This is a genomic window from Kribbella sp. ALI-6-A, from assembly GCF_001984195.1.
Taxonomy (GTDB): domain Bacteria; phylum Actinomycetota; class Actinomycetes; order Propionibacteriales; family Kribbellaceae; genus Kribbella.
The window spans coordinates 393779-504073 of sequence record NZ_MTQN01000008.1; the positions used below are offsets into that span (position 1 = coordinate 393779).

The 110295-nt window shown below is 70.0% G+C and carries 113 protein-coding genes and 1 tRNA gene (2 of these 114 only partly in view); 68 read left to right on the forward strand and 46 right to left on the reverse strand.

Annotated features, from left to right (window positions below; all coding sequences use genetic code 11):
* On the reverse strand, positions 1–491 hold the 5' end (the start) of the coding sequence (locus tag BWI15_RS07825; protein ID WP_077013624.1) for an FAD-dependent oxidoreductase. Its footprint begins 1162 nt before the window's first position; 491 of the gene's 1653 nt are visible here — the first part of the coding sequence; it begins with the start codon at positions 489–491; its stop codon lies off the left edge, out of view.
* Between the two features lie 215 nt (positions 492–706).
* On the opposite strand from BWI15_RS07825, the gene BWI15_RS07830 reads away from it, so the two are divergent.
* Positions 707–1687: a serine hydrolase domain-containing protein gene (locus BWI15_RS07830; RefSeq protein ID WP_077013625.1), complete on the forward strand. Its 981-nt coding sequence runs from the start codon at positions 707–709 to the stop codon at positions 1685–1687.
* Between the two features lie 26 nt (positions 1688–1713).
* Here the strand turns inward: BWI15_RS07830 and BWI15_RS07835 are convergent, their stop codons facing one another.
* Positions 1714–3309, reverse strand: a complete 1596-nt coding sequence (locus tag BWI15_RS07835) for a DHA2 family efflux MFS transporter permease subunit (protein WP_077013626.1) — start codon at positions 3307–3309, stop codon at positions 1714–1716.
* A gap of 109 nt (positions 3310–3418) precedes the next feature.
* Between BWI15_RS07835 and BWI15_RS07840 the strand changes: the two genes are divergently transcribed.
* Entirely contained in the window at positions 3419–3892 is a 474-nt protein-coding gene (locus BWI15_RS07840; RefSeq protein ID WP_077013627.1) for a hypothetical protein, read from the forward strand.
* A gap of 10 nt (positions 3893–3902) precedes the next feature.
* Positions 3903–4379 (forward strand): ribonuclease H family protein, encoded by a 477-nt coding sequence (locus BWI15_RS07845; RefSeq protein ID WP_168197274.1) that lies wholly within the window; start codon positions 3903–3905, stop codon positions 4377–4379.
* Between the two features lie 47 nt (positions 4380–4426).
* On the opposite strand, the gene BWI15_RS07850 is transcribed toward BWI15_RS07845, so the two are convergent.
* Positions 4427–5659: a hypothetical protein gene (locus BWI15_RS07850; RefSeq protein WP_143465441.1), complete on the reverse strand. Its 1233-nt coding sequence runs from the start codon at positions 5657–5659 to the stop codon at positions 4427–4429.
* 534 nt (positions 5660–6193) lie between these two features.
* Between BWI15_RS07850 and BWI15_RS07855 the strand changes: the two genes are divergently transcribed.
* Positions 6194–6763: a hypothetical protein gene (locus BWI15_RS07855; RefSeq protein WP_077013630.1), complete on the forward strand. Its 570-nt coding sequence runs from the start codon at positions 6194–6196 to the stop codon at positions 6761–6763.
* 169 nt (positions 6764–6932) lie between these two features.
* Here the strand turns inward: BWI15_RS07855 and BWI15_RS07860 are convergent.
* The 3 genes from BWI15_RS07860 to bcp all read right to left on the reverse strand — a co-directional run bounded on the left by BWI15_RS07860 (position 6933) and on the right by bcp (position 9484).
* Positions 6933–7013: transfer RNA gene (locus BWI15_RS07860), tRNA-Leu, on the reverse strand.
* Between the two features lie 42 nt (positions 7014–7055).
* Positions 7056–8657, reverse strand: a complete 1602-nt coding sequence (locus tag BWI15_RS07865) for a VWA domain-containing protein (protein ID WP_237771188.1) — start codon at positions 8655–8657, stop codon at positions 7056–7058.
* A gap of 359 nt (positions 8658–9016) precedes the next feature.
* Positions 9017–9484 (reverse strand): thioredoxin-dependent thiol peroxidase, encoded by a 468-nt coding sequence (bcp, locus tag BWI15_RS07870; RefSeq protein WP_077013632.1) that lies wholly within the window; start codon positions 9482–9484, stop codon positions 9017–9019.
* Positions 9485–9663: 179 nt separating this feature from the next.
* Here bcp and BWI15_RS07875 point away from each other — a divergent pair, with 179 nt between their 5' ends.
* From BWI15_RS07875 to BWI15_RS07885, 3 genes are read left to right on the forward strand one after another with little or no spacing between them, the layout of a single operon-like run.
* The gene (locus BWI15_RS07875) at positions 9664–10701 is read left to right on the forward strand and encodes a glucose 1-dehydrogenase (protein ID WP_077013633.1); all 1038 of its coding nucleotides are present in this window, start codon (positions 9664–9666) and stop codon (positions 10699–10701) included.
* A gap of 52 nt (positions 10702–10753) precedes the next feature.
* Positions 10754–11017 carry a DUF3618 domain-containing protein gene (locus tag BWI15_RS07880; protein WP_077013634.1) on the forward strand — a complete coding sequence of 88 codons (264 nt, stop codon included), beginning with the start codon at positions 10754–10756 and terminating at the stop codon, positions 11015–11017.
* Positions 11014–11352 carry a GroES family chaperonin gene (locus BWI15_RS07885; protein WP_077013635.1) on the forward strand — a complete coding sequence of 113 codons (339 nt, stop codon included), beginning with the start codon at positions 11014–11016 and terminating at the stop codon, positions 11350–11352. Before BWI15_RS07880 ends, BWI15_RS07885 begins: the two co-directional genes overlap by 4 nt.
* An 81-nt stretch (positions 11353–11433) precedes the next feature.
* On the opposite strand, the gene BWI15_RS07890 is transcribed toward BWI15_RS07885, so the two are convergent.
* Positions 11434–11811 carry a DoxX family protein gene (locus tag BWI15_RS07890; RefSeq protein WP_077013636.1) on the reverse strand — a complete coding sequence of 126 codons (378 nt, stop codon included), beginning with the start codon at positions 11809–11811 and terminating at the stop codon, positions 11434–11436.
* A gap of 86 nt (positions 11812–11897) precedes the next feature.
* On the opposite strand from BWI15_RS07890, the gene BWI15_RS07895 reads away from it, so the two are divergent.
* From BWI15_RS07895 to BWI15_RS07945, 11 genes are all read left to right on the forward strand, one after another.
* Positions 11898–12368 (forward strand): MarR family winged helix-turn-helix transcriptional regulator, encoded by a 471-nt coding sequence (locus BWI15_RS07895; RefSeq protein ID WP_077013637.1) that lies wholly within the window; start codon positions 11898–11900, stop codon positions 12366–12368.
* A gap of 40 nt (positions 12369–12408) precedes the next feature.
* Positions 12409–13005: a TetR/AcrR family transcriptional regulator gene (locus tag BWI15_RS07900; RefSeq protein ID WP_077013857.1), complete on the forward strand. Its 597-nt coding sequence runs from the start codon at positions 12409–12411 to the stop codon at positions 13003–13005.
* A gap of 27 nt (positions 13006–13032) precedes the next feature.
* A complete protein-coding gene (locus tag BWI15_RS07905; protein WP_077013638.1) occupies positions 13033–13923 on the forward strand; it encodes an alpha/beta fold hydrolase in 891 nt (296 codons plus the stop codon).
* A 104-nt stretch (positions 13924–14027) separates the two neighbouring features.
* Positions 14028–14360 carry a hypothetical protein gene (locus tag BWI15_RS07910; RefSeq protein WP_077013639.1) on the forward strand — a complete coding sequence of 111 codons (333 nt, stop codon included), beginning with the start codon at positions 14028–14030 and terminating at the stop codon, positions 14358–14360.
* Positions 14353–14610, forward strand: coding sequence for a hypothetical protein (locus BWI15_RS07915; RefSeq protein WP_143465442.1), 258 nt, complete (start codon positions 14353–14355; stop codon positions 14608–14610). Before BWI15_RS07910 ends, BWI15_RS07915 begins: the two co-directional genes overlap by 8 nt.
* 101 nt (positions 14611–14711) lie before the next feature.
* Positions 14712–15851 (forward strand): succinyldiaminopimelate transaminase, encoded by a 1140-nt coding sequence (dapC, locus tag BWI15_RS07920; RefSeq protein ID WP_077013641.1) that lies wholly within the window; start codon positions 14712–14714, stop codon positions 15849–15851.
* A 60-nt stretch (positions 15852–15911) separates the two neighbouring features.
* Positions 15912–17330: a M15 family metallopeptidase gene (locus BWI15_RS07925; RefSeq protein ID WP_237771189.1), complete on the forward strand. Its 1419-nt coding sequence runs from the start codon at positions 15912–15914 to the stop codon at positions 17328–17330.
* A gap of 83 nt (positions 17331–17413) precedes the next feature.
* Positions 17414–18112, forward strand: coding sequence for a hypothetical protein (locus BWI15_RS07930; RefSeq protein ID WP_143465443.1), 699 nt, complete (start codon positions 17414–17416; stop codon positions 18110–18112).
* A 44-nt stretch (positions 18113–18156) separates the two neighbouring features.
* A complete protein-coding gene (locus tag BWI15_RS07935; protein ID WP_077013643.1) occupies positions 18157–19311 on the forward strand; it encodes an amino acid deaminase/aldolase in 1155 nt (384 codons plus the stop codon).
* Between the two features lie 13 nt (positions 19312–19324).
* Entirely contained in the window at positions 19325–20626 is a 1302-nt protein-coding gene (locus tag BWI15_RS07940; protein WP_077013644.1) for a D-arabinono-1,4-lactone oxidase, read from the forward strand.
* A gap of 9 nt (positions 20627–20635) precedes the next feature.
* A complete protein-coding gene (locus BWI15_RS07945; RefSeq protein ID WP_077013645.1) occupies positions 20636–21349 on the forward strand; it encodes a PIG-L deacetylase family protein in 714 nt (237 codons plus the stop codon).
* An 81-nt stretch (positions 21350–21430) separates the two neighbouring features.
* Here BWI15_RS07945 and BWI15_RS07950 read toward each other — a convergent pair whose 3' ends face one another.
* The 5 genes from BWI15_RS07950 to BWI15_RS07970 all read right to left on the reverse strand — a co-directional run bounded on the left by BWI15_RS07950 (position 21431) and on the right by BWI15_RS07970 (position 25628).
* On the reverse strand, positions 21431–21961 hold the full coding sequence (locus tag BWI15_RS07950; RefSeq protein WP_077013646.1) for a glyoxalase superfamily protein: 531 nt from the start codon (positions 21959–21961) through the stop codon (positions 21431–21433).
* A 222-nt stretch (positions 21962–22183) separates the two neighbouring features.
* A complete protein-coding gene (locus BWI15_RS07955) occupies positions 22184–22585 on the reverse strand; it encodes a hypothetical protein (protein WP_077013647.1) in 402 nt (133 codons plus the stop codon).
* Positions 22586–22794: 209 nt separating this feature from the next.
* Positions 22795–23451 (reverse strand): hypothetical protein, encoded by a 657-nt coding sequence (locus BWI15_RS07960; RefSeq protein WP_077013648.1) that lies wholly within the window; start codon positions 23449–23451, stop codon positions 22795–22797.
* Positions 23452–24212: 761 nt separating this feature from the next.
* Positions 24213–24749 carry a DUF6817 domain-containing protein gene (locus tag BWI15_RS07965; protein ID WP_077013649.1) on the reverse strand — a complete coding sequence of 179 codons (537 nt, stop codon included), beginning with the start codon at positions 24747–24749 and terminating at the stop codon, positions 24213–24215.
* Between the two features lie 114 nt (positions 24750–24863).
* Entirely contained in the window at positions 24864–25628 is a 765-nt protein-coding gene (locus tag BWI15_RS07970) for a TetR/AcrR family transcriptional regulator (RefSeq protein WP_077013650.1), read from the reverse strand.
* A gap of 112 nt (positions 25629–25740) precedes the next feature.
* On the opposite strand from BWI15_RS07970, the gene BWI15_RS07975 reads away from it, so the two are divergent.
* Genes BWI15_RS07975 through BWI15_RS07990 form a run of 4 tightly spaced genes read left to right on the forward strand, consistent with a single transcriptional unit; the run spans position 25741 to position 28552 of the window.
* Positions 25741–26571, forward strand: coding sequence for a DUF2306 domain-containing protein (locus tag BWI15_RS07975; RefSeq protein ID WP_202817589.1), 831 nt, complete (start codon positions 25741–25743; stop codon positions 26569–26571).
* Complete coding sequence (locus BWI15_RS07980) at positions 26568–26762, forward strand: ferredoxin (RefSeq protein WP_077013651.1); 195 nt, start codon at positions 26568–26570, stop codon at positions 26760–26762. The genes BWI15_RS07975 and BWI15_RS07980 overlap by 4 nt, the downstream gene beginning before the upstream one ends.
* Before the next feature lie 6 nt (positions 26763–26768).
* On the forward strand, positions 26769–28052 hold the full coding sequence (locus BWI15_RS07985) for an NAD(P)/FAD-dependent oxidoreductase (RefSeq protein WP_077013652.1): 1284 nt from the start codon (positions 26769–26771) through the stop codon (positions 28050–28052).
* A gap of 23 nt (positions 28053–28075) precedes the next feature.
* On the forward strand, positions 28076–28552 hold the full coding sequence (locus BWI15_RS07990) for a VOC family protein (RefSeq protein WP_077013653.1): 477 nt from the start codon (positions 28076–28078) through the stop codon (positions 28550–28552).
* A 184-nt stretch (positions 28553–28736) separates the two neighbouring features.
* Here BWI15_RS07990 and BWI15_RS07995 read toward each other — a convergent pair whose 3' ends face one another.
* On the reverse strand, positions 28737–29261 hold the full coding sequence (locus BWI15_RS07995) for a DUF6319 family protein (protein ID WP_077013654.1): 525 nt from the start codon (positions 29259–29261) through the stop codon (positions 28737–28739).
* A gap of 150 nt (positions 29262–29411) precedes the next feature.
* The gene (gene gndA / locus BWI15_RS08000) at positions 29412–30851 is read right to left on the reverse strand and encodes an NADP-dependent phosphogluconate dehydrogenase (RefSeq protein ID WP_077013655.1); all 1440 of its coding nucleotides are present in this window, start codon (positions 30849–30851) and stop codon (positions 29412–29414) included.
* A gap of 227 nt (positions 30852–31078) precedes the next feature.
* Between gndA and BWI15_RS08005 the strand changes: the two genes are divergently transcribed.
* From BWI15_RS08005 to BWI15_RS08015, 3 genes are all read left to right on the forward strand, one after another.
* On the forward strand, positions 31079–34285 hold the full coding sequence (locus BWI15_RS08005) for a DUF2961 domain-containing protein (protein ID WP_077013656.1): 3207 nt from the start codon (positions 31079–31081) through the stop codon (positions 34283–34285).
* Positions 34285–35943, forward strand: coding sequence for a family 43 glycosylhydrolase (locus tag BWI15_RS08010; protein WP_077013657.1), 1659 nt, complete (start codon positions 34285–34287; stop codon positions 35941–35943). The genes BWI15_RS08005 and BWI15_RS08010 overlap by 1 nt, the downstream gene beginning before the upstream one ends.
* 127 nt (positions 35944–36070) lie before the next feature.
* Positions 36071–36610, forward strand: a complete 540-nt coding sequence (locus BWI15_RS08015) for an isochorismatase family protein (protein ID WP_077013658.1) — start codon at positions 36071–36073, stop codon at positions 36608–36610.
* Between the two features lie 82 nt (positions 36611–36692).
* On the opposite strand, the gene BWI15_RS08020 is transcribed toward BWI15_RS08015, so the two are convergent.
* From BWI15_RS08020 to tyrS, 3 genes are read right to left on the reverse strand one after another with little or no spacing between them, the layout of a single operon-like run.
* Entirely contained in the window at positions 36693–37520 is an 828-nt protein-coding gene (locus BWI15_RS08020) for an NAD(P)H-binding protein (protein WP_077013659.1), read from the reverse strand.
* A 22-nt stretch (positions 37521–37542) separates the two neighbouring features.
* Positions 37543–38751, reverse strand: coding sequence for an aminoglycoside phosphotransferase family protein (locus BWI15_RS08025; RefSeq protein ID WP_168197275.1), 1209 nt, complete (start codon positions 38749–38751; stop codon positions 37543–37545).
* Between the two features lie 37 nt (positions 38752–38788).
* Positions 38789–39991, reverse strand: coding sequence for a tyrosine--tRNA ligase (tyrS, locus tag BWI15_RS08030; RefSeq protein WP_077013660.1), 1203 nt, complete (start codon positions 39989–39991; stop codon positions 38789–38791).
* 211 nt (positions 39992–40202) lie between these two features.
* Here tyrS and idi point away from each other — a divergent pair, with 211 nt between their 5' ends.
* Positions 40203–40775 (forward strand): isopentenyl-diphosphate Delta-isomerase, encoded by a 573-nt coding sequence (gene idi, locus BWI15_RS08035; RefSeq protein ID WP_077013661.1) that lies wholly within the window; start codon positions 40203–40205, stop codon positions 40773–40775.
* A gap of 38 nt (positions 40776–40813) precedes the next feature.
* Here the strand turns inward: idi and BWI15_RS08040 are convergent, their stop codons facing one another.
* Both BWI15_RS08040 and BWI15_RS08045 read right to left on the reverse strand, forming a co-directional pair.
* Positions 40814–41812, reverse strand: coding sequence for a 2-dehydropantoate 2-reductase (locus BWI15_RS08040; protein WP_077013662.1), 999 nt, complete (start codon positions 41810–41812; stop codon positions 40814–40816).
* An 88-nt stretch (positions 41813–41900) separates the two neighbouring features.
* Positions 41901–42917 (reverse strand): aldo/keto reductase, encoded by a 1017-nt coding sequence (locus BWI15_RS08045; RefSeq protein ID WP_077013663.1) that lies wholly within the window; start codon positions 42915–42917, stop codon positions 41901–41903.
* 106 nt (positions 42918–43023) lie between these two features.
* On the opposite strand from BWI15_RS08045, the gene BWI15_RS08050 reads away from it, so the two are divergent.
* Positions 43024–43938 (forward strand): AraC family transcriptional regulator, encoded by a 915-nt coding sequence (locus BWI15_RS08050; RefSeq protein WP_077013664.1) that lies wholly within the window; start codon positions 43024–43026, stop codon positions 43936–43938.
* Positions 43939–44105: 167 nt separating this feature from the next.
* On the opposite strand, the gene BWI15_RS08055 is transcribed toward BWI15_RS08050, so the two are convergent.
* Positions 44106–44357: an amphi-Trp domain-containing protein gene (locus BWI15_RS08055; protein WP_193432143.1), complete on the reverse strand. Its 252-nt coding sequence runs from the start codon at positions 44355–44357 to the stop codon at positions 44106–44108.
* A gap of 164 nt (positions 44358–44521) precedes the next feature.
* Here BWI15_RS08055 and BWI15_RS08060 point away from each other — a divergent pair, with 164 nt between their 5' ends.
* Positions 44522–46120: an ABC-F family ATP-binding cassette domain-containing protein gene (locus tag BWI15_RS08060; protein ID WP_077013666.1), complete on the forward strand. Its 1599-nt coding sequence runs from the start codon at positions 44522–44524 to the stop codon at positions 46118–46120.
* Between the two features lie 146 nt (positions 46121–46266).
* On the opposite strand, the gene BWI15_RS08065 is transcribed toward BWI15_RS08060, so the two are convergent.
* On the reverse strand, positions 46267–46539 hold the full coding sequence (locus BWI15_RS08065) for a DUF1905 domain-containing protein (protein ID WP_077013667.1): 273 nt from the start codon (positions 46537–46539) through the stop codon (positions 46267–46269).
* An 88-nt stretch (positions 46540–46627) separates the two neighbouring features.
* Between BWI15_RS08065 and BWI15_RS08070 the strand changes: the two genes are divergently transcribed.
* Positions 46628–47137, forward strand: a complete 510-nt coding sequence (locus BWI15_RS08070) for a GNAT family N-acetyltransferase (RefSeq protein ID WP_237771190.1) — start codon at positions 46628–46630, stop codon at positions 47135–47137.
* Here the strand turns inward: BWI15_RS08070 and BWI15_RS08075 are convergent.
* Complete coding sequence (locus BWI15_RS08075) at positions 47091–48080, reverse strand: cation diffusion facilitator family transporter (RefSeq protein ID WP_077013668.1); 990 nt, start codon at positions 48078–48080, stop codon at positions 47091–47093. The genes BWI15_RS08070 and BWI15_RS08075 overlap by 47 nt on opposite strands.
* On the reverse strand, positions 48080–48490 hold the full coding sequence (locus BWI15_RS08080) for an ArsR/SmtB family transcription factor (protein WP_077013669.1): 411 nt from the start codon (positions 48488–48490) through the stop codon (positions 48080–48082). Before BWI15_RS08080 ends, BWI15_RS08075 begins: the two co-directional genes overlap by 1 nt.
* A gap of 326 nt (positions 48491–48816) precedes the next feature.
* Between BWI15_RS08080 and BWI15_RS08085 the strand changes: the two genes are divergently transcribed.
* Together BWI15_RS08085 and BWI15_RS08090 are read left to right on the forward strand one after the other, a co-directional pair.
* Entirely contained in the window at positions 48817–49071 is a 255-nt protein-coding gene (locus BWI15_RS08085; RefSeq protein ID WP_237771191.1) for a hypothetical protein, read from the forward strand.
* A gap of 49 nt (positions 49072–49120) precedes the next feature.
* Positions 49121–50272 carry an epoxide hydrolase family protein gene (locus BWI15_RS08090; protein ID WP_077013670.1) on the forward strand — a complete coding sequence of 384 codons (1152 nt, stop codon included), beginning with the start codon at positions 49121–49123 and terminating at the stop codon, positions 50270–50272.
* Here the strand turns inward: BWI15_RS08090 and BWI15_RS08095 are convergent.
* Positions 50261–51385: a MalY/PatB family protein gene (locus BWI15_RS08095; RefSeq protein ID WP_077013671.1), complete on the reverse strand. Its 1125-nt coding sequence runs from the start codon at positions 51383–51385 to the stop codon at positions 50261–50263. The genes BWI15_RS08090 and BWI15_RS08095 overlap by 12 nt on opposite strands.
* Positions 51386–51438: 53 nt before the next feature.
* Between BWI15_RS08095 and BWI15_RS08100 the strand changes: the two genes are divergently transcribed.
* On the forward strand, positions 51439–52065 hold the full coding sequence (locus tag BWI15_RS08100; protein ID WP_077013672.1) for a DUF2461 domain-containing protein: 627 nt from the start codon (positions 51439–51441) through the stop codon (positions 52063–52065).
* Positions 52066–52078: 13 nt separating this feature from the next.
* On the opposite strand, the gene BWI15_RS08105 is transcribed toward BWI15_RS08100, so the two are convergent.
* Positions 52079–52945, reverse strand: a complete 867-nt coding sequence (locus BWI15_RS08105; RefSeq protein ID WP_077013673.1) for a helix-turn-helix domain-containing protein — start codon at positions 52943–52945, stop codon at positions 52079–52081.
* Between the two features lie 457 nt (positions 52946–53402).
* On the opposite strand from BWI15_RS08105, the gene BWI15_RS08110 reads away from it, so the two are divergent.
* On the forward strand, positions 53403–53597 hold the full coding sequence (locus BWI15_RS08110; protein WP_077013674.1) for a hypothetical protein: 195 nt from the start codon (positions 53403–53405) through the stop codon (positions 53595–53597).
* Positions 53598–53620: 23 nt separating this feature from the next.
* Complete coding sequence (locus BWI15_RS08115; protein WP_012919557.1) at positions 53621–53812, forward strand: hypothetical protein; 192 nt, start codon at positions 53621–53623, stop codon at positions 53810–53812.
* Positions 53813–54074: 262 nt separating this feature from the next.
* Here the strand turns inward: BWI15_RS08115 and BWI15_RS08120 are convergent, their stop codons facing one another.
* Positions 54075–54308 (reverse strand): DUF397 domain-containing protein, encoded by a 234-nt coding sequence (locus BWI15_RS08120; protein ID WP_077013862.1) that lies wholly within the window; start codon positions 54306–54308, stop codon positions 54075–54077.
* A 462-nt stretch (positions 54309–54770) separates the two neighbouring features.
* On the opposite strand from BWI15_RS08120, the gene BWI15_RS08125 reads away from it, so the two are divergent.
* The 3 genes from BWI15_RS08125 (at position 54771) to BWI15_RS08135 (ending at position 57864) form a co-directional block, all read left to right on the forward strand.
* The gene (locus tag BWI15_RS08125) at positions 54771–55598 is read left to right on the forward strand and encodes an SAM-dependent methyltransferase (RefSeq protein ID WP_077013863.1); all 828 of its coding nucleotides are present in this window, start codon (positions 54771–54773) and stop codon (positions 55596–55598) included.
* A gap of 82 nt (positions 55599–55680) precedes the next feature.
* Positions 55681–56910 (forward strand): APC family permease, encoded by a 1230-nt coding sequence (locus BWI15_RS08130; RefSeq protein WP_077013675.1) that lies wholly within the window; start codon positions 55681–55683, stop codon positions 56908–56910.
* Positions 56911–57042: 132 nt separating this feature from the next.
* Complete coding sequence (locus BWI15_RS08135; RefSeq protein ID WP_077013864.1) at positions 57043–57864, forward strand: sigma-70 family RNA polymerase sigma factor; 822 nt, start codon at positions 57043–57045, stop codon at positions 57862–57864.
* On the opposite strand, the gene BWI15_RS08140 is transcribed toward BWI15_RS08135, so the two are convergent.
* Entirely contained in the window at positions 57861–59381 is a 1521-nt protein-coding gene (locus BWI15_RS08140; protein ID WP_077013676.1) for an FAD-dependent oxidoreductase, read from the reverse strand. The two genes, BWI15_RS08135 and BWI15_RS08140, sit on opposite strands and share 4 nt — an antisense overlap.
* Positions 59382–59479: 98 nt before the next feature.
* Here BWI15_RS08140 and BWI15_RS08145 point away from each other — a divergent pair, with 98 nt between their 5' ends.
* The 3 genes from BWI15_RS08145 to BWI15_RS39260 all read left to right on the forward strand — a co-directional run bounded on the left by BWI15_RS08145 (position 59480) and on the right by BWI15_RS39260 (position 61975).
* Positions 59480–60265 (forward strand): hypothetical protein, encoded by a 786-nt coding sequence (locus tag BWI15_RS08145; protein ID WP_077013677.1) that lies wholly within the window; start codon positions 59480–59482, stop codon positions 60263–60265.
* Between the two features lie 394 nt (positions 60266–60659).
* Complete coding sequence (locus BWI15_RS08150) at positions 60660–61766, forward strand: NAD(P)/FAD-dependent oxidoreductase (protein WP_077013678.1); 1107 nt, start codon at positions 60660–60662, stop codon at positions 61764–61766.
* Positions 61767–61834: 68 nt separating this feature from the next.
* A complete protein-coding gene (locus BWI15_RS39260; protein ID WP_168197276.1) occupies positions 61835–61975 on the forward strand; it encodes a hypothetical protein in 141 nt (46 codons plus the stop codon).
* On the opposite strand, the gene BWI15_RS08155 is transcribed toward BWI15_RS39260, so the two are convergent.
* Positions 61950–62885: a GbsR/MarR family transcriptional regulator gene (locus tag BWI15_RS08155; RefSeq protein ID WP_077013679.1), complete on the reverse strand. Its 936-nt coding sequence runs from the start codon at positions 62883–62885 to the stop codon at positions 61950–61952. The two genes, BWI15_RS39260 and BWI15_RS08155, sit on opposite strands and share 26 nt — an antisense overlap.
* Positions 62886–63046: 161 nt before the next feature.
* Here BWI15_RS08155 and BWI15_RS08160 point away from each other — a divergent pair, with 161 nt between their 5' ends.
* Positions 63047–63913 (forward strand): ABC transporter ATP-binding protein, encoded by an 867-nt coding sequence (locus BWI15_RS08160; RefSeq protein WP_202817590.1) that lies wholly within the window; start codon positions 63047–63049, stop codon positions 63911–63913.
* On the forward strand, positions 63910–64743 hold the full coding sequence (locus tag BWI15_RS08165) for an ABC transporter permease (protein ID WP_077013681.1): 834 nt from the start codon (positions 63910–63912) through the stop codon (positions 64741–64743). Before BWI15_RS08160 ends, BWI15_RS08165 begins: the two co-directional genes overlap by 4 nt.
* Positions 64744–64745: 2 nt before the next feature.
* Here BWI15_RS08165 and BWI15_RS08170 read toward each other — a convergent pair whose 3' ends face one another.
* The gene (locus BWI15_RS08170) at positions 64746–65273 is read right to left on the reverse strand and encodes a MerR family transcriptional regulator (protein ID WP_077013682.1); all 528 of its coding nucleotides are present in this window, start codon (positions 65271–65273) and stop codon (positions 64746–64748) included.
* A gap of 53 nt (positions 65274–65326) precedes the next feature.
* Between BWI15_RS08170 and BWI15_RS08175 the strand changes: the two genes are divergently transcribed.
* Entirely contained in the window at positions 65327–65650 is a 324-nt protein-coding gene (locus BWI15_RS08175; RefSeq protein ID WP_077013683.1) for a hypothetical protein, read from the forward strand.
* Here BWI15_RS08175 and BWI15_RS08180 read toward each other — a convergent pair.
* Entirely contained in the window at positions 65647–66150 is a 504-nt protein-coding gene (locus BWI15_RS08180) for a winged helix-turn-helix transcriptional regulator (RefSeq protein WP_077013684.1), read from the reverse strand. The genes BWI15_RS08175 and BWI15_RS08180 overlap by 4 nt on opposite strands.
* Positions 66151–66205: 55 nt before the next feature.
* On the opposite strand from BWI15_RS08180, the gene BWI15_RS08185 reads away from it, so the two are divergent.
* Complete coding sequence (locus tag BWI15_RS08185) at positions 66206–66757, forward strand: GNAT family N-acetyltransferase (protein ID WP_237771192.1); 552 nt, start codon at positions 66206–66208, stop codon at positions 66755–66757.
* Between the two features lie 95 nt (positions 66758–66852).
* Here the strand turns inward: BWI15_RS08185 and BWI15_RS08190 are convergent, their stop codons facing one another.
* Positions 66853–67326 carry a carboxymuconolactone decarboxylase family protein gene (locus tag BWI15_RS08190; RefSeq protein ID WP_077013686.1) on the reverse strand — a complete coding sequence of 158 codons (474 nt, stop codon included), beginning with the start codon at positions 67324–67326 and terminating at the stop codon, positions 66853–66855.
* 96 nt (positions 67327–67422) lie between these two features.
* Positions 67423–67845 carry a VOC family protein gene (locus tag BWI15_RS08195; RefSeq protein WP_077013687.1) on the reverse strand — a complete coding sequence of 141 codons (423 nt, stop codon included), beginning with the start codon at positions 67843–67845 and terminating at the stop codon, positions 67423–67425.
* 89 nt (positions 67846–67934) lie between these two features.
* Here BWI15_RS08195 and BWI15_RS08200 point away from each other — a divergent pair, with 89 nt between their 5' ends.
* On the forward strand, positions 67935–68885 hold the full coding sequence (locus BWI15_RS08200) for a helix-turn-helix transcriptional regulator (protein WP_077013688.1): 951 nt from the start codon (positions 67935–67937) through the stop codon (positions 68883–68885).
* Positions 68886–68954: 69 nt separating this feature from the next.
* Here the strand turns inward: BWI15_RS08200 and BWI15_RS08205 are convergent, their stop codons facing one another.
* Positions 68955–69149 (reverse strand): hypothetical protein, encoded by a 195-nt coding sequence (locus BWI15_RS08205; protein WP_077013689.1) that lies wholly within the window; start codon positions 69147–69149, stop codon positions 68955–68957.
* A 181-nt stretch (positions 69150–69330) separates the two neighbouring features.
* Here BWI15_RS08205 and BWI15_RS08210 point away from each other — a divergent pair, with 181 nt between their 5' ends.
* The 3 genes from BWI15_RS08210 to BWI15_RS08220 are packed head-to-tail and all read left to right on the forward strand — an operon-like array spanning position 69331 to position 70855.
* On the forward strand, positions 69331–69774 hold the full coding sequence (locus BWI15_RS08210; protein WP_077013865.1) for an Hsp20/alpha crystallin family protein: 444 nt from the start codon (positions 69331–69333) through the stop codon (positions 69772–69774).
* Between the two features lie 37 nt (positions 69775–69811).
* Positions 69812–70426, forward strand: coding sequence for a hypothetical protein (locus BWI15_RS08215; RefSeq protein ID WP_077013690.1), 615 nt, complete (start codon positions 69812–69814; stop codon positions 70424–70426).
* 42 nt (positions 70427–70468) lie between these two features.
* Complete coding sequence (locus tag BWI15_RS08220; RefSeq protein ID WP_077013691.1) at positions 70469–70855, forward strand: hypothetical protein; 387 nt, start codon at positions 70469–70471, stop codon at positions 70853–70855.
* Between the two features lie 28 nt (positions 70856–70883).
* On the opposite strand, the gene BWI15_RS08225 is transcribed toward BWI15_RS08220, so the two are convergent.
* Positions 70884–72194 carry a cytochrome P450 gene (locus BWI15_RS08225; RefSeq protein ID WP_077013692.1) on the reverse strand — a complete coding sequence of 437 codons (1311 nt, stop codon included), beginning with the start codon at positions 72192–72194 and terminating at the stop codon, positions 70884–70886.
* 74 nt (positions 72195–72268) lie between these two features.
* On the opposite strand from BWI15_RS08225, the gene BWI15_RS08230 reads away from it, so the two are divergent.
* Complete coding sequence (locus BWI15_RS08230; protein WP_077013693.1) at positions 72269–73642, forward strand: FAD-dependent oxidoreductase; 1374 nt, start codon at positions 72269–72271, stop codon at positions 73640–73642.
* 127 nt (positions 73643–73769) lie between these two features.
* Entirely contained in the window at positions 73770–75200 is a 1431-nt protein-coding gene (rox, locus tag BWI15_RS08235; protein ID WP_077013694.1) for a rifampin monooxygenase, read from the forward strand.
* Here the strand turns inward: rox and BWI15_RS08240 are convergent.
* The 4 genes from BWI15_RS08240 to BWI15_RS08255 form a co-directional block, all read right to left on the reverse strand.
* Entirely contained in the window at positions 75157–75396 is a 240-nt protein-coding gene (locus BWI15_RS08240) for a hypothetical protein (protein WP_143465446.1), read from the reverse strand. The two genes, rox and BWI15_RS08240, sit on opposite strands and share 44 nt — an antisense overlap.
* 89 nt (positions 75397–75485) lie before the next feature.
* Complete coding sequence (locus tag BWI15_RS08245; protein ID WP_077013696.1) at positions 75486–76463, reverse strand: PD40 domain-containing protein; 978 nt, start codon at positions 76461–76463, stop codon at positions 75486–75488.
* Entirely contained in the window at positions 76460–77740 is a 1281-nt protein-coding gene (locus tag BWI15_RS08250; RefSeq protein ID WP_077013697.1) for an MFS transporter, read from the reverse strand. The genes BWI15_RS08245 and BWI15_RS08250 overlap by 4 nt, the downstream gene beginning before the upstream one ends.
* 12 nt (positions 77741–77752) lie before the next feature.
* Positions 77753–79342 (reverse strand): discoidin domain-containing protein, encoded by a 1590-nt coding sequence (locus BWI15_RS08255; protein ID WP_077013698.1) that lies wholly within the window; start codon positions 79340–79342, stop codon positions 77753–77755.
* 159 nt (positions 79343–79501) lie between these two features.
* Here BWI15_RS08255 and BWI15_RS08260 point away from each other — a divergent pair, with 159 nt between their 5' ends.
* From BWI15_RS08260 to BWI15_RS08270, 3 genes are all read left to right on the forward strand, one after another.
* Positions 79502–80470 (forward strand): endonuclease/exonuclease/phosphatase family protein, encoded by a 969-nt coding sequence (locus BWI15_RS08260; RefSeq protein ID WP_202817591.1) that lies wholly within the window; start codon positions 79502–79504, stop codon positions 80468–80470.
* A complete protein-coding gene (locus BWI15_RS08265) occupies positions 80470–83007 on the forward strand; it encodes a tetratricopeptide repeat protein (protein WP_077013700.1) in 2538 nt (845 codons plus the stop codon). The genes BWI15_RS08260 and BWI15_RS08265 overlap by 1 nt, the downstream gene beginning before the upstream one ends.
* Positions 83008–83091: 84 nt before the next feature.
* A complete protein-coding gene (locus BWI15_RS08270; RefSeq protein ID WP_077013701.1) occupies positions 83092–83502 on the forward strand; it encodes a DUF805 domain-containing protein in 411 nt (136 codons plus the stop codon).
* 65 nt (positions 83503–83567) lie between these two features.
* Here BWI15_RS08270 and BWI15_RS08275 read toward each other — a convergent pair whose 3' ends face one another.
* The gene (locus tag BWI15_RS08275) at positions 83568–84365 is read right to left on the reverse strand and encodes an SDR family NAD(P)-dependent oxidoreductase (protein ID WP_077013702.1); all 798 of its coding nucleotides are present in this window, start codon (positions 84363–84365) and stop codon (positions 83568–83570) included.
* Between the two features lie 136 nt (positions 84366–84501).
* Between BWI15_RS08275 and BWI15_RS08280 the strand changes: the two genes are divergently transcribed.
* The gene (locus BWI15_RS08280; protein WP_077013703.1) at positions 84502–85446 is read left to right on the forward strand and encodes a YihY/virulence factor BrkB family protein; all 945 of its coding nucleotides are present in this window, start codon (positions 84502–84504) and stop codon (positions 85444–85446) included.
* Between the two features lie 68 nt (positions 85447–85514).
* Positions 85515–86051 carry a hypothetical protein gene (locus BWI15_RS08285; RefSeq protein ID WP_077013704.1) on the forward strand — a complete coding sequence of 179 codons (537 nt, stop codon included), beginning with the start codon at positions 85515–85517 and terminating at the stop codon, positions 86049–86051.
* A 77-nt stretch (positions 86052–86128) separates the two neighbouring features.
* Here BWI15_RS08285 and BWI15_RS08290 read toward each other — a convergent pair whose 3' ends face one another.
* Positions 86129–89395, reverse strand: coding sequence for a BTAD domain-containing putative transcriptional regulator (locus BWI15_RS08290; RefSeq protein ID WP_077013705.1), 3267 nt, complete (start codon positions 89393–89395; stop codon positions 86129–86131).
* 149 nt (positions 89396–89544) lie between these two features.
* On the opposite strand from BWI15_RS08290, the gene BWI15_RS08295 reads away from it, so the two are divergent.
* Positions 89545–90066 (forward strand): RDD family protein, encoded by a 522-nt coding sequence (locus tag BWI15_RS08295; RefSeq protein ID WP_077013706.1) that lies wholly within the window; start codon positions 89545–89547, stop codon positions 90064–90066.
* Between the two features lie 345 nt (positions 90067–90411).
* Complete coding sequence (locus tag BWI15_RS08300; RefSeq protein WP_077013707.1) at positions 90412–91599, forward strand: neutral zinc metallopeptidase; 1188 nt, start codon at positions 90412–90414, stop codon at positions 91597–91599.
* A gap of 66 nt (positions 91600–91665) precedes the next feature.
* Here the strand turns inward: BWI15_RS08300 and BWI15_RS08305 are convergent, their stop codons facing one another.
* Positions 91666–92700 (reverse strand): LacI family DNA-binding transcriptional regulator, encoded by a 1035-nt coding sequence (locus BWI15_RS08305; protein ID WP_077013708.1) that lies wholly within the window; start codon positions 92698–92700, stop codon positions 91666–91668.
* Between the two features lie 130 nt (positions 92701–92830).
* Here BWI15_RS08305 and BWI15_RS08310 point away from each other — a divergent pair, with 130 nt between their 5' ends.
* The 5 genes from BWI15_RS08310 to BWI15_RS08330 are packed head-to-tail and all read left to right on the forward strand — an operon-like array spanning position 92831 to position 99208.
* Positions 92831–93736 (forward strand): carbohydrate ABC transporter permease, encoded by a 906-nt coding sequence (locus BWI15_RS08310; protein ID WP_077013867.1) that lies wholly within the window; start codon positions 92831–92833, stop codon positions 93734–93736.
* Positions 93733–94599, forward strand: a complete 867-nt coding sequence (locus BWI15_RS08315) for a carbohydrate ABC transporter permease (RefSeq protein WP_202817592.1) — start codon at positions 93733–93735, stop codon at positions 94597–94599. Before BWI15_RS08310 ends, BWI15_RS08315 begins: the two co-directional genes overlap by 4 nt.
* A gap of 11 nt (positions 94600–94610) precedes the next feature.
* The gene (locus tag BWI15_RS08320; protein WP_077013709.1) at positions 94611–96035 is read left to right on the forward strand and encodes a ricin-type beta-trefoil lectin domain protein; all 1425 of its coding nucleotides are present in this window, start codon (positions 94611–94613) and stop codon (positions 96033–96035) included.
* Entirely contained in the window at positions 96020–97432 is a 1413-nt protein-coding gene (locus tag BWI15_RS08325) for an ABC transporter substrate-binding protein (protein WP_237771193.1), read from the forward strand. Before BWI15_RS08320 ends, BWI15_RS08325 begins: the two co-directional genes overlap by 16 nt.
* Before the next feature lie 27 nt (positions 97433–97459).
* Positions 97460–99208: a glycoside hydrolase family 35 protein gene (locus tag BWI15_RS08330; protein WP_077013710.1), complete on the forward strand. Its 1749-nt coding sequence runs from the start codon at positions 97460–97462 to the stop codon at positions 99206–99208.
* A 49-nt stretch (positions 99209–99257) separates the two neighbouring features.
* Here BWI15_RS08330 and BWI15_RS08335 read toward each other — a convergent pair whose 3' ends face one another.
* Positions 99258–101975, reverse strand: coding sequence for a helix-turn-helix transcriptional regulator (locus BWI15_RS08335; protein WP_083750611.1), 2718 nt, complete (start codon positions 101973–101975; stop codon positions 99258–99260).
* A 197-nt stretch (positions 101976–102172) separates the two neighbouring features.
* On the opposite strand from BWI15_RS08335, the gene BWI15_RS08340 reads away from it, so the two are divergent.
* The 4 genes from BWI15_RS08340 to BWI15_RS08355 all read left to right on the forward strand — a co-directional run bounded on the left by BWI15_RS08340 (position 102173) and on the right by BWI15_RS08355 (position 104858).
* The gene (locus BWI15_RS08340) at positions 102173–103138 is read left to right on the forward strand and encodes an alpha/beta hydrolase (protein WP_077013711.1); all 966 of its coding nucleotides are present in this window, start codon (positions 102173–102175) and stop codon (positions 103136–103138) included.
* Between the two features lie 101 nt (positions 103139–103239).
* Positions 103240–103755, forward strand: a complete 516-nt coding sequence (locus tag BWI15_RS08345; RefSeq protein ID WP_077013712.1) for a MarR family winged helix-turn-helix transcriptional regulator — start codon at positions 103240–103242, stop codon at positions 103753–103755.
* Positions 103756–103848: 93 nt separating this feature from the next.
* Positions 103849–104208: a nuclear transport factor 2 family protein gene (locus tag BWI15_RS08350; protein WP_077013713.1), complete on the forward strand. Its 360-nt coding sequence runs from the start codon at positions 103849–103851 to the stop codon at positions 104206–104208.
* Positions 104209–104222: 14 nt separating this feature from the next.
* Positions 104223–104858 carry an NADPH-dependent F420 reductase gene (locus tag BWI15_RS08355; protein ID WP_077013714.1) on the forward strand — a complete coding sequence of 212 codons (636 nt, stop codon included), beginning with the start codon at positions 104223–104225 and terminating at the stop codon, positions 104856–104858.
* Between the two features lie 46 nt (positions 104859–104904).
* Here the strand turns inward: BWI15_RS08355 and BWI15_RS08360 are convergent, their stop codons facing one another.
* Positions 104905–105834 (reverse strand): hypothetical protein, encoded by a 930-nt coding sequence (locus BWI15_RS08360; RefSeq protein WP_077013715.1) that lies wholly within the window; start codon positions 105832–105834, stop codon positions 104905–104907.
* A 141-nt stretch (positions 105835–105975) separates the two neighbouring features.
* On the opposite strand from BWI15_RS08360, the gene BWI15_RS08365 reads away from it, so the two are divergent.
* Entirely contained in the window at positions 105976–106884 is a 909-nt protein-coding gene (locus BWI15_RS08365) for a PD40 domain-containing protein (RefSeq protein WP_077013716.1), read from the forward strand.
* A 30-nt stretch (positions 106885–106914) separates the two neighbouring features.
* On the opposite strand, the gene BWI15_RS08370 is transcribed toward BWI15_RS08365, so the two are convergent.
* Positions 106915–107754: a helix-turn-helix transcriptional regulator gene (locus BWI15_RS08370; protein WP_077013717.1), complete on the reverse strand. Its 840-nt coding sequence runs from the start codon at positions 107752–107754 to the stop codon at positions 106915–106917.
* Positions 107755–107934: 180 nt separating this feature from the next.
* On the opposite strand from BWI15_RS08370, the gene BWI15_RS08375 reads away from it, so the two are divergent.
* Positions 107935–108690 (forward strand): SDR family oxidoreductase, encoded by a 756-nt coding sequence (locus BWI15_RS08375; protein WP_077013718.1) that lies wholly within the window; start codon positions 107935–107937, stop codon positions 108688–108690.
* 22 nt (positions 108691–108712) lie between these two features.
* Here BWI15_RS08375 and BWI15_RS08380 read toward each other — a convergent pair whose 3' ends face one another.
* Positions 108713–109888: a GDSL-type esterase/lipase family protein gene (locus BWI15_RS08380; protein ID WP_077013719.1), complete on the reverse strand. Its 1176-nt coding sequence runs from the start codon at positions 109886–109888 to the stop codon at positions 108713–108715.
* Positions 109885–110295, reverse strand: the 3' portion of a protein-coding gene (locus tag BWI15_RS08385; RefSeq protein ID WP_077013720.1) for a TetR/AcrR family transcriptional regulator. Its footprint extends 186 nt past the window's final position; the window shows 411 of its 597 coding nt (coding positions 187–597); the start codon falls outside the window, past its right edge — the gene reads right to left on this strand; the stop codon is at positions 109885–109887. The genes BWI15_RS08380 and BWI15_RS08385 overlap by 4 nt, the downstream gene beginning before the upstream one ends.

The window sequence follows — 110295 nt, forward strand, 5'->3', positions numbered from 1 at the left end:
CGGGCCAGGAACGTCTTGATCTCGTGGCTGCGGTCCGACCACCGATTGCCGACCACGCGGACGTCGGACGTGTGATCCGGATTCGCCTGCCGCCAGTCGTCGAGCAGCCCCTCGATCACCGGGTACAACCGCTCCTCGGGTGGATCCCACGGCTTGAGCAGGTAGTAGTCCAGCCCGATGTCGTTGATCGCCGTGATCGCGACGTCGGTGTCGGCGTACGCGGTGAGCAACAGGTACTTCGCTCCCGGCGCGTGCACCCGCGCCTGCTCCAGCATCTCGATCCCGGTCATCTCCGGCATCCGCTGATCCGCCGCGATCAGCGCGACCGGCTGATTGCGCAACGCAAGCTTCGCCAGCACCGCAAGGGCCTGCGCCCCCGAGGTCGCCCGCACCACGAGGTAGTCGTCCCCGTACCGATTCCGCAGATCCCGGGAGATCGCGGCCGACACCATGGGATCGTCGTCGACGGTCAGAATGGTGGGTTTGCTCATCTGGTCTCCCCCCGAGAGTCAGGGTAAGCACCCCGGCGGCGTTCGGAAAGGTCCCAGCCGTCGACGCGGAGCGGGGTGTTCCCGGAGTTGTTGTCCGGGGCCCCTACTGGAGCCCTGACGGTGACCGTCCGATCCTTGTCGGTGACACGCGGTGGCTGACGTCCTCGCGTGAAAAGCAGTTCGGCAGCCTCGCGGGGCTGGGCTAATCTGCGGCCATGGGGCAGGGGGACATCGACGAGATCGCCGACCGGACCGGGTTCTCCGGTGTGGTCTGGATCGACCGGGCCGGCCAGATCGAGTTCGCCAAGGCCTACGGGCAGGCGAACCGGACCTATGGCGTCCCCAACACCCTGGACACCAGATTCGGTATCGCCAGTGGCAGCAAGGGTTTCACCGCACTGGCGGTGCTCTCACTGGTGCAGGAGGGTGTGCTGGAGCTGAGCACCACCGCCCGATCCCTGCTCGGCAACGATCTCCCGCTGATCGCGGACGACGTGACCGTCGAGCATCTGCTCACCCACACCTCAGGCATCGGCGACTACCTGGACGAAGAGGCCGATACCGAGATCACCGACTACGTCGTCGGCGCGGCGCACGAACTGACCACGACCGAGGCTTTCCTGCCGTTGCTGGACGGGCATCCCACCAAGTTCCGGGCCGGTGAGCGGTTCAGTTACTGCAACGGTGGCTTCGTGGTTCTCGCCCTGCTGGCGGAGCGGGCCGGCGGCGTCGGCTACCACGACCTGGTCCGGGAACGAGTCCTCCGCCCCGCCCGGATGACCAGAACCGACTTCCTTCGCTCCGACGAGTTACCGGCTGATGCTGCCGTGGGTTATCTGCCGCTGGACGGTTCGGACCGCTCCAACGTCTTCCATCTCCCGGTGCTGGCCAACGGCGACGGCGGCATCCACACCACCGCGGCCGACCTCTCCACCTTCTGGCGCGCGTTGTTCGCCGGCGACATCGTGGATGGCGTCGACGAGGTCGTCCGGCCTCGCTGCGACGTACCGGAGCAATCACGACGCTACGGTCTCGGCTTCTGGCTGCACGCGAGCACCGACACCGCAATGCTGGTCGGGTACGACGCCGGCGCGTCGTTCCAGTCCACGCACGACCCCCAGACCGGCACCACCCGTACGGTCCTGTCGAACACGTCCCCCGGAGCTTGGCCCATCGCCCGCGCTCTCATGTCCTGAGAACCGGTCCCTCGGACCGGGTCGGGTCAGTCGACCACTGCGGGTGGCGCCCCCTCGTCGGCGTGGCGGGTCTGCGGGCGCCTGCGGGGGAGCATCAGAGCCGGTATCAGGGTGAGAGTCACCAGCACCCAGGCGACCCAGTAGGTGTGCGAGAACGCGTCGGCGGCGTCGACCAGCCCGCGCGCGATCGCCGCCGGATCGATGTTCAGCGGGGCAATGCTCTCCGGCTGGGTGTTGGACAGGATGGCCGCCTGCGTCTCCCGGAGCCCGTCGCCCAGGTCGGGAACCTGGGTGCCTGGGATGATCGGCGAGTTGTTGAGCTGGTTGGTGAGCACGACCGACATCGTCGCGACGCCGCACGACGAGGCGATCTGCTGGCTGATGTTGAGCAGCGTCGAGCCGCGCGCGACCTGGGCGCCGGACAGGGTCCGCAGGGCCGTGGTGAACAGCGGCATCATCGTCGCGCCCATCCCGAACCCCATCACGACCAGCATCGCGATCAGCAGCGGGTACGGCGTGGTCGCGGTGATCTGGGTCAGACCGAACATGCCCACGACGATCAGTGCGAGTCCGACGGGCACGATCCGGCCCACCGGGATCTTGTCGACCAGCCTGCCGGCGATCGGCATGGTGACCATGGCGCCGAGCCCCTGCGGCGCCACCAGCAAGCCCGCGTGCAAGGTGGACTCGCCGCGGATCTGCTGGAAGTAGGTCGGTACCAGCAGCAGCCCGCCGAAGAACGCCGCGGCGAACAGGAACATCGTGATGATCGAGATGGTGAGGTTGCGGTCGCGGAACAGCCGCAGATCGAGCAGCGGGTGCTCCGGCCGGAACGAGTGCCAGACGAAGGCCGCCATCAGCAGTACGCCGGCCAGCATCGAGACCCACACCCGTGGCGCACCGAAGTCACCGCTCTCGGCCGGCAGCGAGGACACGCCGAACAGGAACAGCGCGAGTCCGGGCGACATCAGCGCCACCCCGAGGAAGTCGAACGACTCCGACCGCTCCGCGTGGTCCGGGGTGAGCGCGAACCAGGCGTAGACCAGCGCGATCGCGCCCAGCGGCACGTTGATCAGGAAGATCCAGTGCCAGCTCGCCACCTCGATCAGCCAGCCGCCGAGAATCGGTCCGAGGATCGGGCCGAGCAGCATCGGTACGCCGAGGATCGCCATCAACCGGCCCATCCGGTGAGGACCGGCGGCCCGGGTCATGATCGTCATACCGAGCGGCATCAGCATGCCGCCGCCCAGCCCCTGCAGGACGCGGAAGGCGATCAGCATGTCGATGCTCGACGCGGTCGCGCACAGCGCCGACCCGGCGGTGAACAGGAAGATCGCGGCCATGTAGAGCCGCTTGGTACCGAACCGGTCGGCCGCCCACCCGGTCAGCGGGATCACGGTCGCGAGCGCGAGCGTGTACGCCGTGACCGTCCAGGCGACGGTCGAGTAGGCGACCGGACTGTCGGGCGACCCGAACTTGTCCTGGAACGTCGGCAGCGCGACGTTGACCACGGTGATGTCGAGGATCGACATGATCGCCCCCAGCACCACGACACCGGCGATCTTCAGCACGGCGGCGTCGATGTGGTCGGGATAGGCGGACTGCTCGGCTGGCTGGCTCACGATCGGTCCTTTCGGCACGCAGCACGTCCGTCCAGACGTTACGCGCGTCGCACGGCTTCGACGAGCACTTTTGCGGAGGCGCCCGCGTCGGCGTCTATCGTTTGCCGGCATGAGCCAGCAGTCGCCGTACCAGCCGTACCCGCTGCCGTACCAGCCGTACCAGCCGCAGCCGTACCAGCCGCAGGCTCCGATGGGCACGCTGCACCTGACCATCCAGGGCAGTGTCTTCACCGGCACCATCGTCCCGCCCACGGTCCGCCTGAACGGCTACAAGGTTCCGGTGAAGTACGGCCGCAACGACATCCCGGTCGTCGCCGGTCCGCTGCACATCGACGTCCACGCTCAGTGGATGCGCACCTTCGGCCGAGCGTCCCTCGACTGCACCGTGCACCCCAACCAGGCGGTCCCGGTCTTCTACGCTCTCCCGTACCACCAGTTCGCCTCGGCCGGCAGCATCGGCCACGCGAAGGTCGACCGCAACGGCCTCGGCGTCCTCCTGGCCTTGATCGCCGCCTTCACCACCGCGACCGTCCTGATGATCCTGGTCTTCCTCATCCCAGCCCTGAGCGCACTTCCGAGGTAGATCCACTCCCATGCCGACTTCGCGCCCCCGCCGCCCCCGCCCACCTGACATGCCGATCCCGCCCGGCGCACGAACGGTCTTCACCGACGGCGCCTGCTCCCGCAACCCCGGCCCCGGCGGCTGGGCCTGGGCTGTGTCCACCACCGACTACGCCTCCGGTCACGAGGCCACCTCGACCAACCAACGCATGGAGATCCGCGCCGCCCTGGAAGCCGTCCGAGCGAACGAGGGCCCACTCCTGATCGTCTCGGACTCGACATACGTGGTGAACTGCTTCCGCGACAGCTGGCACACCGGCTGGCTCGAACGAGGCTGGCTCACCTCAGCCAAAAAACCGGTCGCCAACCGAGATCTCTGGGAACCCCTGGTCGCGCTGGTCACCACCCGAGGCAACATCGCCTTCCAATGGGTCAAAGGCCACTCCGGCCACGAAATGAACGACTTCGTAGACAGCCTGGCCGTCGCGGCTTGCTTTCCGCAGGAGTGACCGTGACCCGACACAGTGAGTCCAGCCGGTCGGTGCACGGGACAGACTCAGCCAGCCGGTTCGTCTGAACGCTCGTCGCAGACGCGGGCTCCCTCATCGATCCACCAAGCTGCGGTGCCGGCCAGCACGGGGTCCTCGGCGTCTCGCCATTGGTGCAGGACGGGGCTGGCGGACATCCCGGCGGCGTACAGGACCCGGCGCAGTTCGGTGGGATTGAAGACCAGGGCGTTTTGCAGGTCGGTGGGGTCTGGAGCTTGTCCTGCCTGGGCCAGAAGTAGCAAGTGGGCAAGGAGCGGGACCACCGGTTGATGGCCACTCGCTCGCGCCGGGGGCGCACAGCCGCTGTTCATGCCGACCAGACGCTTCCAGGCGCGTTCACGTAGTGCCGCTTCCGCCGTACGGGCTGCGGTGTCCGCAAGGGATGCCGCCACCTGCTCCGCGTACGGCGCGCTGGTGAGGAGAATTCCGCTGGTGACAGCCGTGGTCTCCGCCGATCCGAACAGGGCGTCGAACATCAAGCGGGCCAGCAGATCCTCGTCCGGCAGACCGAAGTTTGCGGAGAGTGCCTGGGCATGCGCCTGACACCTGGACCAGTGGGTGTTCACGCGCGTCTCGCTCAGATGCGGCAGCTCAGTCGGGGGAGCGGGAGGTCTGCCCAGGTACCGCCTCAACCCGTCTGCATGCTGCCGGGGAATCAAGTGGAACAGGTGGCAGAGAAGGCTCCACGGCTCGCCCGCTGCCGCGTTGTAGGCCCCGACGAACGGTTCGCTGAGTCCGAACCACAGGTCGGCATCGAAGTCCCGCAGACTGGCCATGTTCTCGATCGCGATGACTCCCGCATGGACGACGTTGGCACGGTGGTCGCTCAGTTGCGCCACGGCCCAGTCCCATCCCTGGGGATCGACCTTCTCCGACACCGCGCTCGCCAGGTCGGCGATGGCCTGGACATGGGGATGCTCGAACGCGCGCCTGGCCACTTCGATGACAACGTTCCCCTGAGGACCGCATCGGATCCGGGACAAAGCTTCGTAGCGCAAGGGATACCCCGTGCCCACGCTTCGTCCGAGCTCACTCGCCAGTCGCTGCGTCTGCCGGAGGAGTTCACGGGTGGGAACGGGAACCTCCTCAACGAGGTGGGCCCACTGCCACCAATCGCTGCCGCTGAGCGGTTCGGAGTCGAGCGCGTCCAGGACAGCAACTCGTCCTGCGATGCTGCGCGGGCCTGGCACAGGGGCGAGATCAGGCGGGCTGGAGGCGAACGTGCGATACAGGATGTCCACGGGCGCCACCAGAGTCCCGGCCGGTAGTTCCAGGGCCAGTTCGTACCAACTGGTGACCCGGGCCGAGCGACGCCGGCCGTTCTCGACCTCGGCCAGGGACCTCGTGCTCGCAGTGACGCCGTGCCGGCGAAGGCGAGCGACCAACTGGGCACGGCTCAGCCTCGCGGCCGTCCGGTGCGCACGGAGCAACCAGGCCGCCCGCACCTGAGTGTCGACAGAACGTGCGTTGAGAGGAGTAGAGTCCCGAAGGACCGTTGGTTTACTTCCTGTTCGCCGAGGAATTGGTGAATTGTTTTTGGCCATCGGATGGCTCCTCGGGCGTCTTCAGGCGCAGCCGTCGTCAGAAGAACTGTCCTGGCAATGATCCCGCGGCCTCCGGACGCTTGCCACCGATGGCATGGCGTAGCACAGAAAAGGCATTCATGGGGCTGATGTGCGTGGAGGAACCCAGTCGGCGCACGAATGACGCATCGCCGAAACGCGGCACATCCTGGAATCCTTGACCTCAGCAGATGCTCCTCGTGGAGGTGTCTCATGCAGGATGTGAATTGGGTCGAGGTGATTGCGGGCTTCCTTTTGGGTCTGACCCCGCTCATCTGCCGCCAACTGTGGTTGCTCGTGAATTTCAAGCGTTTGCCCGGCCAACGGAAGTACTTGGGAACGTGGTACGCCTATCACCGCAGCACCACCGGATCCGGCAAGGTCCAGGCGCGCAAGCTGAAGGTGACCTACTCTTTTCTGCTCGGCCGGATGAATGTGAGGACGTTGAAAGTCCCCGGGAATGAGACGATGAGCCGCCTGCAGTTCTCGGGTCATATCTCCGCTCGGGAAGGCATGGTCCGCTATGTGACCTTGAAGGACCCGAACTCGCACGAGCGGCTGACCTGGTACTTGTTCGACCAGTTCCTGGATCCTCTGGATCACACCTTCGGGCTCTACCTCGCCCTCGACCTTCGCGGTCTCCCGGCGGCCGGCGCGATGATGATCAGCCGATCACCAGCAAGCCCTGAAGAGTACGAACGCCTGAGCCGGCACGTCGTCCGTATCGCGGCCATGCTGGACGGCTCGGATGACGGGGCCCTGCCGTCGAACGCCATGGTCTGATCGCCGGCGGCGGCTCTCGAGCTGGCAGGCGGCCCCAGCCACAGACTGCCAACTATCCTTTTGTTCTTTGTGTTTTTCTCTGTGTGCTTCTGTTCTTGTATCTTTGATGCTTTTGTTTTGTTCCCTTGGCTGTTCCTGCTCGTTGCAGGGTCCGCCTGTCGTTCCTGGGTGCCAGAGGCGGGATTTGAACCCGCACGCCCGAAGGCACCGGCACCTAAAGCCGGCGTGTCTGCCGTTCCACCACTCTGGCCGGGGTTGCTCCCCAGGAGGTCATCCTAGGGAGCAACCGGTGTCAGCGGTTCTGCAGGGCGTCGATGAAGACGTCCTGGAGGTCGGTGGGGTTGCGGGCCACGTAGCTCTGGCCGCCCGTGGCCTGAGCCAGGCGCTTGAGTTCGGTCTCGTCGGCGTCCGGGCCGATACCCAGGGCGATGATGCGGACCGGGCGAGCTGGGTCCTTGAGGCCTTCGAGGGTCTGCAGGGCCCGGTCGAGAGTCATGCTGCCCGGGTCGTCGTTCTTGCCGTCGGTGAAGAGCAGGACGGTGTTGACGGCGCCGGAGTTGTACTGGCTGCGGACCTCCCGCACGGCCGCGATCGCCGTGTCGTACAGGCCTGTTCCGCCGCCGACGCGGGCCGACTGGGCCTTCAGTTGGCCGAGCATCTGCTGCCGGTGGCCCTGGGTGAGCTTGCCGATCGGAACCAGCTTCTTGAAGTCCGCCGATTCGGGGCCGATCTTCGTCGAGAACACCCACAGTCCCAGTTCGGCCGAGTCGGGGAACAGCCCGAGGCCGTGGGCGGCGGCTTCGATGGTCAGCTGCATCCGGGTCTTGGCGCTGCCGGGGACCTTCTCGGCCATCGAGCCGGAGACGTCGATGACGGCCAGCGAGTGGGCCGACAGCGACAGCGTCGTCCAGCTCTGCAGGACCTTGCCGATGGCGGCGGCGGTCGGCTTGGTCAGCTGGGTGATGTCGCCGACGCCGCGGCCCTCGCCCAGCGGGCTCATCAGCGGGTCGCGGAAGCCGGCGTCGTCGCGGGACTGGCCGACCGCGTCGGACAGCATCTCCGCGGCCAGGGCCTGGCCGGCGTCGCTGATCGCCTGAGTGTTGTTCTTGGCGGTCACCACGACCGGGTAGTCCAGTAGCAGCGTCCCGGTCCGCGGCACGATTGCCTTCAGCGGAGCGGTCGGGTGCTCGTCCTGGTACTTGACGAACGCCTGCTCAGACATCGGTACGACGACCGGGCTGTTGTCCGCCGACGCCTTGCTCAGCGGGCCGCTCACCTCGGTGTACTGCTTGGCCATCGAGCCGAGCCGCTGCGCGAGCGGGACCAGCACCTTGGCGACCTGGCTGTTCGAGGCCGAGGTCTTGGCCCGCTCGGACTGGATCGCGAGCAGCGCGAGCGCGCCGGACGACGACTTCAGCGGGTCGAGCAGGGCCGGCTGGGTGTCGGCGAAGGTTCCGAGCCACGACGAGGTGTTCGCGAAGTTCTCGGTCCGGCCGACCAGGACCAGCGGGGAGCTGGCCAGCGACGGGACCGCGACGGTGGGGATGGACTCGCCGTCGTCGGCGCGGCTCACCCACAGCGAGGAGTCCGGCACCCACAGGTCGGGCCGGCTGTCGCTGCCGGTGGACAGTTCCTGGGCGACCGACGCGGACTGCGCGGCGGTGACGGTGAACTGCAGACAGGGGCTGCCGTCCTCACCACCCTTGGCCATCAACGCCTTGGTCGCCTGGTCCAGCTGAGGCTGGAACTCCGGCGTGGTGCTGAGCTTGACCTGAGTCGGCTCGTCACACTTGCTGCTCAGCAAACCGTCGGCGCTGGACTCGGATCCGAAGGAGCGGACCACGAACACGGCACCCAGCGAGAGCACCAAGAGACCGACAGCGGTCAGGTACACCGGTCGTCGGTTGCTGTTACTTCGCGTCACCGCAGAGGAATGTTTTCCCATCGCGGCAGGTCCCTCCCTCCCAGAGGCAGACTGCGCGCGAAGATTACCCGGTTTGCACTGGTCAGGGCCAAGGTCGCCGGGCACCGTGACCGCACCGGAACCAGGCCGTCATGGAACGCGGGACGCCCCGGCAGTACGGCTACTCCCGCGTCAGGCCTGAAAACTCACAGTGCGTAGCGACGGGATCGCGATCAGCTTCAACGGCGATGTGATCCAGATCACACGAATGATTTGCTCAAACGACCGTTCCACGGACCGGCGCCATGAAATCTTCGAAGGTTTTCCTTCGCCGAGCCGGTCGCGCGATCTCAGAGACCGAGATCGCGGCGCAGCTTGGCGACGTGCCCGGTGGCCTTCACGTTGTACTGCGCGACCGCGATCTTGCCCTCGCCGTCGATCACGAAGGTCGAGCGGATCACCCCGGTCACCTTCTTGCCGTACATCGTCTTCTCCCCGAACGCCCCGTACGCCGTCAGCACTTCCTTGTCCGGGTCGCTGAGCAGCGGGAACGTCACGCCGTCGCGGTCCCGGAACTTCTGCAGCTTGGCCGGCTTGTCCGGCGAGACCCCGAGCACCGTGTACCCGGCGGCGGCCAGCGAGTCGAGCGAGTCACGGAAGTCGCAGGCCTGCTTGGTGCACCCCGGGGTCATCGCTGCCGGGTAGAAGTACACGATCACGTTCTTGCCGCGCAGGTCGCGCAGCGACACCTCGTTGCCGTCGGCGTCGGGCAGGGTGAACTCCGGTGCGGCGTCGCCGACCGAGAGGCGCTCGGACATGACTGTGTCCTTCCCACAACGCTGACCAACAGGTGCCCGGACGGGCGCGGCCGAGCCTGACCGGGTGATTGTCCGACATTCTGCCGTACGACGTCCGCCGGGTCGCAAGGGGCTCCTGTGACCGGTGTGACGCGGCGAGGGGACTTGCGCGCCGTGCCGGGCAGGAGTGGAGTGGTCGCATGCGGGCGATGACGGTGATTCCGGGCAAGGCTGACTCTGCGTCCGTCGGGGAGGTCGCCGAGCCGCCCGAGACCGACGGCACGATGCTGGTCGAGGGGGTGCTGGCCGGAATCTGCGGCACCGACCTCGAACTCGTCTCCGGGGAGTTCGGCGGGGACGGCGCCAATCGGCTGGTGCTCGGCCACGAGTCGCTCGGCCAGGTCCTGGACGCACCGCCCGGCTCCGGCTTCTCCAACGGCGACCTGGTCGCCGGCATCGTCCGGCGGCCCGACCCGGAGCCCTGTCCGGCGTGTGCGCGAGGTGAGTGGGACTTCTGCCGCAACGGCCGCTACACCGAGCGTGGCATCAAAGGCCACGACGGGTACGGCGCAGAGCGCTGGCGGGTCGACCCCTACTTCGCCGTACGGGTGCCTGCCGAGCTGGGCCGCCTCGGCGTACTGATCGAGCCCGCCAGCATCCTCACCAAGGCGTGGGAGCAGGTGGACCGGATCGGTGGACGCTCCTGGTACGAGCCGAAGCAGGTGCTCGTCACCGGCGCTGGACCGATCGGCCTGCTCGCCGCACTGATCGCAGCACAGCGCGGGTACGCCGTACACGTGCTGGACCGCTCGGACCAGGGCCCCAAGCCGCAGCTGGTCCGGGACCTCGGCGGCAGCTTCCTCACGAACCTCGAAGACCTGCAGGTCCAGCCGGACGTCGTGATCGAGGCCACCGGCGCCGGTCCGGTCGTGGTGGAGTCCGCCAAGCTGCTCGCGCCCGCCGGTGTGATGTGCCTGACCGGCATCGCGCCCGGTCCGTCGAGCATCGACGTCCAGATGGACGCCCTGGTGCGGCAGCTGGTCGTGCGCAACGCCGCTCTGGTCGGCTCGGTCAACGCGGCCAAGCGGCACTACGCGGACGCCGTCGACGTACTGCTCGCCGCCGACCGTGACTGGCTGGACCGGCTGATCACCCGGACCGTTCCGCTGTCGGACTGGCCGAGCGCGCTGACCAAGGAGCCCGACGACATCAAGGTGGTCGTCGACTTGCGAGCGTGACCTGCGAGGATGGAAGCAGTTGCCGGCCAGTAACCCAGACCGAGGAGGACAGGTGTCGGACACGCGAGCTCGCAGTCCCGAGCAGATCGAGGCGGACATCGCCGCCACCCGTGCGCGACTGGCCTCGACCGTGGACGAGCTGGTCGACCGCGCGCACCCGAAGAACGTCGCCAAGCGGCAGGTCGAGCAGGCGAAGGCGCAGGTCTTCGACGAGCGCGGCGAGCTGCGCACCCAGAAGCTGGTCGCGGTCGGCGCGGCCGTTGTCGGCGTGGTCGGCGTCCTGGTGATGATCCGCAAGCTGGTGGGTCGCCGGTGACCCCTCGCAAGCGGCTCTCCGACGACAAGCTGCCGATCCGGATGCTGCACGACCGGGTGCTGGTCGCGCTGGAGGCGGAGGGCGAGCGCAAGTCGTCGGCCGGCATCCTGATCCCGGCGACCGCCCAGATGGGCCGCCGGCTGGCCTGGGCCAAGGTGGTCGCGATCGGCGCCAACGTGCGCACGGTCGAGGTCGGCGACCGGGTCCTGTTCGACCCCGAGGACCGGGCCGAGGTCGAGGTCCGCGGCGACGACTACGTTCTGCTGCGCGAGCGCGACCTGCACGCGGTCGCCGCCAACCGCCTCGAGGACGGCCAGACCGGCCTCTACCTCTAGCAGCCCGTACGACGACCGCGGCCGCCGCGGCAGCATCCCAGCTGCCGCGGCGGCCGCGTCACGTCGTACTGGTCGAGTGGCTCAGAAGCTGTTCGGCCCGAACCGGAAGATCGCGACCAGCGCCGACAGCACCAGCACCACCGTGTTGATCGCGAGCGGCTGGTACTCCTTGCGCCGGACGTGGGTGATGATCGCGCCGATCATGATCACCGCCAGGCCGGTCGCGGCCAGCGGGACCAGCACGGGCGCGATGTCGAGCAGCGCCGGCAGGATCAGGCCGATCGCGCCCAGCACCTCGGCGGCGCCGATCAGCTTGAGCGTGCCGGCCGAGAAGTCGTCGGTCCACTTCATCGCCGGGTTCTCGGCCAGCTTGGCCTTGGACTGCAGCAGTTTGTTCGCACCGGCGGCCAGGAAGAACGCGGCCAGGACGCCCGCGACGATCCACAGAAAGACGTTCATGGTCTACTTTCAGTAGTTTAGTTGATGCTTCAACTCAAGGTAGCCGGATTGAGTTGAAGCGTCAACCAAGCCGGTAGACTGGGGTGATGGCAGACGACGTCCGGTGGCTGGATTCCGACGAACTGCAGGGGTGGATCGCGCTGGCCGGTCTGCTGTTCAAGCTGCCCGGGGCGCTCGACTTCCAGTTGCAGCGCGATTCCGGCCTGAATCACTTCGAGTACACCGTGCTCGCCGCGCTCTCGGAGTCGCCGGACCGGTCGCGACGGATGAGTGACCTGGCCGGCGAGGCGAACGGATCGCTCTCGCGGTTGTCGCACGTGGTGAAGCGGCTCGAGCGGCGCGGATTCGTGCGGCGGCGGCCGTTCGAGGAGGACGGCCGGATCACGGTCGCCACGCTCACCGACGAGGGTTACGCCTATCTGGTCGAGGCCGCGCCGGGTCATGTCGAGGCTGTTCGGCGGTACGTGATCGACGCGCTCACGCCGGAGCAGCTCGGCCAGCTCAAGGCGATCAGCGACCAGATCCTGGCGAAGGTCGACGCGGACCGGTCCTGCTGAGCTCTTGGCAAGAACCGCACGGTCGTGCTCTTATGTGACCGTGGGCAAAGGTGAGCAGACCAAGGCGGCGGTGCTCGATGTCGCCGCGGCCGAGGTCAGCGTGATCGGGCTGGGCGGGCTCAGCATCGGCCTGCTCGCCGAGCGGACGAGCCTGTCGAAGAGCGGCCTGTTCTCCCACTTCAAGTCCAAGGAACAGCTCCAGCTCGACGTGATCGACCGGACCGCGGAGCTGTTCGCCGAGCGGGTCGTCCGGCCCGCCCTGAAGGCTCCGCGGGGCGAGGCGCGGCTGCGGGAGTTCTTCGACCGCAAGCTGCGCTGGGGCAACGGCGACCTCGCGCTGCCCGGCGGCTGCTTCTTCTACAGCGTGTCGGCCGAGCTCGACGACGCGCCGCCCGGCCCGGTCCGCGATCGCTTCCTGCAGGCCTATCGCGACTATCTCGACGCGATCGCGACCGTGTTCCGGACCGGCATCACCGAAGGCCAGTTCCGTCCGGACGCCGATCCGGAGCAGTACGCCTTCGACATCCAGGGCGTGCTGATGGCCTTCCATCACGCCAGCCGGCTGCTCGGCGACGACCGGGCCGAGGCCCGGGCCCGGGCGGCCTTCGAAGCGCTGCTGGACGCGGCGCGGATCTGATGCACACCACCTGAGGGGGGAACGGCGATGTCGTCGGCCAAAAAAAGCACGATCGTTCGGTTCTATGCGGTGACCTTCCCGTTGCTGGAGCGGTTCGCGCCACCGCTCGGCGCGAAACTGCTGGACCAGGTGTGGTTCCGGCTGCCACCGGTGCCGGCGCAGGTCCGGCGCCCGCGGATCGCCCTGCCGGACGCCACGCCGTTCGAGGTGCCGTTCGAGCGGGGAGCGATCCGGGGCCAGGTGTACGGCGGCGCCGGGCCGCTGGTCTATCTCGTGCACGGCTGGGGTGGTTGGGGACTGCAGCTCGCGGCCTTCGTCCCGCCGCTGGTCGAGGCAGGCTTCCGCGTCGTCGCGTACGACGCGCCGAGCCACGGAGAGTCTGAGCCCGGCCGGGAGGGCAAGGGCCGGAGCACGCTGCTCGAGATCGGGGACGCGTTCCAGGCGGTGGTCGCGGACCGCGGACCGGCGTACGGGGTGGTTGCGCACTCGCTGGGGGCGGCGGCGATCTCGCACGCCCTGGCCCAGGGCGCCGAGCCGGGGCGCGCGGTGTTCGTCTCGGCGGCGACGGACTTCGCGGAGACACTCGACGCGTTCCAGGCGGGCTTCGGGTTCGGGGCGCGGGTGCGGGCCGGCTTCCTGCGGCGGTTCGCGCGCAGGTTCGGGCCGATGGAGAGCTTCGAGGGCGTGACGGTGGTGTCCGCGCTGGCGGAGCGGCGTGAACTGCCGCCGTTGCTGGCGATCCACGACCGCGACGACCGCGAGACGGCGGCGGACGGGAGCCTGCGGCTGGCGAAGGTCTGGCCGGGCGCGACCGTCGAGCTGACCGAGGGACTCGGGCACCGGCGCATCCTGCGCGATCCCGCGGTCATCGCGATGGCCTGCGAATTCCTCGGCAAACCGCAGACCGCGCCCGAGTAAATGTCGCCGAGGCGGCGACAAACGCCCCCGAATCAGAGGACGATACGAGAAGTGGGCGCCTGCTGAGTCATTTGAGGTTCAGCACATTCGGGGTGGAGGGGCCGATGAACGCCACGTCGTTGTTGTTCTCTGTGGGGCTGGCGGTGATCGCGGCCGTGATTCCGCTGGTCTCAGGGCGGGCCCGGGCGGTCTGGCGTGCGATCTTCCGGGATCCGAGTGAGCGGACGCTGTTGTTCGACCAGGGCGACAGCACCGGCGAGCTGCGAATCAAAGGCAACACCGTTCAGGTCCGGTTCGACGGCGAAGTGCTCGAACTGGAGAATGCCAGTCCGGCCCAGATCGACGAGCTCGTACGGACCTTCATCGAGCGGTCCGCCGCCGGCCCGAGCCGCGACAACGCAGGCGGTACGTCGGAGCGGCAGGCCGACGATGACTGAGCCTCACATTGGCGCCGACAAGCCACCGCTGATGAACGTCACCCATGCGACGACTCTGACCCCAGCGTTCAAACTGGTCTTTCTGGCCGTTTTCGGACTCACCGTGGCGGCGTTGGTCCTCAACGTCGTCCTGGTGATCTCGATCGACCAGCCGAACGATCAGGCGAAGAGCCTGATCGAAACCTGCTCGACCATCGTGAAGGCCGGCTTCGGAGCCATCGTCGGCCTGATCGGCGGTAAGTCGGTTTGAGGAGGGAGGTTGTCGGGCTGCGCACGGCGGGCACACGGCGGACTGTCCGCCGATCGGGCGGCCGGGGGAGGCGGGGATTCGGTGCGAGAGACAATGCCTGAGTGACCGATCTCTTCTCCAGCTCCACCTCCAGCCGGCTGCCGGACTTCCCGTGGGACAAGCTCGCCCCGTTCAAGCAGAAGGCGGCCGACCATCCGGACGGCATCGTCGACCTGTCGATCGGTAGCCCGGTGGACCCGGTCCCGGACCTGGTGAAGAAGGCGCTCGCGGACGCGGCCGACGCCCCGGCGTACCCGACGACGATCGGTACGTCGATCGCGCGGCAGGCGGCCGTCGACTGGCTGGAGCGTCGCCACGGCGTGACGGGCGTGGACCCGCAGGCCGGCGTGCTGCCGGTGATCGGCACCAAGGAGCTGATCATGCTGCTGCCGACGCTGCTCGGCGTCGGCGCCGGCGACACCGTGCTGATCCCGGACCTCGCGTACCCGACGTACGAGGCAGGTGCGGCGCTGGTTCGGGCCGAGAGCGTGCCGGTCGCCGACGTCACCCAGTACGACGGCCCGGCGCGCGTGGCCTACCTGAACTCGCCGCGCAACCCGTCCGGTCAGATCACCTCCGCCGAGGAGCTCCGGGCCGCGGTGGAGTGGGCCCGGGCCAACGGTGTGCTGCTGGTGAACGACGAGTGCTACATCGAGTTCGGCTGGGACGAGCAGCCGGTGTCGGTGCTGCACCCGGATGTCTGCGGCGGCTCGTTCGACAACCTGCTGGCGGTGCATTCGCTCTCGAAGCGGTCGAACCTGGCCGGCTACCGCGCCGGTTTCGTGGCCGGTGACGAGCGGGTGGTGAACGAACTGCTGGCGGTCCGCAAGCACGCCGGGCTGATGGTGCCGTCGCCGATCCAGGCCGCGATGGCGGCCGCGTTCGACGACGACCAGCACGTCGAGGAGCAGCGGGCGCGCTACATCCGGCGGCGCTCGGTGCTGCGCGAGGCGCTGACCGGTGCGGGCTGGGAGATCACGCTGTCGCAGGGCGGGCTCTACCTGTGGGCCGAGCACCCGTCGTACGACGCGTACGGTTCGGTGGCTGCGCTGTCCGAGCTCGGCATCCTGGTGGCGCCCGGCGCCTTCTACGGGACGGCCGGCGAGCGGAACATCCGGGTCGCGCTGACCGGGACCGACGAGCGGATCGACGCCGCGGTGAAAAGACTTCAGGACTGGACCGAACCTCTTGCGGGTTCGTAACGTCCTTCCTGGTGAGGGGTGGCGGGACCGAAGTGGTCCCGCCCATTGGGGAGGACCGCCATGGCTCGGAGAGCTCTGCCCACTGCGGCAGTAGTAGCTCTGCTCGCAGTAGCACTACCGATCACCGCGCAAGCCGACGTCACGCCCGGCGTGCCGACCGGTACGCCGGTGTCGACGCCGGTCACACCACCGGCCGAAACACCTCCCAGTACGCCGATCGAACCGCCGACCAGTACGCCGGCCGAACCGCCGACCAGTACGCCGGCCGAACCGCCGACCACGCCACCCACCACGACGGTGACGCCACCACCGACGACGCCTTCGCAGCCGCCGTCGGTGACCGCCGAGGCGCTGGCCATCTCGCTGGATCAGCCGGCCACCAGCTGGGAAGACCGGCCGCTGACGTTCACCGGCAAGCTGAACAACGGCGCCGTCGGCTGGTACCTCTCGCTGTGGCAGGCGTTGCCCAGCGGCTGGACCCTGCGCGGTGCGACCAAGTCCACCACCGGCGGCGCGTACAAGATCACCTACACCCCGACCGGCCCGATCCGCACCACCTTCCGGGTCGTCGTCGGCCCGAAGTTCTACGGCACCCCGGCGATGTCGCCGGCCCGGATCGGCACCGCGCAGGACCGCCGGATCGTGGTCACCAAGCCCGCCGCCTCGTACGTCGCGCTCACCGGCGTCGCCGTCACCGGGACGACGGTGCCCGCGCAGGCGGGGCTCGAGGTCGTGCTCCAGGACCTGCTCGGCAGCGGCGCCTGGCGCTGGCTGACCAGTGTCAAAACCGATGCCAAAGGCAACTTCCGTCTGCGTGTCCCGGACAATTTCCCGTCCAGCCGGTCGGTCCGGGTGGTCAGCCGCGGCGTGCCGACGACCGCCGTGGAGGTGTCCGGGACGGCGTACGTGGTGATCAAGGCCGGGCTCAACCCGAAGGTGTACGCGGTCGCCGCCAGCATGGTGCCGAAGACCTATCGGGCCGGCTGCCCGGTCGGGCCCTCGTCGCTGCGGCTGTTGACGATGAACCACTGGGGCTTCGACGGCCTGCTGCACAAGGGCGAGCTGATCGTGCGCGACGCCGCGGTGCAGAAGATGATCACGGTCTGGACGGCGAACCTCAACGCGAAGTTCCCGATCCGGCGGATGACCCGGGTCGACGTGTTCGGCGGCAGTGACATCCGTGCGATGGAGGCCGACAACACCTCGGTCTTCAACTGCCGGCAGGTCACCGGCGACCCGTACTCGCTGTCGCCGCACTCCTACGGCCACGCGATCGACATCAACACCGTCGAGAACCCGTACCTCGCGGCGAACGGCGTCTGGTACCCGAGCAACGGCCTGTCCTACCGCAACCGTTCCGTCGTCCGCCCGGGCATGCTGTTCGCCGGCAGCACGCTGACCAAGGCCCTCGAAGCCCAGGGCTACTTCTGGGGTGCACGCTGGTCCAAGCCCGACTACCAGCACTACCAGCCCAAGTGAACATCCGGTACGCCGTGGTCCCGGCGGCCCTCCTGGTCGCCGGGCTGGTCGCCTCGTGCACCTCCGACCCCCAGCCTCAGGCGGTGCCAACGACCCCGGAAGTGGCGATCCCCAGCACGGTCGGAGGCACGGTCCCCGTCCCCACCATCACGCCGAGCACGGCCAAGCCCACCGACGCGGCCAAGCCGCCGGTCCTGCCTGAGCAGGCGACCGCACCACCGCCCCCGGCCGCCGGTCCCGTCTCCAGCAAGAACCTGCCTCCGGCCGACAAGCTCGGCACCGGCTGGAAGACGTTCGTCGAGGAGGGCGGCGCCGAGGCGGGCTGGCTGGGCAACAAGACGTGGACCAGGCAGCGCAGTGCGCATCAGGCGGCGTACGAGGCGCTGCCGGTCGGCTGTGCGGGCCGCCTGCCGACCGGCTCGTTGCCCGTCCCGCTGCACGCACTGCAGGCGACGTACCGGACCGGTGCCGACCTGCCCGCCACCGCGCTCCTGCTCCGCTTCGTCAACGCGGCGCAGGCTCAGCAGTACTTCACCGGATACCAGGCCCGCATGGCCGCCTGCGGCGCGTCCGCTGACGCCCAGCTCGCCGTAGAGCCGCTGTGGTCGGAGCAGGACGCCGCGGCTCAACTACGCCGGTACGCCGGTGCCGAGGCCTACGCCGAGACGTCGGTCCGGCAGGGCGCGACCGTCGCACTGGTCGCCGCCCAGGACCCGAACGCCGGCGCCGAGTGGGCGCAGAAGGTGGTCCCCGAGCTCCGGACTGTGATCGATTCGGCATGAAAGATGTACTACCTTTCAGTTTTTGATCCGCCTAAACTCCCGGCATGGGTGACTTCGAGCGGTACGGGCGGCTGACCGCCGAGCTGGATCCGCCGTTCGCGGTGGTGGACCTGGCCGCCTTCCGCCGGAACGCGGACGACCTGGTCCGCCGCGCCGCGGGCGTGCCGATCCGGGTCGCGTCCAAGTCGGTGCGCAGTCGCGCGCTGATCGCCGAGGCGCTGCGGCGGCCGGGCTTCCACGGCGTGATGAGCTACGCGCTGCCCGAGGCGCTCTGGCTGGCGCGCAACGGAGTCGACGACATCCTGATGGGCTATCCGACCGTGCACCGCGCGGCGCTGCGGGAGTTGGCCGGCGACGCCGAGGCGGCCGCCCGGATCACGCTGATGGTCGACGACGTCGAGCACCTGGCCTACATCAGGCAGGTCACCGGCGGCGGCGAACGGCTCCGGGTCTGCCTGGACGTGGACGCCTCCCTGCGGATCTTCGGTCAGCATCTCGGCGTACGGCGGTCTCCGCTGCGAACGCCGGAGCAGGTGCTCGCGCTGGCCCGGCAGGTCGCGGCGGACGACGCGTTCGAGCTCGTCGGGGTGATGTTCTACGAGGCGCAGATCGCCGGGCTGCCGGACACGTCGCCCGCGGTTCGCTGGGTGAAGCGGCGGTCGGCGGCCGAGCTGTCCGACCGGCGCGGCGCGGTCGTCGACGCGGTCAAGCAGGTCGCGTCGCTCCAGCTCGTCAACAGCGGCGGCACCGGAAGCATCGAGATCAGCAGCGCGGATCCCTCGGTCACCGAGGTCACCGCCGGTTCCGGTCTTTACGGTCCGACACTGTTCGACAAGTACGACGTGTTCCAGCCGGAGCCCGCGGTCGCCTACGCGCTGGGCGTCGTCCGGCGGCCCACGCCGCGGATCGCGACGTTGTTCGGCGGCGGGTACGTCGCGTCCGGCCCGGCGAAGAAGTCCCGCCTGCCCGCGCCGGCGTGGCCGATCGGGCTGCGCCTGCTCGGCACCGAAGGCGCCGGCGAGGTCCAGACTCCGGTCGAAGGCGAGCACGCGCGCGGCCTGAAGATCGGCGACCGGGTGTGGATGCGCTACGCGAAGGCGGGCGAGATGCTGGAGCGGTTCGACCGGCTGTACGCGATCGACGGCAACGAGCTGACCGAGCTGGTCAGCTACCGCGGCGAAGGGAAGAACTTCGGATGAGCTGGACGGTCTGATGAGCACCTGGCGGAACTGGGCGGGCACGGAGTCGGCGACCGGCGTACAGGTGCTGCGGCCGGCCTCGACCGACGAGGTCGCGGCGGCGGTCAAGGCCGCGGCCGAGCAGGGCAAGAAGCTCAAGGCGGTCGGCTCCGGCCACTCCTTCACCGGCTGCTCGGTCCCGGAGCAAGTGATGGTCCGGCTCGACGGGCTGTCCGCGATCCAGGCCGCCGACCGGACGTCGGGCCGGGTCACGGTCGGCGCCGGCACCGGTCTGGCCAAGCTGAACGCCGGGCTGGCGTCGTTCGACCTCGCGATGGCCAACCTCGGCGACATCGACAAGCAGACGATCTCCGGCGCGATCTCCACCGGCACCCACGGGACCGGCGCGAAGCTCGGCGGACTGGCCACCCAGGTGGTCGGCCTCGAGCTGGTGACCGCCGACGGCTCGGTGCTGCAGTGTTCCGCGGACGAGAACCCGGATGTGTTCGCGGCCGCGCGGGTCTCCGTCGGCGCGCTCGGCGTGATCACCTCGCTGACCCTGCAGTGCGTGCCGGCGTTCCTGCTCCGCGCGCAGGAGATGCCGCTGCCGCTCGGCGAGGTGCTGGCCGGGTTCGATGAGCTTGCCGATGGCAACGACCACTTCGAGTTCTACTGGTTCCCGCACACCGACGTCGCGCTGACCAAGCGCAACAACCGGGTCGCGGCCGGCGTCGGCCCTTCGCCGGTCGGCCGGGTCCGCGGCTGGGTGGACGACGAACTGCTGTCCAACAAGGTTTTCGAGCTGACCAACAGGCTCGCGGTCCGCAGGCCGGCGCTGGTACCGCGGATCAACCGGATCGCGACCCGGGCGCTGTCGGCGCGCGAGTACGTCGACGCGTCGTACAAGGTGTTCTGCTCGGAGCGCAACGTGGTGTTCCGCGAGTCCGAGTACGCCGTACCGCGGGAGCACCTGGTTGAGGTGCTCGGGCAGTTGCGGGCCTGGATCGACCGGTCGGGGGAGCGGTTCCCGTTCCCGATCGAGGTGCGGGTCGCGGCGGCCGACGACATCTGGCTGTCCACCGCGCAGGGGCGGGCGACGGCGTACCTCGCGATCCACCAGTACCACCGGCTCGACCACGGGCGGTACTTCACGGCCTTCGAGCAGATCGTCGCGGCGTACGGCGGCCGGCCGCACTGGGGCAAGCTGCACACGCTCGACGCGACCCGGCTCGCGGAGCTCTATCCGCACTTCGGCGACTTCCTCGCGGTGCGCGACCGGCTGGACCCGGGACGGGCATTCGCAAACCCCTACACGCGACAGGTCTTCGGAGACTAGCCTGCGGGCATGACTGCACTGGAACCCGTGGCCGAGGACTGGCAGAAGGCGCTCGCCGTGGTGGCGCACCCCGACGACCTGGAGTTCGGGACGGCGGCGGCGATCGCGCGCTGGACCGCGCAGGGCAAGGAGATCGTGTACGTCCTGCTCACCTCCGGCGAGGCGGGCATCGACGGGATCGCGCCGGCCGAGTGTGGTCCGCTGCGCGAGGCCGAGCAGATCGAGTCGGCGCGCATCGTCGGCGTCAGCGCGGTCGAGTTCCTCGGGCAACCCGACGGGACGATCGAGTACGGCGTCGCGCTGCGCCGGCTGATCGCCGAGACGGTCCGCCGGCACCAGCCGGAGATCGTCATCACGAACAACTTCCGCGAGACGTGGGACGGCGACGTCCTGCTCAACCAGCAGGACCACATGGCGACCGGACGGGCCACGCTGGACGCCGTACGGGATGCCGCGAACCGGTGGATCTTCCCCGAGGTCGGCGAGCGGTGGGCCGGCGTCCGGCAGGTGTGGGCGGCCGGGTCGCCGCTGAGCAAGCACGGGGTGGACACCACCGAGACATTCGAGATCGGCGTCGACTCGCTGCGCGCGCACAAGGCGTACATCGACGGGCTGAACTGGCCGCACTTCGACCCGGCGGAGTTCCTCGAAGGCGTGTCGCGGGCCGCGGGCACCCGGCTGGGTACGCCGTTCGCGACAGCCTTTGAGGTGTTCACGCCGTAGGGTGTGGCGGCCAGTTTCCGCCTGCTGCGCGGGACTGGCCTAGCCGACGTGCTGGTTCAGAGGGCCCGAGTCGTCGGCGGGTCAGCTCGGACTGGGCTGGGCGAACCGCAGGACGTTGCCGTACGGGTCGATGACCTCCAGCGTCGGTCCGCCGGGCGCGTCGACGTCGACGCCCGGTCGCAGTGGCGCGTTCGGCCGGGCGTGCAACTGCTGGTGCAACTGGTTGACGTCGGCAACGGGAATCCACACCACACCGTGCGGGCTTCCGTCGCCGTGGTGCTCAGACAGGTGCAGCTTGGCCGCTGACCACGACACCTGGACGTACTTCGGCAGCCCCGGCTCGAACTGGTGCTCCCAGTCCAGGCGGAAGCCCAGATAGTCGACGTAGAAGGGCAGCGCGACGTCCACGGACATCACGCGCAGAACAGGCACCGCGGGGCCGGCCTCCGACGGATGTCCGGCGGCCGCCAGGATGTTCCAGTCCTTGGCGCCCTGCTGGTGCGCGACGAGCTCCAGCGCGAGGCTGTGCGAGATGTCGACCCCGGCCGCGGCCAGGTCTCCGCGCAGCTTCCGCGCCAGCTTCTTGGCGTGCTCAACACTGTCGACAGCCATACTCGGCCTTCCACACGGCCCAACCAGTCCGGTGCTCGCATTGACGGATTTCAGACCGCGTCAGAAACCGAGACGGCAGCTCTCCCGACAGTGCGCTTCACCAAACCCCGAAGGGCGCGAGCGGCAGGCGGCACCAAGCCACTCACAAAGTAGCACCGCCGTGCCGCCGGCGTCAGCCGTGTGGACAAGTAGTCCTCGGTCAGCTGCGCGGAAGGCCGTGGCTCAGCTGTGTGGAAGCTCCTTGCTCGCGCGAAGGTGCGGCGGGGACGGCTGTGGCGTACGCGGCTCGCGGTCACCAGACGGATCGCCCGGGCGCTGCGTCCACGAACGGACGAGGGCGCGGCCGTGCTTGGTCAGTCTGACGAGGTCGAGCTGCTGGACCTGGGTCGCGGGGATGCCGAGCTGCGCGAGCGTACGCTGCGCCGTCGCCGCGGCCTGGTCGTGCTTGCGCGGGCTGGACTTGTGCCGCAGTACGACGGCCACCTGCCCGTCGGGCAGATCCTCCACCCGGGCAAAGCGCATCGCCTTGTCGAGCTTCGGGGAGTCGAGGGCCAGGTCAAGGTAGGCGGACGTGGTCAGGCGCCGGTCGAGCCGGGTGCGGGCGATCACTTCGTACTGGGCCATGCCTTGATCATGCGTCGCCCGACCGCCGTTTTCCAGGAAACGTTGCCCGACCTGCCACACTCGTTCTCCGGGGGCTGCGCACGCAGGAGACGCAAGACCATGTCGGACCCCGACGCCGCACCGCACTCGTAGCCCTCACCCTCCTAGCGCCAATCGGCATGCCGAGCCCGGTGTCGTTCGCGCCGCCCTCTCCCGCTGTTGGGCAGGGCTCAGTCGGGCGCAGTCGCAGGATTCGCGAGTAGACGCTGTAGCGATTCGGGAACCGTCATGGCGGGGACTTCCGACTGCTTGTCCGAAAGCGCGCGGTGCAGGAGCGGCAGGTTGAGTCGAGTCGTGTCGACGGCGGCGATGGTCGCGTCGATGCGGGAGTCCTGCTGCCTGGCGACCATGGTGGCGAGTTGCACTTCGATCGGGACGGTGGGGACGGGTTGCCCGTGGTACTCGAGAATCTCCGCTTCCTGCCACACCAGCGGCGAGCGGGCCTCGAGCATCAAGGCGGCGACGGCGGGCGCGTCGATGTGGGCCAGTTCGACCTTGACGCCGCCGATCATCCACAGGCCGAACGTCCACCGCTCGCCGGGCCGGTCGAATCGCAGCACCGGCTCGGCCGTGGTGCTGAACCAGTCCGGTCCTTGGCCTGACACATCTGGCCCTGACTCATCAGCACCTCGCGCATCCGGCGTCGGCAGGACCGCCGCCGCACGGGTGACGTCCTCGGCCGTGCGGATCGCGATGTCGATGTCGCCGGGAACGATCGCCGCGCCGCGGAGTGCTGTCGCCGCGCTGCCGAGAAGCATCCACTCGATGCGATGGCCGTTCAGCTGCTCGGCGACGGTGGCCAACGTCGTGGTCCAGGGAGCGCTCATCCGCTGAAGCTAGCCGCCGCCACCGACATCGCGTGAGCCCGCAAGCAGACGAGACCGCTGAGCCCGGCCACGGACGCCGTACGGCCGAAGCGCGGGGATGCGACGGCATTTCGACGCGGATCGCGGGCGTCTGACAATCGGCTACGAACCACCGAGCCCGCGGCGAACCACCGAACCCGCGGCAACCACCAAGCCCGCCGCGGCATCGTCACGCCGCCCGAGCGATCGCACCGAAGCCAACCGCTGGGCTCGCCACCTCCACCGCCCTTACCCGGGTCACCCGGTACGCCGCGGGGTCCGCGCCGCGCTGCCCTCCGAGCTCCGCCGGGAGTTGCGGACTCCTGCGCGTTGATCGGCACCGACGCCGGCGTACCTGACGTCGCTGTCGGTCGATCGGGAACCGGCGCGGACCGTGCACCCTCGACAATGCCGGCCTGCCCGGAACGCCGGGAAAGGCCGCATCGTCGCCGCGAGATGCGGACGGGTGACGGTCCATCTGTTCCGCCGGCGCGGCGGGCCAGGCGACGCGGTTCACCTGGCCGCGGGCGTTCACCGTCGACTTTCCGACGTTCACCGTCGACCTGGTGGGTTCCATGGCGGTATGCGGCCGTAGAACCCACCACCGCAGGGGGTGGCCATCCAAATGCTGAGGCGGGGAGGAGGTGGAGTGCAGGCGGAGTGGACGTGGGGCCCGCACGCCGCTACGAAGGCGGTGAGCTGCTCGCGGGCATCGTCGTCGGTGTCCCGGTGCGGGTTATGGGTCAGAGTTCCAGGGCTCGGGTGGCGTCGGCGAGGACCGCGGGGGACGCCAAGGACTGCCAGCGGGGGATCAGTTCCTGCAGGTACGGGCGGAGTTTGCCGGCCAGATCCGGGGCGTGGTCCAGGACGTCGAGTTCGTTGACGATGGTGAGGTCGACGAAGTCGCGTAGTTCGGCGGTGGTGAGCTCCTCGGACGTACCGGTGAAGCGGTCGGTGACGGTGCGGTGCTCGGCGAGGTCGCGCCAGGTGGTTTCGCGTTCGCAGGAGCCGTAGCGGTAGACGAGGAGCTCGGCTTCGGGACCGATGACTGCTTCCAGGACCGGGCGTTCTTCGCGGTGGTCGAAGAGGTGGGTCGGGAAACCGTCGGTGCCGTAGGCCGCGTGGGCCAGGCCGGCCAGGACGAGGGTGTCGGAGGCGCCGAGGGTGCTGAGGCGTTTGGCGACGCGGTGCAGGTGGACGTAGAGCGTGCCCCCGGCGTGGTCCAGCTCGTCGGCGCCGCGAACCAGCAGGAGCGATCCCAGGTCTTGGAAGGTGCTCATCTGACCTCTTCTGTTCGGAGCGGTCAGGGCCCGGAAGGTGAACCCAGAGCAAACACGGTACGGCGCGCGGGATCCCCCTGCCCAGGACACGGCGCGCCGACTACGTCACACGCTTCAGCTCTGGCGCTTCTGGTCCGCCACCCAGCTCTCGATGCCGTCCAGGAACCGGTCCACTCCGAAGCTGAGCTCGAACGGCAGCCCGTCGGCCGGTTCACGTTGCCGTTGGCCGCTCGCACCCTCGGCCGCCTGGACAGCGGTCAGCGCAGGGAAGCTTTCCGCGTCGATGTACTCACCGACGAGCTGCTCCACGTCGGCCTCGGTGCGCAGGAGTCCGTCGTCGGTGCTCGCCGTGTTCAGGCTGATCTGCGCCGCGCCCCGGACGACCGCGGTCAGGTGCAGCGCGGCCGCTCTCGCCTCGGCGCCGGCCAGGCCGGCTGCCAGCAGCGCGCGCAGGAGGCGCTCGAGCCAGGCGAGCTGGTGAGGTCCCATCGGTGCGTGGTCGAGCGGCACCCGCAGGATCCAGGGTCGTCGCCGAAAACCGCTCCACAGCGCGTCGACCCACCCGCGGACCGCGAGCCGGTGGTCGTCGGGGTCGAGGTCGGGCGGCGGGCCGGCCCCGAGGTCGGCGGCGACCTCCAGCAGGAGGTCCTTGTTCGGAACGTGGTTGTAGAGCGCCATCGTCGAGTAGCCGAGCTCGGCGGCGATCCGCTGCATGGACAGCGCCTCGATCCCGTCGGCGTCGGCGATCCGGACCGCCGCCTGCGCGATGCCTTCCACGGTGAGCCGGCGCCGCGGACCGCGCTGCCCCTCGGGCCGTCCCGACCACAGCAGCGTGACGCTGCGCCGGAGGTCCGGGTCCTTGCCGTCGCGTGCGGTCATCCACCATCCCGTTGTCGGTCGTTCTCCCGCGCCATTCTAAATCTATGTACGTTGTACGTTTTATGTATGCTATACATAGTTTCGGCAAGCCTCCACCACCGAACGGACCGACATGACCTCGACCCTGAACGCACCCTCCGCGACACCGACACCGCCACCGCGGCGACGCAAGCCGGTCTGGTGGCGCCGCACCTGGATCGCGCCGCTGATGTTCGCGGTGGCGGCGTTCTTGGCGTTCTCCGTGCCGCCCTACCTGACCTTCGACCCCGCCAACTCGCGCCTGGAGCCGCCGGCGGGCAACGACCTCTACTACCCGTTCCTCGTCACGCACGTCCTGCTCGGCACGGTCTGCATGACGATCGCGTGCTTCCAGGTCTGGCCCGCGTTCCGCAACAAGCACCGGCGCGGGCACCGCATCGCCGGCCGGGTCTACGTCTTCACCGTGATCCCCGCCGCGCTGCTCGGCCTGTACATCGGCTGGTACACCTCGGCCGGCCCGTCCGTCCGGGTCGCCAACCTGGTCGGATCGACGCTCTGGCTCGTCGTCACGGTCGCCGCGTTCCGGCTGGCCCGCCAGCGCCGGTACGACGAGCACCGACGGTGGATGTCGCGCAGTTTCGCGCTCGTGATGATGATCCCGCTGAGCCGAGTCATCAACATCCCGGCCATGATCATCCTGACGCCGAAGGTGGACAGCACCTTCGGTGGCAACGAGCAGCTGATGCAGAACACCGCGACGAGCATCGGTGTCTGGCTCAGTCCACTGCTCACGCTGCTGCTCGCGGACTGGCTGCTCGACCGCCGCAAGCCCAACGCCCGCCGCGCCGCCGGCGGTGCCCCTGCCGGTACGGCGAAGCCGGCCGCCGCCGGTGCCGCTGCAGGCCCGTCGAACCAAGCCGCCGCCGGTGCCGCCGGCCCGACGAGCCAGGGAGCAGGCCGATGAAGGTGTTCGCGGATCAGGACCGGTGTGTCGCGTCCGGGCAGTGCGTCTTCGCCGCGGAGGGTGTGTTCGACCAGCGCGACGAGGACGGCATCGTGGTGGTGCTCGACGACAGCCCGCCCGACGATCGGCTGTTCGACGTCCAGGACGCGGCGGCGGGCTGCCCCGCGCTCGCGATCACGGTCGAGGGCTGACGGCCGATGCTTCGCCATGTCGTGGTGGTCGGCGCGTCGGCCGCGGGACTCGCCGCCGTGGAAGCCCTCCGCAGCAAGGGGTACGACGGGAAGCTCACCCTGATCGGGGGGGAGCGGCGGCCGCCGTACGACCGGCCGCCGCTGTCGAAGCAGGTCCTGTCCGGGGTGTGGGAGCCGGAGCGGGTAGTGCTCCGCGACGAGCCGGCGATCGACCGGCTGGACGCCGACCTCAGGCTGGGCCAGACCGCCGTCGGCCTGGACGCTTCCCGGCGCACGCTCCGGCTCGCGGAGACTGCGGCCGGGCTGAGCACGCCCAAGCTGGGTGAGGCCGTGGCCGGGCTGGGCACGGTCCAGCCGGGAGAGACTGCCGTCAGCCTGGACGTGCCCCCGGTGGACCAGCTCGGCTTCGATGCCTTGGTGATCGCGACCGGGGTTCGTCCTCGACGCCTGCCCGGCAGCGACCTCGCCGGGGTGCACACCGTGCGGACCCTGGACGACGCCTTGGCGCTCCGCACGCTGTTGCGAAGTGGCCCGAAGGTGGTTGTCGTCGGCGCCGGCTTTCTCGGCTCCGAGATCGCGGCGGTAGCGCGCGGCATGTCGCTCGACGTCACACTGGTCGATCCGCATCCGGCGCCGTTGCAGCGTCAGTTCGGCGCACGCATCGCGGACCTGGTCGGCCAGACCCATCGCGACCACGGCGTACGGCTGCGGATGAACACGGGCGTGTCCCGGTTCGTGTCCTCCGAGGGCAGGGTGACGGGCGTCGAGCTGAACGACCGGACCGTGCTCGACGCCGACGTGGTCGTCGTGGCGATCGGCTCGGTCCCGGCGACGGAGTGGCTCGCGGACTCGGGCCTCGCGGTCGGCAACGGCGTCGAGTGTGACGCGATGTGTCAGGCGGCGCCCGGGATCTATGCCGCGGGTGACGTGGCGTCCTGGCACAACCCGCGCTTCGACCGGCGGATGCGGATCGAGCACCGGCTCAACGCGACCGAGCAGGGCACAGCGGTCGCCGCGAACCTGCTCGGCGCGGACCGGCCGTTCGCTCCCGTCCCGTACTTCTGGAGCGACCAGTACGACGTACGCCTGCAGGCCTACGGGATCTTCCCCCCGGACGCCGAGATGACGGTGGTGCGCGGAGACCTCGCGGACCGCAGGTTCGCCGCCGCCTTCGTCGAGCAGGACACAGTGGTCGGCGTACTCGGCTGGAACTGCCCGCCGCGCGAACTGCGCGAACTCCGCCAACTGGTCGCCGACGGCGCGCCCCGACCCACTCTCGTCGGACCGTGAAAACCCTTCGGAGGAACAGGTTCATGCAGGTCAGCACGTTCTTGTGGTTCGACGACCAGGCGGAGGAGGCCGCAGAGCTGTACACGTCGGTGCTCCCCGCGTCGAAGATCCTCGACCGGCAGCGCGCGGCGGACGGCCGGGTCACCACGGTCGTCTTCGAGCTCGCCGGGCAGCGCCTGGTCGCCTACAACGGAAGAAGCCGGCTGCCGTTCACCCCCGCGCTGTCGCTGTACGTCACCTGTGACACCCAGGAAGACATCGACACGGTGTGGGCGGAACTCAGCGACGGCGGCGAGCCAGGCCCGGGCGGTTCGCTGACCGACCGTTTCGGCGTGACCTGGCAGATCATCCCCAGGACCCTTGGCGAGCTTCTGACCGACGCCGAACCCGACGCGTCCGAACGCATCCTGACCGCCCTGCACGCGATGACCAAGATCAGCATCCAAGGCCTGGTCGACGCCTGCGCCCGCGCCTCAGTGATCCGGACGCTCACCAGCTGACCGGCTTGGGCACGCGTCATGCCGGGCCGTTTCCTGGGAAACGGCCCGGCATGCTCCTCAGTGCGTCCGGGTGGGGGTGGACGCCTCTACCCCCACCCAGAGGGCCACGGCCGGTGCGGGGGAAGTCCGCGGGTCGGCTGCGGGGATCGGGAGGCCGCAGGGTTGCGGCGGGGTGGTGCTGGGGTCAGTCGTCGAGTTCGGCGAGGGCTCGGCGGGCGGCTTCGAGTTCGGCTTCCAGGGCGGCGACCTTGGCGGCCTGCTGCTCGCGGGCGGCGTCGATGACCTCGTCGATCGGGCCGGACAGGTCCTCGTGCAGCTCCTTGGCGGCGCGGGAGACGGCTGCGGCGGCGACGAGCAGGTTCTTCGCGATGTAGCTGTTGCCCTGCTTGAGCTCGGCCTTCCACTCGCCGTCGGCGGTGCCGGTGACGGTCAGGGTGAGCTCGAGGGTCTTGGTCTTCTTCGCCGGCGCCTTCTTGGCGGGCGCCTTCTTCGGCTTCTCGGCGACCGGGGCGGAGGTGGCCTCGCCGGGGGCCGGGGAGGAGGCGTCGGCGGCCGGGGTCGCGTCGGCGTCCGAGACGGCGTCGGACGACGGGGCCTCAGGGGAGGTGACGGTGTCCGTCACGGTGCTGCCGGCCGGAGAGTCGAGCGCCTCGGCGGGAGTGTCGACGGCGTCGGTCTGGGCTTCAGCTGCAAAAGTGTTTACGGTCATCGTTGCGGCGATCTCCCTGGGTGAACATGTCCCCGCCGGAGCGGGCTGGCGCTGAGAGAACAGTAGAACACATGTTCGATCTCAAGGCCAATTCCCCTGCCGCGTCAAACAACGAGGGCGCCTGCCACCGGCAGGCGCCCCCAAGGCAATTCAGGCGTCGTGTTCCTTGCGGTCGCCGGACCAGTCGAGGTGGAACGCGCCCTCGCGGTCCACGCGGTGGTAGGTGTGCGCGCCGAACAGGTCGCGCAGACCCTGGATCAGCGACGCGGGCAGCCGCTCGGCGCGCAGGCCGTCGTAGTACGACAGGGAGGCCGAGAAGCCCGGAGCGGGAACGCCGGCCGCGGCCGCGACGCCGACGACGCGGCGCCAGGCCTCCTGGCCGTTCGCGACGGCTTCCTTGAAGTAGTCGTCGACCAGCAGCGACGGCAGGTTCGCGTCGCGGTCGTAGGCCTCCTTGATCCGGTCCAGGAAGCGGGCCCGGATGATGCAGCCGCCGCGCCAGATCTTCGCCATCGCGCCCAGGTCGATGTCCCAGCCATACTGGTCGCTGGCCGCGCGGATCGCGTCGAAGCCCTGCGCGTACGCGACCAGCTTCGACGAGTACAGCGCGTGCCGCACGTCCTCGATGAACGCGTCGCGGTCCACCTCGACCTTCGGGTTCGCCGGGCCGGGCAGCACGCCCGCCGCGGCCTCACGCCGTACGACGTCACCCGACAGCGAGCGGGCGAAGACGGCCTCCGCCATACCGCTGACCGGGATGCCCAGGTCGAGCGCGACCTGCACCGTCCATCGGCCGGTGCCCTTCTGCTCCGCCTGGTCCAGGACGACGTCGACGAACGGCCCGCCGGTCGAATCGTCGACCTGCGACAGCACCTCGGCGGTGATCTCGATCAGGAACGACTCCAGGTCGCCGCTGTTCCACTCGCGGAACACGTCGGCCAGCTCGCTCGCGGACAGCCCGAGCACGTTGCGCAGCAGGTCGTAGGACTCCGCGATCAGCTGCATGTCGGCGTACTCGATGCCGTTGTGCAGCATCTTGACGAAGTGGCCGGCGCCGTCCGGGCCGACGTGCACGCAGCACGCCTCGCCGTTGACGTGCGCCGAGATCTTGGTCAGCATCGGCTCCAGGGCCGCGTAGGCGAAGGTCGAGCCGCCGGGCATGATGCTCGGCCCGTTCAGTGCGCCCTCCTCGCCGCCGGAGACGCCGGCGCCGACGAAGTGCAGGCCCTTGGCCTTCAGCGCGTCCTCGCGGCGGCGGGTGTCGGCGAAGTGCGCGTTGCCGGCGTCCACCACGATGTCGCCCTCGTCCAGCAGCGGCACCAGCTCGTCGATCACCGCGTCGGTCGGCTCGCCGGCCTTGACCATGATGATGATCTTGCGCGGCGTCTCGAGCGACTCCACCAGCGCCGGCAGGTCGGCGGCCGGGACGAACTCACCCTCGTGGCCGAACTCCTCGACCAGGGCGTCGGTCCGGCCCTGGGAGCGGTTGTGGACGGCGACGCGGAAGCCGTTGCGGGCCAGATTGCGGGCCAGGTTGCGGCCCATCACGGCGAGGCCGGTGACGGCGATCTGGGCTGGAGCAGAACTCATCGGTGTCTCCTGCGGGTGAGGACTGGACGTTCGGCGTGCGGGTCCAGTCTGTCGCCCCTGGCAACACGTCGGCCCATCGGGTGACCAACTGGTGGATCACCCGGTTCATTCCGAAATCGGCCCGGACATTCCGAAATTCCAGCGCTGCGAGCCCTTCTCAAGCACCGGACGCCGGTGGTAGACATCTGAGAAATCGATTTCCCAGTCTCTCCGGAAGGTCTCCGCCTATGACCAGCCTGCTGCGCCGTACCGCCGCGGCTCTGCTCGGAGCAGTCCTCGTTCTCCCCGTCGCCGCGACCGCCTCAGCCACCGGTACGACGAACGCCGCGCCCTCCGCGCAGGGCGGCAACGGCCCGGTCGGCTGGGACGTCTACCGCCGGCTCGACCGGTTGCCGGAGCTGCAGACCGGCGTCCGGACCAAGCAGTTCTCCAGCTTCGGCCGCGACGGCACCAACAACGACGGCTTCGACGGCACCTACTCCTGCCTGCGCACCGACGCGTCCGGCTGCGTGCTCGCCGAGGACGCCGGTCCGGGCGAGATCGGCACGATCTGGTTCACCCGCGACGGCGGTGACGTGCGCGCGACCGGCAAGATCACCATCGAGCTGGACGGCCGCAAGGTGGTCGACGCCTCCCTGCAGGACGTGGTCGACGGCAAGCTCGGCGCGCCGTTCGTCTTCCCGCTGGTCGCCAACGCGCTGGAGACCTCCGGCGGTGTCTACATCCGGGTGCCGATGCCGTACCGCAGCTCGATGAAGGTCACCGTGCAGAGCAACCCGTACTTCTACCACGTCGGCTACCGCGAGTTCCCGGACGCGACCGGGGTCCGCACGTTCGACCCGGCCGACAAGGCCGAGGATGTCGTCGCGCTGCTGAAGGCGGCCGGCACCAAGGACCCGAAGCCGGCGCGGCCGGGCGCCCGGACGACGGGCAAGGCGGTCGATCTCGCGCCGGGCGCCCAGGTGAAACTCGCCGAGGTGACCGGTCCGGGCGAGCTCAGCGCGCTGCGGCTGAAGTTCCCGCAGATCAAGGGCCTCGAGCTGCCGAGCATCTCCGACGACGGCCGCGCGCACGTCGGGACCAGCGAGTTCACGATGAAGGTCGACCCGGCCAACACCGGAGTGAAGCTGATCCGCCGGATGGACCTCAAGATCGGCAACCAGCGGGCGAAGGTGTTCGTCGACGGGGTCGAGGCCGGCGAGTGGGCGCCGTTGAAGGCCGACGGGGCGCAGTGGTTCGACCAGGTGCTCGAGCTGCCGGCCGCGCTGACCGCCGGCAAGTCGCAGCTGCGCATCCGCAACCAGTTCGTCTCCTCCGACCTGGACTTCAACGAGTTCACCTACTGGGCCGACTCGATCGTCGGCGGGACCGCGAAGCGCACCGACACCCTCGATCTCGGTCCGGATCACCCCGCCGAGGAGCAGGCGCACCAGTATGCGATCACCCAGCAGAACTGGAGCGGCCGCAACTCGATGCCGTACGCCGCGACGCCGGAGGACCTGGAGCGGGTCAAGTCGTCCGACGCGCTGCTCGCCGGTGTCCGCGTCCAGGTCACCGTCGACGGCAAGCAGCGGGTCAACGCCCCGATCGGCGAGTTCTTCGGCTCGGGTCTGGGCGAGAATCCGGTCCGCAGCCTGTACTTCGCGATGGACCCCGACGGCTGGTACTCCGCCTGGTGGCCGATGCCTTACCTGGCCAAGGCAACCGTCACGCTCGTCAACAACTCGTCGTACCGGCTGACCGGTCAGGGTGAGGTCACGTCGGCCCGCGACGCCGGTGCGGCCGTCGACCTGGTGACCGGGCGCAGCGGCTACTTCACCGCGATCTCGCACCGCGGCGAAGCGGTGATGGGCAAGGACTGGACGATCGCCGAGACCACGGGGCGCGGCAAGTTCGTCGGGGTCTCGCAGACCATGGAGGGCCTGCAGCCGGACGGCAACACCCGCGGTTACCTGGAGGGCGACGAGCGGGTCTACGTCGACGGCGAGCGCACTCCGGCGATCTACGGCACCGGCACGGAGGACTACTACGAGTCCGGCTGGTACTTCAACCAGGGCACCTACTCCACCCCGTTCCACGGCAATTCCGGGCACGAGGTGCGGCTGGGCGCCTGCGCCGTCGAGTGCGACAGCGCCTGGCGGCTGCACATCACCGACGCGATCGACTTCCAGAACCAGCTGACCTTCGGCATCGAGCACGGCCAGCAGAACGACCACGCGGCGATCTACGGCTCGACGGCCTTCCTGTACGCCGGGGCGAACAACAAGTTCGGTGCGCGGGAGACCGACCGCATCGACACCGGCTCCGCGACCAGCCGGACGCAGCACAACTACACCGACCCGGGCGCGCAGACCGCGGACCTGACGTCGGTCTACGAAGGCGACCACGACGACACGGTGCTGACCGACCAGGTCCGCTCCACCACGGGCGCGGTCAAGTTCGACGTGAAGATCGACCCCGTCAACCGGGGCGTGACGTTGCGCCGGACCGGTGACCAGAAGCTCGCCCGGCAGTCGGCGCAGGTAGTTGTCAATGGCAAGGATGCGGGGACCTGGCTGCAGCCGCTCGGCAACGATCGGCAGCGCTGGCTGGACGACAACTACCAGCTCCCGGCGTCGCTGACCTTCGGCCGGACCAAGCTCAGCATCGAGCTCCGCCCGACCGCGGGAGCACCCGCCTGGACCGCCGCCGCGTACGCCGTACAGTCGCTCGTCATCCCGTACGCCGACCACAAGGCGCCCGCGCCGGCGACGAACCTGGTCGCCACCGGACGCACCGACAACGCGATCGGACTGACCTGGTCGGAGGCGTCGGACGACAGCGGCATCGCGCAGTACAAGGTGTACGGCGCGAAGGCCGGTGCGGCCGAGCGGCTGATCGGAACGAGCAGCGTGCCGGGCTTCGTACACCGAGGCCTCGGCCTGAAGGAGACCTGGACGTACCGGGTCTCGGCGGTCGACCTGGCCGGGCACGAGAGCGCGAAGTCCGCGGCCGCTCAGGCGACGTCGGGCCGCACGCTCCGGGTCGAGGCCGAGTCGCTGCTGCCGGCCGTGTCGGCGACGGTGCCGGTCGACCCGCAGGGCAACTGTTGCGGGGTGAGCTGGTCCGGCGGCAGTCAGCTGTGGATCCACGGGACGAAGGCGGGTGACAAGGTGGTGCTCGAGTTCTCGGTGCCCTCCGCGGGCACCTACACGATGTCGTCGGTGCTGACCAAGGCGGCCGACTACGGCATCGTCGACGTCGCGGTCGACGGTGGTACGCCGGTGTCGTTCGACGGCTACCAGGCGACCGGCGTCGGGACGCAGAACGTTGATCTCGGCACCGCGACGCTTGCCGCGGGCAAGCACCAGTTGTCGGTCACGCTGACCGGCAAGAACGCCGCGGCGACGAACTTCCTCGCCGGGGTGGACGTCCTGGACCTGGAGCTCGGCTGATGCGCGGCCGGGCGATCCTGGCGGCGTTGGCGGGAGCTGCCGTACTGAGCGCGGCAGCCCTGCCGGCGTCGGCCGGAGGCGGTGACGACCGGGTGCGCAGTACGCCGTACGTGCAGGTGGACCGGGTGGTTGCGGCAGGCAAGTTCATGAAGGTGTACGACCCGAGCGTGGGTGAGAACGAGCAGTGGTACTACAACGACCACACGCTCGTGCAGGACCGCAAGACCGGGACCTGGCACGTCTACGCCATCACGCACGCGGAGCCGGCGAACCCGCTGGACGAGAAGAGCTTCGGGCACGCGACGGCGCCGACCCCCAACGGGCCGTGGACCAAGCAGGCACCGGCGCTGGTGGCGGATCCGGCCGCGGGGGAGAGTCACATCTGGGCGCCGTACGTGCTGTACGACGCCGGGACCTACTACATGTTCTACGCGGGCGGGACCGCGGACCACACGGCGTACCGGATGCACTTGGCGACGTCGACGGACCTGGTGCACTGGACCCGGGACTCGGCGGCGAATCCGCTGTTCACCGACGGGTTCGACGGGCGCGATCCGATGGTGCACCGGGTGGGCGACCAGTGGGTGATGTACTACACGGCCAACTCGACGCCGGCCGGTGGCAACCACATCGTCGCGTACCGGACGAGCACGGACCTACGGCACTGGAGTGAGCGCCGGACGGCGTTCGAGCACCCGCAGACCGGGACGTTCGGCGGGCCGACGGAGTCGCCGTTCGTGGTGCAGCGCGGGTCGGACTGGTACCTGTTCGTCTGCTGCGACGGCGGGTACGAGGTGACGAAGGTCTACAAGAGCAAGGACCCGCTGAAGTTCACCGTCGACCAGTTGGTCGGCACGATCGCGGCGCACGCGGCCGAGGTCGTGCAGGACGGCAACAGCTGGTGGGTCACAGGCGCGGGCTGGGGCAAGGGCGGTCTGTACGTCGCTCCGCTCGACTTCGACACGTTGCAGGTGACGAGAGGACGGGTCGTCTCGACGAACTACTACCGGGCGACGATCCAGAGCGCACCTCGTGCGGCGCTGACGAAGCTCGAGGTGGATCCGTCCGGGCAGCGCGAGTACGTGCCCGCGCTGGACTCGTCGTCGCGCTCGACCGCGCCTTACCTGGCGGTCGGGAACTTCGGGGCGACGGACACCGCCGGGCCGGCTGCCCGGGTGGAGTCGAGGCGGGACCGGCTGGCGTTGAAGGGCATCAGCTTCAACGACGAGCCGGTGACGGCGGACTGGACGTTCGCGTTCGGGGCGAAGACGTTCGACACCCAGCTGCGGTGGAACGTGAACGGTCCGACGACCGCGCCGGTCTGGGAGGTGGCGCTGAACGTCGACTCCGCGCTGCCGAACCTGGGTGATCCCGGTGGGTTCAACCGCAACGGCGACGTGGCGGGGCTGCCCGCGTGGTCGATGGCGACAGGGCCCGGACTCAGCGTCGTCACCGCGTACAAGGCGGGCTCGGCGTGGTCGACCGACAACCACTGGTACGACGCACCGAACGGGGCTGTCGCCTGGCAACCCCTGTGGCAACCCGGCGGGCGAGCGCTGCCGCCGGGCACCTACGACGCAGGCACGTTCCGCTTCGGCTTCTCGGCGCAGGAGAAGGACACCGCCTACGCCGACCAGTTGGCGGCGGGCCTGAACTAGGGCGCGACCTCCACCACCGACCAAGCCCGGTCCCGCGCTGACGCGTGGGGCCGGGCCCGCGTGGAGTCCCGCCCGGACGCGCGAGCACCGGGGGTTGATCGGTGGTGGAAGTCGCTAGGGTCGGCGTATGACGACCTTCAGCTTGGAGCCCCGGCGGACCGCGCTGGTGCTGATCGACCTGATGCCCCGGATCATCGGGCTGCAGACCGCGCCGCTGTCCGGTCGCGAGGTGCTGGAGCGGTGTGTCGCGCTCGCGAAGGCGACCCGGTCGGTGGGCGGGCTGGTGGTGCACGTGCGCGTCGAACGCCCGGGCGTGGGGGTGCAGCCCGCGGGCAGTGAGCTGGCGCCCGAGCTCGAGCCGCAGCCGAACGACCTGGAGATCGTCAAGCAGACCGTCGGCGCCTTCCACGGGACCGGGCTGGACGAGGCGCTGCGCTCCCGCGACATCGACACCGTGGTCCTGGCCGGCATCGCGACCAACTTCGGCGTCGAGTCCACCGGCCGGGCCGCCGACGACCACGGCTACGCCACCGTCTACCTGAGCGACGCGATGACCGGCCTCGACGCCAAGGCGCACGACTTCGCCGTCTCCTACATTTTCCCCCGCTTCGGCACGGTCACCACGGGCGCCGAGTACGTCGCCGCGCTGAGCCCCGACGCCGGCTGATGGGGACACAAGCCGCTGTGTGGTGACCCCGCGGTGGAGCAGTTGGCGACGGCGGCGATCGACCGCCTCCGCCTGCTCGCGGTCAGCTGAAGCGGGCCGCGTTCTCCGTCGCCCACTGCTGCAACGTCCGGGCCGGGTGCCCGGTGACCTGCTCGACGACGTCGTTGACGGTGGTCTCGTCGACGACCCCGGCTCCGAAGAAGCTGTCGATCGCGTCCGCGTACGCCGCCGGCATCGCCGCGAGCAGCTCGGCGTGGGACTGCTCCCGCGACAACTCGATCGCCCGCAGCGGACGCCCGATCGCCTGCCCGACAATCTCCACCTGCTCGGCCGGCCGCAACGCGACCGGCCCCGTCAACCGGTACGCCGTACCGGCGTGGCCGGGCTCGGTGAGGGCCCGGACCGCCACGTCGGCGATGTCGTCCGGGTGGATGGTCGAGATCGGGACCCCGGGATACTGCACCCGGATCTCGTCGCCGGTCGCCAGCTGGTCGCGCCAGCGCAGCGCGTTGGACATGAAGGTGTTCGGCCGGAGGAAGATCCACTCCAGTCCGGAGTCCCGCACCGCCTGCTCGGTCGCGAGGTGGTACGCCGCGATCGCGTTGTCCGTCGTCGAGCCGACCACCGAGCTGCTCGACAGTACGACGATCCGCGTGACACCGGCGGCCTTCGCCATGGCGAGCAGTTCGTCGAGACCGGCGTACCCGCTGAGCAGGAAGATCGCGCTGACGCCGGACAGCCCGTCGGCGAAGGTCTGCGGCTGGTTGAGATCGCCTTGCAGCAGGTCGATTCCGGGCGGCAGCTCGCGCTCCCGGCGCAGCAAGGCCTTGCCGGGAACACCGCTCGCGGCCAGCGCGCGGACGACGGCACCGCCGGCGTTGCCGGAGGCCCCTGTCACCAAGATCGTCATGCGTTTCCCTCTCGATGCGCCGTCACAGCAGGCCGAGCTCGGTCGCGGTCTCGACGGCGCCGGTGATCTCGTGGGCGGGATCGCCCTCGTGGTAGATGCGCTCGTCGGGCTCGATGTTGTCGAGGAACCGCTGGTAGGTGATCGCGCCGAGCAGGCGGCTGACGACCGCGATCGGCGGGAGCGCCCGGGCGGGATCACTGGCGGGGAGGTGCTCGCGCCACGCGGCGATCCAGGTCGAGCGGGCCAGTTCCCGCTGTGCGGGCGGTAGGTAGCCGGAGAGGCGGTGCAGATCGGTGGCGGGGTGGCCGACGTAGCTGTCCGCCCAGTCCACGATCCGGCGGGTGGTGCCGTCGGACCGCCAGTTGCCGGGGTGGAAGTCGCCGTGCACCAGGGTGTTCGGCAGGCCCGACGACTCCAGCGTCGCGACCAGTCCGGGAAGTACGTCGACCAACTGCCGAGCCTTCGCCGAGACGTCAGCCGGCAACTGTGAACCCGCTTCGCCGTCGAGCAGCCCGGCGACTTCGGCGGCCACGCTCTGCGGAAGCATCCGGGGCGTCCGCAGCTCGGCCGGGTCGATGGTCGCCTGGACGGTGACCCACCGGCCGATCACGTCGCGCAAGGTCTCGTCGTCCGGCTCCCAGCAGTCGACGCCCGGAGCGTGCTCGAGCAGCGACCACCGACGGTCCGCGTCCATCCCCAGTACGCCGGGCGCGAGCTGCGCGTCGTACTGCTGGACGTGGCGGATGACGTCCGCGTCGATGCTGCAGAACGGGCTGTTCGCCTTGGCCCAGGCGCCGCCGTCCGGCGTGCTGAAGCGGATCAGGCAGGACAGGTTCCAGGTCTTCACCTGCGCCGGTCGGGACGGGCCGACGACGCCCTGCGCCCACTCGATCAGCCGGCGCGGCCCGTCCACCTCGGCCCAGCTCGCGCGGAACGGATGCGGCTTCACGATCTCGGCCCACTCCGGCAGCGGCGTCGGGTCGAGGACTCCCGGGCGCGGCTCCGCGGCGGCCTGGACGTGGTAGACGACTCGACCGCCACGCCGGGTCTCCGCCTCGTCGGCATGGACCAACCGCAGCACCAGAGTCTGTACGCCGAGCAGTTGGTCCAGGTGCGCTGTGGTCGCCTCGATCTCCGCCCACCAGGGCCGGTCGGCCTCGAAGGCCGGCACCCGGCCGAGGTACCGGTCGCCGAGGCTGACCAGCGCCTCCACTGTTTTCGTTTCGCTCACCTCACCGATGGTCCGGCAATTCCCGGCTCGCCGCTCGTCAATTTCGCCGGACCCGGTGCCAGGTTCGTTTGCCCGAGCGGACGACGGCACCGTCGACCACCTGGACGGCGGCCTCCGCGTCGGTCAGCTTCGTCCCGTCGACGCTGACCGCGCCCTGCCGGATCAGCCGCCGCAGCTCGGACTTGCTGTCACCCGGCCGTACGGTGGTCAGCAGTTCCAGCGTGGTCAGCGGTCCCGCACCGACGACGGCTTCGGGCATCTCGGTCGGCTCGGCGCGTTCGGAGAAGACCCGGTGGAAGGCGTCGAGTTCGGCTCGCGCCGTACCGGCGCCGTGGTAGCGAGTGACCACCGCCGCGGCGAGCTTGAGCTTCGCGTCTCGGGCCGCAGGACCACCGACCGCCGCGGCGCTGCCGAGTGCGGCGACCGCGTCCAGCGGGAGCTCGGTGTAGACCCGGGCGTAGGTCTCGACCAGCTCGTCGGGCAGGCTCATCAGCTTGCCGAACTTCTCCCGCGGCGGATCCGTCAGCGCGACGTAATTGTTCAGCGACTTCGACTGCTTCGGGCCGCCGTCGAGACCAGGGGTGATCGTGCTGGTGATCACGACCTGGGGTTCCGCGCCGAGTCGCTGCTGGAAGTGCCGGCCGAGCAACTCGTTGAACAGTTGGTCCGTCCCCACGATCGTCAGGTCGCTGCGCAGGGCGAAGCTGTCGTAGCCCTGCAGCACCGGGTACGTCAGTTCGTGCAGCGCGATCTCGCGTCCGGCCGCGACCCGGGCCCGGAACATGTCGCGGGCCATCAACTGCGCCTGCGTCACGTGCGCGAACAGGCCGAGCAGCGTCGCGACTTCCATCGCGTCGTACCACTCGGAGTTGCGGCGGACCTCGAACACCTCGGGGTCGGTGCGCAGTACCAGCGACACCTGTTCGAGGAACGCGGCCGCGTTGACCTCGATCTCCTCCGGCGACAGCATCGGCCGGGTCTCGCTGCGGCCGGTCGGGTCGCCGATCCGCGTGGTCAGGTCGCCGAGCAGGAACACGACGGTGTGGCCGAGGTCCTGCAGCGCGCGCATCATCCACAGGTTCACCGCGTGGCCCAGATGCAGGTCGGGCGCGGTGCAGTCGACGCCGTACTTGATCCGCAGCGGACGGCCGGACTCCAGCCGCGTGCGCAGGTCGGCCTCGCCGACGATCGAGTCGGTGGTCCGCCGTAACCGGTCGATCACGGCCTGGGCGTCGTTCATGGGGGTCCTCTCGGGAAACAGGGCGAGAGGCGACGGGGAGCCTCCCGGCAACGGAAAGAGGCAGGAACCGGACGGTTCCTGCCTCGGAGGCTCTGGTGCTGAAGCTGTGACAGGGGACTACGAAACCCCGGCTCCTCCCAGAGCCGGTCGATACGTCGCCTGAAACTTCGTCACGTCACCAGCCTAGCAGCGCGCCGGATAGGCTTCGCGGATGACCACGGAGAAGGTCGTCCTGCTGGACGACACGGGGCACGCGATCGGCAGTCAGGACAAGGCGACCGTGCACCACGCCTCGACACCGCTGCATCTCGCCTTCTCCAGTTACGTCTTCGACCGGCGCGGCCGCGTGCTGCTGACCCAGCGGGCGCACAGCAAGACCACCTGGCCTGGTGTCTGGACGAACAGTTGCTGCGGGCATCCCTTGCCGGACGAACCGGTCCAGGACGCCGTACGGCGACGGCTGGCCGACGAGCTGGGACTGGTCGCCGAGCGGATCGACCTGGTGCTTCCGGAGTTCCGGTACCGGGCGGAGATGCCGGCCGGGATCGTGGAGAACGAGCTCTGCCCGGTCTTCCGGGTCGACTGGGACGGTGACCCGCAGCCGGACCCGGCCGAGGTCGCGGCGTACGAGTGGGTGGAGTGGTCCGAGGTCGCCGCGTGGCCGGGGTTGTCGCCCTGGTGTCTGCTGCAGCTGGACGCTCTCGCCGAGCTGGGGCCGGACCCTGCGGAGTGGCCGATCGGCGACCCCAAGCTGCTACCGCCCGCCGCGCGGGCGGCGGGGTAGGGGAGGCACACGCCGGCCGCGCCGCTTCGCGCGCGAGATCAGCGGGCCTGGAGTGCCCGCTGGAGTTCGGCGCCCGTCCACGCGCGGCGGGGGCCCGTCTCCTCGGCGCGAATCAGCTCGACGAGCTTGGCGTTGACCGGCGCGGTGCGGCCGAGAGATTCGGCGAGGCGGACGACTTCGCCGTTCAGGTAGTCGATCTCGGTCCGTCGGCCGGCCCGCAGGTCCTCCCACATCGACGTCCGTGCGTACGGGTCGATCGCGAGCATTTTCGAGGCCAGCCGGCGGAACACGAAGTCCGGCAGGCGGAGGACCGCAGGCATCCGCTCCGGCGGCAGCGCGGTCAGCCGGGCGGGCCGAATCCCCTTCAGCTGAAGGAGTTTCAGCGTCTCGTCCTGCGCGGCGGCCAGGCAGCGGCGATAGGCCCGCTGCGAGAGCTCATCCCGCAGTGGCACATCGGACAAGGCGTTGACCGGGTTGTTCAGGTTGAGCAGCAGCTTCGCCCACTGCACCGCGAGGATGTCCGCGTGCTGCTGCAACGGCAACCCGGCCCGCGCGAAAGCCTCCACGTACGGCGCGAGCGCCGCGTGCTCCTCGACGTCGAGCGCACCCTCGGTCCCTTGGTGGAACGCCCCACCGCCCTTGGTGAGCACGTTGAAGGGGACCATCCCGCTGAGCACCACCTGCTCCGGCAGCCGTTCCCGCAGGACATCGCCGTTACGGACGCCGTTCTGGAAACTCACCACGACCGCGCCGGGCTTCAGGACGGCGGCCAGCTCGTCGGCGGCGCTCGCCGTCGCGGCGGACTTCACCGTCACCAGCACGAGCTCCGCCTCGGCCACCGCCTGCGCGCTGGTCGCGAACCGCAAGCCGTCGACCCGCAGGTCCGCGCCGAGGTAGTCGGTCAGGTGAAGCCCGTGCGCGGCCAGCTCGTCACCGACTCGCTGCCGCCCGACGAACACGACCTCCGCTCCGCCGGCGACCAGCCGACCGCCGACGTAGCACCCGAGCCCGCCCGCGCCGTACACCGCGATCGTCACACCGGTCTCCCTTCGGGCAGTTGTCCGGTCAGCTCCTGAAGTATCGGTCACGCGGATCCCCACTGCGCCCGACGACGCGCGGCGCGGATCAGGCCGGGTGGCGCCAGCTCATGTCGGCGTGCATCCAGTGCGGGTAGGGCAGCGGCGTGCGGCTGACCTCGTCGAGAGCGGACAGGTCCTCGGGGGTGAGGGTGAGGTCCACGGCGGCCAGGTTGGCCGTCAGCTGCTCGGGGCGTTTCGCACCGACGATGACGCTGGTGACGGCGGGACGCGCCAGCAGCCAGGCCAGCGCGGTCTGCGCGACGGTCGCGTCGTGCTGGTCGGCGACCTTGCGCAGGACGTCGACGATGTCGTAACCCTGCTCGAGGTCGACCGGCGGGTTGGAGAACTTCGCCCGCCGGGCCCCGGTGTCGGTGGTCCCGTCCCGGTCGAACTTGCCGGACAGGAAACCGCCGGCGAGCGGGCTCCAGACCAGCAGGCCGACCTTCTCCTCGAGCAGCAGCGGGACCAGTTCGGTCTCGATGTCACGGCCGGCCAGTGAGTAGTACGACTGCGAGGCCTGGAAGCGGTTCAGGCCGAGACGATCGGACGTGCCGAGCGCCTTCATCAGCTGCCAGGCGGCCAGGTTGGAGGCGCCGAGGTACCGGATCTTGCCCTGCCGGACGGCGTCGTCGAGCGCGCGCAGCGTCTCCTCGATCGGCGTGATCGGGTCGAAGGTGTGGATCTGGTAGAGGTCGATGTGATCGGTCCGCAGCCGCCGGAGGCTGTCGTCGAGCGCCTTGGTGATCCAGTGCCGGGTCAGGCCGGCCTGGTTCGGGCCCGGGCCCATCCGGGCGGCCAGTTTGGTGGCGAGCACGACGTCGTCGCGACGGGTGGTGAGGATCCGGCCGAGCATCTGTTCGGACTCACCCCCGGCGTACATGTCCGCGGTGTCGATCAGGTTGACCCCGTGGTCCAGCGCGGTACCGACCAGGCGGTCGGCGGCGGTCTCGTCGAGCGCGCCGATCGCCTCCCACTGCGCACTGCCGGCGCCGCCGAACGACATGGTGCCCAGGGCGATCCGGGAGACGTACAGGCCGGTCGCACCCAGTTGAGCGAATTTCATCAAGCGTCCTTTCAGGAAGTCTGTCGCCAGGCTAGGAACGCGCCGGGGGATACTCCATGAGCAGAAGTCCGGAGTAGTTGAGCGATCGTCTGAGAGGACCCGCGGCATGGATCCGCTGTCGGAGATGCTGGCGGTGCTGGAGATCGAGGCGGCCCAGCCGTCCCGGTTCGAAGCCGCCGGGCAGTGGTCGCTGCGGTTCCCCGGCGGACGGCACCTCAAGGTCGGCGCGGTGCTCGCGGGGCAGTGCTGGATCACCGCCGAGGGGGCCGAACCGGTGCACCTGCGGGCCGGTGAGGGCTACCTGCTGGCCAGCACCCGCCCGTACGGTACGGCGTCCGACCCGGCGCTCCCGGCGATCGACGGGCAGCAGGTGTTCGACGGGATCTCCCCGGACACCGTGCGGTACCAGACGAGTGCCGACGATCCGGACCGGACGATCATCGTCGCGGGAGCGGTGTCGCTCGACCCGACCTCGGCGGCGCTGGTGGTCGACCACCTGCCGTCGATCGTGCGGATCGACGCGGGCAGTGCGCCCGGTCGCGCGCTCGGGCCGCTGCTCGAGCTGCTCGGCCAGGAGTCCGCGGAGGACTCGCTCGGCGCCGGCAACGTGCGCGAGCAGCTGACCAAGGTGCTGTTCGTCCAGGCGCTCCGGGCGTTGATTGCCTCCGACAACCGTCCGGCGGGCTGGCTCGGCGCGCTGGCGGACGAGTCGATCGCGCCGGCGCTGGAGCTGATCCATCGCGAGCCGGCGCGTGCGTGGACGGTCGCCGAGCTGGCGGAGAAGGTGGGGATGTCGCGGAGCTCGTTCGCGCTGAGGTTCAAGACGCTGGTCGGGCTGCCGCCGGTCGACTACCTGGCGCGCTGGCGGATCCTCGCGGCCGGACGGGCGTTGCGCTCGACGGACCGCACGGTGTACTCGGTGGCGACGGAGTTCGGCTACGGCTCGGAGAGCGCGTTCAGCAACGCTTTCAAGCGGGTCACCGGCCATTCGCCAACTCGCTATCGAGTCAAGAACAGCTGAGTTCATGCCTGGCCGCCGCGGCACCGCCGGACCACGCGGCTGGAACTTCCCGCCGCTGCCGGCGGAGAAAGGGCGAGGGGCAGCGGTGGGGGTGCCGGGGGCGGGGGCTGGGGCGGTGGGGTGCCGGAGGGCGGGGTGGGGCCTGGGCACCCACCCCGCCGTTCGTATCAGACCTCGGGGGTGTCTTCCGGGGTGTCCTCGGTGTCGGTCAGGGCCCACTTCAGCTGGAACTCGACCTCCTCCTCGTCCTCGCCGCGTTCGTGCTCGACGCTGAACTTCGCGTTCCTCGGAACGGTGAAGCGTTCGCCGGCGATCTGGATCCGGAACGGCTTGCCGGCCTCCAGCGCGTCGGCCAGCCGGCGCAGCTTGGCGGCGAAGTCCTCGACGGAGTAGGTGCGTTCGACATCTCTCTCACTCATGGCGCACATCCTGGCAGCCGGTGGGGTGACCGAAAACCAGCTGCGCGCTGTTGACCGCCTCGTCTACCGTTGCGGACATGGCTACTTGCCTCTGTGTCTAGCTGCGCGACCCGCTTCCGCACCCGAAGTGTGTCCCGTAGGCATCACAGAGAGTAACCATTCCCATGATCACCGTTCACTCGGTCGACGTGCGCGCCGGCGCCCAGCTGCTGCTGTCCGACCTGTCCTTCCACATCGGTCCCGGCGACAAGGTCGGCCTGGTCGGCCGCAACGGCGCCGGTAAGACCACGCTGCTCAAGACCCTGGCGGGCGAAGAACGCCCGGCCACCGGGACGATCACCACCACCGGCTCGGTCGGCTACCTCCCGCAGGATCCGCGCGCCGCCGATCCCGCCCTCACCGTCACCGCCCGGATCCTGTCCGCCCGCGGTCTGGACGTCGTCGTCGACCGGCTCCGGCGCGCCGAGGCGACGATGAGTACGGCGACCGGTGCCGAGCAGGAACGCGCGATGGCGGCGTACGCGCGGGCCGAGACCGAGTTCCAGGCCGCGGGTGGCTACGCCGCGGAGGCCGAGGCGGCTCGCCTCGCGGCGGGTGTCGGGCTGCCGCTGCGTGCTCTGGAGCAGCCGATCGGCGAACTGTCCGGCGGGCAGCGTCGCCGGGTGGAGCTGGCCCGGATCCTGTTCGCCGAGCACGACACGTTGCTGCTCGACGAGCCGACCAACCACCTCGACGCCGACTCGATCGTCTGGCTGCGCTCGTTCCTGCTCGGCTACTCCGGCGGTCTGGTCGTGATCAGCCACGACCGCGATCTGCTGGCCGCCACGGTCAACCGCGTCTTCCACCTCGACCCGCAGCGGCGAACGATCGACGTCCACAACACCGGCTGGGCGAAGTACCTCACCCAGTTGGAGACCGACGAGCGGCGCCGTACCCGCGAGCGCCACACCGCCGAACGCAAGGCGGCCGTGCTGCACGCGCAGGCGGCCAAGATGCAGGCCGGAGCCAGTACGGCGGTTGCCGCGCGCAACATGGCCCGCCGCGCCGACAAGCTGCTCGCCGACCTCGAGCCGGTACGCCGAGCCGCCCGCGTGGCGCGGATCCGCCTGCCCGACCCGGCGCCGTCCGGCCGTACTCCGCTGAGCGCGACCGGCCTGACCAAGTCGTACGGCGCGCTCGAGGTGCTCAAGGGCGTCGACCTGGCCGTCGACCGCGGCAGCCGGTTGGTCATCCTCGGCCTGAACGGCGCGGGCAAGACCACCCTGCTGCGGATCCTCGCCGGCCGGGAACAACCCGACAGCGGCCGGGTCGTCGCCGGACACGGTCTGCGCCTCGGGTACTTCGCGCAGGAGCACGACACGCTCGACCTGGCGAGCACGGTCCGTCAGAACCTTGCCGCGGTGGCGCCACGACTGACCGACGGCGAGGTGCGCAACGTGCTGGGCTCGTTCCTGTTCAGCGGCGACGACGCGGACAAGCCGGCGCACGTGCTGTCCGGCGGCGAGAAGACCCGGCTGGCCCTGGCGGGCCTGGTCCACTCCGGCGCCAACGTGCTGCTGCTCGACGAGCCCACCAACAACCTCGACCCGGCCTCCCGCGACGAGGTGCTCGGTGCCGTCGGCAACTACCCAGGCGCGATTGTGATGGTCACTCACGACGAGGGCGCGATCGAGGCGCTGCGCCCCGACCGTGTCCTGCTGCTGCCCGACGCCACCGAGGACCTGTGGACCGACGACTACCTGGACCTGGTGTCGCTCGCCTGATCCGGGGCGACGGACGTGCACCACTCACCAACCCAAGCCGGCACCGGCGTGTCGGCCCCGACACGCCGTGCGGCGACGAGTTGGTGAGTGGTGCACGTCCGGACGACGCTCCGAAGAGCCGCCGTGGAGCACCTGAGGGCAAACCGTCAGAGCCGCTCGGCGAGGTGGACGGTGACCTCGTCCCCGGTGGTCTTGCCGATCACCTTGCGCAGGGCGGCCTTGACCGGGAGTTTGTGGGTGCCGTCGCCGAGCGCCATGAACGAGCTCTCGAACGGGTGCCCGTCGATCGTGCCGCGGACCTTGACCAGTCCGCGGGTGCCGAAGAACTCGGCGGAGCCAGGCATCACGACGTACGTCCAGCCGCCCTTGGCGTCGCTGGTGTGCAGTTCGGCGGTGAAGTCGTAGTCCAGAGTCGTCATGGGTTCCTCCTCGGTTCGACGTGCTCTCACCCCACAGGTAGAAGCCACCGGCGCGATTTCGACACTAGTCGGATGGCAGGATGAAAACGTGAAGATTCGACCGGGGGAGCACGCCGACGTACCGGCCGTTCTGGCTTTGCTGGACGGCGCGACCGAGTGGCTGGTCGCGAACGGACGGACCGGTCAGTGGGGGACCGAGCCGCATTCGACGAACCCGCGGCGGATCGGCCAGATCACCGGGTTCGCGGCCGACGGTGGGCTGTGGATCGGGGAGCGCGACGGCCGGGTGGTCGGCGCGCTGGCCGTTGGCGAGGCGAGCGAGCACATCCCGCCGGCGACCGAGCCCGAGCTGTACATCCGGCTGCTGGTCACCGATCGCGCGGCGAAGGGCAGCGGGATCGGCACCGAGTTGATCCAGCACGCGCTGCACCTGGCCAAGCAGGCCGGAGTCGAGCTGGTCCGGGTCGACTGTTACGCCGGGGGCGACGGCGCCCTGGTCCGGTACTACGAGCGCCAGGGCTTCACCCGCACCGAGCCGTTCGCCGTACCGGTCAATGACTCGGTGTGGCCTGGACAGGTCCTGGCCCGGCGGGTGTGACCGCGCGGTGCACGGCGCCGTGCGCGTCGCTGCAGTGAAGCTCCGGTACGTCGCCTGACGCGTGGTCGACCTGAAGCGTCGAGTGGGTCAGGTGATGCCGCTCCGCCAGCACGGCCTCGATCTGCTCGCGGATCAGGTGGCAGTCCAGACCCTCGCGGACCAGGATGTGCGCCGAGGCGGCCGGTTCACCGGAGGTGATCTCCCAGACGTGCAGGTCGTGCACCTCGACCACGCCGGGGATGCAGCACAGCTCCTTGCCGAGCGCGGCCGGGTCGATCCCGGCGGGCGCGGCCTCGAGGAAGATCCGGCCGGAGGCGCGGACCAGGTCGACGCCGGCCTTCAGCATCAGCGCGGCGACGATCAGCGCGGCGATCGAGTCGGCGCGGGTGAAACCGGTCAGCAGCACGATCAGCCCGGCGACGGCCGTGGCGACGAACGCGAACAGGTCGTTGAGGATGTGCTGGAACGCGCCCTCGACGTTCAGGCTGGAACGGTTGGCCTTGCTGATCAGCCAGGTCGCGGCGAGATTGACGAAGATGCCGACCACGCCGACGATCAGCACGAGCAGACCCTCGACCTCGGGCGGGTGGATCATCCGCTCGACCGACTCGTAGACGAAAAACGCCGCGAGCAGCAGCAAGGTGATGCCGTTGGCCTGCGCGGACAGGATCTCGACCCGCTTGAGGCCGTAGGTGAAACCGCCCGCCGGTGGACGCGCCGCCAGCCGGATCGCGATCAGGGCGAGCGCGATGGCGATCGCGTCGGTCAGCATGTGCGCGGCGTCGGTGATCAGCGCCAGCGAGCCGGCCGCGAAGCCGACGATCACCTCGGCCGCCATGAACGCGAGGATCAGGGCGAGCGCGCCGGTCAGCAGTTTGCGGTCGGCACTCGTACTGACCCCGTGCCCGTGTCCATGCCCGTGACCGTGCCCCGCGCCGGCCATCAGGAGCTGCGCTCGGGGTGGATGGCGTCGGTGTGCTCGGTGTGCGCGACCGCGAGGTCGACCAGCATCCGCACGTGCGCGTCGTCCAGGCGGTAGTAGGCCATCCGGCCGTCCCGGCGGACCGAGACCACGCGGTGGGCGCGCAGCAGGCGCAGCGCGTGCGAGGTGGCCGACTCGCTCATGCCGGTGACCGCGGCGAGGTCGCAGACGCACAGTTCGCCGTCGAGCAGCGCGACCAGCAGCTTGAGCCGGCGCGGGTCGCCGAGCAGCCCGAACACGTCGGCGGTGTCGACGACGTCCTGCTCCGACGGCATCCTGGCGTGAACGGCCGAGACCCGCTCGGGGTCGACCAGCTTCACCGCGCAGGCGTCGACCCCGGTGGGGGACTGCACATCTGCAGAACTCTTCATATGTCACACCGTAGAGCACCGCCCGGCCCTTGGCCAGGAAGCGGAGTGTCTGCTCGCTTGCATCGCACCGCTGGATGGTGGCACGGGCATGCCACTGTCACTGCCCGTATCGTGCTCTGACACCATCGTCACGGGCTGGTTTGTCCTGAGTAAGGACTGTGTGAAGAATCGGTGCTGTCGGCTCTGTCGGGATGGATCGGCGCACGGCCGGCCGTAAGTTCGTTGAGGTGTCGGTCGAGGTCGGGAGTGAGCGAAGTGTTACGGGGCAGTCGGGTGGTGCCGTCGGCACGCCCGCGGGAGATGGCGTCGGCGCGATCGTGACGACGATGAACAAGATTCTGGCGGGAGCCGGAGTGGTGCTGGTGCTGGTCGGCCTGGGACTCGGGTTCCGGTCGGTCTCGGCCGACGGGGTCGACTGCGGTTCGGCGTTCTCGCCGGCCCGGGGGATCACGCCGATGGCCTGCGACGGGCAGCTGGACAGCTCGGTCACGCTGGTGACCGTGGTCCTGGTGGCCGGCGTACTGCTGCTGGCGGTCGGACTGGTGCTGAAGCTGGTCCGCGACCGGCGGGTCGAGGCCTGACCGCGGAAACCAGGTGCGCCGCGCGCCGGATCCACGGCAAGCTGCGCCGGTGACCATCGAACCTTTCCGGCTGGCGATTCCCCAGCAACAGCTCGACGATCTCGCGCTGCGGCTGGACCTGACTCGCTGGCCCGACGAGCTTCCCGGCGTCGGCTGGGCGTACGGCGTACCGCGGGACCATCTGCGCGAGCTGGTCGAGTACTGGCGGCACGAGTACGACTGGCGCGCCGCCGAGGCCCGCTTGAACGAGTGGCCGCAGTTCACCACGACGATCGACGGCACCCGGGTCCACTTCGCGCGGGTGCCGTCGCCCGAGCCGGACGCGATCCCACTGGTGATCACGCACGGCTGGCCGGGTTCGATCGCGGAGTTCGTCGAGGTTGCGGGACCGCTGACGGATCCTCGCGCGCACGGCGCCCCCGACGCGCCGGCCTTCGAACTGGTGATTCCGAGCATCCCGGGATTCGGCCTGTCCGGCCCGACCACCGAGCCGGGCTGGGAGGTCAACCGGATCGCCCGCGCCTTCGCCGAGCTGATGGACCGGCTCGGCTTCCGCCGGTACGGCGTACAGGGTGGTGACTGGGGCGCCGGAATCTCCCGGGAGCTCGGGCGGATCCGGCCGGGCCAGGTGATCGGCGTCCACCTCAACCTGCTGCCCGGCGGCGGCGCGACTGCTGAGCCGACCGAGCAAGAGCTGGCCGGGCTCGATCCGGCCGAGCGCGCCCGGACCATCGCTTCCTGGCAACGGATGCGTGCGTGGCAGCAGGAGAAGCAGGGCTATGCCGATCTGCAGTCGACCCGGCCGCAGACCCTCGCCTACGCGCTGGTCGACTCGCCGGTGGGGCAGCTGGCCTGGATCGCGGAGAAGTTTCACGAGTGGGCCGATCCCGCGCAGCCGATCGGCCGCGACCACCTGCTGACCACGGTGATGCTCTACTGGCTCACCGGTACGGCGGGATCGGCCGGGCGGATCTACTACGAGCGCGCCCACCACGGCCGCCCGGTCGAGCCGTCGCGCACGCCGACCGCGCTGGCCGACTTCGCCCACGACAACTTCATCCCGCTCCGGGCGATCGCCGACCGGACCGACAACATCGTGCGCTGGACGTCGTACCCGCACGGTGGTCACTTCGCCGCGCTGGAGCAACCGGCCGTGCTGGTCGACGACGTCCGCGCGTTCTTCCGGGAGCTAGGCCGGTAACGCGGCGTTCATCCGGTCGAGCATCTCGGTCAGCAGCTCCGGGCCGGTGCCGAAGTTCAGCCGGACCCGGTCACGGCCGGCCGGGTCGTAATCCGAACCGGGGCCCAAGGCAACTTTCGCCCGGTCCAGGAAGTACGCCGCCGGATCCGGCGCGAGCCCGAGCCCGGCGCAGTCCAGCCAACCCAGGTACGTCGCCTGCGGTGGCGACCAGGTGACGCCGGCCGGCAGTCGCTCGCCGATCAGCGTACGGTTCCGGTCCAGCTGCGCGATCAACGCGTCCAGCCAGGCATCGCCGTCGGCGAAGGCCGCCTCGGCCGCGATCACCCCGAGCAGGCCAACCTGCTCGGCTGTGAACGGCAACCGCCGGACGACGTCTTGCGCGCGGTCGGAGGCGGTGACGAGCAACGCGCACTTGAGTCCGGCCAGGTTGAATGCCTTGGACGCCGAGGTCAGCGCGATCCCGCGCTCGCGCGCGGCGTCCGAGACCTCCAGCCAGGGCACGAACTCGGCGCCGGGAAGAACCAGCGGAGCGTGGATCTCGTCGGCCAGCACCCATGCGTCGTACTCGGCGCAGAGCTCGGCGATCTGCTCCAGCTCGTCGCGCGGCAGCACCCGGCCGGTCGGATTGTGCGGACTCGCCAGGATCAGGATTCGCAGTCCGTCGCGCAGCTCGACCGCCAGTCGGTCGAGGTCGAACGACCCGTCGGTCCGTAAGGGAATCTGCCGAATCGTGAAGCCCGCCGGCGGAAGTTGCTCGAGAAACGGTGGATAGCCCGCTGTCGCGAAGCCGACCTTGCCGCCCGGCGCGAGCACCCGGCACAGCTCGATCAGCCCGATCAGAACCTCGGGGATCAGCGTCAGCCGATCGGGATCCACCCGCCATCCGAGCCGGCGGGCGGCGAAGCCGGTGAAGGCCGCGCGCAGCTGGGGAGTGACTTCGTGCGCGTAGCCGAGATCGCTGCGGGCGATCGCGTCGTGCAGGACGGCGGCGATCGGCGGCGCCAGCGCGAAGTCGAGCTCGGCGACGGTCGCGCCGATCACACCCGGCGGATGCCCGGACCACTTCTCACTGCGCCGCTGCCGCAGGACTTCGAGCTGGGGAACCGTCAGCATCGGTTCAGGCTACCGACCACGGCGGGCCGCGGCGCGGCAATTAGGGTGAGGCCATGAGCTTCACCGGGTTCCCGGTCGCCGCGCTGGACTTCTACGACGACCTCGAGATGGACAACAGCAAGACCTTCTGGGCCGAGCACAAGCACGTGTACGAGCAGTCGGTGCGGGCTCCGATGGCCGCTCTGCTGGCAGAGCTCGAACCGGAGTTCGGCCCGGCGAAGATCTTCCGGCCGTACCGCGACGTGCGGTTCGCCAAGGACAAGACGCCGTACAAGACGCACCAGGGCGCGTTCCTGCCGACCGGACCGTCCACCGGCCGGTACGTCGAACTGTCGGCGCCGGGCGTGCGGGTCGGGGCCGGGTTCTACGAGGCGGCCGCGGACCGGCTCGGCCGGATCCGGACGGCGATCGACGAGGACCGCCGCGGCAAGGAACTGGAGAAACTGCTGGCCCGGCTGGTCGCCGAAGGATGGACGGTCGGTGGCGACAAGCTGAAGACCACCCCGCGCGGGTACGACGCCGGCCATCCGCGGATCGAGCTGTTGCGGCACAAGTCGCTCGCGCTCAGCCGGTCGTACGGGTTCGAGCCGGTGATCCACAGCGCCGAACTGGTCGACCGGATCCGCACCGACTGGCGCGCCGTCACCCCGCTGCTGGACTGGCTCGACGCCAACGCCTGAGGCGGACCGGCGGTCAGAAGTCCTTGAGAATGGTCGAGATCAGGTCGCGGGTCTTGTTCGGCGGCGGGGCCGCGACGCAGAGGGCTTCCATCGTCGCCGTGTACTGGTCGAGGTCCTCGAGCTTGTCGAGGTACAGCGCACTGGTCAGGTGCTCGATGTAGACGATGTCGGGCAGATCCTGCTCGGGAAACCGCAGGATGCTGTACGCGCCACCGGTCGCCGCGTGGCCACCGGCCTCGAACGGCATCACCTGCAGCGTCACGTTCGGCATGTAGGTGGCCTCGATCAGGTGCTCGAGCTGAGCGCGCATCGCTTTCACGCCGCCGATCGGCCGGCGCAGCGCCGACTCGTCGACGACGGCCCAGAGCCGGACCGGGCTCACCCGGGTGAGCACCTCCTGGCGGCTGACCCGCAGCGACACCCGGCGGTCGACCTCGTCGGCCGGAATCAGCCCACGGCCGAGCTGAACGACGGCGCGCACGTACTCCTGGGTCTGCAGCAGACCGGGCACGAACTGCAGCTCGTAGGTACGAATCAGCTGGGCGGAGGCTTCCAGACCGAGGTAGGAGTGGAACCAGCTCGGCAGCACGTCGCCGAAGCGGTGCCACCAGCCGGGGTTGTTGGCGTCGCGGGCCAGCGACAGCAGCCGCTCGCGCTCCTCGGGGTCGTCCAGCCCGTAGAGCCGGAGCAGGTCGGCGACGTCGCGCTCCTTGAAACCGACCCGGCCGAGCTCCATCCGGCTGACCTTCGACTCCGACGACCGGATCTCCCAGCCCGCGTCGGACCGCGAAATACCGGCGGCCTCACGCATCCGGCGCAGGTGCGCTCCCAAGATGATGCGTAGCGCTGTCGGCCCGCTTTGCGCGCCCGACTCCGTCACACTCACCTCCGACGCCTCAGCTGTGCCTCTGTCGTACCCCGAGGCAAATCATCGCACGGCGGGCCGACGATCTGTCGCCGTTGTTCGGCAAGAGTCGTGGCGCCCGGCGAATCACTACCCAAAGTGACCCCGAGCCGGATGCGCCGCGCCCCACCCACTCAATTTGTCCGGACATAGTAGCGGCCGAAGAGGCCCTGGACCAGGCCCGAATCCCGGCGTGCGCGCCGCTGCTGAGCCTGAATCGGGTCTTCGGCAGGTCACAAACGGAAAACGTGCGAATGCACGTGCATCGGGCGCTTGCATTCGCAGCGTGCCGACGCCATGATTGATTCATGCACAGAAGGTGAGCTGGATCTCGCGCCAAGTGACATCTCCGTCGCAGACGCGAACCAGCAGGCCGGACCTTTGGCCCGTCGGCGGTTCGCCGCCGGCATGACTGGTTGGGGTACCCGAGTCGATGAGTGACCACGACGCACAGCCCGCCGAGTCCGTCGCCGCGCAGACCGGCGACCGGGCGCCCGACGAGCTCACCGAGCGGGAGATCCAGGAACTGGTGGCGCGCTGCCCCGAGCAGCAGCGCTGGGCCTTCGAAGGGTGGCTGCGCGGCGTCCGTCAGCTCGACGGCGACCCGATTGTGAGCCTGAGCCCATGAACACCGATCGAGGAGGACGGAAAATGGTGCGGATCTGGTTGGGTGACCACCTGATCGCCGAGTACGTCGCGGAGCCGGACCGGGCCTCGCGCTACCAGCGGGTGATGACGCCCAAGTTCACCGGTCTGCGCATCACTGTCGACAACGCGGCCGGCCCCGGCAGCGCCTCGGAACTGCCGCGCAGCGAGCAGCTCTGGCCGCTCACCGTGCAGTAGGCCCTAGTAATACAGCCCTCTGAACGACCGCTCGCGGGCCAGTGATCGGGTCCGCCGGCGGTGCACCACCGCTCCATGGTTCTCGGAGCGCCTCGATGGAAAGGCCGTCTCCCTCCTCAGGTGACGGCTGGGCAAAAGGCCGTCCTCCTCCTCAAGGGACGGCCTTTTGTCATGCCCGGGCCGACCAGCGGCCGGCAGACATGAAGAGGCCCCCTCACCGCTCGCCCGGTGAGGGGGCCTCTTGTCTTGGGTCGGACCCGGTTCAGGCGAGGTCGTCGAACTCCCCGTCCTGAACGCCGCCGAGGAACGCCTCGATCTCCGCCTGGGTGAAGACCAGGGCCGGGCCGTCGGTGTGGCGCGAGTTCCGCATCGCCACGCCGCCGCCCGGAAGCTTCGCCACCTCAACGCAGTTGCCGTTGGGGCCACTCCGCTGACTCTTGCGCCAGACCAGCTCGCTCATCGCGTCGCCGGGCATGCCGTTGTAGACAGCAGTCATCAGCTGCACCTTCCGTACGTCTTTGGCATATGCACGTGCATTTGGGCTTGCATTTGCATCGTACACGTTGGAGGCGCTTGTGTCCGGTCCAATACGCGGTGTGACCGAGGGTGTGTCGCCGGCCCGGTGCAGCGTCGCTATGGGTGATGGAAACCGGCCCTCGGACGCTTCCGGGCGACTCGGTGATTGGCCCGCGCCCGGCAGGGGAAGACTCCGACCGGACCCCCGTACGTCGTACTCGCGTGCCGCTGCTGGTACGCCGGCTCGGGGGCCTCGCCGGACTCGCGCCGGCGACCATGTCAGGACGTGGCGGCCGATGCGGAATCCCTTGCCTAGTTGAGAAATCAGGCTTTTCGGATCTGGCTCGGACAACACTCCCGAGCGGGCTGATCCAGGGCCGCACTGGTATCAAAATGCACTACGATGACCGCACTGTTTCCCTACAACACAAAGGCTGCGTCGATGGCGACTTCCGACGGCCCGGGGGCAACTCCGGCGTTCGACACCTCCCAACCCACCATCGCCCGCGTGTACGACGCGCTGCTGGGTGGCAAGGACAACTTCGCCGTCGACCGTGAGGGTGCGGCGACCTACCTGAAGTACGTCCCGGATGCCGGTCGTTGCGCGATCGACAACCGGGCCGCGCTGGTGCGGGGCGTTCAGTACCTCGTCCGCGACGCGGGCGTCGACCAGTTCCTGGACATCGGCAGCGGCCTGCCGACCCAGAAGAACACCCACCAGGCGGCGCAGGAGATCAACCCGAACGCCAAGGTGGTCTACGTCGACGTCGACCCGATCGTGCTCGCGCACGGCCGGGCGCTGCTGGCCACCAACGACAACACCACCGTGGTGACGGCCGATCTGCGGCAGCCGCAGGAGATCCTCGACCACCCGGACGTGAAGCGCCAGCTGGACTTCAGCCGCCCGATCGCGCTGATGGTCGTCGGTATCCACATGCACTTCCACGACGACGAGAAGCCCGACGAGTGGGTCCGCACCCTCATGGACCAGCTGGTCCCGGGCAGCTACCTGTTCATCACCGACTTCGTCGACACCGGTGAGCCGCTGCAGAAGGCGATGGAGCAGGCCGGCCTGGAGAGCCTGGGCAACGGCTGGATCCGGACCCCGGAGCGGATCGAGCAGCACTTCCTCGGCATGCCGCTGGTGCCGCCGGGCCTGGACTTCCTCGAGCGCTGGAACCCGTCGGCCCCCGACGACGAGGTGCCGGACGTCGACGAGCTGCAGCCCTACCAGAAGATTCTGATGGCCGGTATCGCCAAGAAGGTCTGACCCGCACGTCTCCCGAAGGCGCGCGTTCCTGATCCTGGGAACGCGCGCCTTCGTCGTCACCCGGATGTGATCGACTACCGCCATGACGCAGCTGCGGCGGGACCTGGGAGTCGGCGATGCGGTGGTGGTCGGCCTCGGCGCGATGATCGGTGCCGGGGTCTTCGTGGTCTTCGCCCCGGCCGCCGGGATCGCCGGCGCGAGCCTGCTGATCGCCCTCGCGGTCGCCGCGGTGGTTGCCTATTGCAACGCGACGTCGTCGGCCCGGCTGGCCGCCGTCCATCCGCAGTCCGGTGGGACCTACGTCTACGGCCGCGAACGGCTGAGCCCGTTCTGGGGTTACCTGGCCGGCTGGGCGTTCGTCGTCGGCAAGACCGCGTCCTGCGCGGCGATGGCGCTCACCGTCGGCTCGTACCTGTGGCCCGGGCAAGGGCGCGTGGTCGCTGTCGTCGCGGTCGTCGCCGTGACGACCCTGAACTACTTCGGCGTGCAGAAGTCCGCCTGGGCGAGCCGTGTGATCGTCGCCGTCGTCCTGCTGGTGCTCGCGGTGGTCGTCGTGGTCGGTCTGACCGCGGACGCGGCCGACTTCCAGCGGCTCGAGATCGGCAGCTCCGTTCCCCTGTCGGGTGTGCTCCAGGCGGCCGGCCTGCTGTTCTTCGCCTTCGCCGGTTACGCGCGGATCGCGACGCTGGGCGAGGAGGTCCGTGATCCGGCCCGGACGATTCCCCGCGCCGTCCCGCTCGCGCTGGCGATCACCTTCGGCACGTACGTCGCCGTCGCCGTCACCACCCTCGTCGTGCTCGGACCGGATCGCCTGGCCGCCTCCCCGGATCCGCTCGCGGACGTCGTGCACGCCGCCGGCGTACCGCTGCTCGGCCCGGTCGTACGGGCCGGCGCCACCGTCGCGGCGCTCGGCGCGCTGCTCGCGCTGATCCTCGGCGTCTCCCGCACCACCTTGGCGATGGCGCGGGACGGTCACCTGCCGCGTCGCCTGGCCGCGATCCACCCGCGCTACCAGGTCCCGCACCACGCCGAGCTCGCGGTCGGGCTCGTGGTCGTCCTGGTCGCCGCGACGACCGACCTCCGCGGCGCGATCGGCTTCTCGTCGTTCGGCGTGCTGGTCTACTACGCGATCGCCAACGCCTCGGCCTGGACGCTGCGCCCACGCCGGTACGCCGTACCGGTGGTCGGCCTGATCGGTTGCCTCGGGCTGGCCTTTTCCCTGCCGTGGGCGTCGATCGCCGTCGGCTCGGCCGTCCTGGCCGTCGGCGTACTGCTGTACTGGGCCAGCGGGCGACGACGCGTACGGTCTTGAACCCCAGTTTCACGCCACACCGTTGCCCAGGGCATGCATGGGATCCGGGCGGTTGGGTACGAGCCTGATCAGGAACGTGACCGTGGTCCAGAGATGTGCCACGCCGTGACTACCTGTCGCGAGGTCGTACCGATGGCTTCTTCTTCCGTTGAGACCGTGCCCACCCAGTGCTCGACCGCGGCCGATCGGGCCGCCCGTGAGGCCGTTACGCACGAACTGCTCGAACGCCGTGCCGCCAGCACCGACGAGACCGAGCGGCGGCAGTTGCTCGAACAGGTCGTCGAGCTCAACCTGGAGATGGCCAAGGGCATCGCCCGCCGGTTCCGCGGTCGCGGGGCCGAGGCCGACGACCTGGAGCAGGTCGCCTCGCTCGGCCTGGTGAAGGCCGCGCACCATTACCGCCTGGACGCCGACACGCCGTTCATCGGCTTCGCGATCCCCACCATCCGCGGCGAGGTGAAACGGTACTTCCGCGACTGCGCGTGGACCGTGCGGATTCCGCGCCGGCTGCAGGAGATGCAGGGCACGATCGCCGCCAAGCTGCCGCTGCTCGAGCAGGAGCTGAACCGCGAACCGACGCCGGCCGAGATCGCCGACCACCTCGACGTGGACGTGGCCGACGTCGAGCAGGCGCTGGCCGCGCGGGGATGCTTCAACGTCCTGTCGCTGGATCGGCCGGCCGAGCCGGACGCCGAACTCACCCTGGCCGACGTGGTCGCCGACGACGAGGACGCGAGCATCGACCAGTTGGAAGCGGTCGACATGCTGCAGCCGGTCCTGCAGGACCTCGGTCCGCGCGAACGGCGGATCCTGCAGTTGCGTTTCGTCGAGGGCTGGACCCAGTCCGAGATCGGCGCGGACATCGGGGTCAGCCAGATGCAGGTGTCCCGCGTCCTGCGCCGGATCCTCGACGACCTGCGCGCGAAACTCGCCCCGATGCCGGCCGCGGCTTAGAGCGCGAGGACGGCGCCCGCGGCAACCAACCGTTCCTGCAGCTGCCGTACGTCGAGCTGTTGCACCGCGCAACCAGCCCGGAGGGCGTGCACGGCCGCGAGTCCTGCCGCCTGCCCGAGCAACTCGTACTGCGGCTCCATCCGCACCGACGCGAAGGCGACGTGCGACGCGCTCAGGCACACCGGGACGAGCAGGTTCCGGCAGTCGTCGTATTTCGGCACGATGCACCGGTACGGGATCTGGTACGGCGCGACCGCGACCGACAGGTAGCCCTCGTTGAAAACCCACGGTGCCGGGTCCGGATGCTCGTAGGCGACCGCCCACGTGCGCTGCACCTCGCGGATGTCGATGTGGTACGACCCCATCGCGATCGCGTCGTACTGGCGGACCGGGCGGGGCAGCAGGTCGTGCTGGGTCAGCACGTACTCGCCGTTCATCCGCCGCGCCTCACGGACGTACAACTGGTGTGGCAGGCCGCCGTCGAACTCGTCGGGCGCGAACCCCCAAGCCCCGAGGCCGTCCCGGACCGACCGGGGGACCGCCGGGTCGGTGGTCATGAACCAGAGGAAGTCGCGGGTGTAGTCGGCGTGCCGGCGGCGGATCCGTTCGCGCAGCTCCTCGTCGGCGTCCGGGTAGGCCCAGTTGGTTCCGTCGAGCAGACTGAGCGACAGCGGGCCGATCGAGTTCCCGTCGCACTTGCCGTTCGGCAGGTTCGGGACCAGGCCGATCACGTCGCCGGCGGCCGGTTCCACACCGTTCGCCCGCAGGACGGCGAACCACCGGCGAGCCAGTTCCCACTCGGCCGGGTCGTAGCCCGGCCGCTGCTCGAACGGCAGCCGGTCCGGCGCCGAGCTGAGACAGACCCGGAACCCGTAGGCCATCACTCCGCCGTCGCCCTCACCTGGCGCGACCAGTGGACGCTGGTGGACGAGCGGCAGTGGCTCACCGTCCTGCAGCGGGGACACCGCGGTCGGGAACTGGTGCTTGCCCGGGGCAAACTCCTGCCGGCCGCCCAGCGACTCGCCGTACTTGAACCTGCCTTCCCGGCCCACGGCGTACGGCACGCCCGCGGCGGCCAGCAGATCGCCTTCGTAGCCGGCGTCGACGAACATCCCGGCCCGATACGTCCCGGCCGTCGTACTGAGCGCGCGGATTTCGCCCTCAGTGACGTCCACGCTCAGCAGCCTGGCCTCGAAGACGACGTCCACGCCGGCCTCGGTGAGCCAGTCGGTGAAGATCTGCTCGGCGACATGCGGTTCCGGGCCGGCGTAGTGGCCCGCCGGTACGCCGTACCGGTCGGCGACGGCGAGCATGAACTCGCGGGCCAGGCCGCCGAGCACGCGGGCGTCGCCCAGATCGGTGTAGCCGAGGCCGCCGGACACCATTCCGCCCAGATGGCGGCCCGGTTCCAGCAGGATCACCCGGGCGCCTTCCCGCGCGGCGGCGACCGCCGCGGTCACACCGGCCGCGGTCCCGCCGTACACGACGATCTCGGTCTCGTGGGCTGCGTCGTTCACCGGGCCAGCCTAGGGCCGACTCACGCGGGCGGTTGTCACGGTCGGTGCGGGGGTAGAGGCACAATGAGGGGGATGCTCACTAGCCTGGGATCGGGGCCGTGTACTACCGGATGATCTGGACGTTGCCCAAGGATGCGATCGCCGTGGTGCGGTGGTATCCGCGGATGGTGGTGGCCTTCGCCGGTGCCCTGGCCGGAACCGCGCTGGTGTTCGACGTGTTCTACCTGATCGCCAGTCCGGGGCTCGCGCTGGCGCTGGTCTACACCGTGCCGGTGCTGGCCGGGCTGGTCGCCGGACTGGTTGCCGCGGCCGACGACGTCGGGCTGGAACGGCGGGAACTGGTCTGGACCGTGCTGGCGACCGTGGTGCTCGGCCTCACCAACGCCGTGCTGGTGGCGATGGTCTCCGCGATGCGCCGGACCGATCCGTCGAACTGGCGGGCCGGTTGGCAGGCGGTGCTGTTCGCCGGCTGCACCGTGTTCTCGGTGGCGCTGATGATCGTTGTCCTGGGCAAGCTGGTGCGCGTGCTCGGGGTCGAGGTGCAGACCCGGTGGCCGGTGCGGGCGGTGCCGGTCGTGGTGCCGGCGACGGCGGTGGCGCGCGTGGACGAGAAGCCGCGAGCGAGCAAGGAAGCGGCCGCCCGGGCTCCGGTTCCGGTGCGGGTCCCGGAGCCCGAGCCGGAGATCGAGCAGTACGGCGACGAGTACGACGAGCCGGTCCCGGCGTACGTGCCGCGGGTGGTCGATCTCGACGAGCCGCGGACGATCACGCCGTCCGCCGAGGGGACCGGCCACGCCGATCGCCGGGTGGTGCGGCGCCGGACCCCGCCGAGCGTGCCCCCGTCGCGTCGTACGCCGCGCACCCGCCGCCGTCCTGAGCGGTGACACGTTCCGGGTCAGCGCCCCGAAGTACGGCTCGGTCTTTGCGGTGAAGAAGAACTCCAGCGGCTGCGCCGTGACCGCGATCGGCTCGACCGGTCACTCGTTGCTTGGAACAACGTCCGGACCAGCTCGATAACCGGCCCGGGCAGGGTACCGGTCGACCAGCCGCAGTCGATCGGCGTACTGCGGCCGACGAACCGGGGATCCGTGCCGATCAGGTCGAATCGGCTCCGGTCTCCCGCATCGCCTTCTTCAGCCGCAGCGGCAGGCCCAGCCCGGGCCGCCGTCGTCCAGGACCATCGCGCGGATCCGCCGCTGGATGGCGCGACGTCGAAACACTGGGCCGAACACCCGTTCTCGGGTAGCGCATGCGCGACCACGCCCTAGGCTTGCGAAGGTGAAACCCGTGTGGGACCTCGCGATCGTCGGTGCCGGCCCGGCCGGGACGGCGGCTGCGCTGGGCGCGCTCGCCGCGGACCCGACGCTGTCGGTGCTGCTGCTCGACCGGACCGGGTTCCCGCGGGACAAGACGTGCGGGGACGGGATCGCGCCGCACGTGCTCGACCTGCTCGCGTCGGTCGGGGTGACCGGGCTGGTCGACGACTGGACGCCGGTCCGCCGGCTGGCGCTCGAGCACGACGGGCTGGTGGTCGACCGGGAGATGCAGCGTGCGACCTGGGTGGTTCCGCGCGAGGTGTTCGACGCGCGACTGGTCGAGGCGGCGACGGCGGCCGGCGCGCAACTGGTCGAGCATCGGGTCCGCTCGGTCGAACTCCGCCCCGACTGCGTCCTGCTGGACGGCACGATCGCGGCGAAGGTGGTGGTCGGCGCGGACGGCGCGCAGTCCGTCGTACGGCGGGCGCTCGGGGTGAAACCGGCGCCTGCCGCGCTGGCGCTGCGTGGGTACGCGCCGACGCGCGACGGCCGCGACGCCCGCCAGGTGATCGTGTACGGGCCCGGCCGGCAGCCGTCGTACGCGTGGTCGTTCGACCGGGGCGACGGCCTGTCGAACGTCGGCTACGGCGAGGCGCTGCACCCGGGCCGCCCGCACCCGACGCGTGCGGATCTGCTGGCCAAGCTGGAGCAACTCCTGCCGGACTCGACCCGGGACGGTACGTCGTGGAAGGCGCACCACTTGCCACTCACCACCTGGACCTGGCGCCCACAGCTCGGCCGCGTCCTGCTCGCCGGGGACGCCGCCGCCCTGATCAACCCGATGACCGGCGAGGGCATCTACTACGCCGTCGCCACCGGGCTGCACGCCGGCCGGGCTGCTCGGGCCGGGTCGGAGGCAGGAGCGACGTACCGCAAGCTCGTCCGTCCGCTCGCCGCGCACTTCCGGCACGCGACGCTCGCGGGACGCCTGTCCGGATCCCCGCGCATCCTCGACGCGGGAATCCGTGGCGCGGCCGCCGACCAGCGCGTGTTCGACGACCTGGTCGCGCTCGGCCTGGCCGACGGGCGGATCACCTCGCGCGTGCTGCGCTCGCTGGTCGGGCGCTGAGTCGTCTCAGCATCCGAGCGATTTGTCGATCTGCCCACTGGCCAATGGATTCCTTCTACGGTGGGTCCATGCTGGACGAATCGACAGCTCGCGAGGACAAGCGCACCGACTGGTTGCGCTCCCGCGAGGAGTGGGCGCCGACCGTGGTCGGGCTCGTCCTGATCGTCCTCGTGCTCGCGGGCGTCATCCCGGTCGACCTGCTGCCCTGACGGCGAGCGCGTCGCGCTGGGCCGGAGTCAGCCGCCCAGGTGCTGCCGCGACGGCGTACGTGGTGGGCGTGGGCCGGTCGAGCGTCAGGGGATCGGTGAAGGGCGCGTAGGTCTCGGCGTCGCGGAGGGCGTCGGCGACCCGATCGGCGGCCCAGCCGAGGGCATCGGTCAGCTCGGGTGCGGTGAGTGGGCGGCGCGCGTGCAGCAGCGCGGCGAGCACGGTGGCCGCGTCTTCCGCGGCGGCGGACGAGAGGCCGCCGGCCATGTCGTCGCTGAGCTGGGTGAAGAAGCGGGCCATCTGGTGCAGCCGCGCGCCGGCCGGCGTACCGGGGTCGAAGAGGGCCGCGCCTTCCCGGGCTCGCTCGGCCCAAGCGGCGTTCGCGCGGGCGCTGGTGACCCAGGCGCGCATCCAGACGTCGTCGGCGATCCGGTAGTGCTCGCGGCGGCTGTCCGGTGAGCGCCCGCGCTCGACCAGCTCGATCTCTTCCAGGTAGGCGATCGCCTTCGAGATGGACGCCGGGCTCACCCGCAGCCGGCCGACCAACTGCGCCGCCGTGAGGCTCGGCTCGTCGGTCGTGGAGAGCAGGGCGAGCACCCGGGCGGCCATCCGTGGGACACCGTTGGCCACCATCGTCGCCGCGAAGCGCTCGACGAACTCCAGGACGGCGGGATCCTCGCCCGGTGCGGACGCGGGCGGGTCGGACCGATGCCGGCGCCGAGCCCGGTACGCCGTGGCGTGGTGCGCGTGCTCGGCCCGGTACCCGCGCGGGCCGCCGTTGCGGGCGATCTCCCGGCTCACGGTGGAGGTCGGCCGATCGAGCCGGCGCGCGATCTCGGCGTACCCGAGACCGTCGGCCAGCCCGGCGGCGATCGCCTGACGCTCGTCCTGGCGCAGCCGGTCTCCTGGCATCGGTCCTCCTCCCTGGTGCGTTCATCCACAGCTCATTGCAACGGCCGATTGCATTCACTGTCAGGTCCATTGCATTGAATCGCTGGAATCGCCGAAAAACAAGGGATTCTGACGATGATCAGCGTTGCCGGTGGTTCGAGCGAACCCTAGCGTTCACAGTCATGGAAACAATAGACGTGCGCGGACTGCGGATGCGGTACGGCGCCACCGACGTGCTGCACGACGTCAGTTTCGCGGTCGGTCCCGGCGAGGTGCTCGCACTGCTCGGCCCGAACGGCGCGGGCAAGACGACCACGATCGAGATCCTCGAAGGCTTCCGGATGCGCTCGGCCGGTGCCGTCACGGTGCTGGGCGTCGATCCGGCCCACGGCGACGAGGCCTGGCGGGCCCGGCTCGGGGTGGTGCTGCAGTCCTGGCGCGACCACGGCAAATGGCGGGTCCGCGAATTGCTCGCCCACCTCGGCCGGTACTACGCGCCGTACGCGACGGCGACGACCGTGAGGCCGTGGGACGCCGACGAGCTGATCGAGCTGGTCGGACTGACCGATCGCGCGGACCACAAGCTCAAGACGTTGTCGGGCGGGCAACGCCGCCGGCTGGATGTTGCCATCGGCATCGTCGGGCGGCCCGAGCTGCTGTTCCTCGACGAACCGACGACCGGGTTCGACCCGGCCGCGCGGTACGCCTTCCACGCGCTGGTCCGGCGGCTGGCGACCGACCTGCACACGACGATCCTGCTGACCACGCACGACCTCGACGAGGCGAGCAAGCTGGCCGACCGGATCCTCGTCCTGTCCGACGGCCGGGTCCTGGCGAGCGGCACGCCCGACGAGCTCACCCGCCAGATCGCGGGCCGGGACGAGGTCCGCTGGCGCATCGACGGTACGGCGTACGAGGAGCTGACGGGGGAGTCGACCGCCTTCGTCCGCGATCTGTTCACCCGGTACGGCGACGCGGTGCAAGACCTGGAGGTGCGCCGGGCCCGGCTGGAGGACGCGTACTTGGCGCTGGTGGGGGAGGGCCGATGACCGCATGGCGGATCGGTTGGTCGCGCGGCATGATCGAGCTGCGGCAGTCGTTCAGCAACGGGGCGGACCTGGTCAGCCATTTCCTCTGGCCGGTCCTGATGCTGGTCGCGCTGTACTTCCTGCGGGACCGCGAGTTCGCCGGGACGGGGATCCTGCTCGGAACCCTCGCGCTGCCGAGCATTCTCGGCATGAACGCGGCGATGGGCATGGTCAGCATGAGCCAGCAACTGACCGCGGACCGCGAGGACGGCACGCTGCTGCGCGCGAAGGCGACGCCGGCCGGCGTCCAGGCTTATCTGGTCGGCAAGGTCGTCTCGGTCGCCGGCGGACTGATCGCCGATCTCGCGATCTTGCTGGTGCCGGGCTTGTTCCTGGTCGACGGTCTGGCGTTCTCGCTGACGTCGTTGCTCACGTTGGTCTGGGTGCTGCTGCTCGGGTTGCTCGCGACCCTGCCGATCGGCGCGATCCTGGGCTCGGCCTTCCCCAGCGCGCGGGCCCAGGGACTGGTGCAGCTCCCGGTGCTCGCGATGATAGCGATCTCGGGCATCTTCTATCCGCTCAGCGCACTGCCGGGCTGGCTCCAGGTGGTCGCGCAGGTTTCGCCGATCTACTGGATGGGACTCGGGACCCGCTCGGCTTTGTTGCCAGATGCAACTGTGGTGGTGGAGGTCGGGGAGTCCTGGCGGCACCTGGAAACCGTCGCCGTGCTGGGCGCCTGGGCTGTGCTCGGACTCCTCGTCGCGCCGGTCCTGCTCCGGCGGATGGCTCGCCGGGAGTCGGGGTCGTCCGTGGCGATTCGCCGCGAGAAGGCGTTGCAACGAGTCGGCTGAGTTCAGTCCGTACCGAAGTGCGTCCGTGAGGCCTGCTTTTGAGCCTCACGGCGTACGGCGGCCAGCAGTGCGTCACCCAGCACGGTGCCGATCACGGCTCGCTCGGTCAGGGCGTCGAGATCGTCACCCGCCCGCTCCAGCCACTTCAGCTCCAGCTCGGCCAGCTGAGCGGCCGTGTCCCGATAGGCACTCAGCAGGTCGGCGATGTCGGCATGCCCGAGGTCGTCGGCCGTCGCGAGCACCTCGTCGACCGAGCTCGCGGCGACCGCGCGTTGCGCCTCTCCGAGCGTGCTGTGCACGGTCCGCTCCGGATCCTCGACGGCCGCGACCACCCGCTTGACCATCGCCACCGGAATCCCGCCGAGCCCGGTCAGGGCCCGAAGCAACCGAATCCGGTGCAGGTGCGACTCGTCGTACGAGACCTGGTTGTAGCCGGCTCGCGCGCCGCCGGGCAGCAGCCCTTCGCGCACGTAGTACTTGATCGTCGCCGCCGGTACGCCGGACCGCTCGGCCAGCTCGTTGATCCGCATCCAGGTCCTCTCGGGTCTTGATCGATAGTACCACTATCGACTAGCCTCGCGGCATGTTGACCCTGCGCCTGGCCGCCGTGGCGATCGCCGCCGTCACCGCGTTGCTGCTGCTGATCGGCGACCATCCGCGGGAGTTCGTCGTCGCGGATCTCCTGGTGGTCGCCCTGCTGGCCCTCGCCGCCGTCCTGCCGGTGTCGCGCGGGGCCGTGCTCGCGCTGGCGATCGGGTTCGGGGCCGGGCTGGGCGTGTTCACGGTCGCTTTCGTCGGCACGCTCGACGACGGCCCGCTGAACTGGCCGCTGGCCACCGCTGTCGCCGGATGCCTGGCCGGAGTCGCGTTGACCTGGCGCCAGTACGGCGTGGAGTCGCGCGCCTAGTCGATCGTCCTCGGCTGGGCCGACGGCCCGGGGGTGAAGGCGACCTCGCGCGGCTCGGGCTCGTGGCCGGCGGCGCAGTGCATGGTGACCGTGACCTCCTCGCCGCAGCCGCGGTGGCGGGCGATCAGCGGCGGTCCGTCGTCGAGCGGGAGGTGCTCGTCGCCCCACTGGACCAGCGCGACCATCACCGGGTAGAGGTCGAGGCCGGCCTGGGTGAGGCGGTACTCGTACCGCTCGCGCTGGCCGGGCAGCCGGTACGGGACGCGGCGGAGCAGGCCGCGGTCGATCAGGCGCGCGAGCCGGTCGGTGAGCACCTGGCGGGGGATCTCGGTCCGGGTCCGGATGTCCTCGAACCGGCGCAGCCCGACGAACACCTCGCGCAGCACGTGGAACGTCCACTTGTCGCCGAGGATCTCCATCGTGCGCGAGATCGTGCAGTTCGCCGTCGACCAGCGCAGCGCCTCCGGCCTCGTCTCCGACAGTGTTTCCTGCTGGCTCATGCTCCGATGATAAGTCCGCTTGACAGACTCAGCCAACCGCGGGCAGTCTGAATCTGTGAATCAGACTCAGCTGAGCCCTCCGCCGCCGGTCGCTGTGCCTGCCAGTCCCCTCCTCGACGTCGCGCCGCGTCGAACCGAGGCGTTCCCGATCCGCCGGGCGACCGGGGGCGACCTCGGCAAACTGTCGGAGATGCTCGACGGTCTGTCCGAGCTGAGCCTCTACTTCCGCTTCCAGACCTCCGTCGGCCACCCGCCCCGCCGCTCACTGATCGAGCCGCTGCTCCACCCCAACGGCCAGTCCTGGGTCGCCGAGCACGACAACCGCCTGATCGCCCACGCGATGTGGGCCTGGGCGCACGGCGCTCCCGCCACACCCACCGCGGAACTCGCCGCCATCGTCGCGGATCCTTACCAGGGTCGCGGTCTGGGCCTACGCCTGCTCACGCTGGCGGCGGCCCACGCCACCGCCGCCGGAGCCGCCCAGCTCCTCCTGGTCGTCAGCTCCGCCAACGACCGGACGCTGCGCCTCATCCGCCGCCGCTGGCCCACCGCCCCGGCCGAACGAGACGGCGCGTTGATCAACTTCACCGTGCCCACCCCGATCTGACGAACCGGCGCCAGGTTCCGCGTCACGATCGACCTCGCGCCTCCGGCCGGCCCCTGGTTCGGGGCCGGCCGGAGGATGCTGGAGGGCGGAACCGATCAGCCGAACATGCCCGGCTCGTAGAAGCCGGCCGGCTGCTGGATCATCACGTTCAGCCGGTTGTAGGCGTTGATGATCGCGATCACCGAGACCAGTGCGACCAGCTGGTCCTCGTCGTAGTGCTTGGCGGCGTTCGCCCAGACCTCGTCGGAGACGCCGCCGGCGGCGTCGGCGATCCGGGTGCCCTCCTCGGCCAACTCCAGCGCGGCCCGCTCGGGCTCGGTGAAGACGGTCGCCTCGCGCCAGGCGGCGACCATGTTGAGCCGCAGCGGGTCCTCACCGGCGGCGACGGCGTCCTTGTAGTGCATGTCGGTGCAGAAGCCGCAGCCGTTGATCTGGCTGGCGCGCAGCTTCATCAGCTCCTGCGTCGCCAGCGGCAGGCTCGACCCACTGACAGCGCGTCCGGCGGAGTTGATGTACTTCAGCACCTGACCCGCGAGCGCGTTGCCTTGAAGGTTGAGACGGGCGTCCATGACGATCTCCCTCGCTGTGATTTCCGTTGTCACCGCTCTGACAGCTCTCACCCACCCGGATGTGACAACGACGCGCTGTGACCTGGATCTCTCCGGTCAGCCGGCGTACTCGGCGGCGACGTCGAGCACCCAGGTCACGCCGAAGCGGTCCCGGACCATGCCGTAGAGCGGCGACCATCCGGCCGGGCCGAGGTCCTGTACGACGTGCCCGACCTCCGCGAGCCCCTTCCAGTACGCCGTGATCTCGTCGGGGTCCTGGCCCCGGACCGAGACGAAGACCGCGTTGACGCCCGGCTCGTACGGCAGCCGCCCGGGAACGTCGTACGCCATCACGTGGATGCCCTGGTCGCCCTGGAGCTGGCCCCACAGGATCTGGTCGGCCTCGGCCGGTTCCTGGACGGCGCCCGCGTCGGCGTAGCGGACCAGCGTGAGCTCGCCGCCGAAGACGGACCGGTAGAACTCCAGCGCCGCGCGAGCGTCGCCGCGGAAGTTGAGGTGCGTGGTGGTGGTGATGGCCATGATGTCTCCTCGAGAACTGGATGATGTGCCGGCCACGCTAGGAAGCATCGCGGCCACTTCCTGACCGCAATGGCGGCGATGCTGAGGTCATGGCGAACACGAGCTCGCGAACCCTGCGGCTGCTGTCGTTGCTGCAGGCCCGTCGGTACTGGCCCGGCCCGTTGCTGGCCGAGCGCCTCGAGGTGTCGGTCCGCACGTTGCGCCGCGACGTCGACCGGCTGCGGGAGCTGGGGTATCCGGTCGACGCGCATCCCGGTGTCGACGGTGGCTACGCGCTGGCGCCGGGGGCGTCGCTGCCGCCCTTGGTGGTGGACGACGACGAGGCGATGGCGCTCGCGATCGCCGTGCAGTCCCACCTCGACGACCAGGCCGCCTTGCGCGCGCTGACCAAGATCGTCCAGGTGATGCCGCGGCGGTTGCGCGCGCGCCTCAACGCGGTCCGGTCGGCGACGACGCCGGCGCCGTGGCCGAGCGCGACGACGGTCGACCACGAGGTGCTGACCACACTGGCGCTCGCCTGCCGCGACTCCGAACGGGTCCGGTTCGGCTATCGCGCGATCGACGGCAAGCTGACCACCCGGGAGGCGGAGCCGTTGCAGCTGGTTCCGCTCGGCCGGCGCTGGTACCTGGTGGCCTACGACCTCGATCGGCGCGACTGGCGCACGTTCCGGATCGACCGGATCACGACCGCCGAAGGAACCGGTACGCCGTACGGGCCGCGGACGCCGCCGTTCGACGACGTCGCCGACTTCGTGCGCGCGGGAGTGCTGGGCGGATCGTCCGGCGGCCGGTACGACGTCGAGGTGGTCGTCGAGGCGCCGGCCGAGATCGTCAGTGCCCACTTCGGTCGTTGGGCCGAGGTGCGCGTCCTCACGCCGGCAAGCTGCCGGGTCGTGCTGGAAACGGACTCCCTCGACGGCCCGCTGTTCAGTCTCGGTGCCCTCGGCACCGACTTCCGGGTGGTCGGACCGCCCGAGCTCGCGGCCGCGGTCGCGGACTGGGCGGCGAGGTTTGCGCGAGCCGTCGACGCATCAGGCTAGGGCGTGTCTCCTGGTTCCCCGCCTACTGCGGAATTAGGAGACACGCCCTAGGCAGTGTCGAGCGACCTGTCAGGAGCGAGCTGGGTCGCTGTCGCTCAGCCGCTGGACGCCGCGACGGCGCTCCTCGCGGGACGTGTCCTTGGACTCCTTCGACTCCGGCGCCGGGCACACCGGCGTACGGCGTACCGGGCCTCCGCCGAGCCGGCGGTGCTTCCACTGTTTGTCCTCGTAGTCGTAATAGGTATCGACTCCGCCCACAGTCATGGTCGTGCCTTTCCGTGCTCCCCGATGGGTGCCTACTTCCAGACACACCAGCCCCCTGGTACCCAGTGGCATGCCCAAGCGTCGTCAACTCGATGACGCAGCACTTGTCATCGTTTCGATGACATGCTAGAACGGTGCTGCGTATTGACAGACCGGACAACGAGCTGTGGAGGTGGAAACGATGTTGATGCGCACTGACCCGTTCCGCGAACTGGACCGGCTGGCTCAGCAGCTGACCGGCGGCGTGACGCCGGGAACGTGGTCGCGGCCGAACCCGATGCCGATGGACGCCTACCGTTCCGGTGACGAGTACGTCGTGGTGTTCGACCTGCCGGGAGTGCCCTCGGACGCGATCGATCTGGACGTCGAGCGCAATGTGCTGACCGTCAAGGCCGAGCGCCGGCCGCTGCCGGTGGGCGACGGGGTCGAGATGCAGATGTCCGAGCGCCCGCTCGGGGTGTTCTCGCGGCAGCTGTTCCTCGGCGACGGCCTGGACGCCGAGCGGATCGCGGCCTCCTACGACAACGGTGTGCTGACGGTGCGGATCCCGGTCGCCGCACAGGCCAAGCCGCGCAAGATCAAAATCGATGCCAGCGGCAACGAGTCGCACCAGCTCGACGCCTGACGACAGGTCGCCCACGGCCACTGCGAGCGGAGACACGATGGAGCAGGACGGTGCGCCCGGCGACCCCGCGGCGGAGATCGCCTTCGTCGGCGACGTGGTCGCGCGACGCGCGGACGGCGTCGACCGGACCGACCTGCTGGCGGCTCTGCAGCGGATCCGGAGTCTTCGGCAGCAGCTGACGGCGTGGGAGCCGCAGCTGATCGACGCCGCGCGTGCGGTGGGGGTCAGCTGGGCGGATCTCGCGCCGGCGCTCGGAGTGGCCAGCCGGCAGGCCGCCGAGAAGCGGTACCTGCGGTTGAACGCGGACGCCGAGGCGCCCGCGATGACCGGCGAGCAACGCGTGCAGGCGACCCGCGACCAGCGGGCCGGAGACCGGGCCGTGGTCGCCTGGGCGCGCGACAACGCCGCCGACCTGCGCCGGCTCGCCGGACAGGTCAGCGCCCTGAACGGGCTCGACCGATCCACCCAGGCGAGTGTCGACCGGGTGCACGACGCCTTGGGTGGCAGCGATTCGGCCGCGCTGCTCGAGCCGCTGGCCGATGCCGGCCCGCGACTTGCCCGGGACCATCCGCTGCTGGCCGAGCGGATCTCCGCGGTGGAGGACCGGACCAACGAGGTCCGCGAAGCCGGAGCCCGGCGGACGGGGAGTTAGGGCGTCGCCCGGGCCGGAACACTACAGGTGAAGGGGAGAACGATGAAGCTGCTGTTCGAAGTTCGTCCGGTGGAACACCTGGAAGCCAGCGTCGACTACTACCGCGGGCTCGGGCTGGAGACGCTGGGCTGGCCGGACGACGAGACGGCGCTGCTGGGCGCACCGGCCGGCAGACCGACGATCGTGCTGGTGCGGGATCCGGCCGAGGCGGCGCTGGGGGCCGGCGGCGTGTACGAGGTGGGCGACGTCGACGAGTTCTACCAGTCGCACGGTGAGCTCGACTGGCTGATCGCCCCGGTCAGTACGGCGCTCGGCCGGTATGCCGTCTTCGCCGATCGCACCGGCCTGTGCATTCGCGTGCTCGACCCCGATCCGCACCTGGGCACGGCGGCCGGCACGACCTTCCGGCAGTACGCCGTCGCCAGCTGATCGCCGGCACAGCAGTCCGCGGCTGCGCTCAGCCCTGACTCCTCGGCCAGAACCCGAGGCGCACCGACGTGTGGTCGAAGGTGGCCGGGAGCTTCGGCTGCGTGAGCGCGTGCCGGGTGGCCGGATCGACGTCGAGGTCGTAGTGCGCGACCGCGTGGCTGGTCGCGGCGCTGGTGGTCAGCAGCACCACGTTGCGCCCCGGGCAGACGGCCGGCCCCGCGCTGAACGGGATCAGCGGCCAGTCGCCGTCCGACCGTCCGTCGAGCCAGATCTCGGGCGCGAAGCTGTTGGCGAAGTCCAGGGCTTCGTCGTCGCGGTGGAACACCGAGCTGACGATCGCGAACTCCGTCCCGGCGGGCGCGGTGCCGCCGTTCCATCGCGTCTCCTGCCGGGCCTCGCGCAGGATCACCAGGGTGGTCGGCCAGAGCCGCACGGACTCCTGCAAGGCGGCACCGGCGTACGCGAGCAGCGGTGAACGATCGGGATGCTCGGCCTCCTCCCGCACCGGCTCGGCGAACTCCGGCCGAGCAGCAAGTACGGCGAGCAGCCGCCACAACGCGATCCCGGCCGCGTCGAAGGCGAACAACCACTGCGGGACCTGCCCGGCCGCATCCAGTACGCCGTCCGCGGGCGGTAGCGCGGAGACGAGACTGCCGGGCGCGGCGGCTTCGACGTACGGTGCGAGTTGTTGCTCGAAGCTGTGCCGGCGGCGATCGTCGCTGTGGTGGAACTCCGCCCAATTGGCGTTCCCGCGCAGCCCGTCGAGCAACCGGATGAGCTCGTCGTCGTCGCGGGCCGCGTCGCCGAGCACGATCCGGCGCACGGCCCGGTACCAGAGCGCCCGGAAGTCGTCCCAGCCGAGCGTGCCGTACAGGCTGCCGAACTCCTCGGTGATCGCCGCGAGCATCGTGTCCGCGTGCCGGTGAACCGGCCGGTGGGTGTCGAGTGCCTGCTCGTTGAGGTCACGCCGGGCGGCCCGCAGTGGCGGATCGGTGACCAGGAGGCCGTGCGGCTGGAAGTGGTTCAGGGCCGCCACCTTCTCGGTGGTGGCTGCCGAGAACGGCTCCGGCGTCTCGTCCAGGATCCGCCGGACGTCGGCCGGCCCGAGCACCAGCGCGAACGGACGCAGCGGGAGCCGGAGCAGGACCGGCCCGTCGCCGTACTTGCGGCGCAGGGCCCGGACGCGCCGCGGCGCGCGGTCGTCGGCGGCGATCCGCTCGGCGAACCCGGTCCACAGCGGGCGGCGCAGAATCGCGCCTTGGGCAACGACCGGGAGCAGGACGTCTCGAGCTGCCCGTGCGGAGTCGATGATCGAGGCGGTCGGGAGCTGGGTCGCCATGCGGTCCTGGTGCCCGCGGCGGTCCGGGACAAACCCGTCGGGTACGGCGGCAGGCGCCGGGGTACTGGCCTGTCATGACGGAGACACCGCGCAGCGTCTGGCTGGCCACGACCACGATGCCCACCTACGAGCCCGCGGCCGGAGACCTGTCCGCCGATGTGGTGGTGATCGGTGGTGGCCTGGTCGGTCTGACCACCGCCCTGTTGCTGGCCGACGACGGCGCCGACGTGATCGTCGTCGAGGCCCGTGGCGTCGGCGGCCGGACCAGCGGCCACACGACCGGCAAGGTGTCGTCCCAGCACGGCGCGATCTACCGCCGGCTGGCCGACCGGCACGGCCGCGACACGGCGAGCCGGTACGGCGCCGCGAATCAATCGGCGATCACGCAGGTGGTCGGCCTGGTCGAGGCGTTGTCGATCGACTGCGAGCTGACCCGCGCTTCGTCGTACGCCTACACGACCTCGTCCGACCAGCTCGACGCGTTGCGCCAGGAGGCCGAGCTCTGTGCCGAGCTGGGGTTGCCGGCCCGGTTCGTGACGGAGGTCGGGATCCCGGGAGCCCTGGGTGGCGTCGAGTTCGCCGACCAGGTCCACCTGCATCCGGCGAAGTACCTCGCCGGGCTGGCGGCCGCGGTCGGCGAGCGCGGTGCCCGGATCTTCGACCGCAGCCGGGTGACCGACGTCGACACCAAGAACGACACGGTGACGGTGACCACGGACACCGGTGCGACGATCACCGCCGGGCACGCGGTGATGGCGACGCTGTCACCGATCGGCCTCACCGGCGGCTTCTTCGCCCGCGTGCAGCCGCGCGGGTCCACCGGTATCGCCGTTCAGCTGCCGCACGAGGCACCGGCCGGCCTGGCGATCACGGTCGACGACCCGGTTCGCTCGACCCGGCCCTGGCTGGGCGGAGGCCCGAACGGCCTGATCGTCGTCGGCGACGCCACGCCCGAAGCGCTGCTGGACTGGGTCGGCTCGACCTGGAACACCGGCACCCTCACCGCGGACCACTCCTGGTTCGCCCACGACTACAGCAGCCCCGACCTGCTCCCGTACGTCGGTTCGGTGCCCGGGTCCGAGCGTGTCCTGGTCGCGACCGGCTTCAACAAGTGGGGGCTGACCCAGGGCACGGTCGCCGCCGAGATCCTGTCCGACCAGATCTCGGGGCAGCAGCATCCGTACGCCGATCTCTATCCGGCGTCCAGAATCGGTGGCCCGGCCGCGATCGCGGAGCTGATCAAGCACAACCTGAAGGTCGGCAAGGACTTCACCACCAAGCATGTGCAGCGCCTCGCCGGGGCCGACAAACCGGTGTGCACCCACCTGGGCTGCCCGCTGGACTGGAACGAGTCCCAGCTCACCTGGGACTGCACGTGCCACGGCTCGCGCTTCGCCGCGGACGGCGCCGTCCTGGACGGACCGGCGACAAAACCCCTGCAGAGATAGCAAAAGCAAGGAGAGCGAATCTCCCTGCCACTTTCAGGTTATAGCCGACCGGGGGACTTGCCGCAAGCCCCGGTTCGTCCTGGAGAATCCCGCAGGTTGCCGGACGACAACTGGGGGAGTGGGATTCATGAGGGACGTTCTGGTGGTGGGCAGCGGGCCGACGGGGCTGATGCTGGCGGCGGAGTTGCGGCTGCACGGCGTCGACGTGGTCGTGCTGGAGAAGCTGATCGAGCCGACCAAGGTGGTCCGATCGCTCGGGATGCACGCCCGCACGATCGAGGTGATGGATCAGCGCGGCCTGCTGGAGCGGTTCCTGGCGATCGGTCGCCAGCACCCGCTCGGCGGCTTCTTCGCGGGGATCCGCAAACCGGCGCCGGAGCAGCTGAACACCTCGCATCCGTACGTGCTGGCGATCCCTCAGCCGGCCATCGACCGCGTTCTGGAGGAGCATGCCGTCGAGGCCGGTGCCGAGATCCGGCGCGGCGCCGAAGCCGTCGGGCTGAGCCAGGACGACGACGGGGTCGAGGTCGAACTCGCTGACGGGACACGGCTGCGGGCCCGGTACGTCGTGGGCTGCGACGGTGGCCGCAGTACGGTGCGAAAGCTGATCGGCGTCGGCTTCCCGGGCGAGCCGTCCACGGCCGACACGCTGCTGGGCGAGATGTCGGTGACCGCGCCGCCGGAGACGATCGACGCCGTTCAGACCGAGGTGCGCAAGACCCAGCTGCGGTTCGGTTTGATGCCGCTCGGGGACGGGATGTACCGGGTCGGCGTACCGGCCGAGGGGGTGGCGGAGGACCGGAGTCTGCCGCCGACGTTCGAGGAGTTCCAGCGGCAGCTGGTGGTTGTCGCGGGTACCGATTTCGGGGTGCACTCGCCGCGCTGGTTGTCGCGGTTCGGCGACAGCACCCGGCTGGCCGACCGGTACCGGGTCGGACGGGTGCTGCTGGCCGGCGACGCGGCGCACATCCATCCACCGATGGGCGGGCAGGGCCTCGGCCTCGGGGTTCAGGACGCGTTCAACCTGGGCTGGAAGCTGGCCGCCGAACTCGCCGGCTGGGCGCCGGACGGGTTGCTGGACAGCTACGAGATCGAGCGACGGCCGGTGGCGGCCGACGTACTGGACAACACGCGCGCGCAGAGCCTGCTGGTGTCCTTGGAGCCGGGGCCGCAGGCGGTCCGCCGGCTGGTGTCGGAGTTGATGGACTTCGACGAGGTGAACCGCTACCTGACCGAGAAGATCATCGCGGTCAACGTCCGCTACGACTTCGGCGAAGGACCTGACCTGCTCGGCCGGCGGCTGCGCGACGTGGAGCTGAAGGGCGGTCGCCTCTACTCCCGCATGTACGCCGGGCGCGGACTTCTTCTCGACCAGACCGGACGGCTCTCGGTGGACGGTTGGGACGACCGTGTTGACCGCGTCGACGACGTCAGCGAGGCGCTCGACGCCCCGGCAGTTCTACTCCGGCCCGACGGCCACGTCGCGTGGGTCGGCGAGGACCAGGCGGACCTGGTCAGTCATCTCGCGCGGTGGTTCGGGGCAGCGAACGGCAGCTGAGCGCGCCGCCGACGTCGATCAGCGCGACGGCCGCCAGCAGCGCCAGGCCGACGACAAGGATGTGCGGCACGCCGGCCAGCGCCAGGACGACGGCGCTCACGGCGCAGACCAGGAACGCGGCGGCCGACAGCAGGACGCGGAGGCTGAGAGCGGCGGTGGACTGGGGAACCGGCGTGGCGGGCTGAGGAGCCAGCATCTCGATCACCTTTTTCGGGACGGCGACCCCGGCTCGGGCCTGACCGGGGAGCCACTGGTACCCAGCCGTATGCGCGCCGCCGCGACGCCTCAGGCGATGGCGGGCGAGGTGGCGTCGGGGATCAGCAGCGCGGGCCGACCTGTCGGGCTGATCGGGGTCGACCAGACGTCGCTGCCCTTGTCGCCGCGCTGCAGGGCGTAGAGCAGCGTGGTGTTGTCCCGCCAGAGCACCTGGTCGTCGAGATGCCGGGACTCGGGCGGGTAGCTGACCCGGCGGCTGGCGAGCTCCAGTACGGCGATCCGCCAGGTGCTGTCGGGGTTCTTCTGCTTGAAGGCCACCCGCCGCCCGTCGGGTGACAGCGACGGGCACTCCGCGTTCTCGAGGATCGCCGTGCCCCGGTAGGAGCGGTAGTCGGCCTCGATCAGGTAGGTCTTGTTCTTGCTGCCGAGCGTCACGTAGAACCGGTTGCCGTCGGCACCGAAGGTGATACCCCAGTAGTTGACGTCGTGCGCGAAGTAGCGACGGCCGTCGACGAACACCGGAAGCTCCTCGATGCTCTTGACCAGGCGGCCGGTGTCCACCTCGTACAGACCGCTGCGGGTGGAGAAGCCTGTCGCGGCGTACGAGTCGCCGGTGACGAAGAGGGTCCAGCTCACGATCTTGCCGTCCGGCGAGACGCGCGCGCGGCTCGGCGTACCGGGCAGCGTCTGCCGGTGCCGCACCTGCAGATCGGGGCGCAGGACAAGGACTTCGCTGAGCGGAGGCAGGGAACCGGGCTTCGCGCGCAGGCAGATCCCGGTGCCGCGGGCGGCCGCGAAACGGTCGCACTGCAAGTCCGCGACCTTGCGCGGCGCGCCCGGTGCCGCCAACGCCGCCACCTGCCCGTACGCCGGTCCGGCGGCCGCGTTGCGGAACAGCACCGTGCCGGGGGAGAGGGTGATCGGCTCGCCGGTCACCACCGGCTGCGCGTTCGCGGCCGGGCCACCGCCGCGCGCCGCCACGACGTACGTGATCCCCCCGCCGACCAGGACAAGGGTGCCGAGCAGACCGAGCAGGAGCTTTCTCATCGCTTCACTTCCCAGGGTTTGAAGGCGGCGGCCGCGACGGTGACCAGCAACAACGCGACGGTGGTGGCGATCAGCGCCGGGCGAAGGTCCCACACCGTCCACACGAGACCGACCAGTACTGCGGACACCATCCGCGCCAGTGCCTGACCGGTCTGGAGCAACGCGAGACCGGTCGCCCGCAGATGCTCGGGCAACAGGGGACCCGCGGTGGCGGGCAGTACGCCGTCGGTCGCCGCGTAGAAGCAGCCGTGCAGGGCGAGCGCGACGACCGCGATCCAGTTGCTGGTCGCCGGTCCGCAGATCAGGAGCAGCGCGATTACCAGGGCGGCGTGCCCGGCGAGGAAGACCTTCCAGCGTCCGACCCGGTCGGCCAGCCGGCCGAGCGGTACGGCGAGGATCAGGAAGCTTCCGGTCGTACCGAGTGCCAGCAGGGGGAACCACGTGCTCTCGATCTCCCACCGGCGCTGCAGGGCCAGATAGACGAACGAGTCGGTGATCGTCACCAGCCCGAGCGCCGCGGCCCAGCCACAGCACCGCCGGAACGACGGAATCGTCAGCAGGCCGATCATCGTCCGCAGCGGCACGGGCTCGCGGGCTTCGCCCGCCTCGCCCGCGGACAGGGAAGGAGCTGAGGCCGCACCGGGCCGAAGGTCCTTCACCAGCAGGACCAGCAGCAGGACACCACACCCCGCGATGCAGAAGCTCGCGACGAAGACCGCGCCGTAGTCGCCGAGACTCGCCCACAGCACGCCGACCGCGACCAGCGGGCCGAGGAAAGCGCCGAAGGTGTCCAGTGCGCGATGAACCCCGAAGGACCTGCCGAGCGTCTCGGGTTCGCTGCTCAACGAGATCAGCGCGTCGCGGGGCGCCGTCCGGATGCCCTTGCCGGCCCGGTCGACGGCGAGCACCGCGCCGATCGCCGCGACCGAGGAGCCGGCCGCGAGCAGGCCGAGCTTGCAGATCGCGGACAGGCCGTAGCCGATGCCGGCGACGGCCTTCAGACGCCGCCAGCGATCGGCGGCGTGCCCGCCGACGAGCCGGAGCAGCGCCGTCGAACCGGCGTACAGGCCGTCGAGCAGGCCGAACTGGAGGGGGTTCAGGCCGAGGCCCAGCACGAGGTAGAGCGGCAGGATCGCGGTCACCATCTCGGCGGAGATGTCGGTGACCAGGCTGACCACTCCCAGCGCCAGGACGTTCCCGGGCACGCGGTGCCACCGCGGGGTGCCGCCGACCCGGCGCGTGGCCTGGTCGGCGGCCCGGCTGTTCGCCAGATACATCAGCGGTCCCCGTCAGTGGCAGGTGTAGGTGGGGCTGCTGTCGAGCACCTTGCTGTCCAGCCCGATCAGCTGGGTGGAGAAGGTGTTGTCGGTCATCGAGAGTTTCAGGGCGCCGTACGTCGAGAGGATCTTGGCCGTCGCCGGGTGCGCGGCGTGGACGTCGTACAGCGGGGCGCCGCCCATGCCGCCGATGATCTGGACCGGGCCGGCCGGGTCGACCTGGCCGTTGACGTTCTGCGGCAGGAACCGCTCGTAGTGGTGGTCGTGGCCGTTCAGCACCAGGTCGACCTTCGCGCCGACCAGCGTCTGCCACAGCTGGATGCTGTCCGGGTTGTCGCCGTGGTCGCCGGAGCTGAAGCGCGGGTGGTGGTAGTAGGCCGCGATACAGCCCTTGGTGTTGCGGGCCAGGTCCTGCTTGAGCCAGGTCAGCTGGGCCGGCTCGGCCATGCCCTCACCGGTGACGAAGTCGTTGGAGTCCAGGGCGATGAAGTGCCAGTTGCCCTTGTCCCAGCTGTAGTACTGCTTGCCCTGCGGCGTCGCGATCGAGCCGAAATACGCGCGGTAGCCGGCGAACGGGGTGTCGTCGTAGGACTCGTGGTTGCCGGGGATCGGCTTGGTGATCGCCTTGAACTTGCCCCACGACTTGTCGTAGTAGTTGCGGAAGTCCGACAGGTGGGCGTCGTCGTACTGGTTGTCGCCCATCGTGATCACGTTCGCCGGGCTCATCGCCTGGATCAGGCGGGCGGTCTTCGGGTGCACGCAGCTGGAGTCGGACTCGGTGCACCGGTCGGCGATGTCACCGGCCGCGCCGAGCACGAAGGCACCGGTGCCGCCGGAGCCTGTCTGCACGGTGATGGCCTGGCTCGGGCCCGACAGGTTTCCGGCCAGATCACGGGCGCGGACGGCGTACTGGTACGTCGTACTGGCGGTGAGGCCGGTGTCGTTGTACTGCGTGGATTCGGTCGAGGCGACGACAATGCCGTTGCGCAGTACGTCGTACGAGCCGACGCCGACGTTGTCCGTCGAGGCGGTCCACTGGAGTGCGGCCGACGTCGCGGTGACGGCGCTGCTCTGCAGACCGGTCGGGACGCTCGGTGGCTGGGTGTCACCGCTGGAGTCGGCCGTGCCGTAGACCTCCAGCTCCCACAGCGAGTACCCGTACGGCGTTCCGCGCTGCGTGCCGACCAGCCGGACATAGCGGCCGTGCGCTGTCAGGCCGCTCAGGTCGTCGACGGCGCCGTTGCCGTCAGCAACTTCCTTGACGGTGCGGAAGTCGGTGCCGTTGCCGGACACCTCGATCCGGTAGACCTTGGCGTAGGCGGCCTCCCAGTTGAGCTTGACCCGGCGGATCGTGGCCGGCTGGCCGAGATCGACCCGGATCCACTGTGGGTCAACGCCTTCGGTGCTGGCCCAGCGGGTCGTCGTACTGCCGTCGACGGCCTGTCTCGCGGGCAGCGTGTCGTCTTCGATGCTGGAGGCAAGGGCTGGTTGCCGTGCCGAGAGCAGGACATCGGCGGAGGTGCGTGCCGTGGCCTGCGAGCCGCCGAGCGCGACCAGAAGGGGGACGGGAAGGAGGACGGCAAGGACCGTGCGCAAAGTCATGAGGACTCCTAGGGGCGATCGGAGCTAACTAATAGGAAACTTACCTAACAATTAATCTCCGGTCCAGAGGTCGCGGCCCATTGACGCGACGGTGGCCTGCGCTCACGCTCGAAGCAGCGGTTGGGGCGGCCGTGCAATCCGTTGTGGGGGTGGGAAATCGTGGCACGTGAGGTGATGCGGCCGCCGGCCGGTCCGGTGCCGGCAGCGGTGACCAAGGACCTGAACCGGTTAGGAGCTGCGCTGGACGAGCAGCTTCCGGCGAAGGTGGACGACAACCTGCTGATCGGGACCTGGAACATCCGGGGATTCGGCGGGCTGACGCCGAAGTGGCAGTCGGGCCCGAACGACCAGCCCAAGCGGGACTGGCACGCGCTGGCCTGTCTCGCGGCCGTGGTCGAGCGGTTCGACGTGACGGCGATCCAGGAGAGCAAGCGCGACACGACGGCGCTGATGGCGCTGCTGCACCGGCTCGGCGAGCGCTACCGGGTGATCGTGTCGGACGCGACCGAAGGGGCCCCGGGCAACGCCGAGCGGCTGGCCTATGTCTACGACTCCGAGCGCGTGCAGCCGTCCGGCCTGGTCGGCGAGATCGTGCTGCCGGCCGCCGCGGACCACGAGGTCGAGCAGTTCGCGCGGACGCCGTACGCCGCGGCCTTCGTGCGCGGCGGGACCGACTTCATCCTCACCACGGTGCACGTGCTGTGGGGCAAGGGCCCGAAGGACCGCCTCGGCGAGGTCCAGGCCTTCGCCGACTGGATGCGCAAGTGGGCCGATCGCCCGAAGGACTGGAACCACAACCTGCTGGTGCTCGGCGACTTCAACCTCGACCGGATCGACGATCCGCTGTACGCCGCCTTCGTCTCCACGGGACTGTGGCCACCACCGGACCTCGGTCTCGTGCCGCGGACGATCTTCGACAACGACAAGGACCATCACTACTACGACCAGATCGCCTGGTTCAACGACCCCACCGACCCGGACCTGCCGCCGATGCTGAACGGCCTGACCTTCACCAACCGCTGCGGCAGCCTGGACTTCGTCCCGCTGGTGCTCGACGGACTGACCAAGTCCCAGCTGTCGTTCCGGATCTCCGACCACTACCCGTTGTGGGTGGAGTTCACCGTCTGATGAGCCCGCCGGTTTCGATGCTGTTCACCGACATCGAGGGGTCGACGGTCCTGCTGCGGCGCCTCGGGGACAGTTACCTGGACGCGCTCGAAGGGCATCGCCGGATCCTTCGCGCCGTGTGGCACAGGTACGGCGGGGCCGAGCAGGGCACCGAAGGGGACAGCTTTTTCGTGGTGTTCGCGAGCGCGGCCGAAGCGGTCCGGGCGGTGGTCGACGCCCAACGTGGGCTGGCAGGACACCAATGGCCCGGGGGCGAGCGGCTGAGAGTGCGGATGGGGATCCACACCGGTACGCCGGGGATCTCGGACGGTGACTACTGGGGGATGGATGTTCACCGGGCCGCCCGGGTCGCGGCGGCGGCGCACGGTGGTCAGGTGATCGTCTCGGCGACCACGGGGGACGCGGTCAGGCACGATCTGCCCGACGGCGCCGCGTTGCGTGACCTCGGCACGCACCATCTCAAGGACATCCCCGAGCCCGAACGGTTGTTCCAGCTCACCGTCGTGGGCCTCGACGCGGAGTTCCCGCCGCCGCGAACGGTCGGCACGGCGACGAGCCTGCCGGTTCCCTCGACTCCCTTGCTGGGCCGCGACGGCGATCTGGCCCGGCTGGACGAACTGATCGGCCGGCCCGACGTACGGCTGGTGAGTCTTGTCGGCCCCGGCGGGGCGGGCAAGACCCGGCTGGCGATCTCGGCCGCGGCCGCGGCGATCAACCGGTTCCCGGGTGGCGCCTACTTCGTGCCGCTGGCGGAGGCCGAGTCGGACGAGGTGATGTGGTCCTCGATCGCCGAGGTCCTGGACGTACCGCCACGAGAACACCCGCCGGCGCGGCTCACGTCGTACCTGGCCCAACGCACGCTGCTGCTGGTGCTCGACAACCTGGAGCAGGTCGACGGGGCGGACCGGGTGGTCGCCGGGATTCTCGACCGGGCGCCGCAGGTCACCATCGTTGCCACGTCACGGCGACCGCTCGGGCTGACAGCAGAGCAGCAGCACCTGGTGAGGCCGCTGGACACCCACTCCGCCGCCGTCGAGCTCTTCGTCCAGCGCGCGGTCGCGGTGCACCCCGGCTTCACCGCGACCGGCCCCGACCGCGCCGCGGTCGAAGCGATCTGCCAGCGGCTCGACGGGCTCCCGCTGGCCATCGAGCTGTGTGCTCCGCGGGTCCGGGTCCTCGGCCTGCAGGAGTTGCTCGACCGCATCGACCGTTCGCTCGACATCGCCTCGACCAGCAGCGCGAGACCCGACCGGCAGCGCTCCCTGCGCGACACCATCGCCTGGTCCTACGACCTGCTCGATCCCGGGCATCAGCGTCTCTTCCGCCGGCTCGCTGTCTTCTCCGGCGGCGCTGACCTGGCCGCGATCACCGCGATCGCCGCGGACACCGCCGATCCGCTCGACGCCGTCGCCGAACTGCACGACGCCAACCTGATCACCGTCACCCCGGGCTCCCCGACCCGGTTCGTGATGCTCCGGACCATCGGCCAGTACGCCGGCGAGAAGCTGGCCGCCACCGAGGAGGCCGACGACCTCTGCGCCGCGCACGCGACGTACTACGCCGATCTGGCCACCGAACTGCGCGATCTCCGCGAGTCCAGGCACGGGACTGCCCGCGACCTGGCCGAGGCCGAGCTCGGCAACTTCCGTGCGGCGTTGTCCTGGGCAACATCGTTCAACAGCGCCGCGAGCCTGCGCCTGTGCGCGGCCCTGAGCTGGCTGTGGGTCATCACCGGGGACATCGCCGAGGGCCGCCGCTGGCACGAGACGGTGGTCGCCCGCGCCGGTACGAGGCCGTCGGTCGACCTCGCCGCCTGCGTGCGCGGACTGAGCAATCTCCTTCTCGTCCAGGGCGAACCGGAACGCGCCCTCGCCGAGGCGCTCCGGGCCCGCGAGATGTCGAGTTCCCTGGACGACCGCGCCGGCGTCGTCTGGGCGATGAGCCTGATCGGTACGGCGCAACGCCAGCAAGGCGATCTCGAGACCGCACGGCGAACTCTTGCCGAAGGCCTGGAACTCGACCGCCGGCTGGACGGCAACGGCCGCCGCGCCCGGATCCTCGGCAACCTCGCCGGCGTCGAGCAGGAACTGGGCCACCACGATCGGGCCGAGGCGCTGCTGCGCGAGTCGCTGGCCGTGCTCGAAAGAATCGGCGACGCCCACGAGACCGCCGTCCAGGGACAGAACCTCGCTTATCTGCTGGCGGTCGCCGGCCGGATCGACGAGGCGAGTATTTTGGGCCGGGACCTGATTCCCACCGTGCTCGGTCTGGGCAGCCCCAGCTTGACGATGGCCTTCGCGAACACCATGATGACGATCCTCGCGCGGCAAGGTGACGCGGGCATCGCCGGCCGCCTGTTCGGGGCCGAGGAGGCGATGGGTGAACGCCTGGGCGTGGTGAATCCGTATCTCGCGGAAGAACTTCAAGAGGTCTTGACCCTGGTCGCCGACATGATGAGCCCTGAGGAGTGGCAGGCCAACCGCCGCCGCGGTCGCTCCGAGCGGGTGGAAGACCTCCTGGCCGGCCTCGCACGTTAGGTCCGAGCGGGCCGGGGGCAATGAAGGTGTACGACCTGGGCCGGCCAAGAAGGCCGGCTGTGGATCAACTATCGGAGTGCCGTCATGCATTGGTACCTGGATGTTCTCAAGAAGTACGTCGTGTTCAGCGGCCGGGCCCGCCGCAAGGAGTTCTGGATGTTCACGTTGTTCAACGTGATCATCTCGATCGTCCTGACGGTGATCGACCGTCTGATCGGCACCGACAGCTCGGGCGCGGGCCTGCTGAGCGGGATCTACACGCTGCTCGTTCTGCTGCCGAGCCTCGCCGTCACCGTGCGGCGGCTGCACGACACCGACCGCAGCGGCTGGTGGATCCTGATCGGCCTGATCCCGCTGATCGGCGCGATCGTGCTGCTGGTCTTCGAGGTCCAGGAGGGAACCGCGGGTGACAACAGCCACGGCCCGGACCCGAAGGCGCAGGAGCGGTTCGGCGCGGCCGCGGGCAGCCCGGAGCCGGGTTACCCGACCGTCTGAGTCGCTGAGAACAACAACTGAGCCCGCGCGCCGATCCGGCGCGCGGGCTCAGTGCTGTTCGGCACCTAGTTGTCGTCGGGCTTCGGCTCGGCCATCCGGCGATGGACGGCGGCCTTGAGCTTGTCCGGCAGCACCTTGTTCGCCAGTTCCTGGGCCTTGGTGGTCAGCGACTCGGCGACCGCCCGGTTCTTGCCGGCCAGCATCGCCTCGAAGCCCTGCTTCGCGACCGCGGCCGGATCGTCCTTCTCGGCCTGGCCGACCGGGGTGTCGTCCATCCCGGCCCGGTGGAAGAAGTTGGTCTCGGTCGGTCCGGGCATCAGCGAGGTGACCGTGACGGGAGAGTCCCTCAGCTCGTCCTGCAGCGCTTCGGTGAACGACTGCAGGAACGACTTGGTCGCGTTGTAGACCGCCTGGTACGACCCGGGCATCGTCGCCGCGATCGACGAGGTGATCAGCACCCGGCCCTCGCCGCGCTGCACCATCCCGGTCAGCACCGACTTGGCGATCGCGACCGTCGACTTCACGTTCAGGTCGATGATCCTGAGCTCGTCGGCCAGGTCGTTGTCGACGAACGCGCCGCCGAGCCCGGCGCCCGCGTTGAGCGCCGCGGCCGCCAGTGGCCGGGTGCCGACCACCGTCATCAGGCTCTGCACGCCTTCCGCGGTGGTGAGATCGAGCCGGGTCGCCTCGACTTGGACCGACGCGTCACCCGCCGTGCGCAGCGACGGCGCGACGGTCTCGATGCCGTCGTCCTCCGCGGTGATGATCAGGTCGTACCCGTGTGTGGCGAACTGTTTGGCCAGTTCCAGCCCGATACCACTCGAGGCACCGGTCACCAGGGCCAGCGGTCGGTTCTCGGTCATCAGTCGCTCCTCCAAAATCCCACCCGCGGATCGTTGTCTCGGTCGAGCCCTTTCCCGGTACCCGGGCCGATTCACTGTTTCCGCCCGGCTGGTGCCCGGGCCGTGAATAGTGGTCCAGGGTGGGTACCGACGCGCGATGAGTGCAGAACGTGGCGTACCCGGCGCAGAGGCGGACAAGCCCTCGGAGATTCCCGCCCGCGGGTGGTGGCAGGTCGTTCGGCGGGCCTGGAAGGAGGCGAAGGACGACCAGGTGCCGTTGCTGGCGGCCGGAGTGGCGTTTTTCGGCTTCCTGGCGTTGTTCCCGGCCGTGGCGGCCGCCGTACTGACGTACGGGCTGGTGGCGGACCCGGCGCAGATTCGGCAGCAGGCCGACGAGTTGGGCTCGGCGATGCCGGCGGCCGGGCGGGACCTGTTGCTGCAGCAGATCGACGGGCTGGTGTCGGCTCCGCGCCAGAGCCTGGGGATCGGGCTGGCGATCGCCGTGGTCGCCGCGCTGTGGAGCGCGTCGGGCGGCGTCGGCAACATGCTCACCGCGGTGAACCTGGCCTACGACGAGGACGAGACGCGCGGCTTCGTCCGCCGCAAGGGCCTTGCGCTGCTGCTCACGCTCGGCGCGATCGTGTTCGTGCTGCTCGCGGTCGCGCTGTTCTCGGTCGGCGCCGCGATCGGGGACGACGTGTCGACGCCGATCCGGATCGCGCTGGCCGTGGGACGGCTGGTGCTCGCGATCGTGCTGATCACGATCGTGCTCGCGGTGATCTACCGGGTGGGACCGGACCGGGACGCGCCGAAGATGCGGTGGGTGTCGATCGGCGCCGCCGTGGCCACCGTGATCTGGCTGGTCGCGTCGATCGGCTTCTCGCTGTACGTCGAGACGTTCGGCAACTACGCGAAGACCTACGGCAGCCTGGCGGCGATCGTCATCCTGATGCTGTGGCTGTGGATCAGCGCCTACGCCATCCTGCTCGGTGCCGAGATCAACGCCGAGGCCGAGCAGCAGACGGCGAAGGACACCACCAAGGGAGATCCGCAGCCGCTTGGCGAGCGCGGCGCGGTGAAGGCCGACTCGCTACCGAGCTGACGCTGTGTTTCTTGTCGATCACTCAGGGTACTGACAGGCGAGGGTCGAAGAGAACGGGGTGGACGGCGATGACGATCGAACGGGTGCTGGGCCGAACGGCGTACGACGTGGCGGGAGCGCGGATCGGGCCGATCATGACCTTGCACAGCTGCACTCCCTCGGGTGAGATCGCCTGGGCGACGGTGGCGCGCGGCATCACGGGCGCCCAGCACGCACTGGTGCCACTGACCGGCGCCCGGGTGTCCGAGGACGGCGTCCATCTCACGGTCGAGAAGACCACGATCAAGAAGGCGCCGAGGATCGAGGTCGACGGAGCGCTCTCGGAGTCCGAGCTCGCCCGGCTGGCGGGTCACTACGGGCTGACCGCCGATCAGAGCACGACACCCCGCGAGGTCCGCCCGCGCCGCAGTACGGCGTACGCGCGGCTGGGAAGCACTCGCCGCCGACCGGTCGCGCGTCCCGGCCAACGGCGATCCCGCGAGGCCGAGCCGCGCCCGGTCACCGTGCAGCACGACGTCCAGCTTCGCCCGCCGCGCGACACCGCGGACGGGCTGATCGGCAAGGCGCGCGCTTTCCTGCGGCGGTGGCTTCGGTTCAGGCGGTGAAACGAGCGCGGGCTCGTTTTCGTTCACGCGGTGAAACGAGCGCGGGCTTGTCGGCGGCCCGCTCAGCCGCGCGCCCCTCAGCGGCGCCCGGCCGAGGCTCGGGCCCGCAGGTGCTGGTCGGCCTCTTCCCCGAGCAGCCCGAAGCCGAATTCGGCGGCGATCGCCGCCGCCTGCTCGGCTGCCTCGACCGCCGACGTCGTGTCGCCGATCCGGTGCCGGGCCGTGGCGAGGACGAGCAGGGCCTCGGCTTCGATGTAGGGGTAGACGCCGCGCGCGATCGCGAGACACTGCTCGCCGCCCGCGAGCGCGGCGGCGGTGTCGCCGCTCCCGAGGTAGGCCTGTGCCAAGGTCGCGGCGGTCTGGGCCTGCGCCTTGCGGTCATGAACGGCGGTCGCGAGTTCGTTGGCACGCAGGGCCAGTCCGACAGCCGTGGCCGCGTCGCCCTCTTGGATGTGCAGCCGGGCCAGCTCGTCCAGCGTCGACAGCTCGCCGCGCGGGTGCGATCGCCGCCGGTACGTCTCCAGGACGTCGCGGAGCAGTTCGGCCGCGCGGTCGACCTCGCCCAGCTGCCGCAGCGCGCTGGCCAGATTGCCTCGGGTGATGAGCGCGGACGCCTCGCGGCCGGTCGCGTCGATCGCCACCGAGGCGGCGAGCAGGTCGGCGGCCTCCCGCAGCTCACCCTCGTACAGGCGGGTCATGCCCAGACCGTTGAGCGCCACGGCTCGCACATGGCTGTGCTGGTCGTCCTCGGTCAGGTCGAGAGCACGGCGCATCCACAGGCCGGCCTCGTGCAGCGTGCCACGTTCGACATGCAGCCATCCGGCCTGGTGGGCCGTGTAGGCGGCGGCCGTGCTCCAGCCGACGGCCACCGCGAGCGCATGACCGGCGAGGCAGTCGGCCATCGCGTCGTCGTCGCGGCGGGCGGCCCACAACGCCTGCCCTCGGTTGATCAGCATCGCCACGCGGGCGATGTCGTCGCCGGCCGCCGTCGCGGCCGCCGTCCCGGCCTCGGCCGCCGGAAGCCAGCCGTCGGCGTTCCGGCGGGTCAGGAAGTAGCCACGGAGCTGGTCGGCGATCTGCCAGGCGAGGTGCCGGTCACTGGACTGCGCCGAGTCCTGGACGACCGCCAGCAGCGCGCGCTGTTCGTCGTCCAGCCAGTCGAGGGCGGACGCGTGCGAGCGGAAGAACCGCTCCCGCTCGGGGTGGGAGCCGAGCCGGACGAGGTGTGGGTAGACCCAGTCGATCGCGGCCGTCACCGCCTCGGCGTACCAGGTGTACAGGCGAGTCCGCGCGGCGTCGGCTTCGGCGTCCTCGGCGAGCAGCCGACGGGCGTACAGGCCGAGCAGGTCGTGGAACCGGTAGTGGTTTTTGGTGTGCTGCATCAGCATGTTCGCCTCGAGCAGGTCCTCCAGGACGCGCTCGGCCTCCGCGGTCGGCATCCCGAGCAGGATTCCGGTGCTGTCGGCGCTGAAGTCGTCGCCGGGGTGCAGACTGCACAACCGGAACGCGCGCTGGGCGTCCGCGCCCAGATCGGCGTAGCTGAGCTGGAAGCTGTTGAGCACACTGGACTCGCCCAGGCTGAGCTCGGTGAGTCGCCGGTTCCTGTCGTCCAGGCGCCGGGCCAGGTCGGCGACCGTCCACTCCTGCCGGGTGGCGAGTCGCGCGCCGGCGATGCGCAGCGCGAGCGGAAGCCGGGCGCACGCTTCCGCGAGCTCCTGGACTCCATCGGTGTCGGCGTCGAGCGTCCTGGCGGTGGCGGTGATCAGCCGGACGGCGTCGTCGCGGGGCAGCGGCTCGAGATTGACGACGTCGGCCGTCTCCAGGTCGGGCAGCCGGCGCCGACTGGTCACGATCACGTCGCTGCGTCCCGCTCCGGGCAGCAGCGGCCGGACCTGCGCGGCGTCCTGTGCGTTGTCGAGCAGGATCAGCATCCGTCGATCGGCGAGTTCGCTGCGCAACAGCGCGGTCGCTTCGGCCTCGTCGGTGCCGATCCGCCGGCTGGAAACGCCGAGAGCGCGCAGGAAACGGCCGAGCACCTGGAGCGGCGCGGGGATCGTCGCGTCGCTGCCGCGCAGATCGGCGTACAGCTGACCGTCCGGGTACTCCGCGCGAAGCTGGTGCGCGGCGACCAGAGCCAGGGCGGTCTTGCCGACGCCGGCGATGCCGTTGACGAGCACGACCCGGGAGGAGAGCGCGCCGGGGCGCCGGAGCGCCGTACGGATCGTTGCCAGCTCATCCTTTCGGCCGACGAAGTCCGGGGGTGCCGACGGGGCTTGCTGGATCACCGCCTGGGTGGCCGGTCGCGACGCCCCGCTCTGCCGGCGCAGTACGTCGAGTTGGACGGCGCGGAGCCGCTCGCCGGGATCGATGCCGAGCTGGTCGGCGAGCGCGGCGCGGATCCGGTCGTACGCCGTGAGCGCCTCGGCCTGCCGATCGGCCGCGGCGAGGGTCTGGATCAGTTCGAGGTGCAGGGGCTCGTCGAGTTCGTGGCGGGCGGCCAGTTCGCGGAGCGGGGTCAGGGCTTGTTCGGGCCGACCGACGGCGCGGGCGAGCTGCGCGAGGGTGCGGACCGCGTCGGCGTACTCGTTCGCGATCGCGATGTAGAGCGGGTCGGCCGCGAGCGTCTCCACGTCCGTGTCGCCGCGCCACAGGGCGACGGCGTCGGACAGCTTGCCGAACGCCGCCGCCGGTTCGTTGACGGCGGCCTGGGCGACGAGGTCGCGGAATCTCCACGCATCGACGGCATCCGCACTGGTGTCCAGCTTGTAGCCCGCTCGGGTGCCGACAACCACGCCGGTCGAGCCTCCGGGCTCCAGAAGTCGGCGCAGCCGGGCAATGCGTGTCTGCAGCAGGTTGACGGCGTTGCGCGGCGCCTTCGCCGGCCACAGGAGCTCGACGAGCTCGTCCTGGCTGACCGCCGTCCCGAGGCTGAGGGCCAGGCGGGCCAGCAAGGCGCGCTGCGGCCCCGAGTTGACGGGCACCGCGACGTCCCCGTGCCAGACCTCGATCGGACCGAGGATGCCGATCCGCAACGGTCCGGTCGGCGCCGCTGGTGCCACGGTGACGGATCGGTGCCCTTCGGCCGCGGCGTGCAGGAGTTGCGCGTCGGCCGGCGTCAACGCCAGAGCGGCCGCGATGACCTGGATCGACTCGGGTTTCGGGCTCTTGGTGCGCCCCTGCTCCAGGTCGCGAATCGCCGCCGCGCTGAGACCGGCCCGGTCCGCGAGTTCGCGCTGCGTCATCCCGGCGGACCGGCGATGTGACCGCAGGACTTCGCCGAAGCGGCCGGCCGGTCCCTGGACGTGACGGTTCCGCGGTGGGTCGTCCCACGGCCGTCCGGACACGATCGTTACCTTACGGGCCCCGGGGGGCTACCCATCCGGATTCGCCGCGAAAAGCGCAGTGTAAAGATTTCCGCTGTCATTTTTCTGCCCGTACTCGCGCCCGTACCCGGTATTTGTTGACGGCCCTCGCGGGGCGGTAGTTTTCGCGCATGAACAGGTTTGTGGACCCGATCGACGTGATCGGGCCGGAGCTCTCCCGGCGGATCGAACCACTCGGCGACGGGCGACGCTATGTGCGTCCCACACCAGGAGCGCTGATCGCGGCCTGGATCGTCGACTTCCTGGTGTTCCTGCTCGCTCTGGTGGGTGGAACGGCGGCCCTGCTGGTGATGGAGAGTGCGGGCAGCATCACCACCGAGGCCGCGGCGCTCGGCGTCATCGGGCTGATCTTCGGGATTCCCCTTGTGTACGGCGTATTCTACGGCAACGGCCGGGCGCTCGGAGCGCTGCTGACCGGCACGCGGCTGATCCGCGTGAAGGACGGTGGCCGCGTCGGCTTCTGGGCACCGTGGGCCATGCTGGTCCGGGTCCTGCTGCTGCCGATCCTGGTGGCCTCGATGTTCGGCAATCTGCCGCCCGGAGACCTGCGCAGAGCCAGCCTGGACGTCGACGCCACCCGCCGGCTGTGGGAGGCCGAAGCGGCGGCCAACGAATCCCGCTTGCATTTCTGAGGACTCCAACCAATTCGCGGACATTGTCGCGCGACTTTACGTCGCTCGCCCCACGACACCGGTCTGCGATCGAACTGGAATCCCGGAAACCTTGCCGGCATCAACAACCTGCAGATCCGGGTCCAGAACGGAACCACCGCGCAGGGAACGTCCTGCGTCCAGGAGCGCCGGATCGACGCCTTCGAGCAACGGCTGACTCGGCGTCGCCGCTGGACACCGGCCGCGTCAGGTTTCCGTCATGCCGGATTCCGACAGTTGGTGACCGGGAGCGCGGGCTGAGTACAGGCTGATACTGACTCCATCAGACCGCCTCCGGCCGTCGGCCGGCAGTCACCAGGAGTCCGCATGAAGAAGTTGCTCGCATGGCCGGTGGCCGCGGCCACGCTCAGCCTGGCTGCCGGCTTGGCCGTTCTCCCGAGTCAGGCCGCGGTGCCGGCGGTGACCGAGGCCGCGGCGCCGGGCCGGCTGAGTCCTGAGGAGTCCGAGGCGCTGGTCGCGCGGGTCAAGTCCCTGCTTCCGGCGGACATGGATGCCCGCCTGCTCGCCGTCCAGGAACGCCTCGGGCTGGAAGAACAGGAGCTGGTCGGCGGAGTCATCGATCCCTCCGACTACCAGTGCTCGCCGGGGAGCCCGGTGCGGGACTGGCTCGAGTCCACGAAGGCTTCGTGGACAGCGGCCGATCACGGCACCGCCAACTTGATCTCCACCCTGAAGCCGCATCTTCTCGACGCCCTGCTGTTCCCGCGGCCCGCCGGGCCGCTCGTTTTCGGCACCGGCGGCCAGGACACCACCGACATCACCCACAGCTTCCGCGACCTGCAGCGGTTCTGGGACATCGAGTCCGGCGACATCGAGCTCACCCCGTTCCACGGCACGGTGCTGCTCGACCAGGCCCGCCTCTTCCAGGTTTTCCACCGCGCCTTCGGTTTCGATGTGACCACCTCGACCAACCTGGCCGGCCTGATCAGCCAGCTGGCGAACCAGCCGCAGTTCGACTACGGCAACCACCCGACCTTCACGTTCAACGCCTTTGCCTTCAGCAACCGCGGCGTACCGTTCCCCGGCATCGGCCAGGTCGCGGACAAGATCCTCATGGGTGACGGCGTGCTGGCCGGCTACCGCGCGGTCGGTCTGGACGACGTCGCCGCCGAGGCGATCGTCGCGCACGAGTTCGGTCACCACATCCAGTACGAGCTCGACCTCACGGCCACCACGCTCCCGGCGCCGGAGGCCGCGCGCCGGCTCGAACTGATGGCGGACGCCTTCGCCGGCTACTACCTCCACCACGCCCGCGGCTCCGCCCTGCAGACCAAGCGGATCAACCAGTTCGTCGAGTCCTTCGCCCAGCTGGGCGACTGCTCCTTCGACGCCATCAGCCACCACGGCACCCGCAATCAGCGGCTGGCCAGCTCCCTGTGGGGCACCCAGGTCGCCGACGCCGCGCGCCCGCAGAGCACCATCCTCCCGAGCCGGACCTTCGGTCAGCTTTTCGAGCAGAAGCTCCCGGAGCTGATCGCCCCCGACGCGGGCTGATCCCCACCTGACGTACGCCGAGGGCTGCCGACCACTGGTCGGCAGCCCTCCGATCGTTGCTGGCGGCTACTTCTTCCGCGGTGGCGCGGTGCTGTTGCGAACGACGAGTTCGGTGGGGACGGCGACCGGGTCGTGGTGGTGTTCGCCGGCCTGGATCTCGCGGATCAGGGCGTCGACGCTGCGGCGGCCGACCTCGGCGAAGGACTGGCGGACGGTGGTCAGCGGCGGCCAGAAGTGGGCGGACTCGGCGGTGTCGTCGAAGCCGACGACGCTGAGGTCGCCGGGGATGGAGCGGCCCTTCTCGTGCAGGGCGCGGAGCAGGCCGAGGGCCATGTGGTCGTTGGCGACGAAGACCGCGGTGACCTCGGGATCGGCGGCGAGTTCCAGGCCGGTTTCGTAGCCGGAGCGCGGTGACCAGTCGCCGACCAGCACAGGCGGGACCGGGCAGCCGCGTTCGGTGAGGGTCTGCTGCCAGGAGCGGAGCCGGCGGGCGGCGGCGAACGACGACGGCGGGCCGCCGAGGTGCCAGACCGTCGCGTGACCGAGGTCGAGCAGATGCTCGGTCGCCAGCCGGGCGCCCTGGGCCTGGTCGGTGTCGACGATCGGATAGTCGTAGTGGGCGCTGGAGTCGACGACGACCACCGGCAGACCCTCGGGCAGCATCACCTCGGCCTCGTCGAGCTGATGGGCCTCGATCAGGATGATCACGCCGTCGACGGCCTGCTCGCCGAGCCGGGTGAACGCGGTCGACACCGCCCCCTGGGTCGCGTCGAGCACCGGCAGCAGGTTGACGGCGTACCCGCTGGTGGTGGCGGCGGTCGCGATCGCGTCCAGGGTGCGCGTGTTGCCGAAGCTGGACAGCTCGAAGACGATCACGCCGATGCTGCGGAACTGCCCGTTGCGCAGCGCGCGGGCGGCGCTGTTGGGCCGGTAGCCGACCTCGCGCATCGCGGCGAGCACCCGGTCGCGGGTGGCGGCGTCGACGTTGGCGCGGCCGTTCGCCACCCGGGACACCGTCTGGCCGGACACGCCGGCCACCCGCGCGACGTCGGCCATCGACGAGCCGCGGCGGCGTCGTACGGGAGTGTCCTCCGCTGTCATCGAGCCTCTCCTCCGGTCACACCGAACCATAGACATGTTGACGTAAACACGCTACCGTCACGGCGATCATGTTGACGTCAACATCGACGTGTCCCGCGCGTCGATCGACCAGAAGGAGGGCGGCACGTCGATGGCCGACTCCGTTGCACTGCGCTCCCGGCGCGCCTGGCTGCACCGCGACACCAAGGGCTGGATCTTCGTCGGCCCGTTCCTGGCGGTGTTCGCGCTGACCTTCCTGGCGCCGATCGGGTACGCCATCTATCTCAGCCTGTTCCGCGAGCAGGCGTTTTTCGGCGGCACCACCTTCGTCGGGCTGGCCAACTACGCCGACGTGCTGCGGGACGCCAAGTTCTGGGAGTCGTTCGGACGGGTCGCATTGTTCCTGGTGGTCCAGGTGCCGGTGATGCTGGTGCTCGCCCTGCTGGCCGCGCTCGCGATCGACAGCGCCCGGCTGCACGCGTCGGGCTTCTTCCGGATCGTGATCTTCCTGCCGTACGCCGTACCGGGCGTCGTCGCGGTCCTGCTGTGGGGCTACCTGTACGGCACCAACTTCGGCCTCGCCGCCGACCTCAACGACCTGTTCAACACGACCGCGATCCAGCCGCTCAGTCAGCACTGGATGCTGCCGTCGATCGCGAACATCGTCACCTGGGAGTTCGTGGGCTACAACATGCTGATCTTCTACTCGGCGCTGCGGACCGTGCCCGAGGAGCTGTACGAGGCGGCCGCCATCGACGGTGCCGGCACCTGGCGCACCGTGCTCGCGGTCAAGCTGCCGGCGCTGCGCGGCGCGATCGTGATCGCGACCATCTTCTCGATCATCGGCAGCTTCCAGCTGTTCAACGAGCCGAACATCCTGCGCACGCTCGCGCCCAACGTGATCACCACCTACTACACGCCCAACATGTACGCCTACAACCTGTCCTTCGCCGGACAGCAGTTCAACTACTCCGCCACGGTCGCGCTGGTGATGGGCCTGTTCACGGCCGTCATCGCGTACGTCGTCCAGCTGCGCGGTTCGCGGGAGGCACTGTGACTACGACGACGTCCCCGCTGCGGCCCCGGCGTTCGCCGCTGCTCACCGGCCTGATGCTGCTTTACCTCGTCTACACGCTGGTCCCGCTGCTCTGGCTGTTGCTCAGTGCAACGAAAACCCAGGCCGACCTGCTCGACAGTCCGGGGCTGTGGTTCGGCGATCACTTCGCGCTGTTCGCCAACATCAAGGACACCCTCACCTACGACGGCGGCATCTTCGTCCGCTGGCTGGGCAACACCCTGCTGTACGTCGTGGTCGGCGCCGGGGGAGCGACGCTGCTGTCGACCGCGGCCGGCTACGGCCTGGCGAAGTACAAGTTCGCCGGCCGGCGGATCGTCTTCGCCGTCCTGCTGGGCGCGGTCGCCGTGCCCGGGACGGCGCTCGCCGTACCGACGTTCCTGATGTTCTCCGACCTCGGCCTGACCAACACGGTCTGGGCGATCATCATTCCGTCGCTGATCAGCCCGTTCGGCCTGTACCTGATGTGGGTCTACGCAGGCGAGGCCATCCCCGGCGATCTGCTCGAGGCGGCCCGGATCGACGGCGCCGGCGAGATCCGGATCTTTTTCACCGTCGCGCTGCGACTGCTGGCCCCGGGCATCGTCACGGTGCTGCTGTTCGCGGTGGTCTCGACCTGGAACAACTACTTCCTGCCGCTGATCATGCTCAGCAAGCCGAGTCTCTACCCGCTCACCGTCGGGCTCACCCAGTGGAGCAACCAGGCGACCGGCGTGGGGGCCCGTCCGATCTACAACCTGGTGATCACGGGGTCGCTGCTGACCATCGTGCCCCTCGTCATCGCCTTCCTCCTTCTCCAGCGGTTCTGGCAGTCCGGCCTGACCGCGGGCAGCGTCAAGCAGTGAAAGGCAAGCTCATGAGAACAGCAGCCCGGCGGATCGCCGTCGCCGCGGTGGTCCTGGTGACCGCGGCCCTGGCCGTCCCCGCCACCGCCTCACCCGCCGTCACCACCCCGAAGAACACCAGCGAGTTCCGCGGCGTCAACTGGGCGGATCCGCGCGACAACTACGCCTCCGACGAGGTCGTGCCGAGCGGGCTCAGCACCGCCGACGACTACGCGACCACGTACCGCCGGGCGACCGGCATCGTCGGCGAGTTCCGCCGCGAGCTGGGCGCGAACACGATCCGGATGCCGATCAACCCCTCCAGCGTCGGCACCAGCTGGTGGACGTCGTACCGGGGTGCGATCGACGCGGCGACCCGGCAGGGATTCAAGGTGATCCTCAGCTACTGGGAGGCCAACGACGCCAAGGACGGCAGGGTCGACGACCAGGCCGCCTTCGACACGATGTGGAACACCGCCGTCGCGGCGTACCGGACGAATCCTCGGGTGTACTTCGAACCGATGAACGAGCCGTTCGGCTACTCGCTCGGCGAGTGGGTCTCGCTCACCTCGTCCTGGCTGGCGAACCATCGCGACGTCCCGCGCGGCCGCGTCGTCATCTCCGGCACCGGCTACAACGACGACGTCACCGGCGTCGGCGCGGCCCGCGAGCTCAAGGGCACGCTGTTGTCGCTGCACTTCTACGGCTTCTGGGACGACGCCACCACCGAGGCCGAGTGGCTGGCCAACCTGCGGCCGCGGATCGGCGAGTACGGCGCGCGCACGATCATCGACGAGGCCGGGGCGCCGATGACGACCGGACTGAACTACGGCAACCACGAGGGCAACGTCTACACGTCGTACTTCGGAGCCCTCACCCGGACCGCGCGGGAGCTCGGCATGGGCGTCGTCTACTGGCCCGGCCTGCGGACCGGCGACGCGTACTCGCTGACGACGCTGGTCGGCGAGCGGGATCTGGAAGTCAACAGCGAGTCCGGGCTGGCACAGCTGCAGTGGGGCTGGGGACTGCTCGCGGAGGAACCGGTGAACGACCTGCCGCCGGCGCCGCCGGGTGAGGTGCTGCGCGGAGTGGCGAGCGGCCGCTGCGTCGACGTACCGGGCTTCTCGACGACCAACGGGACCGCCCTCGATCTGTGGGACTGCAACGGCGGCGGCAACCAATCCTGGAACCTGACCGCTGATCAGCAGCTGACCGTGTACGGCACGAAGTGCCTGACCATCGGCGGCGACGGCGCGAGCGCGGGCAGCCCGGCGATCATCACCGACTGCACCGGAGCGGCCAACCAGGCCTGGCAGTTGCACGACGACCTGTCCGTCAGCAGCGTCGCCCACCCCGGGCTCTGCCTCGACGCCGCGGGCGCCGGGACGGGCAACGGGACGCCGGTCGACGTGTGGTTCTGCAACGGCGAGACGAACCAGCAGTGGACGCGCTCGTAGCGATGAACGCGCAGAAGAAGTCGAACAACGAGAGGAACACCGCAATGAAGAGCAGTCATCGGCGCAGCGCGAGGCGGCTTCTGGTCGTCACCGCGGCCGTCACCGCCGCGTCGCTCGTCCTGGCCGCCTGTGGCGGATCGGACCAGGCCGGCAGTAGCAGCCAGCCGCAGGGATCGGCCGCGGCGGTCGACGAAGCCCTGGCCAAGGGCGGCACCATCACCTACTGGAGCTGGACGCCGTCCGCCGAGGCGCAGGTGAAGGCGTTCGAGAAGCAGTACCCGAACGTCAAGGTGAACTACGTCAACGCCGGCACCGGCAACGACCACTACACCAAGCTGCAGAACGTCATCAAGGCCGGCTCGGGAGCGCCCGACGTCGCCCAGATCGAGTACCAGGCGCTGCCCCAGTTCGCCCTGCCCGGTTCGCTGGTCGACCTGCGCGAGTACGGCTTCGACAGCCTCGAGTCCGCCTACACCGCCTCCACCTGGGGCGCTGTGCACGCCGGCGACGGCCTGTTCGGGCTGCCGCAGGACTCCGGGCCGATGGCGCTGTTCTACAACAAGGAGGTCTTCGACAAGTACGGCCTGACCGTGCCGAAGACCTGGGACGAGTTCGTGGCGGCCGGCAAGAAGCTGCACCAGGCGGACCCGAAGAAATACATCACCAACGACACCGGTGACGCCGGCTTCGCCACCAGCATGATCTGGCAGGCCGGCGGCAAGCCGTTCACGACCGACGGCAAGAACGTCACGATCAACCTCGCCGACGACGGCACCAAGAAGTGGACCGGGGTCTGGAACCAGCTGGTCACCGGCGGCCTGGTGGCGAGCATTCCCGGCTGGTCCGACGAGTGGTTCAAGGCGCTCGGCGACGGCACCATCGCGACGCTGCCGATCGGCGCCTGGATGCCCGGCGTCCTGGAGTCGTCGGTGAAGGCCGGCGCGGGCAAGTGGCGGGTCGCCCCGCTGCCGACGTACGACGGTCAGCCGGCCACCGCGGAGAACGGCGGCAGCGCCCAGTCGGTGCTCAAGCAGAGCGCGAACCCGGCGCTGGCGGCGGCCTTCGTCCGCTGGCTCAACCACGGTGAGGGCGTCAAGCCGTTCCTGTCCAGCGGCGGTTTCCCGTCGACCGTTGCCGACCTCAAGGATCCCGCGTTCGTCGACAAGAAGAGCGCGTACTTCGGTGGCCAGGCGGCCAACCAGGTGCTCACCGCCGCGGCCGGCACGGTGGTCAAGGACTGGAGCTACCTGCCGTTCCAGCTGTACGCCAACAGCATCTTCGGCGACACCGTCGGCAAGTCCTACCAGGCCAAGACCGACCTGGACCCGGGACTCAAGGCCTGGCAGGACGCGCTGGTGACCTACGGCAACCAGCAGGGCTTCCAGACCAACAGCTGACGCCGGTCCTCCGGCAGAAAGAGAGTCATGTCCGACTTCGCGATCGGTGAGTCCGACTTCCTGCTCGACGGCGAGCCGTTCCGGATCCTGTCCGGCGCCCTGCACTACTTCCGGGTGCATCCCGACCTCTGGGCGGACCGGATCGCCAAGGCGCGCCGGATGGGGCTCAACACCATCGAGACCTACGTGCCGTGGAACGCGCACAGCCCGCGCCGGGGCGAGTTCGACACCACCGGCATGCTCGATCTGGGCCGGTTCCTGGAGCAGGTCGCGGCGGCCGGGCTGTACGCGATCGTCAGGCCCGGACCGTACATCTGCGCGGAGTGGGACAACGGCGGCCTTCCCGCCTGGCTCTTCCAGGAGCCGGGCGTGGGCGTCCGCCGGCACGAGAAGCGGTTCCTGGCGGCGGTCGAGCGTTATCTCGAGGACGTGCTCGGGATCGTCCGGCCGCTCCAGGTCGACCAGGGCGGTCCGGTGCTGCTCGTGCAGGTCGAGAACGAATACGGTGCCTTCGGCAACGATCCCGAGTACCTGGACGCGGTGGCCGGAATGATCCGCAAGGCCGGGATCACCGTGCCGCTGGTCACCGTCGACCAGCCGACCGGGCCGATGCTGGCGGCGGGCGGACTGGACGGCGTACTGCGGACGGGGTCGTTCGGATCCCGCAGCGCCGAGCGGCTGGCGACCCTGCGGGAACACCAGCCGACCGGGCCGCTGATGTGCATGGAGTTCTGGGACGGGTGGTTCGACCACTGGGGCGGACCGCACCACACGACCAGCGTCGAGGACGCCGCCCGGGAGCTGGACGCGCTGCTCGCGGCGGGGGCGTCGGTGAACATCTACATGTTCCACGGCGGCACGAACTTCGGGCTCACCAGCGGCGCGGACGACAAGGGCGTGTTCCGGCCGACGGTCACGTCGTACGACTACGACGCGCCGCTGGACGAGGCCGGGCGGCCGACAGCCAAGTACGACGCGTTCCGTGAGGTGCTGTCGCGCTACACGGACGTGCCGACGGAGGAGGTGGCTGTCCCGTCGGCAGCGGCGCCGGAGTTCAGCGTGCCGTTGGGTGAGCCGGTCCGGCTGCTGACGGATCCCAGCGCGTGGGGTTCGCCGAGCTGGCACGCGGCGATGCCGACTCTCGACGAGCTGGGGGCTCGGCTGGCGCTCTTCCGGACCGAGATCGACCGCGACGGGCCGGTGCTGCTGAGCATCGGCGAGGTGCGCGACCGGGCGCTGGTCTTTCTCGACGGCGACCCGGTCGGCGTACTCGAACGGGATCGGCGGGATCGCGCGCTGATGCTTCCGCGGGGTCGGGGCCGGCTGGAGATCGTGGTCGAGGACCAGGGCCGGGTCAACTACGGCCCGCGGATCGGCGAGGTCAAGGGCCTGATCGGTGAGATCCGGCTCGGCGCGGAGCTGCTCACCGACTGGTCGGCGTGTTCGGTCGACCTGGACGGCGTACCGACCGTCTGGGGCCGCGCGACGGTGGACGGTCGGGCCGGCATCGGCCCGACCGCTTGGCGAGCGTCCTTCCGGGTCGGCAAGCCGGTTGACCACTTCGTCAGGACCGATGCCTGGGGCAAGGGAATCGCCTGGGTGAACGGCTTCTGCCTGGGCCGCTACTGGCATCGCGGCCCGCAGCACACCCTCTACGTGCCCGCACCGATCATCCGCGCCGGCGACAACGAGCTGGTCGTGCTCGAGCTGGAGACCTTGGCCGATCCGACCGTGCACTTCGTCTCGGACCTCGCTCTGGGGCCGGTCGAGGACTGAGTACGGCGGCCTGCCCGGACGGGAGACCGCGAGGGCAGGCCGCGAGGCGTCAGCTCGGACTCTCGTCGGACAGCCGGCTCAGAGCCTCGACCAGCTGGCCGCGGCTGGTGATGCCCAGCTTGGGAAAGACCTTGTACAGATGCGCTGCCACCGTGCGATGCGACAGATAGATCTGGTCCGCGATCTCCTTGTTGGTCAGCCCCGCGGCCGCCAGACGCATGATCTGGAACTCCTGGGGCGTGAACGACACGTCACCGCAGGGCTCTCGCACTCCCGCCGGTGTGACGCCCGCGGCGCGCAGCTCGGCCGCGGCACGTTCGGTCCACAGCCGAGCTCCGCAGCGGTCGAACAGATGGTGCGCGGCCGCCAGCTGTTCGCGCGCGGCGGCGATCCGCCGCTCGCGCCGGAGCCATTCGCCGTACGCGAGCCTGGTCCGGGCGACCTCCAGGACCGCAGGGCAGTCCTGAGCCTGCTCGACGGCCGCTTCGAATCTCTCCGCCGGGTCGTCCCCACCCAGTACGGCGTGACTGCGGTGCACCAGCATCCACAGGTGGGCCGAGCCGAAAGCCGCGGCTTCCTTCTCGGCAACGGCCACCACCTCGGCGGTCTCGGCGGTCTTGCCGGACCGCACGGCCGCCTCCGCGAGGTCACCCAACGCCCACAGCCGTGTGGTCGGGTCCATCGACAGGTCGTTCAGGACGATCCACGCGTCGCGGAAACGTCGCTGCTGCAAGGCGAGGACGCCGACCGCCCAGTTGCTGCGAGCAACCGTCGAGGTCCACGCCAGGTCCGCCGGCTGCGATCTGGTGCGCTCGACCGCCCGCGCGGTCTCCGCCGCATCTCCACGCCAGGCGTGGCCGAGCGCGCCCGAGGCCGCCGCTGCCGTCGCCACGGAGGTCAGGCCCAAGTCCGTGGCCATCCGCTCGGCCAACGCCGCGTCGGCGATCCCGTCCAGAACACTCCCGGTGAGAACGCGGGCGCAGGCCAGCCACGCGAGCAGGTGTGCTTCGTCGGCCGTGCCGCCGGTACCGCGCAGATGGTGATAACCGGCCAGCAGACCGGCCTGCGCCGTGGCCAGATCCTGCATCCGCTCCGCGGCCAGACCGACGGTGAGCAGCACACGGGGATCGGTCACCGCGGGTGGCAGCAGCGTCGGCAACTGGTCGCGGAGGTGTGGTGCGCGACCCTCAGGATCCAGCAGGGCCAGGGCGATCTGCTGCAGCGGATTGCGCCGTTCGAGTTCGACGGAGTCCAGTTCGTCGAGCAGAAGCTGACGGTTGCCGGAGCGCTGCGGGCGAAGCGCGAGTTGAACCGCGGCAGCCCACAACAGAACGACCCGTTCCTCGGCGTCACCCTGCGCCAGGCGACGCAGCAGGTCGGGCACGGTGGTTTCGCTGCGCAGGGGCAGGCCGGCCATCAGCGTGCTGACGATCTCGGTGCTGGCCAGCTGGACCGCCACCCCGGCGTTGCCGGCCAGAGGCAGCGCTCGTTCGACGGCGCGCACCGCCTCGCGGGTCAGACCGGCGCGGCGAGCGTTCTCGGCCGACGCCGCGAGGCGCCGTCCGCGCTGACCCGGGTCGGGCGACAGCGCGGCCGCGCGGTCGAAGAGGGCTGAGGCTTCCGCCTGCGCTCCGCGAAGGCCGGCGTCAGCCGCTGCCGTTTCCAGATCAGCGGCCAGTTGCTCGTCGGCCGCGAACGCCGCCGCGGCGCGGTGCCAGACCGAGCGCACCGGGTCGCCGATCACCGCGCTCAGCGCCCGGTGAGAACCGCGGCGCTCACTGGTCGACGCGGCGCCGTGCACGACCGAGCGCATCAGTGGGTGGCGGAACCGGATCACGCCCTGCCGGACCTCGACGACACCCGAGCGTTCCACCGCGTCGAACGCTTCCGGTCCCGCTCCGAGCGCCTGACCGGCAGCGAACAACTCGTCGACGCTGAGGGCCTGGTCGACGGCCGCGAGGACCAGCAAGGTTCGCGACGCCGGCGGCAGCCCGGCGACCTGATCCAGAAAGGCTCGCTCGAGCCGGCGGGTGGTCGGCAGGAACTCGGGTAGCGCACTGCCGCCGGGAACCTCGTCGGCCACAACGCGGGACAACTCGGTCAGCGCCAGGGGATTGCCCGCTGCCTCCCGCAGCACACGATCCTTGACCGGCCGGCTCAATGAACCAGCGACGTCGTCCAGTAACCGGGCCGCTGCGTCCTCGGGAAGCGGACCGAGCGCCAGCTGCAGCGTCGAGGCCGATCGCAACGCGTCCAGCTCGTCCCCGCGACTGGTGACCAGCATCAACAGCCGGCTCGGGCCCAACCGACGGGCCACGAAAGCGATCGCGTCGGACGTCGAACGGTCGAGCCACTGCAGGTCCTCGACGACCACCACGACCTTGCGGTCCGCGGCCAGCTCCTCCAGCAGTCCGAGGACGGCGAGGTTGACCATCAGCCGCTCCGGAGCGGGATTCTCCTCGATCCCGAACGCGCCGAGCAAGGCCTGCCGCTGCCGTGGCGGCAGTGCTGCAGCCCGGCCGAGCACGGGATGCAGCAACTCGTGCAGCGCCGCGAATCCGGACGGTGCCTCGCTCTGTGTCCCCGCGCACCGCAACTCGAGGAACCCGTCGGCGCGTGCCACAGCCGCGGCCTCGTCGACCAGCGCGGACTTGCCGATGCCCGCGTCACCAGTGATCACGGCCAGTACACCGCCGTCGTCGACGGCGGAGATCGCCGCCCGCAGACGATCCAGCTCGTCCGTCCGGCCGATCAGCTTTTCACCCACCCGAGACGCTTCCTGTCGCCGTGTCCCCGCGTCGGCCCAGCCGTCGCGGCGTCGCCGACCATGTTAGGTGACATTTCACCTAATTCCAATGTGCTCCCTCAGCGGGCCGGGAAACAGTCATCTGACGGATGGTGGCCGCCCGGCCCGGTCGCGCACGATCGTCGTCAGCGAGCCACCCCTGACGAAAGGAAGATCCGATGAGTGATCCCGTCAAGCCGGTGCTGGAGCCGGCCGCGCAGGCCTTTGCCGATGCGAACTCCACCCCGCCGTTTCTGTACCAGTTGACGCCGGAGGAGGGCCGCAAGATCGCCGACACCGTGCAGACCGATCCGACGCCGGTCCTGCTGGATGCCGACATCTCCGACCTGACCGTCGAGGGCGGGCCGACCGGCACCGTGCGGGTCCGGATCGTGCGGCCGGCCGGCGCCACCGGCGTACTGCCGGTCATCTTGTACTGCCACGGGCTCGGCTGGGTCTTCGGCGGGCCGACCACGCACGACCGGCTGGTCCGCGAGCTGGCCGTCGGGGCCCAGGCCGCGGTGGTGTTCCCCGACTACGACTTGTCGCCGGAGGCGAAGTACCCGACCGCGATCGAGCAGATCTATGCCGTCGCGACCTGGATTCGCGACGCCGGGGCCGAGCAGAGCCTGGACAGCACCCGGGTCGCGGTCGCGGGCGACTCGGTCGGCGGCAACATGGCCACGGTCCAGACCATTTTGTCCAAGCAGCGCGGCGGACTGCACTACCAGGGCCAGCTGTTGTTCTACCCGGTCACCGACGCGAACTTCGACACCGGCTCCTACGAGCAGTTCGCGGAGGGCTATTTCCTGCCCCGTGAGGGGATGAAGTGGTTCTGGGACCAGTACACGACCGATCCGGCCGAGCGGGCCGAGATCACCGCGTCGCCGCTGCGCGCTTCGCTCGACGAGCTGGCCGGCCTGCCGCAGGCACTGGTGATCGTGGCCGAGGCCGATGTACTGCGCGACGAAGGCGAGGCCTACGCGGCCAAGCTGCGCGCCGCGGGCGTGCCGGTCACCGCCGTTCGCTACGGCGGGATCATCCACGACTTCGTCGGCCTGAACCCGCTGCGCCACACGTTCGCCGCCGAAGGCGCCATCACCCAGGGCGCGGCCTTCCTGTCCCGGGTGCTCGGCACCGACTGAGCGGTCGTCGCCGGGTCCGGCGGGTGGCGCGACGCGGACCGTCCCGGATGCGATGATGCACCTGATCCGTACGACAGTCACGGTCAGCCGAAGCCGAGGATATGTCCGACCACCATCGCCTACCGCCCGAGTCGCCGTACGCCTTCCTCTCGCCGGCCGAGGCTCGTGCCTGGTTCGCCTACATGAAGCTGCAGCTGAGACTGCGCTACGAGATGAACCGCCAGCTCCGCGCCGACAGCGGCATCTCGCTGGCCGACTACGACGTACTGGTCGCCCTGACCAGCGAGTCGGACGGACGGATGGGGATGTCGGCACTCGCCACGCGCATCGGATGGGAACGCAGCCGCACCTCGCACCACGTCAAGCGCCTCGAGGCTCGGGGGCTGCTCGACGTCACCCCGTCGGCCGAGGACAAGCGCGCGGTCGACGTCACCCTGACCGAGGCCGGCCGGCAGAAGCTGCTGGAGGCGGCGCCGCAGCACATCGAGCTCGTGCGCTCGATGTTCTTCGACGGGCTCAGCGCGGACGCGCTCGCCCACCTCACCACAGCGCTCGAGGACATCTACGAAACCGTGATCGAGCGCGGAACACTGCCCCGGCCGGTCGACCACCCCTGAGTTGACCGACAACCGAGCGCCGGCGGCGGAGCCGCCCCGGCGTACTGAGCTCGTGCGCTCAGGGATCTCTGACTTGCGACGAAAGGAATCGTCATGGCCGACACCATGGCCGAGTTGATGACCAGCAATCTGAACCTCGTCTTCGGCGAACGGGACCCGGCCGCGCGGCGCGCCGTGGTGGACCGGATCTACACCGAGGACGTCACGTTCGCCGACGCGGAGGGCGTGCTCACCGGGCGCGACGCGCTGCACCAGAAGGCGCAGGACCTGCTGGACGCCGCGCCGGACTTCGTGTTCACCGAAGCCGGTCCGGTGTACCAGGCGCAGGATCTGGGCTGCCTGGCCTGGAACTTCGGACCCGCGGGGCAGCCTCCGGTCGTCTCCGGGATGGACATCGCCATCGTCGAGAACGGGCGGATCGCCTCGCTGCACACCGTGCTGACCACGTCGTGAAAGGAATCGAACCGATGAAGACCCTCTCCGTGATCGGAGCCGGCAACCTCGGAGCACAGATCGCCCGCGCGGCCGTGGCGGCCGGCCTGTCGGTGGTGATCGCGAACTCCCGAGGCCCGGAATCCCTGGCAGAGCTGGTCTCCGAGCTCGGGCCGGCCGCCCGAGCGGCCGACCCGGCCGACGCGGCCACGGCCGGCGACCTCGTCGTGCTCTGTACGCCGCTGAACAGCTATCCGGATCTGCCGGCGGCTCAGCTCGAGGGCAAGGTGCTCGTCGACGCGACCAACTACTATCCCGAGCTGTTCGGACCGATCCCGGAGTTCGACAGCCGGTCGATGTCGTCGTCGGAGTTCCTGCAGAGCCGGCTGCCCGGAAGCGTGGTGATCAAGGCCCTGAACAACCTCGGCGCCGCAGACCTCACCACCGACGGTCAGCCGGCCGGCAGCCCCGGCCGGCGTGCGCTCGCGGTGGCAGGCGACGATCCCGACGCCAAGGCGCGGGTCGTCGCGTTGGTCGACGCGCTGGGCTTCGATGTGATCGACGCCGGTCCGCTGAGCGAAGGATGGCGCTTCCAGCGGGATCAGCCGGCGTACGGGATCAGACTGGACGCCGACCAGATGCGCGCCGCACTCTCGGACGCCAAGCGCTAGCCAGTGAAACGCAACGCGGCAGTCGTTCTGACTGCCGCGTTGCTGCTCACGCCGCGCTGCGGTGCAGGCGGGCTTCGGCTTGGTCGAGCAGGGCGGTCAGAGCGACGGGTGGGTGGTTCCAGAGAATCTCGGCGCGAGCGTTGTGCAGCGCCGGCCACACACTGGCCGCCCAGGCGACCTCCAGTTCGTCGTTGGTGAAGGCGGAGCCACGTTCGTCTTGGTAGGCGTCGAGGAACGCCTCGGAACTCGCCAGCGGTGCCAGCGTCGGTGTCTCCGCGCTGGTGAAGGCACCCGAGGCGGCACCGACCAAAGCCGCTTCCGGCAGCCAGGCCACGCTGTCCCAGTCGTGTACGACGTACGGCGTGTTCTGGTCCCAGCGCAGATTCTGGGCTTCCCAGTCGGCGTGCCCGAGGACCTGTCTTTGCGAGCTGGAGGCGAGCAGTCGCTTGCGCGCCCGGGCGGCGACGGCCACCAAGTCGTGGGGGAGAGAGTCCGCGCCTGGCCGGCGATCGTGCAGCTCGTTCGGCGGCCAGTGATCGGGACCGTCGTGATCCCAACGCACCCACTCCGGATTGGGCAAGGGAGGGGAGAGGTGCAGGCGGCTGGTCACCTGCGTGCAGGCGGCGTACAAGCGCGCCGAGCGCTCGGCTGCGTCGACGCCGGTACCGCGGTCGATCTCACCGCCGGGCAGCCATTGCTCGGCATGCACGGCGAGGCCGTTCACCATGCTCACCTCGGTCAGCGGTGTTGCGCACGGCAACCCTGCCTCGCGAACCGCGCGCTGCACAGCGAGGCAGATCGCCACGCGCCCAGTCGGATCGGGCCGGGCCTTGACCACCACCTCACGCCCGTCGTCCAGTCTGACCGCCTTGACCTCGGACATCACCGATGCGGCCAACAGCTGCTCGATCGGGGCGGCCCCGAGTCGGGATTCGCACCACGCCACCAGCCACGGCTCGAAGGCTTCACCCACCATGGCAACACCCTGCCAGTTGCGCACACCTGCAACGAATCCGCCCTTGTCGGCGGCGACGGCGAGCCGTACCGTGCGGGACAGGCGTGGGGGGACCGCGCGACAGGTCGACGTTCCGTGGGGGGACACATGAGACTCAGAACGATGCTGACTGCCGTCCTGGCTGCCGGGCTGGCGGTGTCGGTGGCGATGCCCGCAGCCGCTGTCACGCTGCCGAAAAACGGTGACCTGGTGTTCGTCGAGTCCATCGACGGCATCGCGACGCAGGCGTCGGGGGCGGCGTACGTCGTACAGACCGATGGGGCGTACCCGAAGTTCTCGCCGAACGGCCGGCAAATCGCCTTTGTCCGTGGTCACGGGGTCTGGACACGCACACTGAGCGACGGCAGCGAACGACTCGTGCACCAGTATCCGGTGGAAGCGGGCAACAACTGGATGACGCTGGCCTGGTCACCCGACGGTGGTTCGATCGTCACGGCGTACAGCCTGCAGCTGGACCGGATCATCGTGAGCACGGGGGCACGATCGATCATCTACACGGCGCCGGCCGGCACGACCGGGCGGCTGACCTCGCCGGCCTGGTCGCCCGACGGCAACCGGATCGCCTTCAGCAACGGCAACACCATCAAGCTCGTCCACCCCGACGGCAGCAACGTCCGCACGCTGACGTCGAGCCCGGTGGGCGTCATCAACGACTACCCGGACTGGTCGCCGGACTCGCAACGGATCGCCTTCATCACCAACCGGTACCGCGGCGCCCAGCACAGCGAACTCGTGATCCTGCCCCGCAGCGGCGCCGGCCGGCCGTTCCGGGTGAGCTACACGTCGTACCCGCAAGGCATCTACTACAAGGGCGTCGCCTGGTCGCCGGACGGCAAGAAGATCGCCGCCCTGCAGTTCAACCGCAACGCCCTCCCGGACGACCAGGACAGCGACGAACGCTTCAAGGTTCGCGGCTACCTGCCCGATGGCTCCCACAGCTACTCCCTCACCGGCCCGATCAAGGGCGACGACGGCTCCGAAGGCCTCGACTGGGCCCCGAAGCTGTCCTGAGCAAGGGATCGGACAGGACGCCGCGGAAGGTCATGGCGTCGCGCCGGTTGTTGTTTCGGTTTGCGTGAGTGCGGCGAGAAGTTGCAGCTTCTCGTCGCTCTCGCTGTTCTTGTCGGGGTAGTAGACGACGAGCAGGACATCCTCGACGGGGAGCTTGTCGCGGTGGAGCTGTAGTTCACCGACGACGGGGTGGTCGACGGTGACGCTGCCTCCGTCGAGCGTACGGACGTCGTGCCGGGCCCAGAGGGTGCGGAACCGTTGGCTGGACAGGGCGAGCTCCCCGACGAGTTCCACGAACCGCGGGTTGTCGGTGTCGTCGCCGATCGTGGTGCGCAGAGCGCCGACGAAGGAGGCTGCGGCGTCGGCCCAATGGGGGTGGAACGCTTGTTCCTCGGCATCGAGGAACAGCGAACGCAACCGGTTCTGCCCCGGCTGCAGGCGCGGATTCAGCGCGACGGCCATCGGGTTCGACGCCAGTACGTCGAACGCCCGGCCTTCGACGAACGCCGGGACCTGAAGGTGCGCGAGCAGTTGGTGCACGCGAGCCGGGACGTGCTCGGGTCGCTTGCGCCGTGGTGACCGGGGGCGCGCCGCGGTGAGGCCGAGCAGATACGTGCGCTCGACGTCGTCGAGTCGCAGCACCCGGGCGAGTGCCTCGAGGACCTGAGGTGAGGGATTGGTGTCGCGGCCGCGTTCCAGGCGCAGGTAGTAGTCGGGGCTGATGCCGGCGAGCAGGGCCACCTCCTCCCGGCGAAGGCCGGGGACACGGCGGTTGCCGCCGGGCGGGAGACCTGCCTGCGCCGGGGTGACGAGTTCCCGCCGGGCGCGCAGGTAGCTGCCGAGCCGGTTGCCGGATTCCTCATCCTTCATACCTCCACCGTAATGCGGCGTACGGGGGTGGAGAGGGGCCCTGTCAGGACCAGGCAAAACCGGGGCCGTCCCACTCGCGGCGGATGCGGCCAAGACTGCAGGCGAGACGTTCCGCGGCACCGCGGAACGCCACCGCAGGCGCTCCGGACTCCGGCGGCGCCCTGAAGAAAGGAAGATCCCGTGGATCTGTCCAACCGCACCGTTCTCGTCGTCGGCGGGACCTCGGGGATCGGCCGGGCGCTGGCCCGCCGATTCGCCGCGGCGGGAAGCACCGTCGCCGTCGGCGGCCGCAGTACGCAAGCACTGGCCGAACTCGCCGCGGAAGGCTTCGGCACCGTCGGCATCGATGTCACCGACAGCGCGTCGGTCGCGTCAGCTCGCGACGCCGTCCTCGCCCGGTACCCCGAGCTGGACACCGTCGTGACGATGTCGGGCGTCATGCTCCTGGAGGACCTGCGCGACCCGGCCCACTTCGAGGCGGCCCAGGCGACGATCGACACCAACCTGGTCGGAACCATCCGGGTCATCGACGCCTTCACGCCGCACCTGGTCGGCCGGGGCGTCGGCACGTTCGTCACCGTCACGTCCGGCATCGCCTTCCTGCCCTTCCCGCCGATGCCCACGTACGCCGCCTCGAAGGCCGCGGTGCACGCGTACTCCGAGGCGCTGCGCGCGCAGCTCGACGGGACCGGCGTCGGCGTCGTCGAACTCGTCCCGCCGGCCGTCGCCACCGCCGGCCAGGAGAAGGTCAACCCGCACGCGCTGCCGCTCGACGCCTTCATCACCGAGGTCGTGCAGTTGCTCTCAGCCGATCCCACTCCCCGCGAGATCGTCGTGCAGGCGGCCCTGATGCACCGTTGGGCCGAGCGCGACGGCACCTACGACGACCTCGTCGCCCAGCGATCGAAGGCCCTGGCGATGCTCGGAACCCGTTGACTCGCCTGGCAGGCGGTTCCGATCAGGAAGAACCGTCTGAGCTGTGCCGCCGATTGCCGAAGGGTCCACCCGCTGCGAAAGCGAGGTCCGCGAAGCGCGTCCCGATCAGCGCGTGGGTCTCGGCGCTGGGATGGAGCCCGTCGGGCAGCGGGTACGTCGCGGCATCGGCTTCGCCGTACAGGGACTGGCCGTCGAGGTAGTGCAGGTTCGCGTCGTCGGAGCGTGCTTCGACGATCTCCTGGAGCGCCGTACGGATGACCCGCAACGTCAGTCGCCCCTGCGCGGTGTCGCCCGGTTGTCCCGTCGCGATGAACTGGACCGCGTCGGTGCCGAGGGTGGCCGGATCGAACGCGCCCGGTCCCGGAGTGTTTTCGTGCACGGCGCAGAAGATCGGCGAGATGAGCAGCAGGGGAGTGGTGGGATGGCCGTCGCGGATGGTGTCCAGGAAGCCGTGGACCGCGGGCACGAAGGTGCGCAGGCGCATCCCGTCCAGGTTCACCACGTTGATGCCGAGCTTCGCGCTGATCAGGTCCGCGGGGGTGTCGCGGATCAGGCGCGCGATGAACGGATCCACCACGGCGCTGCCGCCGAAGCCGAGGTTCTGCAACCGCACCCCGCCGCGCTGGGCGGCGAGCACGGGCCAGATGCCGGTGGGGTTGGTGGCGTTCGAGCCGTGACTGATCGAGCTGCCGTGGTGCAGCCAGACAGGGCCGGTCGGGGTGACGGCCCGCACCGGTGCGTCGGAGTGCAGGGCGATCAGGTCGACCTGTTCGTTGTGCGGCAGCCAGATCTCGATCGTCTTCTCTCCGCCCGGAAGATCGTCCACCGTGACGTGGTCGGATTCACCCGGAAGGAACGTGCTGGTGCCGGTTCGCAGGTCGAGCTCGACGCTGTCGCCCTCGGCAAGGGTGTGGGACGTCTGAAGCTTGCCGTCGACAACCAGGTCGAGGTTGCCGCGGGCCCGTTTCACGCCCCGGTAGGCGACGCGGGTGGCGTGCACCTCCAGGGTGAGGCGTCGAGCAGTCGTCACGACCGCGATCCGCACACCCGACGGCTGCGCCTCCATCATCTGCAGCTGAGGGTCGGCGTAACGTTCGCGGACGAGTCGCGGAAGCCGGTGCGGACGCAGCCCGCGGTTGGTCGCTTCGAGCTCGATCGCGCCGTGGACGAGCTCCGCCGTGAGCGGCGTGGTGATCATGATTTCTCTTTCGTGCGAAGGCTTTCGCGGTCGTGCCAATGGGTCAGCAGGAGGTGCAGGGAGTCGAGCAGTTCCTGCCACGACCGCTCGGCGGCAGGAGTGCTGTGGGCGAAGCTCCCGATCCGCTCGAGGTTGAGGAATCCGCTGAGCGCGCTGCCGACGATGCGGATGGCGTGCGTCCGGTCGTCGCCGGTGATTCCGTAGCCGAGCAGGACGGCGTCGTTCACGCGCACGATGCGACGCGCGGCCGGCGCGGCGACTGCGTCGGCGCCCGCGCGGCGCTGCAACGACTCCCACCGGCCGGGGTGGTCCTGGACGTAGCTGCGATGCGCGTTGCCGAACCCGACCAGAGCGTCGTACTCCGAACGCCCCGCGATGGCGTCGCCGATCCGTTCCGCGAGCTCGTC

Coding starts and splice junctions, on each gene's coding strand:
- BWI15_RS08050 (WP_077013664.1), top strand. CDS start 43,024: ATGGATCCGCTGTCGGAGATGCTGGCGGTGCTGGAGATCGAGGCGGCC.
- BWI15_RS08205 (WP_077013689.1), bottom strand. CDS start 69,149: ATGACTGTGGGCGGAGTCGATACCTATTACGACTACGAGGACAAACAG.
- BWI15_RS08370 (WP_077013717.1), bottom strand. CDS start 107,754: ATGAAGGATGAGGAATCCGGCAACCGGCTCGGCAGCTACCTGCGCGCC.
- BWI15_RS08240 (WP_143465446.1), bottom strand. CDS start 75,396: ATGCTGGCTCCTCAGCCCGCCACGCCGGTTCCCCAGTCCACCGCCGCT.
- BWI15_RS07950 (WP_077013646.1), bottom strand. CDS start 21,961: ATGGCTGTCGACAGTGTTGAGCACGCCAAGAAGCTGGCGCGGAAGCTG.
- BWI15_RS08215 (WP_077013690.1), top strand. CDS start 69,812: ATGGAGCAGGACGGTGCGCCCGGCGACCCCGCGGCGGAGATCGCCTTC.
- BWI15_RS07845 (WP_168197274.1), top strand. CDS start 3,903: ATGCCGACTTCGCGCCCCCGCCGCCCCCGCCCACCTGACATGCCGATC.
- BWI15_RS08165 (WP_077013681.1), top strand. CDS start 63,910: ATGACCGCATGGCGGATCGGTTGGTCGCGCGGCATGATCGAGCTGCGG.
- BWI15_RS08200 (WP_077013688.1), top strand. CDS start 67,935: ATGGCGAACACGAGCTCGCGAACCCTGCGGCTGCTGTCGTTGCTGCAG.
- BWI15_RS08135 (WP_077013864.1), top strand. CDS start 57,043: ATGGCTTCTTCTTCCGTTGAGACCGTGCCCACCCAGTGCTCGACCGCG.
- BWI15_RS08225 (WP_077013692.1), bottom strand. CDS start 72,194: ATGGCGACCCAGCTCCCGACCGCCTCGATCATCGACTCCGCACGGGCA.
- BWI15_RS08250 (WP_077013697.1), bottom strand. CDS start 77,740: ATGTATCTGGCGAACAGCCGGGCCGCCGACCAGGCCACGCGCCGGGTC.
- BWI15_RS07995 (WP_077013654.1), bottom strand. CDS start 29,261: ATGACCGTAAACACTTTTGCAGCTGAAGCCCAGACCGACGCCGTCGAC.
- BWI15_RS08125 (WP_077013863.1), top strand. CDS start 54,771: ATGGCGACTTCCGACGGCCCGGGGGCAACTCCGGCGTTCGACACCTCC.
- BWI15_RS08365 (WP_077013716.1), top strand. CDS start 105,976: ATGCTGACTGCCGTCCTGGCTGCCGGGCTGGCGGTGTCGGTGGCGATG.
- BWI15_RS08055 (WP_193432143.1), bottom strand. CDS start 44,357: ATGAGTGAGAGAGATGTCGAACGCACCTACTCCGTCGAGGACTTCGCC.
- BWI15_RS08060 (WP_077013666.1), top strand. CDS start 44,522: ATGATCACCGTTCACTCGGTCGACGTGCGCGCCGGCGCCCAGCTGCTG.
- BWI15_RS08020 (WP_077013659.1), bottom strand. CDS start 37,520: ATGACGATCTTGGTGACAGGGGCCTCCGGCAACGCCGGCGGTGCCGTC.
- BWI15_RS08155 (WP_077013679.1), bottom strand. CDS start 62,885: ATGCCAGGAGACCGGCTGCGCCAGGACGAGCGTCAGGCGATCGCCGCC.
- BWI15_RS08350 (WP_077013713.1), top strand. CDS start 103,849: ATGGCCGACACCATGGCCGAGTTGATGACCAGCAATCTGAACCTCGTC.
- BWI15_RS08280 (WP_077013703.1), top strand. CDS start 84,502: ATGAGTGCAGAACGTGGCGTACCCGGCGCAGAGGCGGACAAGCCCTCG.
- BWI15_RS08245 (WP_077013696.1), bottom strand. CDS start 76,463: ATGAGAAAGCTCCTGCTCGGTCTGCTCGGCACCCTTGTCCTGGTCGGC.
- BWI15_RS08130 (WP_077013675.1), top strand. CDS start 55,681: ATGACGCAGCTGCGGCGGGACCTGGGAGTCGGCGATGCGGTGGTGGTC.
- BWI15_RS08085 (WP_237771191.1), top strand. CDS start 48,817: ATGAACAAGATTCTGGCGGGAGCCGGAGTGGTGCTGGTGCTGGTCGGC.
- BWI15_RS07875 (WP_077013633.1), top strand. CDS start 9,664: ATGCGGGCGATGACGGTGATTCCGGGCAAGGCTGACTCTGCGTCCGTC.
- BWI15_RS08005 (WP_077013656.1), top strand. CDS start 31,079: ATGACCAGCCTGCTGCGCCGTACCGCCGCGGCTCTGCTCGGAGCAGTC.
- BWI15_RS07975 (WP_202817589.1), top strand. CDS start 25,741: ATGACCTCGACCCTGAACGCACCCTCCGCGACACCGACACCGCCACCG.
- BWI15_RS08010 (WP_077013657.1), top strand. CDS start 34,285: ATGCGCGGCCGGGCGATCCTGGCGGCGTTGGCGGGAGCTGCCGTACTG.
- BWI15_RS07910 (WP_077013639.1), top strand. CDS start 14,028: ATGAACGCCACGTCGTTGTTGTTCTCTGTGGGGCTGGCGGTGATCGCG.
- BWI15_RS08220 (WP_077013691.1), top strand. CDS start 70,469: ATGAAGCTGCTGTTCGAAGTTCGTCCGGTGGAACACCTGGAAGCCAGC.
- BWI15_RS08300 (WP_077013707.1), top strand. CDS start 90,412: ATGAAGAAGTTGCTCGCATGGCCGGTGGCCGCGGCCACGCTCAGCCTG.
- BWI15_RS07830 (WP_077013625.1), top strand. CDS start 707: ATGGGGCAGGGGGACATCGACGAGATCGCCGACCGGACCGGGTTCTCC.
- BWI15_RS08295 (WP_077013706.1), top strand. CDS start 89,545: ATGAACAGGTTTGTGGACCCGATCGACGTGATCGGGCCGGAGCTCTCC.
- BWI15_RS07840 (WP_077013627.1), top strand. CDS start 3,419: ATGAGCCAGCAGTCGCCGTACCAGCCGTACCCGCTGCCGTACCAGCCG.
- BWI15_RS08175 (WP_077013683.1), top strand. CDS start 65,327: ATGTTGACCCTGCGCCTGGCCGCCGTGGCGATCGCCGCCGTCACCGCG.
- BWI15_RS07935 (WP_077013643.1), top strand. CDS start 18,157: ATGGGTGACTTCGAGCGGTACGGGCGGCTGACCGCCGAGCTGGATCCG.
- BWI15_RS07985 (WP_077013652.1), top strand. CDS start 26,769: ATGCTTCGCCATGTCGTGGTGGTCGGCGCGTCGGCCGCGGGACTCGCC.
- BWI15_RS08270 (WP_077013701.1), top strand. CDS start 83,092: ATGCATTGGTACCTGGATGTTCTCAAGAAGTACGTCGTGTTCAGCGGC.
- BWI15_RS07890 (WP_077013636.1), bottom strand. CDS start 11,811: ATGAACGTCTTTCTGTGGATCGTCGCGGGCGTCCTGGCCGCGTTCTTC.
- BWI15_RS08340 (WP_077013711.1), top strand. CDS start 102,173: ATGAGTGATCCCGTCAAGCCGGTGCTGGAGCCGGCCGCGCAGGCCTTT.
- idi (WP_077013661.1), top strand. CDS start 40,203: ATGACCACGGAGAAGGTCGTCCTGCTGGACGACACGGGGCACGCGATC.
- BWI15_RS08255 (WP_077013698.1), bottom strand. CDS start 79,342: ATGACTTTGCGCACGGTCCTTGCCGTCCTCCTTCCCGTCCCCCTTCTG.
- gndA (WP_077013655.1), bottom strand. CDS start 30,851: ATGAGTTCTGCTCCAGCCCAGATCGCCGTCACCGGCCTCGCCGTGATG.
- bcp (WP_077013632.1), bottom strand. CDS start 9,484: ATGTCCGAGCGCCTCTCGGTCGGCGACGCCGCACCGGAGTTCACCCTG.
- BWI15_RS07965 (WP_077013649.1), bottom strand. CDS start 24,749: ATGAGCACCTTCCAAGACCTGGGATCGCTCCTGCTGGTTCGCGGCGCC.
- BWI15_RS07895 (WP_077013637.1), top strand. CDS start 11,898: ATGGCAGACGACGTCCGGTGGCTGGATTCCGACGAACTGCAGGGGTGG.
- BWI15_RS08095 (WP_077013671.1), bottom strand. CDS start 51,385: ATGCTGACGGTTCCCCAGCTCGAAGTCCTGCGGCAGCGGCGCAGTGAG.
- BWI15_RS07990 (WP_077013653.1), top strand. CDS start 28,076: ATGCAGGTCAGCACGTTCTTGTGGTTCGACGACCAGGCGGAGGAGGCC.
- BWI15_RS08170 (WP_077013682.1), bottom strand. CDS start 65,273: ATGCGGATCAACGAGCTGGCCGAGCGGTCCGGCGTACCGGCGGCGACG.
- BWI15_RS07945 (WP_077013645.1), top strand. CDS start 20,636: ATGACTGCACTGGAACCCGTGGCCGAGGACTGGCAGAAGGCGCTCGCC.
- BWI15_RS08285 (WP_077013704.1), top strand. CDS start 85,515: ATGACGATCGAACGGGTGCTGGGCCGAACGGCGTACGACGTGGCGGGA.
- BWI15_RS07970 (WP_077013650.1), bottom strand. CDS start 25,628: ATGACCGCACGCGACGGCAAGGACCCGGACCTCCGGCGCAGCGTCACG.
- BWI15_RS08115 (WP_012919557.1), top strand. CDS start 53,621: ATGGTGCGGATCTGGTTGGGTGACCACCTGATCGCCGAGTACGTCGCG.
- BWI15_RS08075 (WP_077013668.1), bottom strand. CDS start 48,080: ATGGCCGGCGCGGGGCACGGTCACGGGCATGGACACGGGCACGGGGTC.
- BWI15_RS08305 (WP_077013708.1), bottom strand. CDS start 92,700: ATGACAGCGGAGGACACTCCCGTACGACGCCGCCGCGGCTCGTCGATG.
- BWI15_RS08110 (WP_077013674.1), top strand. CDS start 53,403: ATGAGTGACCACGACGCACAGCCCGCCGAGTCCGTCGCCGCGCAGACC.
- BWI15_RS08015 (WP_077013658.1), top strand. CDS start 36,071: ATGACGACCTTCAGCTTGGAGCCCCGGCGGACCGCGCTGGTGCTGATC.
- BWI15_RS07925 (WP_237771189.1), top strand. CDS start 15,912: ATGGCTCGGAGAGCTCTGCCCACTGCGGCAGTAGTAGCTCTGCTCGCA.
- BWI15_RS07980 (WP_077013651.1), top strand. CDS start 26,568: ATGAAGGTGTTCGCGGATCAGGACCGGTGTGTCGCGTCCGGGCAGTGC.
- BWI15_RS08355 (WP_077013714.1), top strand. CDS start 104,223: ATGAAGACCCTCTCCGTGATCGGAGCCGGCAACCTCGGAGCACAGATC.
- BWI15_RS08190 (WP_077013686.1), bottom strand. CDS start 67,326: ATGGACGCCCGTCTCAACCTTCAAGGCAACGCGCTCGCGGGTCAGGTG.
- tyrS (WP_077013660.1), bottom strand. CDS start 39,991: ATGAACGACGCCCAGGCCGTGATCGACCGGTTACGGCGGACCACCGAC.
- BWI15_RS08320 (WP_077013709.1), top strand. CDS start 94,611: ATGAGAACAGCAGCCCGGCGGATCGCCGTCGCCGCGGTGGTCCTGGTG.
- BWI15_RS08380 (WP_077013719.1), bottom strand. CDS start 109,888: ATGATCACCACGCCGCTCACGGCGGAGCTCGTCCACGGCGCGATCGAG.
- BWI15_RS08080 (WP_077013669.1), bottom strand. CDS start 48,490: ATGAAGAGTTCTGCAGATGTGCAGTCCCCCACCGGGGTCGACGCCTGC.
- rox (WP_077013694.1), top strand. CDS start 73,770: ATGAGGGACGTTCTGGTGGTGGGCAGCGGGCCGACGGGGCTGATGCTG.
- BWI15_RS07915 (WP_143465442.1), top strand. CDS start 14,353: ATGACTGAGCCTCACATTGGCGCCGACAAGCCACCGCTGATGAACGTC.
- BWI15_RS08065 (WP_077013667.1), bottom strand. CDS start 46,539: ATGACGACTCTGGACTACGACTTCACCGCCGAACTGCACACCAGCGAC.
- BWI15_RS39260 (WP_168197276.1), top strand. CDS start 61,835: ATGCTGGACGAATCGACAGCTCGCGAGGACAAGCGCACCGACTGGTTG.
- BWI15_RS08045 (WP_077013663.1), bottom strand. CDS start 42,917: ATGAAATTCGCTCAACTGGGTGCGACCGGCCTGTACGTCTCCCGGATC.
- BWI15_RS08160 (WP_202817590.1), top strand. CDS start 63,047: ATGGAAACAATAGACGTGCGCGGACTGCGGATGCGGTACGGCGCCACC.
- BWI15_RS08230 (WP_077013693.1), top strand. CDS start 72,269: ATGACGGAGACACCGCGCAGCGTCTGGCTGGCCACGACCACGATGCCC.
- BWI15_RS07940 (WP_077013644.1), top strand. CDS start 19,325: ATGAGCACCTGGCGGAACTGGGCGGGCACGGAGTCGGCGACCGGCGTA.
- BWI15_RS08265 (WP_077013700.1), top strand. CDS start 80,470: ATGAGCCCGCCGGTTTCGATGCTGTTCACCGACATCGAGGGGTCGACG.
- BWI15_RS07960 (WP_077013648.1), bottom strand. CDS start 23,451: ATGAGCGCTCCCTGGACCACGACGTTGGCCACCGTCGCCGAGCAGCTG.
- BWI15_RS08345 (WP_077013712.1), top strand. CDS start 103,240: ATGTCCGACCACCATCGCCTACCGCCCGAGTCGCCGTACGCCTTCCTC.
- BWI15_RS08195 (WP_077013687.1), bottom strand. CDS start 67,845: ATGGCCATCACCACCACCACGCACCTCAACTTCCGCGGCGACGCTCGC.
- BWI15_RS08310 (WP_077013867.1), top strand. CDS start 92,831: ATGGCCGACTCCGTTGCACTGCGCTCCCGGCGCGCCTGGCTGCACCGC.
- BWI15_RS08210 (WP_077013865.1), top strand. CDS start 69,331: ATGTTGATGCGCACTGACCCGTTCCGCGAACTGGACCGGCTGGCTCAG.
- BWI15_RS08100 (WP_077013672.1), top strand. CDS start 51,439: ATGAGCTTCACCGGGTTCCCGGTCGCCGCGCTGGACTTCTACGACGAC.
- BWI15_RS08360 (WP_077013715.1), bottom strand. CDS start 105,834: ATGGTGGGTGAAGCCTTCGAGCCGTGGCTGGTGGCGTGGTGCGAATCC.
- BWI15_RS08120 (WP_077013862.1), bottom strand. CDS start 54,308: ATGACTGCTGTCTACAACGGCATGCCCGGCGACGCGATGAGCGAGCTG.
- BWI15_RS07855 (WP_077013630.1), top strand. CDS start 6,194: ATGCAGGATGTGAATTGGGTCGAGGTGATTGCGGGCTTCCTTTTGGGT.
- BWI15_RS07905 (WP_077013638.1), top strand. CDS start 13,033: ATGTCGTCGGCCAAAAAAAGCACGATCGTTCGGTTCTATGCGGTGACC.
- BWI15_RS08275 (WP_077013702.1), bottom strand. CDS start 84,365: ATGACCGAGAACCGACCGCTGGCCCTGGTGACCGGTGCCTCGAGTGGT.
- BWI15_RS08330 (WP_077013710.1), top strand. CDS start 97,460: ATGTCCGACTTCGCGATCGGTGAGTCCGACTTCCTGCTCGACGGCGAG.
- BWI15_RS07955 (WP_077013647.1), bottom strand. CDS start 22,585: ATGGCCCAGTACGAAGTGATCGCCCGCACCCGGCTCGACCGGCGCCTG.
- BWI15_RS08180 (WP_077013684.1), bottom strand. CDS start 66,150: ATGAGCCAGCAGGAAACACTGTCGGAGACGAGGCCGGAGGCGCTGCGC.